General features: G+C 64.7%; 89 protein-coding genes, 2 CRISPR repeat arrays and 2 riboswitches (1 of these 93 only partly in view). Of the genes, 61 read left to right on the plus strand and 28 right to left on the minus strand.

Features of this window, described 5'->3' with window-relative positions; translation table 11 throughout:
• From iolE to cas2e, 23 genes are all read left to right on the plus strand, one after another.
• Nucleotides 1–223, plus strand: partial view of a myo-inosose-2 dehydratase gene (iolE, locus tag ACS8Y6_RS10090; protein ID WP_440855528.1) — the end only. The gene continues 671 nt to the left of window position 1, outside the view; only the last 223 of its 894 coding nucleotides appear in the window; the start codon falls outside the window, past its left edge; it ends in the stop codon at nt 221–223.
• A 180-nt stretch (nt 224–403) separates the two neighbouring features.
• Entirely contained in the window at nt 404–1567 is a 1164-nt protein-coding gene (locus ACS8Y6_RS10095; protein ID WP_440855497.1) for a Gfo/Idh/MocA family protein, read from the plus strand.
• Between the two features lie 178 nt (nt 1568–1745).
• Nucleotides 1746–2918 carry a Gfo/Idh/MocA family protein gene (locus ACS8Y6_RS10100; RefSeq protein WP_353215866.1) on the plus strand — a complete coding sequence of 391 codons (1173 nt, stop codon included), beginning with the start codon at nt 1746–1748 and terminating at the stop codon, nt 2916–2918.
• A 31-nt stretch (nt 2919–2949) separates the two neighbouring features.
• Entirely contained in the window at nt 2950–4077 is a 1128-nt protein-coding gene (locus ACS8Y6_RS10105; RefSeq protein ID WP_353215867.1) for a Gfo/Idh/MocA family protein, read from the plus strand.
• An 818-nt stretch (nt 4078–4895) separates the two neighbouring features.
• Nucleotides 4896–6311, plus strand: coding sequence for a sugar porter family MFS transporter (locus ACS8Y6_RS10110; protein WP_440855498.1), 1416 nt, complete (start codon nt 4896–4898; stop codon nt 6309–6311).
• An 830-nt stretch (nt 6312–7141) separates the two neighbouring features.
• Nucleotides 7142–8116 carry a sugar ABC transporter substrate-binding protein gene (locus ACS8Y6_RS10115; RefSeq protein ID WP_440848732.1) on the plus strand — a complete coding sequence of 325 codons (975 nt, stop codon included), beginning with the start codon at nt 7142–7144 and terminating at the stop codon, nt 8114–8116.
• A gap of 67 nt (nt 8117–8183) precedes the next feature.
• Nucleotides 8184–9278, plus strand: a complete 1095-nt coding sequence (locus ACS8Y6_RS10120; protein WP_440848733.1) for an ABC transporter permease — start codon at nt 8184–8186, stop codon at nt 9276–9278.
• A 4-nt stretch (nt 9279–9282) separates the two neighbouring features.
• Complete coding sequence (locus ACS8Y6_RS10125; RefSeq protein WP_440848734.1) at nt 9283–10065, plus strand: ATP-binding cassette domain-containing protein; 783 nt, start codon at nt 9283–9285, stop codon at nt 10063–10065.
• A 166-nt stretch (nt 10066–10231) separates the two neighbouring features.
• Nucleotides 10232–11419: a phytanoyl-CoA dioxygenase family protein gene (locus tag ACS8Y6_RS10130; protein WP_440848735.1), complete on the plus strand. Its 1188-nt coding sequence runs from the start codon at nt 10232–10234 to the stop codon at nt 11417–11419.
• Between the two features lie 21 nt (nt 11420–11440).
• Complete coding sequence (locus tag ACS8Y6_RS10135) at nt 11441–12451, plus strand: LacI family DNA-binding transcriptional regulator (protein WP_440855499.1); 1011 nt, start codon at nt 11441–11443, stop codon at nt 12449–12451.
• Between the two features lie 248 nt (nt 12452–12699).
• Nucleotides 12700–13554, plus strand: a complete 855-nt coding sequence (locus ACS8Y6_RS10140) for a MurR/RpiR family transcriptional regulator (protein ID WP_440848737.1) — start codon at nt 12700–12702, stop codon at nt 13552–13554.
• Between the two features lie 713 nt (nt 13555–14267).
• Nucleotides 14268–14657 carry a helix-turn-helix domain-containing protein gene (locus ACS8Y6_RS10145; protein ID WP_440848738.1) on the plus strand — a complete coding sequence of 130 codons (390 nt, stop codon included), beginning with the start codon at nt 14268–14270 and terminating at the stop codon, nt 14655–14657.
• Between the two features lie 1246 nt (nt 14658–15903).
• On the plus strand, nt 15904–16740 hold the full coding sequence (locus ACS8Y6_RS10150; protein ID WP_440848739.1) for an EamA family transporter: 837 nt from the start codon (nt 15904–15906) through the stop codon (nt 16738–16740).
• Between the two features lie 182 nt (nt 16741–16922).
• A CRISPR array of direct repeats spans nt 16923–18112; the repeat unit is 29 nt; unit sequence GCGTTCCCCGCAGGCGCGGGGATGAACCG.
• 224 nt (nt 18113–18336) lie between these two features.
• Complete coding sequence (gene relB / locus ACS8Y6_RS10155) at nt 18337–18570, plus strand: type II toxin-antitoxin system RelB family antitoxin (protein WP_440848740.1); 234 nt, start codon at nt 18337–18339, stop codon at nt 18568–18570.
• Nucleotides 18554–18826, plus strand: coding sequence for a type II toxin-antitoxin system RelE family toxin (locus tag ACS8Y6_RS10160; RefSeq protein ID WP_440848741.1), 273 nt, complete (start codon nt 18554–18556; stop codon nt 18824–18826). The genes relB and ACS8Y6_RS10160 overlap by 17 nt, the downstream gene beginning before the upstream one ends.
• A 354-nt stretch (nt 18827–19180) precedes the next feature.
• Entirely contained in the window at nt 19181–21877 is a 2697-nt protein-coding gene (gene cas3 / locus ACS8Y6_RS10165; protein WP_440855500.1) for a CRISPR-associated helicase Cas3', read from the plus strand.
• Nucleotides 21878–22281: 404 nt separating this feature from the next.
• Entirely contained in the window at nt 22282–23847 is a 1566-nt protein-coding gene (gene casA / locus ACS8Y6_RS10170; RefSeq protein ID WP_440855501.1) for a type I-E CRISPR-associated protein Cse1/CasA, read from the plus strand.
• Nucleotides 23844–24917, plus strand: coding sequence for a type I-E CRISPR-associated protein Cse2/CasB (gene casB, locus ACS8Y6_RS10175; RefSeq protein ID WP_440855502.1), 1074 nt, complete (start codon nt 23844–23846; stop codon nt 24915–24917). Before casA ends, casB begins: the two co-directional genes overlap by 4 nt.
• Before the next feature lie 2 nt (nt 24918–24919).
• The gene (gene cas7e / locus ACS8Y6_RS10180) at nt 24920–26065 is read left to right on the plus strand and encodes a type I-E CRISPR-associated protein Cas7/Cse4/CasC (RefSeq protein ID WP_440848745.1); all 1146 of its coding nucleotides are present in this window, start codon (nt 24920–24922) and stop codon (nt 26063–26065) included.
• 2 nt (nt 26066–26067) lie between these two features.
• Nucleotides 26068–26742, plus strand: a complete 675-nt coding sequence (gene cas5e, locus ACS8Y6_RS10185; protein ID WP_440848746.1) for a type I-E CRISPR-associated protein Cas5/CasD — start codon at nt 26068–26070, stop codon at nt 26740–26742.
• Nucleotides 26717–27319 carry a type I-E CRISPR-associated protein Cas6/Cse3/CasE gene (gene cas6e, locus ACS8Y6_RS10190; RefSeq protein ID WP_440855503.1) on the plus strand — a complete coding sequence of 201 codons (603 nt, stop codon included), beginning with the start codon at nt 26717–26719 and terminating at the stop codon, nt 27317–27319. Before cas5e ends, cas6e begins: the two co-directional genes overlap by 26 nt.
• 18 nt (nt 27320–27337) lie before the next feature.
• A complete protein-coding gene (gene cas1e, locus ACS8Y6_RS10195) occupies nt 27338–28258 on the plus strand; it encodes a type I-E CRISPR-associated endonuclease Cas1e (RefSeq protein ID WP_440855504.1) in 921 nt (306 codons plus the stop codon).
• A 1-nt stretch (nt 28259) separates the two neighbouring features.
• Nucleotides 28260–28556, plus strand: coding sequence for a type I-E CRISPR-associated endoribonuclease Cas2e (cas2e, locus tag ACS8Y6_RS10200; RefSeq protein ID WP_440848749.1), 297 nt, complete (start codon nt 28260–28262; stop codon nt 28554–28556).
• A 106-nt stretch (nt 28557–28662) separates the two neighbouring features.
• Nucleotides 28663–32292: direct repeats of the CRISPR family, unit length 29 nt; unit sequence CCGTTCCCCGCAGGCGCGGGGATGAACCG.
• Between the two features lie 50 nt (nt 32293–32342).
• Here the strand turns inward: cas2e and ACS8Y6_RS10205 are convergent.
• The 4 genes from ACS8Y6_RS10205 to ACS8Y6_RS10220 all read right to left on the minus strand — a co-directional run bounded on the left by ACS8Y6_RS10205 (nt 32343) and on the right by ACS8Y6_RS10220 (nt 36764).
• Nucleotides 32343–34202 (minus strand): ABC transporter ATP-binding protein, encoded by a 1860-nt coding sequence (locus ACS8Y6_RS10205; RefSeq protein WP_440855505.1) that lies wholly within the window; start codon nt 34200–34202, stop codon nt 32343–32345.
• Nucleotides 34203–34524: 322 nt separating this feature from the next.
• Entirely contained in the window at nt 34525–35313 is a 789-nt protein-coding gene (locus tag ACS8Y6_RS10210) for a molybdopterin-dependent oxidoreductase (RefSeq protein WP_440848751.1), read from the minus strand.
• A complete protein-coding gene (locus tag ACS8Y6_RS10215) occupies nt 35303–36169 on the minus strand; it encodes a cytochrome b/b6 domain-containing protein (protein WP_440848752.1) in 867 nt (288 codons plus the stop codon). Before ACS8Y6_RS10215 ends, ACS8Y6_RS10210 begins: the two co-directional genes overlap by 11 nt.
• 82 nt (nt 36170–36251) lie before the next feature.
• Complete coding sequence (locus ACS8Y6_RS10220; RefSeq protein ID WP_440855506.1) at nt 36252–36764, minus strand: hypothetical protein; 513 nt, start codon at nt 36762–36764, stop codon at nt 36252–36254.
• 199 nt (nt 36765–36963) lie between these two features.
• Between ACS8Y6_RS10220 and modA the strand changes: the two genes are divergently transcribed.
• The 3 genes from modA to modC are packed head-to-tail and all read left to right on the plus strand — an operon-like array spanning nt 36964 to nt 39635.
• Complete coding sequence (gene modA, locus ACS8Y6_RS10225) at nt 36964–37785, plus strand: molybdate ABC transporter substrate-binding protein (protein ID WP_440855507.1); 822 nt, start codon at nt 36964–36966, stop codon at nt 37783–37785.
• Nucleotides 37786–37839: 54 nt separating this feature from the next.
• The gene (gene modB / locus ACS8Y6_RS10230; protein WP_440848825.1) at nt 37840–38529 is read left to right on the plus strand and encodes a molybdate ABC transporter permease subunit; all 690 of its coding nucleotides are present in this window, start codon (nt 37840–37842) and stop codon (nt 38527–38529) included.
• Nucleotides 38526–39635, plus strand: coding sequence for a molybdenum ABC transporter ATP-binding protein (gene modC / locus ACS8Y6_RS10235; RefSeq protein WP_440848755.1), 1110 nt, complete (start codon nt 38526–38528; stop codon nt 39633–39635). The genes modB and modC overlap by 4 nt, the downstream gene beginning before the upstream one ends.
• A gap of 170 nt (nt 39636–39805) precedes the next feature.
• On the opposite strand, the gene moaCB is transcribed toward modC, so the two are convergent.
• The 5 genes from moaCB to ACS8Y6_RS10260 form a co-directional block, all read right to left on the minus strand.
• Entirely contained in the window at nt 39806–40723 is a 918-nt protein-coding gene (moaCB, locus tag ACS8Y6_RS10240; protein ID WP_440848756.1) for a bifunctional molybdenum cofactor biosynthesis protein MoaC/MoaB, read from the minus strand.
• A 54-nt stretch (nt 40724–40777) separates the two neighbouring features.
• Nucleotides 40778–41488 (minus strand): molybdenum cofactor biosynthesis protein, encoded by a 711-nt coding sequence (locus ACS8Y6_RS10245; RefSeq protein WP_440855508.1) that lies wholly within the window; start codon nt 41486–41488, stop codon nt 40778–40780.
• Between the two features lie 97 nt (nt 41489–41585).
• Nucleotides 41586–42767 (minus strand): MFS transporter, encoded by a 1182-nt coding sequence (locus tag ACS8Y6_RS10250; protein ID WP_440848758.1) that lies wholly within the window; start codon nt 42765–42767, stop codon nt 41586–41588.
• A 70-nt stretch (nt 42768–42837) separates the two neighbouring features.
• Entirely contained in the window at nt 42838–43500 is a 663-nt protein-coding gene (rpiA, locus tag ACS8Y6_RS10255) for a ribose-5-phosphate isomerase RpiA (RefSeq protein WP_440848759.1), read from the minus strand.
• Between the two features lie 78 nt (nt 43501–43578).
• Complete coding sequence (locus tag ACS8Y6_RS10260) at nt 43579–44298, minus strand: YggS family pyridoxal phosphate-dependent enzyme (RefSeq protein WP_440848760.1); 720 nt, start codon at nt 44296–44298, stop codon at nt 43579–43581.
• Between the two features lie 103 nt (nt 44299–44401).
• Here ACS8Y6_RS10260 and ACS8Y6_RS10265 point away from each other — a divergent pair, with 103 nt between their 5' ends.
• From ACS8Y6_RS10265 to ACS8Y6_RS10290, 6 genes are all read left to right on the plus strand, one after another.
• Nucleotides 44402–45436, plus strand: a complete 1035-nt coding sequence (locus ACS8Y6_RS10265; RefSeq protein ID WP_440848761.1) for a type IV pilus twitching motility protein PilT — start codon at nt 44402–44404, stop codon at nt 45434–45436.
• 34 nt (nt 45437–45470) lie between these two features.
• Nucleotides 45471–46655: a PilT/PilU family type 4a pilus ATPase gene (locus ACS8Y6_RS10270; RefSeq protein WP_440848762.1), complete on the plus strand. Its 1185-nt coding sequence runs from the start codon at nt 45471–45473 to the stop codon at nt 46653–46655.
• Nucleotides 46645–47727 carry a PilT/PilU family type 4a pilus ATPase gene (locus ACS8Y6_RS10275; RefSeq protein ID WP_440848763.1) on the plus strand — a complete coding sequence of 361 codons (1083 nt, stop codon included), beginning with the start codon at nt 46645–46647 and terminating at the stop codon, nt 47725–47727. Before ACS8Y6_RS10270 ends, ACS8Y6_RS10275 begins: the two co-directional genes overlap by 11 nt.
• A 37-nt stretch (nt 47728–47764) precedes the next feature.
• Complete coding sequence (locus ACS8Y6_RS10280; RefSeq protein ID WP_440848764.1) at nt 47765–48223, plus strand: ATP-dependent zinc protease family protein; 459 nt, start codon at nt 47765–47767, stop codon at nt 48221–48223.
• A gap of 106 nt (nt 48224–48329) precedes the next feature.
• The gene (gene rimK, locus ACS8Y6_RS10285) at nt 48330–49235 is read left to right on the plus strand and encodes a 30S ribosomal protein S6--L-glutamate ligase (RefSeq protein WP_440848765.1); all 906 of its coding nucleotides are present in this window, start codon (nt 48330–48332) and stop codon (nt 49233–49235) included.
• A gap of 113 nt (nt 49236–49348) precedes the next feature.
• Entirely contained in the window at nt 49349–50428 is a 1080-nt protein-coding gene (locus ACS8Y6_RS10290; RefSeq protein ID WP_440855509.1) for a succinylglutamate desuccinylase/aspartoacylase family protein, read from the plus strand.
• Here ACS8Y6_RS10290 and ACS8Y6_RS10295 read toward each other — a convergent pair.
• The 5 genes from ACS8Y6_RS10295 to gshB form a co-directional block, all read right to left on the minus strand.
• Nucleotides 50395–51372 carry an aspartate carbamoyltransferase catalytic subunit gene (locus ACS8Y6_RS10295; RefSeq protein ID WP_440855510.1) on the minus strand — a complete coding sequence of 326 codons (978 nt, stop codon included), beginning with the start codon at nt 51370–51372 and terminating at the stop codon, nt 50395–50397. The genes ACS8Y6_RS10290 and ACS8Y6_RS10295 overlap by 34 nt on opposite strands.
• A gap of 132 nt (nt 51373–51504) precedes the next feature.
• Nucleotides 51505–52005, minus strand: coding sequence for a bifunctional pyr operon transcriptional regulator/uracil phosphoribosyltransferase PyrR (gene pyrR / locus ACS8Y6_RS10300; protein WP_440848768.1), 501 nt, complete (start codon nt 52003–52005; stop codon nt 51505–51507).
• Between the two features lie 86 nt (nt 52006–52091).
• Nucleotides 52092–52535: a Holliday junction resolvase RuvX gene (gene ruvX, locus ACS8Y6_RS10305; protein WP_440848769.1), complete on the minus strand. Its 444-nt coding sequence runs from the start codon at nt 52533–52535 to the stop codon at nt 52092–52094.
• Nucleotides 52528–53082 (minus strand): YqgE/AlgH family protein, encoded by a 555-nt coding sequence (locus ACS8Y6_RS10310; protein ID WP_440848770.1) that lies wholly within the window; start codon nt 53080–53082, stop codon nt 52528–52530. Before ACS8Y6_RS10310 ends, ruvX begins: the two co-directional genes overlap by 8 nt.
• A gap of 107 nt (nt 53083–53189) precedes the next feature.
• Nucleotides 53190–54152 carry a glutathione synthase gene (gshB, locus tag ACS8Y6_RS10315; protein ID WP_440848771.1) on the minus strand — a complete coding sequence of 321 codons (963 nt, stop codon included), beginning with the start codon at nt 54150–54152 and terminating at the stop codon, nt 53190–53192.
• Between the two features lie 643 nt (nt 54153–54795).
• Between gshB and ACS8Y6_RS10320 the strand changes: the two genes are divergently transcribed.
• Complete coding sequence (locus ACS8Y6_RS10320; RefSeq protein ID WP_440848772.1) at nt 54796–55047, plus strand: type II toxin-antitoxin system Phd/YefM family antitoxin; 252 nt, start codon at nt 54796–54798, stop codon at nt 55045–55047.
• Entirely contained in the window at nt 55044–55298 is a 255-nt protein-coding gene (locus tag ACS8Y6_RS10325; RefSeq protein ID WP_440848773.1) for a Txe/YoeB family addiction module toxin, read from the plus strand. The genes ACS8Y6_RS10320 and ACS8Y6_RS10325 overlap by 4 nt, the downstream gene beginning before the upstream one ends.
• A 666-nt stretch (nt 55299–55964) precedes the next feature.
• Here ACS8Y6_RS10325 and ACS8Y6_RS10330 read toward each other — a convergent pair.
• From ACS8Y6_RS10330 to ACS8Y6_RS10365, 8 genes are all read right to left on the minus strand, one after another.
• Nucleotides 55965–56711, minus strand: coding sequence for a 16S rRNA (uracil(1498)-N(3))-methyltransferase (locus tag ACS8Y6_RS10330; RefSeq protein WP_440848774.1), 747 nt, complete (start codon nt 56709–56711; stop codon nt 55965–55967).
• A gap of 10 nt (nt 56712–56721) precedes the next feature.
• A complete protein-coding gene (gene argA, locus ACS8Y6_RS10335) occupies nt 56722–58077 on the minus strand; it encodes an amino-acid N-acetyltransferase (protein WP_440848775.1) in 1356 nt (451 codons plus the stop codon).
• Between the two features lie 46 nt (nt 58078–58123).
• Nucleotides 58124–59287 (minus strand): acetylornithine deacetylase, encoded by a 1164-nt coding sequence (argE, locus tag ACS8Y6_RS10340; protein WP_440855511.1) that lies wholly within the window; start codon nt 59285–59287, stop codon nt 58124–58126.
• Nucleotides 59288–59458: 171 nt separating this feature from the next.
• Complete coding sequence (locus ACS8Y6_RS10345; protein ID WP_440855512.1) at nt 59459–62254, minus strand: glycoside hydrolase family 2 protein; 2796 nt, start codon at nt 62252–62254, stop codon at nt 59459–59461.
• A gap of 22 nt (nt 62255–62276) precedes the next feature.
• Complete coding sequence (locus ACS8Y6_RS10350; protein ID WP_440855513.1) at nt 62277–63599, minus strand: ABC transporter substrate-binding protein; 1323 nt, start codon at nt 63597–63599, stop codon at nt 62277–62279.
• Between the two features lie 65 nt (nt 63600–63664).
• Nucleotides 63665–64507: a carbohydrate ABC transporter permease gene (locus ACS8Y6_RS10355; RefSeq protein WP_440855514.1), complete on the minus strand. Its 843-nt coding sequence runs from the start codon at nt 64505–64507 to the stop codon at nt 63665–63667.
• 4 nt (nt 64508–64511) lie between these two features.
• On the minus strand, nt 64512–65444 hold the full coding sequence (locus tag ACS8Y6_RS10360; protein ID WP_440848780.1) for a carbohydrate ABC transporter permease: 933 nt from the start codon (nt 65442–65444) through the stop codon (nt 64512–64514).
• Nucleotides 65445–65460: 16 nt separating this feature from the next.
• The gene (locus tag ACS8Y6_RS10365) at nt 65461–66564 is read right to left on the minus strand and encodes an ABC transporter ATP-binding protein (RefSeq protein WP_440855515.1); all 1104 of its coding nucleotides are present in this window, start codon (nt 66562–66564) and stop codon (nt 65461–65463) included.
• Nucleotides 66565–66737: 173 nt separating this feature from the next.
• On the opposite strand from ACS8Y6_RS10365, the gene ACS8Y6_RS10370 reads away from it, so the two are divergent.
• The 22 genes from ACS8Y6_RS10370 to ACS8Y6_RS10475 all read left to right on the plus strand — a co-directional run bounded on the left by ACS8Y6_RS10370 (nt 66738) and on the right by ACS8Y6_RS10475 (nt 89572).
• The gene (locus ACS8Y6_RS10370; protein ID WP_440855516.1) at nt 66738–67766 is read left to right on the plus strand and encodes a LacI family DNA-binding transcriptional regulator; all 1029 of its coding nucleotides are present in this window, start codon (nt 66738–66740) and stop codon (nt 67764–67766) included.
• 402 nt (nt 67767–68168) lie between these two features.
• A complete protein-coding gene (locus tag ACS8Y6_RS10375) occupies nt 68169–68576 on the plus strand; it encodes a hypothetical protein (protein ID WP_440848783.1) in 408 nt (135 codons plus the stop codon).
• Between the two features lie 84 nt (nt 68577–68660).
• A complete protein-coding gene (locus ACS8Y6_RS10380) occupies nt 68661–69206 on the plus strand; it encodes a UPF0149 family protein (protein WP_440848784.1) in 546 nt (181 codons plus the stop codon).
• Nucleotides 69203–70543, plus strand: a complete 1341-nt coding sequence (locus ACS8Y6_RS10385; RefSeq protein ID WP_440855517.1) for an aminopeptidase P N-terminal domain-containing protein — start codon at nt 69203–69205, stop codon at nt 70541–70543. The genes ACS8Y6_RS10380 and ACS8Y6_RS10385 overlap by 4 nt, the downstream gene beginning before the upstream one ends.
• Nucleotides 70540–71784, plus strand: a complete 1245-nt coding sequence (locus ACS8Y6_RS10390) for an FAD-dependent monooxygenase (RefSeq protein ID WP_440855518.1) — start codon at nt 70540–70542, stop codon at nt 71782–71784. Before ACS8Y6_RS10385 ends, ACS8Y6_RS10390 begins: the two co-directional genes overlap by 4 nt.
• Nucleotides 71781–72983 (plus strand): UbiH/UbiF/VisC/COQ6 family ubiquinone biosynthesis hydroxylase, encoded by a 1203-nt coding sequence (locus ACS8Y6_RS10395; RefSeq protein ID WP_440848787.1) that lies wholly within the window; start codon nt 71781–71783, stop codon nt 72981–72983. The genes ACS8Y6_RS10390 and ACS8Y6_RS10395 overlap by 4 nt, the downstream gene beginning before the upstream one ends.
• An 87-nt stretch (nt 72984–73070) precedes the next feature.
• Nucleotides 73071–73159: riboswitch (glycine riboswitch) on the plus strand.
• A 12-nt stretch (nt 73160–73171) separates the two neighbouring features.
• A riboswitch (glycine riboswitch) is annotated at nt 73172–73251 on the plus strand.
• Nucleotides 73252–73306: 55 nt separating this feature from the next.
• Complete coding sequence (gene gcvT / locus ACS8Y6_RS10400; RefSeq protein WP_440855519.1) at nt 73307–74419, plus strand: glycine cleavage system aminomethyltransferase GcvT; 1113 nt, start codon at nt 73307–73309, stop codon at nt 74417–74419.
• A gap of 95 nt (nt 74420–74514) precedes the next feature.
• Nucleotides 74515–74910 carry a glycine cleavage system protein GcvH gene (gcvH, locus tag ACS8Y6_RS10405; RefSeq protein ID WP_109995066.1) on the plus strand — a complete coding sequence of 132 codons (396 nt, stop codon included), beginning with the start codon at nt 74515–74517 and terminating at the stop codon, nt 74908–74910.
• A 77-nt stretch (nt 74911–74987) separates the two neighbouring features.
• Complete coding sequence (gcvPA, locus tag ACS8Y6_RS10410) at nt 74988–76364, plus strand: aminomethyl-transferring glycine dehydrogenase subunit GcvPA (protein WP_440848789.1); 1377 nt, start codon at nt 74988–74990, stop codon at nt 76362–76364.
• 1 nt (nt 76365) lies between these two features.
• A complete protein-coding gene (tpx, locus tag ACS8Y6_RS10415) occupies nt 76366–76875 on the plus strand; it encodes a thiol peroxidase (protein WP_440848790.1) in 510 nt (169 codons plus the stop codon).
• Between the two features lie 8 nt (nt 76876–76883).
• The gene (gene gcvPB, locus ACS8Y6_RS10420) at nt 76884–78383 is read left to right on the plus strand and encodes an aminomethyl-transferring glycine dehydrogenase subunit GcvPB (protein ID WP_440848826.1); all 1500 of its coding nucleotides are present in this window, start codon (nt 76884–76886) and stop codon (nt 78381–78383) included.
• Between the two features lie 96 nt (nt 78384–78479).
• Nucleotides 78480–79415 (plus strand): carbohydrate kinase family protein, encoded by a 936-nt coding sequence (locus ACS8Y6_RS10425; RefSeq protein WP_440848791.1) that lies wholly within the window; start codon nt 78480–78482, stop codon nt 79413–79415.
• 48 nt (nt 79416–79463) lie between these two features.
• The gene (locus tag ACS8Y6_RS10430) at nt 79464–79994 is read left to right on the plus strand and encodes a GNAT family N-acetyltransferase (protein WP_440855520.1); all 531 of its coding nucleotides are present in this window, start codon (nt 79464–79466) and stop codon (nt 79992–79994) included.
• 115 nt (nt 79995–80109) lie between these two features.
• Nucleotides 80110–80913: a prolipoprotein diacylglyceryl transferase gene (gene lgt / locus ACS8Y6_RS10435; protein ID WP_440848793.1), complete on the plus strand. Its 804-nt coding sequence runs from the start codon at nt 80110–80112 to the stop codon at nt 80911–80913.
• A complete protein-coding gene (locus ACS8Y6_RS10440) occupies nt 80910–81719 on the plus strand; it encodes a thymidylate synthase (RefSeq protein ID WP_440848794.1) in 810 nt (269 codons plus the stop codon). The genes lgt and ACS8Y6_RS10440 overlap by 4 nt, the downstream gene beginning before the upstream one ends.
• Nucleotides 81720–81816: 97 nt before the next feature.
• Nucleotides 81817–83532, plus strand: a complete 1716-nt coding sequence (locus tag ACS8Y6_RS10445) for a putative bifunctional diguanylate cyclase/phosphodiesterase (RefSeq protein WP_440855521.1) — start codon at nt 81817–81819, stop codon at nt 83530–83532.
• A gap of 44 nt (nt 83533–83576) precedes the next feature.
• Complete coding sequence (locus tag ACS8Y6_RS10450) at nt 83577–85115, plus strand: sensor histidine kinase (RefSeq protein ID WP_440848796.1); 1539 nt, start codon at nt 83577–83579, stop codon at nt 85113–85115.
• On the plus strand, nt 85112–85609 hold the full coding sequence (locus ACS8Y6_RS10455) for a dihydrofolate reductase (protein WP_440848797.1): 498 nt from the start codon (nt 85112–85114) through the stop codon (nt 85607–85609). The genes ACS8Y6_RS10450 and ACS8Y6_RS10455 overlap by 4 nt, the downstream gene beginning before the upstream one ends.
• Before the next feature lie 317 nt (nt 85610–85926).
• Nucleotides 85927–86196 carry an acyl-CoA-binding protein gene (locus ACS8Y6_RS10460; protein ID WP_440855522.1) on the plus strand — a complete coding sequence of 90 codons (270 nt, stop codon included), beginning with the start codon at nt 85927–85929 and terminating at the stop codon, nt 86194–86196.
• 103 nt (nt 86197–86299) lie between these two features.
• On the plus strand, nt 86300–87157 hold the full coding sequence (locus tag ACS8Y6_RS10465; RefSeq protein WP_440848799.1) for an NAD-dependent protein deacetylase: 858 nt from the start codon (nt 86300–86302) through the stop codon (nt 87155–87157).
• 189 nt (nt 87158–87346) lie between these two features.
• On the plus strand, nt 87347–88273 hold the full coding sequence (locus ACS8Y6_RS10470) for an ROK family protein (RefSeq protein WP_440855523.1): 927 nt from the start codon (nt 87347–87349) through the stop codon (nt 88271–88273).
• A gap of 72 nt (nt 88274–88345) precedes the next feature.
• Nucleotides 88346–89572, plus strand: coding sequence for an ATP-grasp domain-containing protein (locus ACS8Y6_RS10475; protein WP_440848801.1), 1227 nt, complete (start codon nt 88346–88348; stop codon nt 89570–89572).
• Nucleotides 89573–89641: 69 nt separating this feature from the next.
• Here ACS8Y6_RS10475 and ACS8Y6_RS10480 read toward each other — a convergent pair whose 3' ends face one another.
• The 5 genes from ACS8Y6_RS10480 to ACS8Y6_RS10500 all read right to left on the minus strand — a co-directional run bounded on the left by ACS8Y6_RS10480 (nt 89642) and on the right by ACS8Y6_RS10500 (nt 96292).
• Nucleotides 89642–91618, minus strand: a complete 1977-nt coding sequence (locus ACS8Y6_RS10480) for a hypothetical protein (RefSeq protein WP_440848802.1) — start codon at nt 91616–91618, stop codon at nt 89642–89644.
• 261 nt (nt 91619–91879) lie between these two features.
• Nucleotides 91880–92923 carry an aliphatic amidase gene (locus tag ACS8Y6_RS10485; RefSeq protein ID WP_440848803.1) on the minus strand — a complete coding sequence of 348 codons (1044 nt, stop codon included), beginning with the start codon at nt 92921–92923 and terminating at the stop codon, nt 91880–91882.
• Nucleotides 92924–92982: 59 nt separating this feature from the next.
• Nucleotides 92983–93315: an FmdB family zinc ribbon protein gene (locus ACS8Y6_RS10490; RefSeq protein WP_440855524.1), complete on the minus strand. Its 333-nt coding sequence runs from the start codon at nt 93313–93315 to the stop codon at nt 92983–92985.
• Nucleotides 93316–93322: 7 nt separating this feature from the next.
• On the minus strand, nt 93323–94555 hold the full coding sequence (fmdA, locus tag ACS8Y6_RS10495) for a formamidase (protein WP_440848805.1): 1233 nt from the start codon (nt 94553–94555) through the stop codon (nt 93323–93325).
• A gap of 75 nt (nt 94556–94630) precedes the next feature.
• A complete protein-coding gene (locus ACS8Y6_RS10500) occupies nt 94631–96292 on the minus strand; it encodes a purine-cytosine permease family protein (RefSeq protein WP_440848806.1) in 1662 nt (553 codons plus the stop codon).
• 330 nt (nt 96293–96622) lie between these two features.
• Between ACS8Y6_RS10500 and ACS8Y6_RS10505 the strand changes: the two genes are divergently transcribed.
• Complete coding sequence (locus ACS8Y6_RS10505) at nt 96623–100048, plus strand: response regulator (protein WP_440848807.1); 3426 nt, start codon at nt 96623–96625, stop codon at nt 100046–100048.
• A 16-nt stretch (nt 100049–100064) separates the two neighbouring features.
• On the plus strand, nt 100065–101012 hold the full coding sequence (locus tag ACS8Y6_RS10510; protein WP_440848808.1) for a response regulator: 948 nt from the start codon (nt 100065–100067) through the stop codon (nt 101010–101012).
• 44 nt (nt 101013–101056) lie between these two features.
• Here the strand turns inward: ACS8Y6_RS10510 and ACS8Y6_RS10515 are convergent, their stop codons facing one another.
• Entirely contained in the window at nt 101057–101416 is a 360-nt protein-coding gene (locus ACS8Y6_RS10515) for a DUF4870 family protein (protein ID WP_440848809.1), read from the minus strand.
• Nucleotides 101417–101459: 43 nt separating this feature from the next.
• Between ACS8Y6_RS10515 and maiA the strand changes: the two genes are divergently transcribed.
• From maiA to ACS8Y6_RS10530, 3 genes are all read left to right on the plus strand, one after another.
• A complete protein-coding gene (maiA, locus tag ACS8Y6_RS10520; RefSeq protein ID WP_440848810.1) occupies nt 101460–102134 on the plus strand; it encodes a maleylacetoacetate isomerase in 675 nt (224 codons plus the stop codon).
• 159 nt (nt 102135–102293) lie between these two features.
• Nucleotides 102294–107087 (plus strand): NAD-glutamate dehydrogenase, encoded by a 4794-nt coding sequence (locus ACS8Y6_RS10525; RefSeq protein ID WP_440855525.1) that lies wholly within the window; start codon nt 102294–102296, stop codon nt 107085–107087.
• Nucleotides 107088–107945: 858 nt separating this feature from the next.
• Nucleotides 107946–108170: a hypothetical protein gene (locus ACS8Y6_RS10530; RefSeq protein WP_440855526.1), complete on the plus strand. Its 225-nt coding sequence runs from the start codon at nt 107946–107948 to the stop codon at nt 108168–108170.
• Nucleotides 108171–108875: the final 705 nt, after the last annotated feature.

The following is a 108875-nucleotide window of genomic DNA, read 5'->3' on the forward strand; positions in this document are numbered from 1 at the left end:
CATTCGCGAGCGCGACGACTCATTCAATACCGGCGTACGCGCCGGCATGTTCACGGTACCGGGCGACGGCTGTATCGACTTCACACCCGTCATAGATTTCGCCAAAAGCGATGCCTACAACGGGTGGCTGGTGGTCGAAGCCGAGCAAGACCCGACCCAGGCGCCGTCGGCCGAATATGCCGACAAAGCGATGCGTACCGTGCAGTCCTTCTTTGGCGGCTAGTTCATCAAGAGGTTGTCCGCAAATCGACGCAGATTGACGCAGATGAAAGAAAGACAGCGGCAGGTGGTACCAAGCATAGAAATGCGTATGCGAGCCCTGATGTACTGAAGGTCATCTGTCTTCCGATCTGTGTGCATCTGCGTCGATCTGCGGATAAAAGTTTTCGAGGAGACCAAGGACATGGCAGAACAACTCAACATCGGCATCATCGGAACCGGCTTCATGGGCCGTGCTCACGCTGAAGCCTTCTGGCGCTGTGCCACGCTGTATACCGACCTGACGTTGCGCCCACATTTGTATGCGGTAGCCGATGTCAGCCGCGAGCTGGCCGAAGCAGCGAAGACACGCTTCAACTTCGATAAGGCTTACGACGACTGGCGGGCGATGATCGCGGATCCGGACGTGCATGTCGTCGATATCACCTCGCCGAACCAGTTCCATCACGAAATGGCACTGGCAGCGATCGCCGCCGGCAAGCATGTCTACTGCGAAAAGCCGATGGCGATGTCGACGGCCGAGGCCAACGAGATGCGCGATGCGGCCGAAAAAGCCGGCGTGAAAACCATGATCTCGTTCAACAACATCAAGACGCCGGCGGCGATGCTCGCCAAGCAGATCATCGACCGCGGCGAAATCGGCAGGCTGACGCGTTTTCGCGGCACCTTCGATCAGGGCTTCTTCAACGACCCGGAATTGCCGTGGTCCTGGCGCTGTTCGCGCGCGGCGGCGGGCACGGGTTCGCTCGGCGATCTCGGGGCCCACGTGATTGGCGTGGCCCAGTATCTGATGGGCGATTTCGACCGGGTCTGCGGCCAGTCGCAGATCGTGTTCGACAAGCGCCCCGTGGCGGCCCCGGGGGCCGGCTATTCGTCCAAGGCCAGCGCCGACGCCGAGTGGCGGGATGTGGAAAACGACGACCAGACCCAGTGCCTAGTTAAGTTCACCTCCGGCGCCGCCGGGGTGGTCGAATCCTCGCGCATCGCCGCCGGCAAGATCATGGGCGTCGAGTGGCAGATCTCGGGCACCGAGGGCACGATCATCATGGACGGCGAGCGCTTCAACGAGCTGCAGGTCTTCCGCATGCGCGACGACAAGCGCGACCGCGGCTTCAAGACCCTGCTCGCCGGCTCCCAGGTGCCCCAGTACGCCGGCTTCTTCCCCTTCGACTTCGGCGGCGGCTCGCTCGGTTTCTACGACGCCAAGGTCATCGACGTCTGCGATCTGGTCACCGGCATCGCCGGCCCCGACGACTGTTACCCGAACTTCAACTTTGGAGCCCGCAACCAGCGGATTCTCGAAGCCATCGACGAATCCTGCCGGTCGGAGTCCTGGGTCGACGTTTGAAAGGCATTGATCCGCAGATTACGCAGAGTGCACAGATGAAGAAGAGAACGCGGATAGCTAGTCGCTGTACGGCACCCTGGAACGGTTTAAAACCAACGATCATTTGTCTTTGAAATCTGCGTCATCTGCGCAATCCGCGGATAAATAAAAGAACGAAGCCGCGTGAGGAGAAATAACCATGAAAGCATTCGAACGGCCGATTCGCATCGGCATGGTTGGCGGCGGGCCCGGGGCGAATATCGCCGAGGCGCATCGTATCGGGCTGCGCATGGACGGGCGCTATGAACTCGTCGCGGGTGCGTTCTCGCGCGACCCCGACAAATCCGCGATCACGGGGCGCGAACTGAGCATCGCCCGCGATCGGGTCTATGCGGACTTCGAGACCATGGCCCGAGCCGAGGCCGCCCGCGAGGATGGCATCGAGGCCGTGGCCATCGTGACCCCGAACGCCAACCATTACCCGGCGGCCAAGGTTTTCCTGGAGCACGGCATTCATGTCATCTGCGATAAGCCGCTGACCGACGATTTCGATACCGGGCTGGCACTGCACCGGCTCGCGAAGTCCCAAGGGCTGGTTTTCGCGCTGACCCACAACTACGCCAGTCACAGCATGATCCGGCATGCTGCGCGGATGGTCGCGGACGGCGATCTCGGCACCATCCGCAGCATCCAGGGCGAGTTTGCCGCGAACTGGGGCGCTGGCGACGCCGAGCACGATGCCCAGAACAAACAGGTGGCCTGGCGGACCGATCCCGACCAGGTCGGACGAGCTAGCGTGCTATCGGATCTGGGCACGCATATTCATCACCTCGCCCGATTCGTTTCCGGGCTCGAAATCGAGGCCCTGGCGGCGGATCTGTCGACCGTCGTACCCGGCCGGCGGGTCTACGATCACGCCCAGGTCATGTTGCGTTTCACCGGCGGGGCGCGCGGCAGCTTCTGGGTGACGATGGTTGCGACCGGCGCCGAACATGGATTGCGTATCCGGGTGATCGGCTCCAAAGCGTCGCTCGAGTGGTGTCACGAAGACCCGCATCATCTGCGCGTCTCTTACCCGGGCGGGCGGCACGAAATACTGGCCCAGGGCGGCTCGGTGTTATCGGACGACGCCGAGCGGTTCACCCGTATCGGCCTCGGCCACCCGGAGGCGTTCCTCGCCTCCTTCGCCAATTTGTATTCGGCGGCAGCGGAGGCGATTGCGGCCGCGCGAGACGGCCAGCCGATGGCGGATCGACCGGCGGATTTTCCCGGCACCGCCGACGGTGTGCTCGGCCTGCAATTCATCGATCTGGCCTGCCGATCCTCCGACGAGGGCGGACGCTGGATCGACGTCGCGCCCCTCGAGCTTTGAGGCCAGCCCGACCGACGCGGGGACACTGCATATGACGAATTCACTACGTTTCGGCGTCATCGGCGCCGGTTTCATGGGCAAGGCACACGCGTTGGCCATCCATTCCGTCGGCGCCGTATTCGGGCTCGATACACACCCGGTGGCCGACATGATCGCGACCCGCTCGGATGCCTCGGCCGAGCGGGCCGCGACGCGCCTCGGCTTTGCTCGCCATACCGGCGATTGGCGCCAGCTCGTGCGTGATCCGGACATCGACGTGGTCACCGTCTGCGCGCCGTTGCCGCATCGGGAAATGGTTCTGGAAGCGATCGCCCACGGCAAGCATGTGCTCTGCGAAAAACCGCTGGGCGCGACTACCGATGAAGCCGTGGAAATGCAGGCCGCGGCCGAGCGGGCCGGGGTGGTGTGCATGGTCGGGCTCAATTACCCCAAGACGCCGGCCTCGCAGTTTGCCCGCCAGCTCATTGCCGAAGGCGCGCTCGGCGAGATCGTGTCGTTTCGCTGTGTGCACGTCGAGGATTTTCTGGCCGATCCGGATCTGCCGATCGATTGGCGCATGCGGCGAGCCGAAGCCGGCGCGGCCGGGGCACTGGGCGATCTCGGCTCGCATTGCATCGGGATGGCGCATTGGCTGCTCGGGCCGATCCGCGAGGTCATGGCCGAGACGCGTATCGTGCACACCCATCGCCCAGACCCGGACTCCGGCGCGCGCGTCGCGGTGGAGAACGACGATCAGGCCGAGCTGCTGGTGCGGTTCGAGAATGGCGTCTCGGGCTCGCTTCATGTCTCCCGCGTCGGTACGGGCCACAAGATGGGGCTGTCCTACGAGGTGACCGGCACCGACGGCACGATCATGTTCGATCAGGAGCGCCTGAGCGAGATCCAGTTCTACTCGCGGCGCGACGACGCACGAACTCAGGGCTTTCGCCGTGTCCCAATGGGCCCGGCCCATCCGGATTACGGCGATTTCTGCCCGGCACCGGGCCACGGCACGGGCTACAACGACACGGTGACCGTGGAAGTACGCGATTTGATCGCGGCCATCAGCGGCGAGCGCGCGGCGCTCTGGCCGTGTTTTGCCGATGCGGTGCAGGTGCATCGCGTGATCGATGCGGCGCTGGCGTCCGTCGAGTCGGGACGCTGGGCCGCGGTGGATTGAATCCTTTGGACGCGGGTTAGCGCGGCTGGTCGCTCGTCGCTTTCGGAGCGGGTCACGCGCGCTGCTGCTATAAATCCATCGATTTTTGTCCGGTTTCGGCACGGTTTCGAATATCGGGACGCCTATATTCCATCGCCTCAGACCGGTCGGATGTCGCTTGGCTTGGCAACATCACGGAACGGGCAGGGCCTGGTTGTCGGCTTACGGCCTTCGGCCTAACCCGACCTACGGGTTGGTTCGATCACCGTGCCGTCGACGGTTGGCGTAGGTCGGATTAGCGAAGCGTAATCCGACGGATCGCAGCCCCGTTGAATCAACGAGTCGCACGGGCTCGCCCCGTGCTGGGGCTGGCCTGTTAGCGAAGAGTTGTCGGCTTACGGCCTTCGGCCTAAGCCGACCTATGCGGTCGTTCGATCACCGTGCCGTTGACAGTCCGCGTAGGTCGGATTAGCCGGCGGCGTAATCCGACGGATCGAAGCCCAGCCAAATCCTGCGCCTACGTTCCTCGGACATGGTCTGGGTCTAGCGGTCATGCATGGCGATGCTTCTGAACCGGTAAAGCAGCGATGCGCAATCCAAACAGATTTAGAAAATAAATTCCATTATAAAAAATGTCGAAATAAATAATTTGACCTGGGTTGCGCCCGGCACGTAGGTTCCCGTTGGGTAAAACGGCGTGCGAGCCATGGTCGGCTACTCGTGTAACCCGGCTCGACACGGGCGCTATCTCGGATCTCGCGGCGGACGCAGAAACACCCTTTTTCGAACCGCACGCCGACCCGGGATCAGACGGAATCATCGTCCAGGAGGAGTTTGACGTGAGTAATGGAGTGTCCTCAGCCTACGCGACCGTAGCCGCGAGCCAGGTCGGCTCGCATACCCGCAGGCTAGGCATGATTGCCTTCATCGCGACCTTCGGCGGCCTGCTGTTCGGCTACGACACCGGCGTCATCAACGGCGCCGTGAACCCCATGAAACTGGACTTGGGCCTCACGCCTATGAGTCAGGGATTCGTCGTGAGTATTCTGATTTTCGGGGCGGCGCTCGGTGCGGCGGTCTGTGGCCGGATTTCCGATGTCTCCGGTCGTCGATACACGATTCTCATGCTCTCCGGGATTTTCATCGTCGGCACGCTCGGCGAGGCGGTTTCGCCCAACTGGCAGGTGCTTTCGGCGTTTCGCTTCATCCTCGGGCTGGCGGTGGGCGGGGCGTCTACGACGGTGCCGGTCTATCTGGCCGAAGTGGCCCCGACCGAGAACCGCGGCAGTCTGGTTACGCGCAACGAAATCATGATCGTCTCGGGGCAGTTCGCCGCGTTCATCATCAACGCCGTGATCATGAATATCTGGGGCGACTATCCCGGCATCTGGCGTTACATGCTGGTGATCGGCGTGCTGCCGGCGTTTGCGCTGCTTATCGGCATGCTGCGCGTGCCGGAAAGCCCGCGCTGGCTGACCGAGCAAAACCGACGGGATGACGCGCTGGATGTGCTCAAGCAGATTCGCTCGCCCGAGCGGGCTCGCGCCGAGATCGCCGACGTCGATGCCCTCGTCGAAGAGAAGCAGGAAAGCCGCTGCGGCCAGTGGTCGGATCTGACCGTCCCGTGGGTGCGGCGGCTGATCGTCATCGGTGCGGTGCTGGGCATCTTCCAGCAGTTCACCGGCATCAACGCGATCATGTATTACGGCACCCAGCTGCTGGAAAACTCCGGGTTTTCGAACAACGGCGCGGTGATCGCGAACACGCTCAACGGGCTATTCAGTGTCTTGGGCATCACGGTCGGCATTCTGCTGATCAACAAGATCGACCGGCGCAAGATGCTGATGGGCGGTTTCTTTCTGATCGCCGTGTTCCATATCCTGGTTGGTCTGTCGGCCATGTTCATGCCCGATATCGCGATCAAACCGTATCTGGTGCTGATCTTTGTGGTGGCCTTCGTGTTCTCGATGCAGGGCACGCTTGGGCCGCTGGTCTGGCTGATGCTCTCGGAGATATTTCCGCTCAAGATCCGCAGTTTCGCCATGGGCATCTGTGTGTTCGTACTCTGGGTGGCCAATGCGATCGTGGCGTTCGGTTTCCCGCCGGTCGTGGCGGCATTCGGGGTCGGGCCGACCTTCTTCATGTTCGCCGCGATTTCGGTATTGGGCTTGATCTTCACGCTCGCCGTGGTGCCGGAAACCCGCGGCAAATCGCTCGAGGCGTTTGAAAGCCAGATCCGCGAGCGCTTCGCCTGATCAGCTGGCAATGAAACAACGGCAACGAGCCGGCCCGGGTGTGGAATACGAGCGGCGCCCTAGGGTCTGTTGAGGTTTCGTGCGAGCGCCGCGTTGGCGTCCGCAAATCGTGTCCGGCAAGGCGCGAGTCGCCGCGTCGTGGCGCGCCACGACCCAGACTCGCAACGCCGCCGGGCGGGATTTGCGGCCCAACCCGAAGGGACAAGCGCTGTTTTGCGGCAATCCAGCGTTATAGCTCTCTCGCGTAGGTCCACTACGCCACGTTCGCTACGCCTCGTCTTGCCGCAAAACAGCGCTTGGCGCGGACCCGCACGAAACCTCAACAGACCCTGGCCATCGAAACCCAGCGTGCGTTGTGTTGCCGGCCGCAATGTACTGGGCCCGCCGGACCATGCCGAATGCGCGTTTTCCGCCCGGCGCCGATACCGATCGAAGCCGGTCGCTCTGGTGGCGATATCGCACTCGCCATCATCGGCGCCAACCGCTGCGCTCACGGCCCCGAATCCAGTGGCCTCGCTCATGTGCGGCCCGGCCGTATCGATCGGCGTGCCCGGTCGCCGGCCGGCGCCAAGACGGCGGCGGTGCGGTTATCTATTTGATCCGTTTTACTTTGCAGCCATGGCACGGGAGCGATGAGGCGCCGACGGGGTGCCATTCGACCAATGGATTAGCGCAAAAATTTCAAAAATGCTTGCGGCGATATAAGCATTCCATCATTGTCATAACCACGGTCGCGGAGGGCCTCACGCTCGCGCCCGTTATCGATCAAAAAACCGGCCCGGTATCAAGTCGGGCTCGCCGAAGTAAAAAGCACGAAGGAGGAGAGCGATATGCGACTGTTCACCACAAGGCGTCGGCATGTACGTCTGGCCGCAGCGGCACTGGCCGTGGGCGTGGCTGCCGTATGCACGGCCGGCATCGCGTCGGCCGCCGACCAGAATTCCAGGCAACTGAAGATCGCGCTGATCACGCATGCGCAGGCGGGCGATACGTTCTGGGACCTCGTGCGCAAGGGCGCGAACGCCGCTGCCAAGAAAGACAACGTCGATCTCATCTATCTGCACGGCGACTCGCCCGACAAACAGGCCGCCAAGCTCGAGAACGTGATTACCCAGCATGTGGACGGCATCGCACTGACGCTCGCGTTTCCGGATGCCATGAAGCCGCTGGTCAAGAAAGCGCTGGATGACGGCATTCCGGTGGTCGGCGTGAACTCGGGCTTTTCTACCTGGAAGTCGATGGGCATTCCGATGTACGTCGGCCAGGACGAAACGCTCGCCGGCCAGGCCATCGGTAAACGCCTGAATAAAGAGGGCGCCAAGAAAGAGTTGTGTGTGAACCAGCAGCAGGGCGCGGTCCAGCTGGCCGCTCGCTGTGCCGGCGTGGCCGATACCTTCAAGGGCAAGTCGGAAACGCTCTATCTCGAGGGCTACGACATGTCGAAGGCCCGTTCGCGCATCATGGCCAAGCTGATGCAGGACCCGCAGATCGACACCATCGTCACCCTCGGGGCGCCATTCGCGCCGGTGGCCGTGGATGCGGCCAAGATGGCGCACAGCAAGGCCAAGGTCGTGACTTTCGACCTCAATCCGCGGACCGCCAAGCTCGTCAAGGAAGGCAAGGTCGCCTGGGCGGTGGACCAGCAGCCATGGCTGCAGGGCTACGAAGCCGTCGACTTGCTGTATCTGAACCTGACCAACGGCGACACCCTGGGCGGCGGCAATGCCGTGTTGACCGGGCCGGCCTTCGTAACGCCGCAGAATATCGACAAGGTCATCAAGTACGTCGAACGCGGTACGCGCTAAGCCACCGATTCGACCGCTCGTGACGCCCCGGCGGCTTGTGCCGCCGGGGCACCCCGGAGGAAAACCAATGGCAGCCACCATGGACGACGACGCACTGCGCGGCGCGCCGACGCTCGACAACAAAGCGACCGGCGCGGCTCAGAAGCAACCCAAGCAACGTATTTCCCGCGATCCGCTGTGGAAGAAAATCCTCAAGCGGCCGGAAGCGGGCGCGCTCGGCGGGGCGATTCTCGTATTCGTTCTGTTCTGTATCGTCGCACCGCCGTTCCGCACCATGCCGGCGTTCTCGACCGTGCTCTACCAGGCCGCGATTCTCGGCATTCCCGCGGTGGGCGTATCGCTGCTGATGATCGGCGGCGAGTTCGACCTGACCGCCGGCGTGGCGGTCATCAGTTCCTCGCTGGCGGCCTCGATGTTCGCCACCCAGATCGGCGGCAACATCTGGCTGGGCGTGGCGTTCGCTCTCGCGTTCTCGCTGGCACTCGGCGCGCTCAACGGCTGGCTGCTGATCAAGACCAAGCTCCACAGTTTTCTGGTCACGCTATCGACGTTTCTGATGCTACAGGGCCTGAATATCGCCCTGACCAAGCTCATTACCGGCGGCGTGGCCACCGGCGACATCAGCTCGATGCCGGGCTTTGCCTCGGCCCATGCAGTGTTTGCCTCGGATATCGTCATCGGCGATTTCGACATCAGCGTGGCGATCATCTACTGGATCGTGCTGGTGCTGATCGCCACCTGGCTGTTGCTGCGCACCCGCGTGGGTAACTGGATCTTTGCCGTCGGCGGCGATCCCGACGCCGCGCGCGCGGTTGGTGTGCCGGTTCGCGGCATGAAGATCGCCCTGTTCATGGGCGTGGGGTTCTGCGTGTGGTTCCTGGCGATGCACATGCTGTTCGCCTACAACACCGTCCAGTCCGGTGCCGGTGTCGGCAACGAGCTGCTCTATATCGCGGCCTCGGTGGTCGGCGGCTGTCTGCTGACCGGCGGCTACGGCTCGGCGGTGGGTTCCGCGCTCGGTGCCTTCATCTTCGGCATGACCACGGAAGGTGTGATCTATGCCGGCTGGGATTCCGACTGGTTCATGTTTTTCGTGGGCGCGATGCTGTTGATGGCCACCGTGGTCAATACGTGGATCCGCGTTCGCGCCTCGCAGGGGTAATGCAATGACTGACGAAACTGCCATCATCGAACTCGACGGCGTCGGCAAGAACTACGGCAACGTGCATGCGCTGTCCAACGTCAGCCTCAAGGTGAAGCAGGGCGAAGTGACCTGCATCCTCGGCGACAACGGGGCCGGCAAATCCACCCTGATCAGCGTGATTGCCGGGCTCACCCATCATTCGACGGGCGAGTACCGGGTCGATGGCAAGCCGGTGAAATTCGGCTCGCCGCGTGAGGCACTCGATCTCGGCATTGCCGCGGTGTATCAGAACCTGGCGCTGGTGCCGCTGATGCCGGTCTGGCGTAATTTCTTCCTCGGCTCGGAAATGACCCGTGGCGCCTGGCCGTTCAAGCGCCTCGACCGCGACAATATGTGGCGCGAGACCGACGACGCCCTGCGCAAGATGGGCATCGAGCTGGAGGATCTGGAACAGCACGTCGGGACGCTGTCCGGCGGCCAGAAACAGGTGGTCGCGATCGCCCGGGCCATTCACTTCGGCGCCCGCGTGCTCATTCTCGACGAACCGACGGCCGCGCTCGGCGTGCATCAGTCCGGGCTTGTGCTCAAGTACATCGCCTCGGCGGCGCGCGAGCACGGGGTGGGCGTGATCTTCATCACCCATAACCCGCACCATGCGTATCTGGTGGGCGACCACTTCACCGTACTCAGCCGCGGCGAGATGGATCTGGACGCGCCGCGCGAGGATCTATCGTTGGAAGATCTGATTTTCCAGATGGCCGGCGGCGCCGGACTCGATGCCCTTGAGCATGAGATGAAGCGCTGAAGCCGCTTACGAGGGCGCCAATTCGGCGCCCTTTTTCGTGGTGGGAAGCGCCTATTCGTCGGGGCCGCTTCTTGAGGTGTTTTTGAGGTGATTTCGCGTTGTGGGCGGGCCGGGTCGGTTCAAATAATGGAACCGCAATAACCCCACGCGAAACCGGAGGAGAGCCATGCTGGCCCACGACAAGACACAACACACGACGCCCGCCGACCGGGTCTGGCTGCATGCCGATGATTGCCGGCTCGACGATTTCGTCGCCAGCCTCGACCGGACGACCCGCGCCGAGGATTATCCGCTCGCCGCGCGCATCGAACGCAACGTACCCATCTACGACGGTCGCCACGTGGCGGAGCTGTCGGCGGCGGCCCGCGCCGACCTTCAGGCCGAACTGGCCGAAGCCATGCTCGAGGGCCCGGGCATCGTCGTATTCAGCGGCGCGTTCGGCCGGGCTACGCTCGACCGTGCGACTGCGCGCTTTCAGGAGATGATCGATGCGCAACACGCCGCGGGCACGGCCGCCGGCGATCATTTCGCCACGCCCGGCGCCAACGACCGCGTCTGGCGCGTCCAGCAGAAGCTGGCCGAACGCGATCCGGGGGCTTACATCGATTACTACGCCAACCCGGTGATCGAGCTGGTCAGCGAAGCCTGGCTGGGCCCGATGTATCAGGTCACCTCCGACCTGAACGTGGTGAATCCGGGCGGCGCTGCCCAGAGCGCGCACCGCGATTATCATCTTGGCTTCATGTCGACCGAACAGGCCGAGCGTTTTCCGGCGCATGTCCATCGCTTTGCCTCGCAGCTGACGCTGCAGGGCGCGGTCGCGCATTGCGACATGCCCGTGGAGAGCGGGCCGACGCTGTATCTTCCGTATTCCCAGCGCTATGAGTTGGGTTTTCTTGCCACCGCCAGGCCCGAATTCCAGCGCTACTTCACCGAGCGTCACGTACAGTTGCCGCTGGTGGCGGGCGATGCGGTTTTCTTCAACCCCGCGTTGTTTCATGCCGCCGGCAGCAATCGCTCGGCCGATATCCGCCGCATGGCGAACCTGCTCCAGATTTCCTCGGCCTTCGGGCGGGCGATGGGCCGCCTGGACCGGGCGCGGATGTGCCGGGCGATCTATGCCGAGCTGTGCCGGCGCGCACGCCAGGGCGAGCGCGATACGGTCGTGCGCACGGCCAAGGCTACGGCCGAGGGCTATGGTTTCCCCACCAATCTGGACCGCGACCAGCCGACGGCCGGCATGGCGCCGGAGACGCAATGCGAACTATTGATCCGCGCGGTCGGCGAACAGCTCGATGCGGATACGTTCGAGTCGCAACTCGACGCGCAGCTCGACCGTCGCCGGGTCGACTGACGGGCCGCCGGGCGAGAACGCGTGACGCACCGGTTCACCGTCAAGCAGATTGCAGCCCAGGCCGGGGTGAGCGCGGCCACGGTGGATCGGGTGCGCCATGGCCGCGCGCACGTCCACGAGCAGACCCGGCGCCGAGTGGACGCGGCGATCCGGGAACTCGAAGAGCAGGTCGAAGCCGGCATTCCCGCCGGCCACGGGCTGACATTCGATGTGTTGCTCAACAGCCCGGAACGCTTCAGCCAGGCGGTGCGCCGCGCATTCGTGGCGGCCGCTGCCGCGATGGCACCGCTGCGTATCGCGCCGCGTTTCCATGCCGACGAACGCATGAGCCCGGAGCGCATTGCGGCAGATCTGGGCGTATTCGAACCCAAGGCCACGCATGGCGTGATACTCAAGGCCCCCGAGCACCCGGCGGTCATCGCGGCGGTCGAGTCGCTGGTGGCACGCGGCGTTCCGGTCGTCACCTTTGCCACCGATATCGGCGCCAACGGCCGTCTTGCGTATGTCGGAATCGACAACGCCGCGGCCGGGCGAACTGCGGCTTTCCTGTTATCGCGTGTTCTTGGCCAACGCGGCGGCGTGGTGCTGGCCAACCTCGGCAGCCGCGGTTTTCACGGCGAGCACGATCGCTGGCGCGGCTTCGCCGATTTCATGGCCGCGCGCTGCCCGTGCGCCGACGTGGTTGCCATCGACGGCGGCCATGGCCTCGATCAGGCAACCTACGAACTCGCCCGCGCCACGCGTTCGGCGCGTGGGCCCATCGCCGGCATCTATAGCATGGGCGGTGGCAACCGCGGGTTGCTGCGCGCGTTGGATGAAGCGGGCGATCGCGATGTGGTCTTCGTGGGTCATGATCTCGACGACGAAAACCGCGGCCTGCTGCGCGCCGGGCGCATCGACGCCGTGGTTGATCACGACCTGCGGGCCGATGCCGCGCGGGCGATCCGACACTTGCTGTGTTTCCGTCGGCATGGCCGGGCTGCCGAAAGCGAGGCCAGCCGCGCGGTCATCGTCACGCCGTGGAACATGTGATGCCACCTTGGTGCGAAATCCAGGATACGCGGCTATCGGTATTGATATAAAAATGCCAGAAGCGCAACAGATTATCGGCGCGAAAAATGTTTGAGAAATTGCGGATATGGCACCTCCGCCGGACATCAAGTGTGTTTCGGCTGAACCGATCATTTGATTTGTGATGCATTTATTCCAGAAAATGCGTATATGCAGCGGGCACGCGCCGAGCGCGCGTCGATACACAATCCGAGGATCCCGACCCAGTCATGACCGAACAGGCACCGGAAACGCCGTCCGAGCTACAGCGCCGGATATTGGCCGAATACAAGAACCTGAGTAAGCGACTGCAGCAGATCGCTCAGTTCGCTGTCGACCATCCCAACGACATGGCGCTGGAAACCACGGCGGTCATCGCCGACCGGGCCGGTGTGCAGCCCTCGGCGATCATCCGTTTCGCCAAGGCGTTCGGCTATTCCGGGTTCTCCGAGCTGCAACGGGTGTACCAGACCCGGTTGGCCGAAACCGCCTCCAGCTATAGCGAGCGTCTGCGCCGGCTGCGCCGGGAAGAGGAAAACGATACCCAGGCGCTCACGCCCCACGGCGTGTTGCGTCAGTTCTGCCAGGCCAATCGCATGGCACTCGATCATCTCGCCGACGAGATCGATGCCGAGGGCCTGGCGACGGCGGCGCGGATTATGGCCCGCGCCGAGTGCATCCACCTCTGCGGGCAGCGCCGGTCGTTCCCGGTGGTGACCTACATGGCCTATGCGCTAAGCCGGATTCAGGCCAATGCCTGCCTGCTGGACGGGCTCGGCGGCATGCTCGCGCAGCAGACCGCGCGCGTACGGCCCGGTGATGTATTGTTCGCCGTCTCGTTTCATCCTTATGCCGAGGAAACCGCCGAAACCATTCGGCACGCCACCGAGCAGGGCACGCCGGTCGTCGTGCTCACCGACAGCCCGCTCAGTCCGGTGGCCGCACACGCCACGGTCTGCCTCGAAGTCCACGATGCGGAGATGCACAACTTCCGCTCGCTCACGGCATCCATGTGCCTGGCTCAGGCGTTGACCGTCGCGGTGGGGCTCGCTCTGGATGGGCAGCCGGACGAGCGCCGGTCGTGACACGGTGTTGCCAGGGCCTGTTGCCGTTTCGTACACGTGCCGCGTTGGAGACCGCAAATCCGTCGAGACAAGGCGCGCGTCGCCGGTCGTGGCGAGCCACGATCAAGACGCGCAACGCCGTATCGGCGGATTTGCCGCCCAACCCGAAGGGACAAGCGCCCAAAGATTAACGACACGACGGCAATCCAGCGTTGGTGCTCTCTCGCGTAGAACGACTACGCGACCTTCGCTACGCCTCGTCTTGCCGCAAAACAGCGTTTGGCGCGGACGCGCGCGAAACGGCAACAGACCCTAGTCTGAGCAGGCACTCTGACCATCCTGTCGTTGCAAGCCGTTGCGGGTTGGCCGCCGCAGACGCGGTCCATTGCGCACACCACGCGATGCCGTATGAAGCGGCTGAAGGGCCCGATAGTCGTTGGGCTATCGGGGCACTCGGGCGCTTCGATGCGTCGACCAATAGCAAAGCCGCGACAATCGTGTTGTCCGTGTGGGGCGTGGCTGCGCGTCATGCATCGTCATGGGCCGCGCCATGGCGTCAGCCACGGCTTATAACGCTTGGGCCACGAGAGCAATGCTGGGGTAAAGCAGCAGCGCGCGAGGAATGTTTCAATGATCGGCGAGTACATTAATACTGAAACGGGCGACACCCTAGTACTGGGCCGGGGGCATAGCATGAACGGCGGGGTAAGTGATCGACAACCAAGGTGCTCTGCATGGGTGACGCCCGTCCCGACCCGCGGGGGGTTCTTGCGCGTAATCTGCGACATTTGATGGGCCTCAAGGGCTGGTCGCAGGGGCGCTTGTCGCAAAAAAGCGGTGTCAGCCAGAAAAGCATCAGCAATATCCTGAATCAGGAAAAACAGCCCACTCTGGCAACCGTGGACAAGCTGGCCGCCGCCTTCGACCTGAATATTTGGCATCTGATGCTGCCGCGCCTGCCCGAGCAGCTGGTCGATTTGCCGTCAGTCGAGCACCTGCTCCTGTGTTACACCAAGGCCTCCGACCAGGGACGGCATTACATCGACCGTGTCGCTGAGCGCGAAGCCTATTATGGCCGGCATGCCGGGCCCGATGGCGAGCAGGGCGGGTCGGGGGCAACCTAGGCCACTTGCATCGCAATCCATGGTGCCCTTGGCGTAGGTCAAAATTCGCGCCAAAAAGTCTCGTTAGTACGGATGGTTGCGATGCAGTCCGTATCAGGGGCTGTGCCCGTGTTACACAACACGAAGGACTGGTGACCGCCCGGGGCGGGTAAGTGCTCGGCGTGTTTGCCTTTCGTGCCTTGCCTCGTGCGCGCGCCAGCGGTTTCGAACGGCCCTGACGATGTCGGCGCTCTTTGCCTTCGCAATGTGCTGTGGCGATGGCTGAGGTGTGGCGGCTGATTGCGCGCCTCGTTCCGTGAGAAATGGCTTTGCATAGCCGCTCATGGGAAAGCCTGGCGGCTTTTTGCTTTCTTGTCTCGGGCGCAACCGGGCGGGCAGGCCCGGGCCTGATAGCGTCTAAAGTCCGGGTTCGTCTCGGCTATTGCATGGTCGAGCTCAAGATGAGTAACATAAAACTTGAATATAAAATTTAATAAGTAATAAAATGCTTAAACTGCTGGCGTGGCGATCGTCGCTTGGCTGCGTAGCAGGCGGTGAGCGTCGCTCGGCGCGCTAACAAACAACGCGACAACCTGGCTGGCCGTGATATGCAAGGACCCCGAAAAAACGAGCCGGAGAAGCCCTTACGTGCAGCCGTTCGAAACCGGTCGCACGCCTGCGGTGGACAGCATAGCGCTATCTCGGAGCTGGAGCGGCAGGTCGACGCGGCGGAGTGTGCCCCGCACGTGATACATAACCTGTACTGCGCGCTGGAGCACATGCTGGCCCTGCATTCGCAGGGTGCGGCCCCCGACCGCCAAGACCTCGTTTGTTGCTACGGACGAATGCAGCTGATGCTGGCCAGTCGTATGTTTCCTGCCTTGAAGGCCGTCGGGGAGGAAATCCCGCGCGCTAGCCGGCGCCAGGACGCGGCAGCCGGATCGAGAGCTGCCCTGTGTGGTCGGTTCGGTTGAATCGGGCGCTGATTTATGTACTGCGGCCAAGATGTGGTTATTTTGCGATCACAGCCGCATCTGCGGGAGATAGGCTGAGCGCCAAGTTGGTCCCGTCGCTGCATGCCGGGCAACTCGGGGCCGGACGATAAGCCGCTCCCGCCTTATCGCCGGGCCCATCCGGCCTGGATCAGCTGGGAGCTCGGGGTCGGAGCGAGGGAGGGACGTTTCATCCATGGCGTTGAGCATGGCCGGCTATGGCCACGCCCTTTCTGATACTGTCTTCGCCCCTGGTTTTCAGTCCATTCGTCAACATGACCGTTATTCTGGGATTGCTGGCGGCAGTGGCCTACGGCGCAAGCGATTTCGCCGCCGGTGTGGGCGGGCGGCGGCTGGGCGCGGGCGTCGTCGCGTTGTTCGTCCAGATCGTGGCCTTTCTGATGGCGGTGGTCGCCGTGACGATGGAAACGCATCACGGTTTCACGGCATCGGCGTTAGGGTGGGGGCTGGTTGCCGGCATCGGCTGTGCCGCGGGCACGATGGCGCTGTATCGCGGATTCGTCGTCGGGCGCATCAGCGTCGTGGCGCCGTTGTCGGCGGTGGTGGCCGCCGTGGTGCCCGCGCTCACGGGTATTGCCCTGGGCGAGCATCTCACATCGCTGGCCGGCCTGGGCCTCGTGTTCGCGTTGCCCGCCATCGGGCTCGTATCCTGGCATCGCGATACAACGGTGAAAACCAAGGCGCGCCCGGGCGTGCTCGAGGGGTTGATCAGCGGCGCCGGGTTCGCCGTTTTGTTCATCGCCCTGGATCAGGCCGGCGCGGCTGCTGGATTCTGGCCGCTCGTGCCGGGTCTTGCCCTGGCCGGCGTGTTGATTCTGCCGTTCGCCCTGAAAGAGCCGCGCCCCATCCCTGTCGACACCGCCGCTCTCGCACTCCTGCTGACGGCCGGCGTGTTCGGCGGCGCGGCCGATCTATTGCTTTTGACTGCCACCGGGCGCGGCCCATTGTCGATCGTCGCCGTGCTGACAGCGCTCTATCCGGCCGTGACCATCCTGCTCGCCCGTGTTTTCCTCGGCGAGCGATGGAACGCGGCGCAGACCTGCGGGCTCGTAGCCGCCGTCGTCGCGATTACCCTGATTACGCTGGGTTGATTACTGCCAGGGCGGACGTTTTACCAGCCAGGTTTGGCCGTAGAGGCTATGCTCGGGGAGGTCGTCGAACGACAAATACGACTACATATGACGCTCTTTAACAGCACTGAAATACCGGCGTTCAGGTTGGTGCTTTTTCCCTGTCTTTAAAATCCCTGTTAAAACAGCGATGTATTTTTAGAGCGTTCCCCGCAGGCGCGGGGATGAACCGAAAACCCCCGGCACCGGAACGTTCGGCAACACGCGTTCCCCGCAGGCGCGGGGATGAACCGGTCACGGTTTCGCCGGGTGTCACCGCCAAGGGGCGTTCCCCGCAGGCGCGGGGATGAACCGCCTGAACAAGTCGCAGGCGAGCGCACTGGAAGCGCGTTCCCCGCAGGCGCGGGGATGAACCGGTCTCGCAAGCTCAAGCCGCCGACCGCCTTGGGCGTTCCCCGCAGGCGCGGGGATGAACCTATGGCGCCCGGTTACACCGCGTTAGCGGTGATGCGTTCCCCGCAGGCGCGGGGATGAACCGCTATTGCTATAGCGGCGGATCTGGGGGCGCCGGCGTTCCCCGCAGGCGCGGGGATGAACCGCAAACGGCGCGAACACGGGCGGATTCAGACCCGCGTTCCCCGCAGGCGCGGGGATGAACCGGGAGCCCGCGCCGCTCATCCACGAAGGAACAGGCGTTCCCCGCAGGCGCGGGGATGAACCGCCAATCATTTCTACCAGCAGAATGTTGTGCCGGCGTTCCCCGCAGGCGCGGGGATGAACCGCCAAGGCCGGCGCCCGGCTCGGCGTCTCCGGAGCGTTCCCCGCAGGCGCGGGGATGAACCGTCGATGTCCTGCTTGACGCTGATTTCCAGCGTGCGTTCCCCGCAGGCGCGGGGATGAGCCGGGATTGGCCCAAGCAGACCGGGGAAGCGAAATGCGTTCCCCGCAGGCGCGGGGATGAACCGCCGGATCGGCCGCTGTCGGATGACGATCGGCGGCGTTCCCCGCAGGCGCGGGGATGAACCGGCCGACGCGGCTTCGTTCGCCGAGCGCGAAGCGCGTTCCCCGCAGGCGCGGGGATGAACCGTCCGCGTTCGTGCGCTCGACGACGCCGCGGCCGCGTTCCCCGCAGGCGCGGGGATGAACCGTGCGACCAATGCAGTTGGTAGGCCAATGCGTTGGCGTTCCCCGCAGGCGCGGGGATGAACCGGATCTGATCCGGCGTCGCGGAAGCCCAGCTTCGCGTTCCCCGCAGGCGCGGGGATGAACCGATGAAATCACCTGCTCAGGTCGAAAAGGTCGTGCGTTCCCCGCAGGCGCGGGGATGAACCGCATGCGGGCCAAGATGCCGGCGCCATCGACGTCTGTTCCCCGCACGCGCGGAGATGAACCTCTATCGTCTATCGACGGGCGCTCAGAGACAGCGTGTTACCCGTGGGCGCACGCATAGCCGGGGCATTGACTTACTGTATGCGCTCACCCGTCTATGTCTGATGTAGCGACGAGCGGACAAAACCTGTCTGTGCATCGCCTATCGCCTTAATGTCGTTGTCAAACGAGTTGCAACTTTCTCCGCAGCCCTTATGATTTACACGTACATCGTAAGGGGGCGAGGCAATGAGCCGAATGATCAATTTTCGTGCCGACGACGAACTGGATGCCCGGCTCACGCGGCTCGCGCGGCTCACCGGGCGAACGAAGACGTTTTACGTTCGCCAGGCCGTAGAAAGTCAGATCGAGGATCTGGAAGATATCTACCTGGCTGACCAAGTTATGTCTCGTGTCGATGAGGGCAGCGAGGCCACTTACGATCTTGATGAGATAGAGCGCGGTCTTGGCCTGGCGGATTGAGCTCACCGACACGGCGCGCAAGGCTCTGGAAAAGCTCGACCCGCAAACCGCGCGGCGTATTTCCGCTTATCTGCGCGAGCGTGTTGCTGCCGCGGACGAGCCGCGCCAATTAGCAAAAAGCCTGCAGGGCGAGTTGCGGGAATATTGGCGTTTTCGAGTCGGCGACTATCGCATCGTCTGTGATATTCAGGATGACGTCCTTCGCGTTCTGGTTGTCCGTATCGCGCATCGAAAGCGTGTTTACCGGCGGCGTTAACTCGCAGTCGCTGTATGCGCGGAGATGAACCGACGGCGCCGGGATATCACGGCGACGGCTGCCTGTATTCCCCGTATGCGCGGGTAGAAACTGGCTCTTGAACCTTGCGGCTATTCTGCCATTGACCGTTCCCTGCGCCTGCCGGAACGGGCGGATCACGATCTGCACGGCTGGGTCAGCCGTCTTGTGGTGTTTCGACTGCCGATCGTTTGTTGTCGCCGAGTCTGAAGTATCGACCCCGTCCTCCGTGTTCGGCGTCCGCTGTTTTTTCTCTGAGTTGTTCTCGCAGGGTCACGAATTGACCCACTGCGTATCTCACACTAACGCTGTCGGTTTGGGGAAAAGAGAAAACGCATGCTAGAACGAGAAAGCCGAAAAGGTCCGATCCAATCCATAGCCAAGTTTTCTGCGCTAAGCCCGCAGGCGCGTTCGATCTGGTCCAAAAGCGCGGTAGATGAAGGGGAGGGTCACAACCTGCTGGCCCACATGCTGGACGTGGCTGCGGTGGTTGAAGCACTGCTCGAACGGGAGCCAGAGACAAGCCTGGATTGGGCGAGCCACGCGTTTGGCTTGCCGAGGGAAGGTTGTATTCGCTGGATTGCCGCCACTGCCGGGTTGCACGATTTTGGTAAAGCCATCCCAGGGTTCGTAATCAAGTGGCCAATGGGGCATGCGCGTGCCGAGGTGGCTGGTCTTATTTTTCCGGACCAGGCTGAGGAACGTGGAAACCACTCGCTAGCTACCGCGGCGCTTCTAGCAAAACCGCTCTGCGAGCTGACCCAGGCGCCGTGGGGATGGGTACTGGCGGTCGTGCAGGCGATCGCCGCGCATCACGGCCGTCATTTCCGTGCGGACGAGACAGCTCATGGTCGGCCTATCAACGAGCCTGCCGAGTGGGCGCGAGCGCGTCGCGAAATACTCGACGTGTATTGGCAGACGCTTAATCCTCTAGGCTGCCCGAGCCACGACGATCTGGATCTGGTCGCGGTGAATTGGCTGGCCGGTCTGACCAGCACCGCGGATTGGATCGCGTCCAACGTGGAATGGTTCGCGCTCGGCGAGCGGCACGATAATTTGCACGATTATTACGCGCAGGCGCGTTTGCTCGCGACCGATGCATTGGTGGATGCCGGTTGGCCACGCTTTCAGAGCCTTCTGTCCGAACCCCTGGCAACCGAGACATTGCTCGGCCGTATCCGCGGCAAACCGACGACACCACGCCCGTTGCAGCAGGCCGGCGAGGCGCTGCTGCAAGACGCAAAAGGGCCCACGTTGCTGCTGGTCGAAGCGCCTATGGGCGAAGGCAAGACCGAGTTGGCATATCTGGCCTATCTTCGCTTGCAGGCCGCGAATGCACATCGCGGACTATACGTCGCCTTGCCGACACAGGCGACCGGCAATGCGCTTTTCGACCGCACCAAGCAGTTTCTGCGAGCCTTCGACGAAACCACGGCTGTAAAAATCGTTCATGGCGGCGCCGCGATGAACGCGCAGCTACGCCATCTCCGCGGTATCGCGGACGACGAACAGGAAAGCGTGTCGGCCTCGGTCTGGTTTTCCCAACGGCGTCGGCCATTGTTGGCGCCGTACGGTGTGGGCACGGTCGATCAGGCCTTGCTCGGCGTGCTCAATGCCAAACACCATTTTGTACGGTTGTGGGGCTTGGCGAATCGGGTGGTGGTGCTGGATGAGGTGCACGCCTACGACACTTACACCAGCGTATTGATCGAGGCACTCGTGCGTTGGCTCAAGGCCATGGGCAGCTCGGTTGTACTCATGAGCGCGACCCTGCCGCAGAGCAAACGGGATCGACTGGTTCGGGCCTGGGGTGCCGATCCGCAGGAGCTGCCCCAAAGCGACTACCCGCGGTTGACACAAATCGATGCGCGCTCGGTCCGCGGCATAACGGTTGGCTACCGGCCGCAGGCGCCGATTACGGTGCATGGGGTCGACGAGTCGTTGGAGGCGATCAAGGAGCAGGCGATCGCCTTGCTTGAGGAGGGTGGTTGCGGGGCCGTGATCGTCAATACGGTCGATCGCGCGCAACAACTATTTCGTTTGCTGGAGTCGCACGCTAAAGAAAACGGCATCGAAACGGTGCTGTTTCATGCGCGGTTTCCGGCAGATCAGCGCGCCGACATCGAGAAGCGCGTCCTCGCACTCTTCGGCGAATCGAGCGATGCCAAGGCCGGGCGTCGCCCGGCCAGGGGCTTGCTAATCGCGACCCAGGTGGCCGAGCAATCGCTCGATTTGGACTTCGATTTCATGCTGAGCGATCTCGCGCCTATCGATCTGCTTCTGCAGCGAGCGGGGCGCATGCACCGCCACGACCGACAGCGCCCGGCCTCGCATGAGCAAGCGCGCCTGTGGGTCGCGGGGTTGCATCACGATCGCCTGCCGTCGCTCAAGGAAACCGCCTGGGAGTATGTCTACGACCCATGCGTGCTCGGCCATACCTGGGCCTGTCTACGCGAGCGCGACACGCTAAGCCTGCCGGGCGATATCGATGCGCTGGTGCAGCATGTCTATAGCTTTCCCGAGTTGCCGGCCTCGATCGACGAAAAAATTAATGACTTTATACAGATCGAATCCTACGGCGCGCATTTGGGCACTGAGAAAGGCAAGCATCAGCAGGCGGTCGATATCTCGTTGGACCCGGACGACCCCTTAAGTGTGTACCAAGACCATTGGTTCGGTGGCGACGACGAAGAAGGGCAACGTAATAAGACCCGGCTCGGTCCGGACTCGGTGAATCTCGTGCCGATCGATGTAATCGACGGCGCCTGGATGGTCGACGGGGTCTCCATCGATCCGGCGCAGGTGCCGTCCGACGATATCGCAGGCCAACTCTACGCGCGCCAGTTGCGCGTGTCGCGCAAGGCGGTCGTGCTCCATTGCCAACAAGCGGAGCGGCCACTGGCATTCGATGAGCATCCGCTTCTGCGCCATCTCTATCCAATGCCGCTGGTCGCCGGGCGTTGTGAGCTGGGCGGCCAGTCGCTCTATCTGGACCCGGCGCTGGGGCTTGTTTACGAAGCAGGTGAGAGGTGAGGGGAAGAAGCTCTTCCCCTCGTCGTCCCCGTGGGCACGGGGAAATGTTGAACGGCGGCGTTTACGCCAGTAACCGTCACGGTTCATCCCTACCAGTAGGGATCTTCGAGATTATAAATCATGAGAGCGGAAAAAATTGCGCTAGTAATCGTCACTTGATTATGAGATTGTGCCACAGTAATCTACAGGCTCTGATATCTCTGCGTCCAACCCGCCATGCTTATTTTCCGCTATCTCTTGATCGATTGGCTTCATCGACTGAGCGGTCTATCTCTGGCTCAAACAGCCTTGCTTGTTTGCATTGTTTTCGTTCTTGCTGCAGGCGTCGCATTTTGGCGCGCGAAGCGATTTCGCATCGTTGTCGAGTACGACTCGCGTGAATAAAACCAAAAAGGGGGATCGGTATGGACGTCTCGTATGACTTGCTGCGAGAACCTTGGCTTTCGGCCTGTCTAACAGACGGCACGGTCACCTCGATGGGATTGATGGAGGTGTTTGAACGCAGCCGGGATATCGTCGCGCTGGCCGACACCGCGCCGCCGACGCTCGTTGCGCAATACCGGTTGCTGCTGGCCATCACCCATCGCGCGATCACGATGGCGCAGGGGCGGTGGCGCGAATCCGAGCGAGCCGGCTGGTATCGCAATGGCCTGCCCATCGAGGCGATACGCACGTATCTTGAGCACTGGCAGGACCGTTTCTGGCTGTTTCATGACACGCATCCGTTCATGCAGGCGGCGGTTCTGGACACGGCCAAGCCGACCCGCGATAAACGCAAGAGCGTGGCCCAGATCTCGCTGGCGAGCGCGACTGGGAACACGCCGGTGGTGTTCGATCACGCTTACGACAGCGAGCCGACGGAACTCACTCCGGCACAGGCGCTGAATACGCTACTCGGATTTCTGCAATTCACTCCGGGTGGTCTGGTCAAGGTATTTCGCAGCTCGGACAAGGCCGGTGCGCTGGCCAATACCGCCGCGGTCATCCCGTTGGGTCAGAATCTCGCGGAGACGATCGCCCTGGGTCTGCATCCCGATCAAAGGCGATCCGATGCGGAACCCGATAGACCGAGCTGGGAACGCGAGCCGCTAACCGAAAGTCAGCTTGGTGATGCGCCAGTTTTGGCCACCGGACCCAACGACCGCTACACACGGCAGAGCCGTGCCGTGCTGTTTCAGCGCGAAGATAACGGCAATATCCGTTGGCTGCGCTTCGGTGCCGGATTGGCACTGGGCGATAGCGATACCCAGCCCGATCCGATGGCGAGCTTTCGTGCCGGGCAGAACGGCCCGGTCCGCATCAGCTTCACCGAGGGCCGTGCGACTTGGCGCGATCTGCCCGCGCTCGTGCCCGGGCCTGCGACAGAAAATGAAAATCGACGCCCGGCGGCGGTCATGGCCTACGCGGCCAGTCTGCACCGAGCACTCGGGCCCGGCGCGCATCGTCACCAGCCATTGATGGTGGCCGGCTTGGCGAGCGATCAAGCCAAGTTGCTGCGCTGGCGCATGGAACAGATCGTGCTGCCTGCGAACCTTCTGATTGATCCGGATCGCTCCGAAACACTCCAGAAGAAAGTGGCGGATGCCGAAGCGCTGTACTACGCGTTGCGAGCACTCGCCCGCGCAATGCTCGTGCACAGCATGCCCGATCCGGATAACAAGGAAACCAAGGCACGGGCCCAGAACCTGCTAGCGGCCGGGCCGCTCACGGCGACCTATTTTTCTGCGGCCGAACGCGCTTTGCCCGAGCTTATGCGGCAACTCGGGGCCGGCGATTTCACGGCGGCGACGCGACACTGGAACGAGGCGCTGGATCGAGCGGCGCGGCGCGCCTGGAACGATGTCGTCGTTGGACTGGGGAGTACGCCCCGCGGCTTGCGTTCAGAGGCCCGCCATTATCCGCGTTTGGTCGGGCTGCTCGGCAAACATGCGCCCACCAATAAACGCGCAGCGCCCGGAGACAAGTCATGACATCGCATGCGCAGACATTCGTCGACTATCTCGAAACGCTCCATCAGAACGATCGCGGCGCAATCGCCCATCTGCGCCACAGCCTGACGCGGGAACTTGGTGAAGATCCAAAAGCAATAACGCTCGTGGAGCGTTTTGTGGGTGGCGATCGACAAGCCGACGATCCGCATCGGCGCGCGCTGTATCTCGTGGCTGGCCTGTTCGCCAGCCATCCGGAACGCGCCCGTGCCTCTTTCGCCGAAGCGTTCGGCGCGCTTTGGCGTACACGAGACAATCCAAGCGTCGAACAGCGTTTCATCGCATTGCTTGAAGCCGATGAACAGCAGGTGGTTGCGCGTCTGCGCCAGGCCACGACGCTGCTCGCAGCAGACGGCTACGGATTCGACTACGCCCAGTTGATATCCGATATCGCGCTGTGGCTCGACCTGCGCAAGGACGAGCATCGGTGGCGTGCGATACGACAACGCTGGGGGCGCGATTTCTATCGGGCGGCGTTCGCGGATCGGGTGGTAAACAGCGATCCGGAGGTCTTCACGAAACACCTCGTAACCCTTACGAAAGACAAATCCAGTGGGCTGGCGCGTCTGCGTCGAAGCCTGACGTTGCCGCCCGGCGAGGATCCTGCGGTATTCCCGTGGATAGAGCCCTTCGTGGACCCGGCCTGGAAAAGCAGCGATCCGAGACGACGCGCACGTTATCTCGTGGCCGGTCTGTTCGCGATCCATCCGGTGTATGAGCCGAACCGAAGCCTGGCCACAGCGCTCAACCGGCTGGCCGCTCATCAGAAAGACGACGGCGAAAGCATCGAACGTCGCTTTATTGCAGTGCTCGGCGCCTCGGCCGACACCGTGGCCGACCATCTACGCCAGGCGGTGGCTTTGCTTCGCGATACCGCGATCGGTTACGACCCGACACTACTTATCGAAGACCTGTCGATCTGGTTGGCGCGGTCAACGAATATCGCGCGTCTGGATCGGCGGCGCCAACAATGGGCGCGGGATTTCTACTGGATACCGCGTAGCAACGAACCCGATACCCAAACCGAAACATCACAAGAGCAGGGGGCCTGAACATGCGTGCATTCCTCGAATTCCACATCATCCAGAACTTCGCGCCGTCGAATCTCAATCGCGACGATACGGGCGCGCCCAAGGATGCCATCTTCGGTGGGCATCGCCGAGCACGGGTGAGCAGCCAGTGTTTCAAGCGGGCGACGCGATTGGCGGCGGCCGAATACAACCTCATCGACGAGTCACACCGCGGCATTCGCACCAAACGCCTCAAGCGGTTGCTGATCGAGCGATTGAATGATCGCGATCCGGAAGAAGCCGCGGGCAAGATCGAGAGCGCGCTGGCGGCGGCGGGGCTCAGCCTGTCCAAGAAAGACAGCGAAAAGACCGAATATCTGCTCTTTCTTGGCGAGAAGGAAATTGCAGGCTTTGCCGAATTGGTCGACGAGCACTGGGATGAACTGGCGGATGTCGATTCGACCGCCAACAAGAAACAGCGCAAGGCGGCCGCGCCGCCGGAAGTCACTAAGAAAGCCAAGGCGCTTCTCGATGGCGGCAAGGCCGTGGACATTGCGCTGTTCGGACGCATGCTCGCCGATCTGCCGGCAGTGAACCAGGATGCCGCGTGTCAGGTTGCCCATGCGATCAGTACGCATCGCGTGGAACGCGAATTCGATTACTACACGGCGGTCGACGACGACCTGGGGCCCGAGGATGAGCCGGGCGCGGACATGATCGGCCAGATCGAATTCAACTCGGCCACCTTCTATCGCTACGCGGTGCTCGACATCAACAAGCTGCTCGACAACCTGCAGGGGGATCGTGAGCTTGCCTTATCGGCTATCGAGGCATTCGCCACGGCGTTCGTGCGTGCCGTGCCCACCGGCAAACAGAACACCTTCGCGGCTCACAACGCGCCGGATTTCATCGGCGTGAGCCTGCGTCATGTCTCGCCGATGAGTCTCGCGAACGCGTTCGAAAAGCCGGTAACGGCGGATCTGCGCGAATCGCTCACGGAACAATCGGTTCAGCGCTTGCAAAAGACCGACCAGAAGCTATCCGCCGTCTACAGCGACGGTCACGACCAGTGGCTGTATCTGGATCTGACCGGTCAGTGGCAAGACAACGATCAAAGTGAAGCGTTGCCGAACCTCGTTCAGCTTGCCCAGCGCGTACGCGAAATCACAGATACGGCGCTGGAGGCGTAGTCGTGGCCACACTGCTGATGTGCCTGGCCGGGCCCATGCAATCCTGGGGCACGACCAGCCGATTCGACGAGCGCGACACGCAGCTCGAGCCCTCGAAGTCGGGTGTGCTCGGGCTTGTCTGCGCCGCACTCGGGCGCGACCGGACGCGGCCGATCGCCGATCTCGCGGCATTGCGGATGGCCGTGCGCGTTGATCGCGAAGGTATCCCGATGCGCGACTATCACACCGCCACCGGCGTGGTCGCGTCATCGGGCAAGGTGGATTCAAATCGGACGGTCGTCAGCCAGCGTTATTACTTATCGGACGCGGTTTTTCTGGTGGCGCTGGAAGGTGAACGCGAGCTACTTGCTCGAATCCACGATGCCCTTCGCGCGCCCCACTGGTCGTTGTGTCTCGGGCGTAAAAGCTTCGTTCCGTCGCGCCCGGTATTCATGCCGGACGGTTTGCGCGACGGTGGTCTGTTGGATGCGCTGGAATCGACGGCGCTGCTCACCGAGCGAGACACCCGTGAGAAAACGCAGCAGCGACGCGTCGTGATCGAAGATCCCGACGAAGGCACCGTTCGGGTCGACCAGCCTATCGCGCCATTCTCCGAGCGTCGGTTTGGTCCGCGTTTCGTCAAGACATTCGATCTGGAACTGGAGGTCGACGATGTTTCTGACACGACTGACGCTTGACCTGCGCCATAGCGCGGTTCGCCGCGACCTCGCCGATGCCTACGATATGCACCGCTCTCTGGTCCGTGCCTTTGTAACCGAAGACGACGAAGTGCCGCCGCGTTTTCTCTGGCGTGTCGAGCCCGAATCGGTATGGCGGGCCCCCGTGCTGATGGTTCAATCGACCGTCGAACCGGACTGGCGTGTTTTCGAGGGAAGCGGCTACCTCAAAAGAGCGCCAGAGACCAAAGAGGTCGATCCAGCCGCGCTCATTCAGGTCGAGCGTTATTATCGGTTTCGGCTGTTCGCGAACCCGACGATTACGCAACAGGGCAAGCGCTACGGTTTGCAAGCCGAGACGGAGCAACAAGCCTGGCTCGAACGGAAAGGCGCCAAATGTGGTTTCGAGATACAGAACGTTCTAGTCACGGCAAGCGACGTAGTGCATATGAAAAACGACGCGATCTGCTTGCAACAAGCCTGTTTCGAGGGTGTTTTGAAGGTCACGAATGCGACGATCTTACAGGCCGCGGTCGAGCAGGGCATCGGCCCCGGTAAAGCATTCGGTTTCGGATTGCTGAGCCTCGCGCCACGCTGATCGTAAGTCCGATATTCGATGGCCTTTTTGCCCCTAAAACCCATCCCGATCAAAGAGCGCCGCTCCATGATCTTCGTCGGCCGCGGTCAGATCGACGTGCGTGACGGGGCGTTTGTCGTTATCGACGAGGTCAACGGCGAGCGCATGCATATCCCGGTTGGCACGACCACTTGTCTGCTGCTCGAGCCGGGTACGCGGGTGTCGCATGCCGCGGTCAAGCTTGCCTCGACGGTCGGCACGTTGTTGATATGGGTCGGCGAGGCCGGCGTACGGCTGTACAGCGCCGGCCAGCCGGGCGGGGCGCGCTCCGACAAGCTCCTATATCAGGCCCGGCTCGCGCTGGAAGACGATCTGCGTTTAAAGGTCGTTCGCAAGATGTTTGAACTGCGGTTCGGCGAGGCGCCGCCGTCGCGGCGCAGCGTTGACCAACTCCGCGGCATCGAGGGTGCTCGCGTACGCAAGCTCTATCAGCAATTGGCCAAGCAGCACGGGCTGAAGTGGCACGGCCGGCGCTACGATCCGAACAATTGGGATGCGTCTGATCCGATCAATAAAGCTTTGTCGGCTGCGACGGCCTGCCTGTACGGCATTACTGAGGCCGCGATTCTTGCCGCCGGTTACGCGCCGGCCATAGGTTTTCTGCATACTGGTAAACCGCAGAGCTTCGTCTACGACATCGCCGATATCGTCAAATTCGATACCGTGGTGCCGGCGGCGTTCAAGGTGGCCGCCCGCGGTGTCGCCAAGCCTGATCGCGAGGTGCGAATCGCCTGTCGGGATGCGTTCACGAAAACGAGATTGCTCAATCGCATCATTCCAATGATTGAGGACATTCTCGCCGCCGGCGAGATCGAGCCGCCGCAGGCAGCGCCCGAGCAGGTGCCACCCGCCATTCCCACGCCGGACTCGCTCGGCGACGCGGGCCACCGGAGCGGTTGATATGACGATGCTGACGGTCGTGACCGAAGCGGTGCCGCCGCGATTACGTGGCCGGCTAGCGGTGTGGCTGCTCGAAGTGCGAGCCGGCGTCTATGTCGGAGATGTCAGCAAACGCGTACGCGAGATGATCTGGGAACAAGTCAACGGTTTGGCCGAAGATGGCAACGTGGTGATGGCATGGGCCAGCCGCCACGAATCCGGTTTCGAGTTCCAGACCTACGGCGAGAATCGCCGGATGCCGGCCGACCATGATGGGCTGCGTCTGGTGCGTTTCGTGCCTGATTCTCCAAGCAATTGATTTACAAAGATCTTTAACAAAACGAACTGAGGAAAAAGTAACCAATATCGCTGGTGGATTTTCTGCCGGTGGTTTTGTCTTTTGAAAACAAACGTCTATGATTAGACCGTTCCCCGCAGGCGCGGGGATGAACCGGTCTATGGGCGGCTCATCATCTGGCCTCCAATCCGTTCCCCGCAGGCGCGGGGATGAACCGGTCGAAAGCATCATGCGGACGGCCTTGTCTGCCCCGTTCCCCGCAGGCGCGGGGATGAACCGATGGACAAGTCCGGCACGATCACCATTCGATTCCGTTCCCCGCAGGCGCGGGGATGAACCGACGGCTCGCTGAATCTGGCGGACGTGGCCCTCCCGTTCCCCGCAGGCGCGGGGATGAACCGCTGAGTGATGACGTTTATCGTCGGCTAATCCGCCCGTTCCCCGCAGGCGCGGGGATGAACCGACGAATGCCCGGCCGAGGATTACTGGCAAGTCCCGTTCCCCGCAGGCGCGGGGATGAACCGCATTTAATCAACAGATTCCGACATATCGGCGCCCGTTCCCCGCAGGCGCGGGGATGAACCGAAAACGACCACGCCGAAGCTGAGTTATCCCGACCGTTCCCCGCAGGCGCGGGGATGAACCGAAATGATCAAGCAAGCGATCGTGCACGCCCTGCCGTTCCCCGCAGGCGCGGGGATGAACCGGCCTTGGTCGTATGCACGTATAACAACTGCATCCGTTCCCCGCAGGCGCGGGGATGAACCGCGTTGGCGTGCCGACATGGCCAGGTACACGCCCCGTTCCCCGCAGGCGCGGGGATGAACCGTAATCCCGCCAGTCGGACCCTCGGTTGTCGTTCCGTTCCCCGCAGGCGCGGGGATGAACCGCTGGCCAGTAATCGACAACCTGCCGCCCGTGGCCGTTCCCCGCAGGCGCGGGGATGAACCGTTCAGATGGACATGGGCGGGGCCGGCGCTGGCCCGTTCCCCGCAGGCGCGGGGATGAACCGGGTAGACCTCCCGGCTCTCGGCCGGATAATCGCCGTTCCCCGCAGGCGCGGGGATGAACCGGCCATCTGGGAAGCGATCAACCCGCATACCGGCCGTTCCCCGCAGGCGCGGGGATGAACCGCTGCCATGTTGACCCGCACTTGAGACGAATCACCGTTCCCCGCAGGCGCGGGGATGAACCGATCCGAAGCACGCGGCATTTGTGCTGGGTGTACCGTTCCCCGCAGGCGCGGGGATGAACCGCGGCGGCACTTCAGCTAGCGGTGTTATGCCGCCCGTTCCCCGCAGGCGCGGGGATGAACCGCCAATCATGCGATGTGCCGGGGCTATGCCGAGCCGTTCCCCGCAGGCGCGGGGATGAACCGTTGGCAAAGTGCTGGGTCCGGTTCGAGCAGTCCCGTTCCCCGCAGGCGCGGGGATGAACCGAATCCGTGGAGCCCGGAGCATTCGAACATGACCCGTTCCCCGCAGGCGCGGGGATGAACCGGGCTCGATGTAAGGAGCGTATGCCATGAGCTACCGTTCCCCGCAGGCGCGGGGATGAACCGTTGCCCGTGGCCGCGTTGAGCACCATCGTGCCCCGTTCCCCGCAGGCGCGGGGATGAACCGCTCAAGCTGACGTTCGACCCCAAGAAGGTCGACCGTTCCCCGCAGGCGCGGGGATGAACCGGGCTAGCTATGCATTGGATCGCGATACTGGCCCCGTTCCCCGCAGGCGCGGGGATGAACCGAGTATCGAGGGTGCAGATTTGACAAGCCCGGGCCGTTCCCCGCAGGCGCGGGGATGAACCGTTCGCTGAATCGAAACCCAATAGCGGCCGGTTCCGTTCCCCGCAGGCGCGGGGATGAACCGGCCGGCAACATGCAGTTCCGCGTCAAGGCGCTCCGTTCCCCGCAGGCGCGGGGATGAACCGGGACGAACGAAAACCGGACGACTCAAGAAAGGCCGTTCCCCGCAGGCGCGGGGATGAACCGACGAGTCCATGGGTCTTGGCGTTCAGCGGTATCCGTTCCCCGCAGGCGCGGGGATGAACCGTGCTGCAGGCCGCTGCAGGAGCCGTCCAGAGCCCGTTCCCCGCAGGCGCGGGGATGAACCGCAGATCAAGAACTTCGGCAACGACGACTAACCCCGTTCCCCGCAGGCGCGGGGATGAACCGAACTCCTCCAGAACGGGTCGTATCTCGGCCCACCGTTCCCCGCAGGCGCGGGGATGAACCGAACGCGGGCAAGACGAACGCGCCCGCGGCGCACCGTTCCCCGCAGGCGCGGGGATGAACCGATAAACTCGTTCGCTCGATGCAAGGCAAGTACCCGTTCCCCGCAGGCGCGGGGATGAACCGCCGTCATGGCAGGGCGTCGCCGCCGGCCAGACCCGTTCCCCGCAGGCGCGGGGATGAACCGGTGGCGGCATGATCGTCAATAGCCAGGAATCACCGTTCCCCGCAGGCGCGGGGATGAACCGAAATTCGCACTCATCGCCGCCGTCGCTCTCGGCCGTTCCCCGCAGGCGCGGGGATGAACCGTGCGTGGTGGAGTACATCGGCCCGTTCGGCAGCCGTTCCCCGCAGGCGCGGGGATGAACCGATCCGAAGCACGCGGCATTTGTGCTGGGTGTACCGTTCCCCGCAGGCGCGGGGATGAACCGCGGCGGCACTTCAGCTAGCGGTGTTATGCCGCCCGTTCCCCGCAGGCGCGGGGATGAACCGCCAATCATGCGATGTGCCGGGGCTATGCCGAGCCGTTCCCCGCAGGCGCGGGGATGAACCGTTGGCAAAGTGCTGGGTCCGGTTCGAGCAGTCCCGTTCCCCGCAGGCGCGGGGATGAACCGGACGAGGCGACGACCGTAAGGCCATCGTGTTCCCGTTCCCCGCAGGCGCGGGGATGAACCGCATGTCTCGCTCCTTGTTGTGGTTGGCGCTACCCGTTCCCCGCAGGCGCGGGGATGAACCGGGCTTTGGCCCAATCGCCTGCGCGCAATGCGTCCGTTCCCCGCAGGCGCGGGGATGAACCGAGCCCGAACCGGCCGCGAATGACGCGCCGGCCCCGTTCCCCGCAGGCGCGGGGATGAACCGCTTCTAGCTCATCGGACACTTACTCCGGCGCTCCGTTCCCCGCAGGCGCGGGGATGAACCGTTGAGGTTTTCCAGCGGCGGCACCGGGGTGTACCGTTCCCCGCAGGCGCGGGGATGAACCGGCGAATACGGCGATGAAGACGACGTAATTGAGCCGTTCCCCGCAGGCGCGGGGATGAACCGATTCCACCCCGGCCGCGCGACACCGCGGCTCACCGTTCCCCGCAGGCGCGGGGATGAACCGGCGTCTGTTTGGTGTTGTCGATGGTGGGTGGTCCGTTCCCCGCAGGCGCGGGGATGAACCGATAAACTCGTTCGCTCGATGCAAGGCAAGTACCCGTTCCCCGCAGGCGCGGGGATGAACCGCCGTCATGGCAGGGCGTCGCCGCCGGCCAGACCCGTTCCCCGCAGGCGCGGGGATGAACCGGTGGCGGCATGATCGTCAATAGCCAGGAATCACCGTTCCCCGCAGGCGCGGGGATGAACCGAAATTCGCACTCATCGCCGCCGTCGCTCTCGGCCGTTCCCCGCAGGCGCGGGGATGAACCGTGCGTGGTGGAGTACATCGGCCCGTTCGGCAGCCGTTCCCCGCAGGCGCGGGGATGAACCGACCGAGAACACCGATGTCTTCCGGCTATCGCTCCGTTCCCCGCAGGCGCGGGGATGAACCAACCGTGCGCACGGCGGCGCGCGTGCTGAAAGATAGTTTGGAACTCGTGGATTAGTGCGCTGCGTTCTTTGCGCTTACGCCGGATGCTGCCCCCAGAAACCCGCCCGACTGCATGGCCCACAGGCGCGCGTACAGGCCGTTGCGCGCGATCAGTTCGTCATGGGTGCCGGTTTCGACGATGGCGCCGCGGTCGATCACTACCAGACGGTCGAGTTCGGCGATGGTGGATAGTCGATGGGCGACGGCGATCACGGTCTTGCCCTGCATGATGGTGTGCAGGTTTTCGGTGATGGCGGCTTCGATTTCGGAATCCAGTGCGGCGGTGGCTTCGTCGAGCAGCAGGATGGGGGCGTTCTTGAGCATGACGCGGGCGAGTGCGACGCGCTGGCGCTGGCCGCCGGAGAGTTTCACGCCGCGTTCGCCAACGTGGGCGTCGAGTCCGCGGCGGCCCTTGTTGTCGGTCAGGTCGTGGACGAACCCGGCATGGGCCGCGTCGATCGCGGCCCGGAGTTCGGCGTCGGTGGCGTCGGGCCGGCCGTAGCGGATGTTGTCGGCGATCGAGCGGTGCAGCAGGGCGGTGTCCTGGGTGACCATGCCGATCGCTTCGCGCAGCGAGGCCTGGGTGACGCCGGTGATGTCCTGGCCGTCGATGGTGATACGGCCGTTCTCGGGTTCGTGGAAGCGCAGCAGCAGTGCGAGCAGGGTGGACTTGCCGGCACCGGAGCGCCCCACGAGCCCGATTTTTTCGCCCGGCGCGATCGACAGCGAGAAGTTGGAGATGATACCGGCGTCGTCGCGGCCGTAATGGAAGGAGACATCCTCGAAGGCAATCGCGCCGTGGGCGACCTGTAGCGGGCGCGCGTCCGGGGCGTCGACGATCGCCCGGTTGCGGGTGAAGCTGCCCATGCCGTCGCGGATGGTGCCGATGTGCTCGAACAGGTTGGACACTTCCCACATGATCCACTGGCTCATGCCGTTGATCTGCAAAACCAGCCCGACAGCGGTGGCGACCGCGCCGGCGGTGATCGCGCGCTCGCTCCAGAACACAATGCCCAGCCCGGTGACGGCGAACAGCAGCAGGGCGTTCAATAGATACAGGCTGGCGTAGAAGCCGTTGATGCGCCGCATCTGGGTGTACACGGTCGACAGGAACGACGACATGCTGGCCCGTGCGTAGTCGGATTCGCGCTCGGTATGGGCGAACAGTTTCACCGTGCCGATGTTGGTATAGGCATCGACCACGCGCCCGGTCATCTCGGCGCGGGCGTTGGCCTGGGCTTCGGCGATCGCCTGCAGGCGCGGCAGGAAATACTTGAGTAGTGCGATATAGCCGATCAGCCAGCCGCCGAACGGCAGCACGAGCCGCCAGTCCGCGCCGGCCACCATGATGACGACGCCGCCGAAATAGACCGCCACGTAGAGCAAGACGTCCACGAACTTCATCATCACTTCGCGGATGGCCAGGGCGGTTTGCATCATCTTGGAGGCGATGCGGCCGGCGAAATCGTCCTGGAAATATGTCAGCGATTGGTCCAGCAGCCAGCGGTGGACCTGCCAGCGAAAGCGCATGGGCACATTCGGTGCCATCGCCTGGAAGGTGGTCAGCCCCTGGCCGAAGACCAGCGCGGGCAGCAGTACCAGCACAACGATTGCCATGCCGACGAGCGGCCAGGCGTTATCGGCGATGAAATGCGCGCGGTCGCTGGTCGAGAACCAATCGACGATATGGCCGAGAAAACCGTACAGCGATACCTCGATGATCGAGGACGCCGCGGTAAGCACGGCGGTTGCGATCAGCAGCTTCCACACCGGCCGCGCGTAGAAGGCGATGAAACGCGGGATGCTGGTCTCGGGCGGCGTACGGTCGTCGTCGGGAAACGGATCGACGAGCCGTTCGAAGAACTGGAACATGGGCGGGTCGGTCGCGAGGGCGGCGGCGTCGGCAGGCAAGGCGACGTAGTCTAACCGCGTTGCGCATCGGCTTCGATAGCGGCGAGGCCAGGCACGGCGGGGCGTGCGATCCGGTGCCGACCTGCGGCTTGGGGCGGCGTATGGTGGCGACTGGTGACGCACGGGGCGCGGCTGTCGGATTACGCCGTTGGCTAATCCGACCGACAAAAGCAAGGTGCTTGCCGTGATCTGTAGGTCGGCCTGGGCCGAAGGGCGTAGGCTGACAGCGGGCGCTTTATCGAAGCCGCCATCGGCTACGGTTTCGCTTGGGCCGGCGCCTGTTTCAGACGCCGGCCCACCAGTCGTAGCCGCGATCTTCCCAATAACCGCCGTGGCCGCCCTGGATATGGGCGAAGCTGTCGACCAGTTCGATGTGCATCACGTACTTGGCCATTTTATAGCCGAGTTGGCGTTCGGCGCGCAGGCGGATGGGGGCGCCGTTGGCCACCGGCAGGTCGGCGCCGTTCAGGCCGTAGGCCAGAATCGTCTGCGGGTGCCGGGCTTCGATCATGTCGAGGCTTTCGTAGTAGGGCTGCGGCGAGCCGTAAAGGTGGTCGGCGCAGTGGAAGACCACGAAGCGGGCGTTGTCCGTCGGCCGCACGCGCTCCAGCAGGTGGCCGAGCACCACGCCGGTCCATTGGCCGATGCACGACCAGCCCTCGACGCAGTCGTGACGGGTGATCTGGGTGCGCGAGGGCATGGCCTTGAGCTCGGCGAGCGAGAAGGACGCCGGCTGCGCCACCAGGCCGTGAATGTCGAGCCGGTAGTTGGCGAAGTGGGTGGCGACGAGTTGCCGGTAGGCCGCGCTTTGCGGATTGATCGTGCCGTTGGATTTGAACGTCGGCGCAATGTCGCTCGGACTGTATTCCCGTGCCAGCGATGCGCGCGAGGCGACCAGACGCTGGGCGGCCTGGGTGAGTTTCTCGGTGCGGCCGAGGAAATTGCGCACTGACTGGCTGTGGGTCCAGTCGCAGCCGGAGAGCATGCCGGCGGCGCCAAGCGCGCTCAGCCCGGTCAGGATACGGCGGCGGGCCTGGCTCGGTCGCCCTGTGTGGCGGTCGTCATGCGACATGATCAGTATCCTCGCGGCCGGGCGCGGCTTCGGTTGCAGGCGGCTCGTCTAGCTTGTAGCCGCCGGTGATCATCGCGCGCATGTTGTTTACCACGCCGGAGACGAGCACGAGCGCCAGGTGGACGATGAAAAAGCCCACCAGCGCGAAAGCGCACAGGAAGTGGAGGGTGCGGGCGCTCTGGTGGCCGCCGAACACATACGTCAACCACGGCCAGGCCGCGTCCATGGTCGGCGACATCGTCAGCCCTGTGAGCACCATCAGCGGCAACAGCCCGAACAAAACGAGCAGATAGGTCAGCTTCTGGATGATGTTGTAATCGCGGACCCGCGGAAAACGGAATTTCGCGTGTTCGGCCACTTCATGCCCGAACCGGCTCATCTCGCCGCGGTGGATGCCGATCAACCGTCGCCGGCGGCGGCTGAAGATGGAATAGATCAGATACAGCACGAGCATTACGCCAAATACCCAGGCGGCGGTGAAATGCCATTGCCGGCCGAGCGACAGCCATTGCTGACCGGGCAGCGTGGCCCAGGCGGGAAAGGCGCGGGCCTGCATCTGGCCGTCGACACGCGACCAGCCGAGCACGCCGGTGGTGGGGATCTGCAGCCCCTCGATATTCACGTAACCCATCGGGTCGCCGCTGGCGTCGCGCTGTGCGCCGATCGACAGGAAGGGGTGGCCGAAGTCTGACCCGTGGCCCCAGTAAAGCGCCGGGTGCGCATTGAATATCTGTAGCCCGCTCATGAGCAGCACAAGCAGGCACACCGCGTTCATCCAGTGCCAGAGCCGGGTGGCCCAGCCGTGGCGGCGGATCACGCCGGAGGCACGGGCCGTCGATTCAAAGCCCTTCGCCATGACGAAGCCGGTTGCGGAGTACTTGGGGATCAGTATACGGCGTCGCGCGCGGCGGGGATGCAATTGTTTCAGGCAGTCGACCTCAGTTCATATTGTTGGCGTTTGGGGTCGAGCCGGTCGCGGTGGCCGGCATGCCGTTGTGGCCGTTCGCTGCAGCGGTCGCGCCCATGGTCTGCGTGGTTGTGTCGCTGTTCGATGCGGCGGTGCCGTTGCCGTCGTTGTCGGCATTGCTGGAATTGTCGGACGGCGGCTGATGGGTGGCGATGAACTGAGCCAGCTGCACATCGCTCGGGGCGTTGAAGTTGGCGGCGCCGTAGTCGCCGGGTTTGGGCTCGGGCAATGACTGCGAGGGCGCAGCGGCGTTGCCGTTGGCGTTCGACGCCGACGGCTCGGTGCTGCCCGCGGTGCCCTGGTCGCCCGTATTCAATAGGCTGCTCTGGATGGGTTGCGGCGACTGGGCGCTACCGTCCGGCGACGCCTGGCTACCGGGGCTGTTGGTCTGGGCGAACGCCGGGGCGGCCACGGCGAGCGCGGCCAGCGCCGCGACGATGGGCAGCCGCGCTGGCGGGTGGGCACGTGTCGGGCGAATCGGCATGACGGGCTCCTGGGTCGAACGGGTGGGGCGCGCGGGCAACTCGGGCCCGGGCTGGCCATGACTGTTCAGACCGGTTTGGCGCGCTGAAGTTTCAATGGTCTTTGCGATGCCATCGCTATGTAGTAGCGTATATATCGTTCATGGCCTGTCGTGCGCGCGTTCGCACCGGGTTCGGCTCTACCCAATCGGAAAACGATCGATGCATATTCATGAAGGGATAGTGCGGCGGGGGCTTTTGGCCCTGGCCGTCGTGGCGCTGGCGGCCGCGGGTCTCGCCCAGTCTGCCTGGGCCGAGGGCGCGAAAACACAGGATAAGCCGCTGATCGTGTTCGCGGCGGCCAGCCTGAAGAACGCGATGGACGGCGTGGCCCAGGCCTATGACAAGAGCCACGACGGCGCCGATGTGAAGGTGAGCTACGCGGGCAGTTCCACGCTGGCCCGTCAGATCGAGGCCGGGGCGCCGGCCGACGTGTATGTTTCGGCCAACCAGCAGTGGATGAACAAGCTGGCCGCCGACGGGCTGATCGACAAATCCAGCCGCTACAATCTGCTGGGCAACTCGCTGGTGCTGGTGGCGCCGAAGAGCAGCGATGTACAGGTCACGCTGAAAAAACACGTCGATCTGTTGGCCAAGCTCGGCAAGAGCAATTATCTGGCGATGGCCAATACCGACGCCGTGCCGGCCGGCATCTATGGCAAGCATGCGCTGCAATGGCTGGGTGTGTGGTCGCGGATGCAGGGCCATATCGCCCAGGGCGACGACGTGCGTGCCGCGCTGGCGCTGGTGTCGCGCGGGGAGTCGCCGCTGGGTGTGGTGTATGCGTCCGACGCGGTCGCCGACAAGGGCGTGCGTGTGGTGGATACCTTTCCGCCGGCGAGCCACAAGCCGATCATCTATCCGGCCGCCGCCACCGCCGACAGCCACAATTCGCAGGATGCCGATTTCCTGGCCTTTCTGAAATCGGATACGGCGGCGACGATATTCAAGCGCTGGGGTTTCAAGGTGGTTGCCGGCCAGTAAGCGGTGGTTACGACGCCGGGTTTGGCGGGCCAGCCGGTATGACCCGATCCGAGGATATGCGTGCTCGACGCCAATCAACTCCAGGTTCTTGAACTCAGCCTGAGGGTGGCCGGCACGGCGGTCGCCTTCAGCTTGCCGCTGGCGCTGGTCGTGGCCTGGTTTCTGGCACGCTCGCGTTCGCGGTTGAAGATGGCGGTGGACGCCCTGGTGCATCTGCCGCTGGTGCTGCCGCCGGTGGTGACCGGTTATCTGTTGCTGATCGTGCTGGGGCGGCGTGGCCTGATCGGCGGCTGGTTGGCCGAGCATCTGGGGCTGGTTTTTGCCTTCCACTGGACGGGTGCGGCGCTGGCCGGCGGTATTATGGGCTTTCCCTTGATGGTGCGCCCGATCCGGCTGTCGCTGGAGGCGATCGACCCGCGCGTGGAGGCCGCCGCGGCCACGCTCGGCGCCCGGCCGATTCTGGTCTGGCTGACCGTGACCGTGCCGCTGGCCCTGCCGGGCGTGATTGCCGGTCTGGTGCTGGCGTTCGCGCGTGCGCTTGGCGAGTTCGGCGCCACCATTACTTTTGCCTCGAATATTCCGGGCGAGACGCGCACGCTACCGCTGGCCATCTATACCTTCATCCAGGTGCCGGGCGGCGAAGGGCAGGCCGCACAGCTGATCGTGATTTCGGTGGTGGTGTCGCTCGGTGCGCTGGTGGCCTCCGAGCTGATCGCGCGGCGTGTTAAACGGTTGCAGGCATGACGTTGTCGCTCGACGTGCGCCTGCGCCAGGGCGATTTCGAGCTGGCGTGCGAACTGGAATCCAACGCGCGGGTAGTGGGGTTGTTCGGCCCATCGGGCGCGGGCAAGAGCTCGTTGCTGCGGGTGATCTCGGGGCTGGCCCGGCCCGACGCCGGGCGCATCGAGATCGCCGGGCGCTGTGTGTTCGACAGTGCCCGCGGTCTGCACGTGCCGGCGCATCGGCGGCGCATCGGCGTGGTTTTCCAGCAGTCGCGGCTGTTCCCGCATTTCAACGTGCGGCACAACCTGGATTATGGCGGCTGGTTCAGCCGGCAGCGGCCGAGCCGGGCCCGCTTCGATCAGGTGGTGGGCATGCTCGACATCGGCCATCTGCTGGCCCGGCGCACGCGCGATCTGTCCGGCGGCGAGAGCCAGCGTGTGGCGATCGGCCGGGCGCTGTTGTCCGATCCCGATCTGTTGCTGCTGGATGAGCCGCTGGCCTCGCTGGACGCGCCGCGCAAACGCGAAGTGCTGCCTTATATCGAACGGCTCAGCGCCGAAAGTGCCCTGCCGATCGTGTTCGTCAGCCACCAGCTCGACGAGCTGCTGCGCCTGGCCAATCGGCATGTCGCCGCGATCCGCGATGGTCGGATCGTGTTTTCCGGCGCCACCGCGGAGTTCCTGGCAAGGCCGGACCTGCTCGGCGAAGACGCCGGCCCCGCGGCGGGTGTTTTGCTCAACGCGCGGCTTGTTTCGCACGAAACCGAATATGGGTTGAGTGTGCTGGCCTGCCCGCACCAGAAACTGTATGTGCCACAGTTGACCGAGCATCGCGTGGGCGAATCGGTGACCGTGCACGTGCGCGCGCGCGACGTAATCCTGGCCTGCAAGCCGCCCGAGCAGACCAGCGCGCTCAACCAGCTGGCCGGTGTGGTCATCGGCGTGCATCCGGACGACAACGATTACGCCGTGGACGTGGTGCTCGATATCGATGGCCAGCGTCTCGACGCGCGCATCACGCGCCGCTCGGCGGCCGTGCTCGACCCGCAGCCGGGCCAGACGCTGCACGCCGTGATCAAGTCGCTGGCGCTGGCCGAACAAGCCTGGCAACGGCTGGGTGGGCTGTAGCGGTTCGCGCGCCTGTCCGTGGCGGCGACGCCATTTTGCCGGCCAAACCCAATAATTGACCGGCGTGCGGCGAGGGTCGGGTTGAGTGTTGTCGGATTAGCGCAACCCGCGTCATCCGACACGGGCTCATCGGGGCGGCCGAAGTCGATCGTGGCGGCGGACCATGCGACTCAGCTCTTGCCCGCGAACCGCCGATGAATTTCCACGATATGGATCAGGCTGGGCAGTACGGCGGCCAGCGTTTCCTCGGCGCCGGCGCGGCTGCCGGGGAATGTGAGGGTCAGGCTCGATCCGATGAAGCCGGCAACCCCGCGTGAGAGCGCGGCGTAGGGCGTGCGCTTCAGGCCGAAGGCGCGAGCGGCTTCCATCAGGCCCGGCATGGGCGTGGTCAGTTTCGGCTCGACCGTTTCGACGACCTTGTCCTTCGGCCCGATGCCGGTACCGCCCACGGTCACGATCAGCGGGGTCTCCCAGGAGACGGCTTCGTTGATCGTGGCATCCACGGCGCCGGGGTCGTCGCGCAGCACGCGATAGTCGATCGGGTCGAAACCGGCCTGGGTGAGGCCGTCGGCCACGCTGCGCCCGGCCGCATCGCTCTTGTGGCCATCGGCGACCGGGGTGGAGACCATGAGTACGGTGGCGGGCAGGGCGGTCTTGAGCCGGCGCGAATAATGGCTCTTGCCACCCTGTTTTTCCAGGAGATGGGTATCACCGATGCGCAGCTGCGCCGGTTCGGCATAGGGCTTGAGCATGTCGTAGAGCGTCAGCGCGGCCATGCTCGCCGCGGTCAGCGCTTCCATTTCGACACCGGTGGGGCCGATGGTATGCACTTCGGCCTCGATCGCCACGTGATCGGCCTCGATGGCGAAATGCACCTCGGCGGCATGAATCGGCAGGGGATGGCACAGCGGCAGCAGTTCGTCGGTGCGCTTGGCCGCGAGAATGCCGGCGATGCGGGCCGAGGCCTGGGGGTCGCCTTTTTCGGTGTCGCGCGAGGCGATGCGCTGCAGGCAATGCTGGGGCGCATAAAAGCGCGCTGCGGCCACGGCCGAGCGCAGGGTGTCGGGTTTCATGCCTACGTTTTTCACAGGCTGCGATCCTCGGGGTCGATAACGAGCCAGGGCTGGGGCCGGCGGGCCGGCTCAGCGCGGCCGCTCGGGGTGGGGCACTTCGGTGCCTTCCAGATAGGCATGCGTGCCGTCGCTATAGTATTCGTTCTTCCATACGGCGACGCGGGCCTTGAGCTGTTCCAGGGCAAATCGCGCGGCATCGAAGGCCGGCGCGCGATGCACCGCGCGCACTACGACGTAGACGCTCATCTCGCCGAGGCCGAGACGGCCGGTGCGATGCTGCAGCCGGCAGGCATGAATATCGAAGGCGTCCATGGTTTCGCGTTCGATGTCGGCCATGGTGCGCGCGGCGAGCGGCCCGTAGGCGGAGTAGTCCATCGATTCGACCGTGCGGCCCGCGTTGGTCAGCCGCACGGTACCGCCGAACACCACCAGCGCGCCGCAGCGTGCGTCTTCGGTTTCGGCCATGAGTGCGTCGAGATCGAGCGGGGCCGCGGTCAGATGCGATGATGGCTCGCTGGCGGGCGCGCCGCCGGAGACCGGCGGAATCAACGCGATGCGGTCGCCCGCCCCGACTTCCGTCTCGGGCGGCAGCAGCGCATCGTCGCGCGCACAGGCCGTGCGCGACAGCAGTCCGGCCGCTTCCGGCCACCGGGTCCGGGCACAGGCCAGGAGATGATCGATGGTATGCGGCGCGTCCAGCGCGAGCTCGACCATGTCGCCGCCCATGTGCTCGCTCAGCGCGCCGTGGCATTCCAGAAAAACGTCGATGGTTTCGGCCATAGCGGTCTGTCCTTATCCTTGCCGGTGTGCGGGCCGACCGTCACATCGGCCAAAATGAGGGTCTGCGACGCGGGGCGCAACCGGTGGTGCGATGCTTTCAAGGCGCACGTTCGGTCATCCAGAACACGAGCGCGGTGGTTTCCAGCAACCCGGCGACCGCCATGGTGCCCGGCCAGCCGCCGAACTGGTAACTCACGCCCGCCAGCGCGGAGCCGACGGCACCCGCGACGAAGAAGCAGCTCATGTAGGCGGTGGTGATGCGGCTTCGGGCCTCCGGCCGCAGCGCGTAGATCGTGCTCTGGTTGAGAATCTGCACGCCCTGCACGCCCAGGTCCATGAAGAACAGCCCGAGCATGATCGCGACGAGGTGGGTGCTGAACAGCCCCATGCCCGCGAACGACACGATGGCCGCCAGCATGAAACCGGCGACGGCGCGCTGGCCGAGCCCGCTGTCGTGCAGCCGGCCGGCGGCATTGGCGCCCAGCGCGCCCGCGGCCCCGAGCAGGCTGAACAGCCCGATCAGGGTTTCGCTGTAGTGATAGGGCGCGTTGGCGAGCAGGAAGGGCAGCGCGGTCCAGACGATGGTGAAACCGGCGAAGCCGCAGCCGCCATAGACGATACGCCGGCGCAGGACCGGTTCCTCGGCCAGAAGCCGGGCCACCGACAGCAGGGTGGCGCCATAGGACGGACGCGATGCCGGGGCCGCCTCGGCCGGCAGCGCGCGATAGAGCACCCCGGCCAGCCCGAACATGAGCACGGCCGCGATCCCGAACACGGCGCGCCAGCCCGCGGCGTCGGCCACGATGCCGGAGAACGCCCGCGCCAGCAGAATGCCGATCAACAAACCGCTCATCACGCGGCCGACCACGGCGCCGCGCTTGGCCTCGGCCGCCAGATGCGCGGCCATCGGCACCATGATCTGGGCGCAGGTCGCGGTCAGCCCGATGAAAAAGCTCGACGCCACGAACCAGCCTATACCGGGGCTGATCATGGCCGCGACGGACGCGGCACCGGTGCCGGCGGCGACCCAGGCGATCAATCGGCGCCGGTCGAGCTGGTCGCCCAGCGGCACGATGAAAACCAGGCCCGCGGCGTAGCCGATCTGGGTGACCGTGACGATTAGCGACGCGGTGCTGCTGGTGATGCCGAAACTGCGAGTGAGCAGGGCCAGCAATGGTTGGGCGTAATAGATGTTGGCGACGGCCAGCCCGCAGGCCACGGCCATGAGTTGCACGAGCGGCGCCGACGGCGTCAGCGCGATTTGCCGGGAGTGGGTCACGAATAGCGTTACGGTTGTGGACGCGGGCCGTGCCGGGCGCGATCGGGCCGGCCGGCGCGTCGGAGTGAAATCAGCGCGTCAGCGTTTCCACGCCGTGCTTGCCGGCGACGATCAGCACGTCGGCCGGGCGGCGCGCGAACAGGCCGACCGTGACCACGCCGGGGATGGCGTTGATCTTGTCTTCCATCGCGATGGCGTTGGACAGGTCCAGGTTATAGACATCCAGGATCGGGTTGCCGTTGTCGCTGCGCACGTTCGGGCGCAGTTCCGGCGAGCCACCGAGCTTGACGAGCTGGCGTGCCACCGCGCTGCGGCCCATTTCGATCACCTCGACCGGGAGCGGGAAGTTGCCGAGCGGATCGACCCGCTTGGATTCGTCGACCATGCACACAAAGCGCCGCGATACGCTGGCGATGATCTTCTCGCGGGTGAGCGCACCGCCGCCGCCCTTGATCATCTCGAAATGCTTGTTGATTTCGTCCGCGCCGTCGAAATAGACCGGCAGATTACCGGTGTCGTTGAGCTCCTCGATCTCGAAACCCGCCTTCTTGAGTTTCGCGCTGGTGGCCTCGGAGCTCGATACACAGGCCCGGATCGAGGGTTTGCGCTCGGCCATCACGTCGATGAAGTGATTGACCGTGGTGCCGGTGCCGATGCCGATGTAATCGTCCTCGACGAGAAACTCATAGGCCGCTTCGGCCGCGGCGCGCTTGGCTTGGTCGCTGGAATTCATATCGATGGCCGGGTTCGGTAACGAGGTGCAGTGTAGCCCGCAACGGCGTCGGTATAAATCGTTCGAACGGCTCGGCGTTCAGCGGTCGCGCGGGCCGAAGATGGCGGTGCCGATGCGTACATGCGTCGCGCCTTCGGCGATGGCGGCCTCCATGTCGGCGCTCATGCCCATCGACAGCACATCCAGCGTATGGCCGCGCGTGTTCAGATCGTCGTGTAATGCACGCAGCGCGGCGAACGGTCGGCGCTGGGCCGCGAAATCGTCGGTGGCCGCCGGCAACGCCATCAACCCGCGCAGCCGAATGCCGGGCAGCTCGGCCATCCGGTCCGCCAGCTCGGCAACCGCATCGGGCGCGAGGCCGGACTTGCTGGCTTCGGCGTCGATATTCACCTGAATGCAGACGTTGAGCGGCGCGGCGCCCTGGGGGCGCTGTTCGGACAGGCGGCGTGCGATCTTGAAGCGATCCACCGCGTGCGCCCAGGCGAAGTGGGCGGCGATGTCGCGGGTCTTGTTGGATTGGATGTCGCCGACAAAATGCCAGGCGATGTCACGGTCGGCCAGGGTTTCGATCTTGGGCAGCGCATCCTGAAGGTAATTCTCGCCGAAGTCGCGTTGCCCGGCCTCGACGGCGGCTGCGACCATCGCCGCCGGCTTGGTCTTGCTGATCGCCACCAGATGAATGGTGGCGGGGTCGCGATCGAAGCGTGCCGCGGCCTGGTCGATGCGATGCCGGACATCGGCCAGTCGGGCGGCAACGTCGACGCCCGCCGCGGGGCTCGAATCAGCGGTTCGGGACATTCGATTCTCCAGTGCAGCAGGGGCCGGCCGATATGGGTAGGATAACGTGTTCGTATCGTGCGGGCGGGGGAAAGAACGTACGCGCGTTTCGGGGAGACATTGCATGGATATTTCGCAGCTGCTGGCGTTCTCGGTCAAACAGGGCGCCTCCGATCTGCACCTGTCGGCGGGGCTGCCGCCGATGATTCGCGTGGATGGCGATATCCGCCGCATCAACCTGCCGTCGATGGAAGACAAGGAAGTCTTCGATCTCATCTACGACATCATGACCGATCGCCAGCGGCGCGATTTCGACGAACATCTGGAAACGGACTTCTCGTTCGAGATCAGCGGCCTGGCGCGCTTTCGCGTTAACGCCTACAACCAGAATCGCGGCGCGGCCGCGGTGTTTCGCACCATTCCCGCGGACGTGCTGTCGCTGGAGGACCTGGAAGCGCCGCCGATCTTTCGCGAGATCGCGTCGTTGCCGCGCGGGCTGGTGCTGGTGACCGGGCCGACCGGCTCCGGCAAGTCGACCACGCTGGCGGCGATGGTCAATCACAAGAACGAAACCGAGCTCGGGCATATCCTCACCATCGAGGATCCGATCGAATTCGTGCACAGCTCGCGCAAGTGCCTGGTCAATCAGCGCGAAATCTCGCGCGATACGCACTCGTTCAGCGCGGCGCTGAGATCCGCGCTGCGCGAGGATCCGGATACCATCCTGGTCGGCGAGCTGCGCGATCTGGAAACCATCCGGCTGGCCTTGACCGCGGCCGAAACCGGGCATCTGGTGCTGGGTACGCTGCATACTTCGTCCGCGGCCAAGACCATCGATCGCATCATCGATGTGTTCCCCGGCGAGGAGAAGGAAATGGTGCGCGCGATGCTGTCGGAGTCGTTGCGCGCGGTGATTTCGCAGACCCTGCTCAAGAAAAAGCCGCGCGGACGGCTGGCCGCGCACGAGATCATGATGGGCACGCCGGCGATCCGTAACCTGATCCGCGAGGGCAAGACCGCACAGATGTATTCGGCGATCCAGACCGGCCAGCAGGCCGGCATGCAGACACTCGATCAATGCCTGCAGCGACTGGTTCAGCGCGGTATGGTCGATCGCGAGGAGGCCGCCCGCAAGGCGGCCAACAAGGATTCGATCTGACGCCCGTGTTGTCTTGATTTCGCAGTAACCGCTTATGGATCGCGCCCAGGCCACCAAACTCGTGACCGTACTGCTGGAACGGCTGATTGCCGATGGCGGCTCGGATCTGTTCATCACCGCCGGCTTCGCGCCCGCAATCAAGAAGGACGGCCAGCTCACGCCGCTCATGGAGCGCCCGCTCACCGAGGAACAATCGGCGCTGATGGTGCGATCGCTCATGAACGATCGGCAGGCGCGCGAGTTCGATGAGTTCAAGGAGGCGCAGTTCGCGATCTCGCCGTCGTCGGGGCGTTTTCGTGTTTCGGCGTTCGTGCAGCAGGGCCGGGTGGGTGCGGTGCTCCGCGTGATCAATACCGAAATCCCCGAGTTCGACGATCTGGGTCTGCCGCCGATCCTCAAGGATGTGGTCATGGCCGAGCGCGGCCTGGTGATCTTCGTCGGCGCGACCGGCTCGGGCAAATCGACCTCGCTCGCGGCCATGCTTGGCCATCGCAACGCCAACCAGGCCGGCCACATCATCACTATCGAGGACCCGATCGAGTTCGTGCATCGGCATCGCAAGTCGATCGTGACCCAGCGCGAGGTCGGCGTGGACACCCAGTCCTGGGAGAACGCGCTCAAGAACACGCTGCGCCAGGCGCCGAACGTGATCCTGGTGGGCGAGGTGCGCACGCGCGAGACCATGGAATACGCGCTCAACTTCGCCGAGACCGGGCATCTGGTGCTGTGCACGCTGCATGCGAACAACGCCAACCAGGCGCTCGACCGGGTGATCAATTTCTTCGATGAGGGCAAGCGCGAACAGGTGCTCATGGATCTGTCGCTCAACATGCGCGCAATCATTTCGCAGCGTCTGGTGCGCAAGGTCGGCGGCGGTCGTGCCGCGGCGGTCGAGGTGTTGCTCAACACGCCGCTGGTGACTGACCTGGTGTTCAAGGGCAAGGTCGCCGAACTGCGCGATGTCATGGCGCGCGGCACGGAGCTGGGTATGCAGACCTTCGATCAGGACTTGTTCCAGCTGTTCGAAGAGGGGTTGATCGACTTCGCCGAGGCGCTGCGCAATGCCGATTCGCAGAACGAACTGCGCCTGAACATCAAGCTCAACAGCACCCGGGCGCGCCAGAACCTGTCGATGGACCCGGAGGTGCGCTCGCTGACCATGGCCGATCACGAAGACGACGCACGGCGCGGCGACGAGGGCGATCCGCGTGGACGATAACCCCCGTATCGAGGCGTTCCTGCAGCTCGCGATGGACAAGCAGGCGTCGGATATCTATTTCACCACGCATGCCCCGGTCACCCTCCGCATCGACGGCCAGATCTACCCGATCCGGGCAGCGGCCGAACACACGCTCACGCCGGCCTATATCGAGAAACTCGCGTATTCGCTCATGAGCGAGGCGCAGCAGGCCGAGTTCGAAACCGAACGCGAGCTGGATTTCGCGTTTCGCTTCGGCACCACGGGCCGCTTTCGCGTCAACGTGTTCCGTCAGCGCGGCTCGGTGGCGATGGTGTTGCGCAACATCGGTAACGTGCCGACGATGGCCGATTTCGACATGCCGGACGTGCTCAAGCGGCTGGCGCTGTTGAAGCGCGGGCTGGTGCTGGTGGTCGGCGCGACCGGATCGGGCAAGTCGACCACACTCGGGGCGATGGTCAATCATCGCAACGAGAATGCGGCCGGGCATATCCTCACGATCGAGGACCCGGTCGAGTTCATGCACCGCCACAAGCGCTCGATCGTGAACCAGCGCGAACTCGGCACGGATACCCGCAGTTTCGCCCGCGCCCTGCGCTCGGCCATGCGCGAGGCGCCCGATGTGGTCCAGGTCGGCGAGATCCGCGACATGGCGACCGCCGACGCCTGTGTCCAGCTGGCCGGCACCGGGCACTTGGCGATGGCCACCATGCACGCCGCCAACGCCTATCAATGCCTGCAGCGTCTGGTATCGCTGTTTCCCGAATCCCAGCGCGAGTCGCTGTACATGGACTTGTCGATGAACCTGCGGGCGATCGTTTCCCAGCGGCTGGTCGCGGGCAAGGACGGCGGGCGTGTGGCCGTCTACGAAATTCTGCTGAACACGGCCTACATCGCCGACCTGATTCTCAAGGGGCGGCTGGAAAAAGTCGCCGAGGCGCTGGCCGACGCCGACCCGGCAAGCGGCGCAGTGACCTTCGACGACTCGTTGCTGGCTCGGGTCAAGGCGGGACATATCGCGGTGGACGAGGCCCTCGACCAGGCCGACTCGCGCGATAATCTTCAGAGCCGGTTGGCTTTCGCAAGCCACTGATTTGCCAGCCCGGCCCGATATCTGCGAGCGATGCGACATGCATGAGACCAACAATCCGATGCCCGCCCGGACCCATGTGGGCTGGCGCGAGTGGGTGAGCCTGCCCGATCTGGGCATTGACTGGATCAAGGCCAAGATCGACACTGGCGCGAGAACGTCGGCGTTGCACACGTTCTCGCTCGAAACCGGGCAGGAACACGGCCAGCGCGTCGCGCGATTCGGCGTTCATCCATATCAGGGCAATACCGAACACGTCGTCTGGTGCCAGGCGCCGATCGTCGATGAGCGCAATGTGCGCGATTCCGGCGGTCATCGCGAATGGCGGCATGTCATCGCCACCGATCTGATGATGTCGGGCCGGCGCTGGCCGGTCGAGATCACGCTGACCGCACGCGATACGATGTTGTTCCGGATGCTGGTCGGGCGCACCGCGATGTCGGCGCTGTGCGTCGATCCGACCGTTTCGTTTCTGACCGGCCGACCGCCCTGGGCGTAGCGTCGGGCCTTGCCGGCGGTGGTTGCGTCGCGCGGGGTTGTTCGCCCAATGCAGCCCCGGGTGTACCGGGGCCGCGCACGAGTCTTTGAGGCCGAGAGGTTGAGCCATGCAGATCGCCATCATGTCCCGCAACAGGAACCTGTATTCCACCTCCCGGCTCAGCGAGGCGGCCAAGGGGCGTGGCCACGACGTGATGGTGGTCGATCCCCTGCGTTGCTACATGAACATCGTGCCGCACGCACCGGAGATCCATTACAAGGGCAAGAAGCTCGAAGGCATCGACGCGATCATTCCGCGTATCGGGGCCTCGATCACCTTTTATGCCACGGCGGTGCTGCGCCAGTTCGAGATGATCGGCGTCTATCCGCTCAACGAGTCGGTGGCGATCTCGCGCTCCCGCGACAAGCTGCGCTCGATGCAACTGCTCTCGCGCAAGGGCATCGGCCTACCGGTGACCGGTTTTGCGCATTCGCCGGACGATACCGACGACCTGCTCGACCTGGTCGGCGGCAATTCCTACGTGATCAAGCTCACCGAGGGCACCCAGGGCAAGGGGGTGGTGCTGACCGAGACGCGCGGCGCGGCGGAATCGGTGATCGATGCCTTTCGCGGGCTGGACGCCCACTTCCTGGTGCAGGAATACGTCAAGGAAGCCCGGGGCGCGGATATCCGCTGCTTTGTGATCGGCGAGAAAGTCGTGGCCTCCATGAAACGCCAGGGCAAGGACGGCGATTTCCGCTCCAACCTGCATCGCGGCGGCTCGGCCAGCGTGGTCAAGATCACGCCGGAGGAACGCTCGACCGCGGTCAGAGCCGCCAAGATCATGGGCCTGAACGTGGCCGGTGTGGATCTGTTGCGCTCGAACCACGGTCCGGTCGTGATGGAGGTCAACTCTTCGCCGGGCCTGGAAGGTATCGAGGGCGCCACCGGCAAGGACATCGCCGGCCAGATCATCGCTTTCATCGAAAATCACTCCAAGCGTGGCAAGACCCGCACCCGCGGCGTGGGCTAGCCAACCCCGCGCAGCGGGCCGGCGGCGGGGCGCCCTGCGACACAGGGCCGGCCCGTGTGCTGGGCAGCGTCGCCCGCACGCCGTGAGTGGAGCAAGCCGGATACCGGGGCCCCATGACTGACAACCACAAGAGAAAATCCCGCGCCGCGCCGCTGGAGATCGCCGGCCGGACGGTGCCACCGGGCGAGAACGTGACCATCGATATCCCGGTCGCCGATCTGTACACCCACGCCAAGCTGACCATGCCGGTCAACGTGATTCGCAGCCGCAAGCCCGGGCCGACATTGTTCATTTCGGCCGCAGTGCACGGCGATGAACTCAACGGCGTCGAGATCATCCGGCGGGTTCTGCGCCTGCGCGAACTCAAGCAACTGCGCGGCACGCTGATTGTCGTGCCCATCGTCAACGTCCACGGCTTCCTGCGCAACTCGCGCTATCTGCCGGACCGGCGCGATCTCAATCGTTCGTTTCCCGGCAGCGAACACGGCTCGGTGGCGGGGCGGCTGGCGAAGGTCTTCATCGAGGAGATCGTCTTGCACTCCGATTACGGCATCGACCTGCATACCGGCGCCATCCACCGCGCCAACCTGCCACAGATCCGGGCCGACCTGTCCCAGCCGACCGTCCGCGCCATGGCCGATGCCTTCGGCTGCCCGTTGCTCATCGACGCTTCCCTGCGCGAGGGATCGCTGCGCGAATACGCCGACCGCAAGGGCGTGCCGCTGTTGCTCTACGAGGCCGGCGAGGCGCTCCGCTTCGACGAATTCTCGATCCGGGCCGGCGTACGCGGCATCCGCGGCGTCATGCGCCATCTCGGCATGCTGCCGCGCCGCAAGATATCCAGGCGCCCGCCCAAGCCGGTGGTCGCCGAAGACTCATCGTGGCAGCGGGCCCCCGAGTCCGGCATTCTGCGCTCCCTGGTCGAACTGGGCGAGTACGTCGAGACCGAGCAGGTGCTGGCCTATGTCGCCGATCCCTTCGGCGCCGACGAAGTGGCGGTGACCGCCGAGCATGCGGGGATCGTCATCGGCCGTTCCTATCTACCGCTGGCGCACGCCGGCGACGCGATCTACCACGTGGCCCGGGTCAAGCGTGCGCAGGAAGTGGCCAATCGGGTCGAGGCCTACCAGGAAGCGCACGAGCCTGACGACCACGAGGATTATGGGTCTTCGGGTGAGCCGCCCCTGGTCTGATCCGCGATCATCGCCATCACCGCCATGCGTATGCCGATGCCGTTTCGCACCTGTTCGAGGATGAGCGACTGGTCCGAGTAGGCGATATCGGCCGTGATCTCGACGCCGCGATTGATTGGGCCGGGGTGCATGATCAGGGCGTTTTCCGCCGCGTGTGCCAGGTTGGCCGGAGTCAGGCCGAAGTCGTGGTGATAGTCGGCCACGCCGGCCAGGGCGTCGCCTTCGATGCGTTCGCGCTGGATGCGCAGGCCCATGACGATATCCGCACCGGCCAGGCCGGTGCGGATATCGGTGGTCGCGGTCACGCCCAGCGCGGCCGGGTCCGGCGGCAGGAAGCGGTCGGGCCCGATGACGCGGATATCGGTGGTGCCGAGCGTGCGCAGGGCGTGGATGGTGGAGTGCGCGACCCGCGAGTGCGCGATATCGCCGACGATGGCGATTCCGAGATTTTCGAAGTCCGGCCGATGACGGCGAATGGTGAACACATCCAGCAGGCCCTGCGTCGGATGGGCGTGGCTGCCATCGCCGGCGTTGATGATGGCCACGTTCGGCGCGGCGTTTGCGGCGAAACGCGCGGCGGCGCCGTTGTCGGGGTGGCGGATCACGAAGATGTCCGCCCCCATGGCCTGGAGCGTGAACAGGGTGTCGAGATCGTCCTCGCCCTTGGTGCGCGAGGAGGTGGCGACATCCATGTTGATGACGTCGGCGGACAGACGCTTGGCGGCCAGTTCGAATGTGGTGCGGGTTCGGGTCGAGTTTTCGAAGAACAGGTTGAACACGGTCTTGCCGCGCAGCAGTGGCACTTTCTTCGGCGGCGCGCCGATTTCGGGTACCAGCGATTCCGCCGTATCCAGTATCCGCTCGAGCAGGAGCTTCGGCAGCCCTTCGGTGGTCAGCAGATGGCGAAGGCCGCCCTGGCTATCGAGCTGGATATCCGTGTTCATGCGCTTTTCTGGCAGTCGTGACAATCGGCAGGCAGGTCGGGTGCAGCGCGTCCGGGTGTCCGGTGAAGCCCGTGCATCGCCGGGCCCGGCCGGGCACGAAGAATCGCTGGCAATCCATGGTGTGAAATCACGCTAGCGCATGGTCAGGCGCAGCGGTTCCGGACCGGTCAGTTTGATCCGGCGACTCTTGTCGAGGTCGAGCTTGAGGCCGGCGGCATCGGGCGCGAATGGCAGCTCGCGCGCGCCGCGATCGACCAGCACGGCCAGTTTCACCGCGGCCGGGCGGCCGTAATCGAACAGTTCGTTGAGCGCCGCGCGCACGGTCCGCCCGGTGTAGAGCACATCGTCAACGAGGATGACGGTCCTGCCGTCGATATCGGCCGGGATATTCGAGGGGCCGACGCTGGGATGCAGCCCGACCATCGAGAAATCGTCGCGATAGAAACTGATGTTGAGGGTGCACATCGGGGTGGCCAGCTCGAAATGCGCGTGCAGGCGTTCGCCGATCCAGGCGCCGCCGGTTTCGACGCCGACGATCACTGCCTGCGGATGCTCGGCGATCAGTGGTTCGACCTGCGCAGTCAGCGCCGCGAGCGCGGCATCGACGTCGAAGCTTTCGGACGGATCGGTCATCGGCTGTTCCCTGGCTTTGTGCGTTGAATTATGCGCGCGATGCGGCTGCGCTGAGAAGGCCGGCCGGTGCCCCGCACGCTTCGGGATCAGGTCGCCCCGATTTGGCCGGTCAACCAGCTTTCCAGAATCGTCTGCGCGGCCATGGCGTCGACATCGCCCTTGGCCAGGCGTTTGCCGCGACTGCCCGACGCACGGGCGGCGCGCAGTCGCTCACCCGCTTCGATGCTGGTATAGCGCTCGTCCACGGTGTGCACGGTCAGCCGGTAGCGGCCCCAGATCTCCTCGGCGAAATTACGCGCACGATGCGTCATCTTCTGGGTTTTTCCGTCCGCGTTCAATGGCAGACCGACAACGAGCGCGCTCGGGCGCCATTCCTCGATGAGGGCATCGAGCGCGGTCCAGTCCGGCATGCCGTCGTGGTGGGTCAGCGTCGTGAGCGGCTGCGCGCTGGCGGTGACCGTGCTGCCGACGGCGATGCCGACTCGTCGTTTGCCGTAATCGAAGCCGAGCGCGACCTCGGCGTCAGGCATGGCCGGCGATACCGGACAGCTGGTGCGCGGATACGCCCAGCAGCCCGGCAGCGTCCGACCAGCGTCGCTCGATCGGCGAATCGAACATGATGTGGGGGTCGGCCGGTGTGGTGAGCCAGCTATTCGCGAGCACCTCCTGTTCGAGTTGGCCTTCGCCCCAGCCGGCGTAGCCGAGCGTGATCAGGAACGCGCTCGGGCCGAACCCGTTGCCGATTGCCTCGAGAATGTCGCGCGAGGTGGTGATCGCCAGGCCGCCGTCGATATGCAGGCTCGACTCCCAGTCGCCTTCATCACGATGCAGGACAAAACCGCGCTCGGTCTGTACCGGGCCGCCCCAGTAGACCGGCATGCCGCGCGCAACATGCGCCTCGATGTCGAGCTGCGACAGCATGTCCGCCACCGCGAGATCGCTGGGTTTGTTGATCACGAGCCCCATCGCGCCGTCGTCATTATGCTCGGCAAGAAAGGTCACGCTGTCGGCGAATTCGCCTTCGACACGGCCCGGCATGGCCAGCAGGAACTGGTTCTTGAATTGAATTGCTTCCATGTCCTGATTATCGGCCGACGCCGGGGGCGACGGCAAATGCGCTGGTGGTGTTCCCGAGCGTTCGGCCGGGCCGCGTCGGGAGCCAGCGCGGCCCCGACCGGCGCCGGCTATGCCGATCGGACATCGAGCCGTTTCTCGATGGCGTCGAACAGCCTGGCGCAGATATTGATGCCGAATTGCGCCTCGAGCTCACGTACGCAGGTGGGGCTGGTGACGTTGATTTCGGTGAGTTTGTCGCCGATCACGTCGAGGCCCACGAATAGCAGTCCCTTATCCCGGACGTACGGGCCGACTTCGCGTGCGATCTTCAGATCGGCCTCAGTCAGCTCGCGGCCGACGCCCCGGCCGCCGGCCGCGAGATTACCGCGCAGTTCGCCTTCGGCCGGAACACGGGCCAGGGCATAACCGACCGGTTCGCCGTCGACCAGCAGCACGCGCTTGTCGCCATCGACGATCTCGGGCAGATAGGCCTGGGCCATGGCATAGCGCGTGCCGTGCTCGGTCAGCACTTCGAGAATCACGCTGGTGTTGTCGTTGCCCTGGGTGACGCGGAAGATGCGCGAGCCGCCCATACCGTCCAGCGGCTTGAGCACAACATCGCGGTGCTGCTTGATGAAACGCCGAAACGCGTCCGCGCGCCGGGCGACCAGCGTCGGCCCACACAGATGGGCGAAGCGATTGATCGCCATTTTCTCGTTCACGTCGCGCAGCGCGTCGCAACGATTGACCACCAGCGTGCCTTCGTTCTCGGCCAGCTCCAGAATATAGGTGGCGTAGATGTATTCGGTGTCGAAGGGCGGGTCCTTGCGCATCAGGATCACGTCGAGGTCCGCCAGTGGCAGGGTGTTGGATTCGCCGGCGAAGGCGAACCAGTCGTCGTTGTCGTCCGCAACCCGGATGGCACGGCCCGTGCCGTAGCCCACGCCGTCGGCCACGAACAGGTCGCTCATGGTGAAGTAGTGGATCGTGTAGCCGCGGCGCTGGGCTTCGAGCAGCAGGGCCAGCGTTGTGTCCTTGTAGGGCGTGATGTCCTCGATCGGATCCATCACCACGCCGAGCGAATACGCCATTGCAGATTCCTTGGGCGGATCGGGCCGCCGGACAGTGTGCTATGCCGCGCATGGTAGCGCAGCCGGAGCTTTTTTCATCCGCCGATCGGCGAGACCGTGTCCGGCTGGCTTCGCTTGGCCGATCGGTTTGTTTGTCCGCAGCTCGACGCCGATCTACACAGATGAAAAACGATCAGTCTTAGCAGAACGGCTCGTCGCGTTACTTGAGGGCTCACGATGCCGGTAAAGCGAAACGCGCCGGATCGATCTGCGCGAATCTGCGTCGACCTGCGGATAGATTCAAGCAACGAAGCTCCGGGCTGCGAAAAGTGCTCCAGCTGGGTGGCATGGCGGCTCTTGCCGGATGTATTCGTCCGCCGATTGACGACGGGTGATCGGCTCGCTTCGCTTTGCCGATCTGTTTTTATCCGCAGATGTACGCAGATTCACACAGATTTGAAATGAGGGGAATTCAAGCACCGAGCTCGGCGCAGACATCAAGGACTTTTCAATTTCGGCGAAGCGAAAGCGAGCCGCGTCCATCCGCGTGAATCTGCGGACAGATTGCCTCAAGGACTGAAAACCGGCCGGCTGCTATCGCTTGCTGAAGCCAGGATGCGTACGATATATTGCACATGTTCTAAATTATGTACAGGTCATTGTTATGGACGCCATCAGCTACACGGCCGCCAGAACCCACCTGGCAAAAACAATGGAACAGGTCTGTGACGACCACGCGCCCGTCATCATCACCAGAAGCAAGGCCGCTTCGGTGGTGATGATGTCTCTGGAAGACTATGAAGCCCTCCAGGAGACTGCATACCTTTTGCGTGCGCCCAAAAACGCGCGCCGTCTGCTCGAATCGGTTGCCGAGCTTGAACAAGGGGGCGGCGAGGAGAGGGAGCTTCTTGAATGAAACTCACCTTTTCCGAGCATGCCTGGGAAGACTACCTCTACTGGCAGAAAACGGAAAAAAAGACCGTACGTCGCATCCATCAGCTCATCAAGGAGATTCAGCGAACGCCGTTCGAGGGGATCGGCAAACCCGAGCCGCTCAAGCATGGCCTGTCCGGATACTGGTCCCGACGCATCAATGGCGAATATCGAATCGTATACAAGGTAACCGAGGATGCACCGCTTATTGCGCAATTGCGATATCACTACTGATGCCGTGCCTCGGCGGGCTGGGTGTTTAGCGGAGGAGCGAAAGCTCGATCTTTTCGAGCCGCAGGGCAAGACAGCCGTGCGCCGCTTCACGACCCTCGAGAGCATACAGTGATCGCCCTTGGGCACGCTGAATAATGATACGCGGCCCGGCTCGTTTCGCCGATCGGCTTGTTTGTCCACCGATGTAGACCGAGTCACACAGATTGGAACTTGACAGGTGGGTTTTGTCCGCAGATCGACGCCGATCTACACAGATGAACGGCAATCTGTGTCAGCAGAACAGCTCGTCGCGTTACTTGAGGGTACGATCCCGGTAAAGCGAAACGCGCCGGATCGATCTGCGCGAATCGGCGTCGATCTGCGGATAGATTTAAGGAATAAATCCGTGGACCGCGAAACGTGCTTCAGCTGCGTATCGTCGTCTGGTCTGGCTGCATGTACTCGTCCGCCGAATGACGATGGACGATCGGCTCGCTCCGCTTTGCCGATCTGTTTTTATCCGCAGATGTACGCAGATGTACGCAGATTTGGAATGAGGCGAATTGAAGCGCTGAGCCCGGCACCGAGATCAACGACTTTCAATTTCGGCGAAGCGCAAGCGAGCCGAGTCCATCTGCGTGAGTCGGCGTCGATCTGCGGACAGATTGCTTCAAGGAACGAGGCCACTCAGCCCGCCAGATCGCCCCAAGCCGTCTGCAGCGCGGCCAGTGCGGCCATGCCGGCGGTTTCGGTGCGCAGTACGCGGGGCCCGAGCGCCAGCGGCTGCCAACCGGCGGCGGCGGCGCGGGCGATTTCGTCGTTCGACAGGCCGGATTCGGGGCCGATCAACAGCGCAATGCGGGTCGCCGGCGTCTGCGCGGCCAGGCCGACGTTCGCTTCCGGCGCCAGCATCAGGTAACGATCGGCGGCGGGCGGGTTGTCGATCTGTCCGGCCAGATCGGTGGCGTCGCGTAATTCCGGACAGAGCAGCCGCCCGCTCTGTTCGGCCGCCGATTCGACGATGCGCTGCCAATGGCCCTGTTTCTTGGCCAGACGGGCGCCGTCGAGCTTGACCTGGCCGCGCGCGGTGAACACGGGCTGGATGGCGGTGACGCCCAGCTCCACGGCCTTGGCCAGCGCGAAATCCATGCGATCGCCCCGGGCCACGGCTTGCAGCAGCGTGATCTCGAGCGGGGATTCGCGCCGGGGTGTGGTGCGTTGGTCGATACGGGCTTCGGCACGCTTGCGGTCGGCCGTGATCAAGCTGGCGGCGTATTCGGCGCCGTCGCCGTTGAACAGCACCAGCGCATCGCCGGCCGACAGGCGCAGCACGGTCGCCAGATGATGACGTTTGGCGTCCGGCAGCTCGATGGTCGCGCCTTCGGCCAGCGCCTGGGCAACGAAAACCCGCGGAATATGCTTCGCGCGTGCCATGGCGGCGTGATCAGGCGGTGATCAACGGTTTGATCAATACCGCCGAATTACGCTGATAGTTGTACATCGCCCGCTTGGCCAGCGGCAGGGCGTCGATGCTCGACGGGGCGAACCCGTGTTCGACGAACCAGTGCGGCGCGCGCGTAGTGAGCACGAACAGCTGCGTGAGCCCGGCCGCGCGGGCGCGTTTTTCGACCTCGGCCAGCAGGATGGCGGCCCGGTTGCCGCCGCGATAGGCGGGATGAACCGCCACGCAGGCCAGTTCGCCCACGGCTTCCTCGCTGTAGGGCATGAGCGCACAGCAGGCGGTGATCAAGCCGTCGCGGGCCATCACCACATAGCGTTCGATATCGAGCTCGATCGCCTCGCGCGAGCGCGGCACCAGCAGCCCGGCCGCGGCCAACGGCTCGATCAGCGCGAGCACGCCACCCAGATCCTCGGGCGTGGCGGTACGCACGGCGTCGTAAGTGTCGGCGGCGACCATGGTGCCGAGCCCGTCGCGCGAATACAGCTCGCGCAACAACGCGCCGTCGGTTTCGAAACTCACGAGATGGCTGCGTTCGACCCCGGAATTGCAGGCGCGGATCGCCGCCTCCAGCCGCGCCCGGTCCGCGGCGGCGAGATCGCTGTTCCCGGTGTCCAGCATGGCCTGCGCGGCGTCCACCGTGAGCCCGGGCGAGGATTCCGCGAAGCGTGCATGCATCGCTTCGCCCGGATGCATGAGCACGAATTTGTCGGCCGCCAAAGCGGCCGCGGTGGCGCCGGCCACGTCTTCGGTGACCAGGTTGAAGATCTCGCCCGAGGGCGAGTAGCCGATGCACGACAGCAGCACGATATGCCCGCGCGCCAGATGCGCATTGATGCTGGCCGCGTCGATACGCCGGACTTCGCCGGTATGGCCGTGATCCACGCCGTTGACCACACCCATGGGCCGGGCCGTGACCAGGTTGCCGCTGGCGGTCGAGATGCGTGCGCCGCCCATCGGCGTGCTCGCGAGGCTGGTCGACAGGTGCGCCTCGTAGGCCATCTGCAGGCTGCCGACGGCCTGGCGCACGCAGGCCAGTGCGGCGGCATCGGTGATGCGGACGCCGTTCGCGAAACGGGGCATGAGGCCGGCGGCCGACAGGGCGCCGTCGATCTGCGGGCGCGCCCCGAACACGATCACCAGTCGCACGCCGAGGCTGGCGAGCAGCGCGATGTCGTAGATCAGGTCGACGAAACGCGGCGATGCCGCAGCCTCGCCCGGCAGGTGGAGGACGAACGTACGCCCGCGATGCGCGTGCACATAGGGCGCGGACGCGCGCAACGCGGCGACCATGGCGTTCTGGTCGACGGCTAACGGATTGTGATCGCGGCTGGCGTGCATCGCGGCATTAGACCAAAAAAAGCGGGTTTTCGGCGACTGAAGGGGCTTAGCCGGGCCGGCAGAAACGCTGCACCAGCGAACGAAGAATCGATTGCATCGGCGCCACGCGCGACAAGGCCAGATATTCGTTGGGCTGGTGGGCCAGCGCGATGTCGCCTGGGCCGAGAATCACGGTTTCCATGCCGATGGCGTTGTAGAACGCGCCTTCGGTGCCGAAATCCACGGCGGCCGCTTCATGCCCGGTCAATTCCTCGCAGGCGGTAACGATCGGCGAGTCGGGTGGCGTTTCCAGCGCTGGCGTGCCCGCGAACAGCGCTGAGAAGCGGACCTCGCAGTCGCTTTGGGCCAGCGCGGCGCGGACCCGATTGCGCAGCGACTCGCGCAGGTCATCGATCGAATCGCCCGGCAGGAAGCGCAGGTCGATGTCGAGTCGGCAGCGCGCGGGAATCCGGTTGGCGGCATCGCCGCCGCGTACGGTGCCGAGGTTGAGCGTGGCGTGCGGCACGGGAAAGCCGTCGGCCGGGTCGCGTCCGGCGAGTTCGTCGCGCAGCGCGCGGATGGCGCTGATCGCCAGATGCATGGCCTCGATAGCGTTGGCGCCGTGCGCCGGATTGCTGGAATGGCCGGAGGCGCCGATGGTCTCGATCGTCTCCATGAAAATACCCTTGTGCTGGCGGATCGGTACCAGCGAGGTCGGCTCGCCGATCACGCAGTAGCGCCCGGCGGCGATGCCGTTATCGGCCAGCGCGCGAGCGCCGTCCATGCCGCATTCTTCGTCGGCGGTGACCACAAGCGACAACGGTGCCTCGAGCGGCTGGTCGGCGTATTCCGTCGCCACGCCGGCGGCCAATGCCACGAAGCCTTTCATGTCGGTCGTGCCGAGGCCGTAGAGGCGATTATCGCGTTCGGTGAGCGCGAACGGGTCCGAATCCCACCCGGTATCGTCGTAGGGCACGGTATCGAGATGTCCGGCAAACACCAGGCCCGATTCCGAGCGTCGTTCGGTCGGGCCGAGCCGCGCGATCAGGTTGACCTTGTCCTCGCGCTCGCCGATCGGGTGGATATCACAGTCGAAGCCGAAGTCGTCGAGCCGAGCGGCAAGCCTCTCGGCCGCGCGGCGATTGCCACGATCCAGCGTCGGGTCGTCGCTGCTGATGGTCGGTTCGGCGACGAGCTCGGCGAGCACGTCGCGCCAGTTCAATGCGGGCATGAACAAAAATCCCGGGCGGAATCTGAAGCGCGATCATACCGCGTCGAAACCGTGCGATGCCCGATCCCCGAATCGGGACATGCCCCGCGGCGGACGATGCGGGCATTGAGGGGCGTGGCATTGCAGACCGCGCGGCAGGGACGTCCGGGGCGCGGTTGCGCGGACATGATTTCAATCGAGTGGGCGACCGACCGTTTCGTTTGTGTCGCGCACCAGGGCCTGGCTCAGTTGCCGTGCCATTGGATCGCCGCGTGCTTCAGCGCGATGAACGGGCAACGTGCACAACACGGCCGCGCCTTCGCCCAGCGCTCGCCGTGCGATGAGCGCAGCCCCGCGATGAATCCAGCCCATCACCATGCCGGCGCGCACGTCGTCGGCGAAATCGTCGGTGCGGAAGCCCAAAAGCACATGGCCGGGTGTGATCGCGGCGAAGGCCTGGCCGAGCATCGGCGGCCCGGGAATGTCGGCATAGGCACCGGTCCGGCGCAGCCAGGAAAATCCGGACGCCCAGTCCCCGCGCCAGACCGAGCTTTCCCGCGAGACGACGGCAGCGCGCGGGAATTCCGGGTAGACCGGTACCACGCCGGGGGGCGAGGGGATGGCATCGGTATCATCCACGAGCAGCAGCAGCTTGGCACCGCGCCGCACGCGCTCGACGAGTTCGTCGTCGAGACGGGTCGCCACCAGGACCCGCGCCTGATCGCGGCTCTGGGCCATCGGTATACCCGCGTCCTCCAGCCACGGTGACAGCTCCGGTCTGGCCGGCCAGACCACGGGAGTCGGGGCGCCGGCGCCGGTCTCGGGCATCACCGTCAGGGAGGTCTCGCCCAGCGCGCTCGGATGCCCGGCGCGATCGACCAGCGCGAGGTGTAATCGTGCTTCGCCCGGGGCGCGATCCGCTGGAATGTCGAGCGGCAGCCCCGGCAGCGGCTGAACGCCTCTATCCAGGCGTGGTATCAGCTGTTCGCCGTATTCGGTGTGACCGTCCCAGCGCCATTGCAGGCGCATGCCATCGAGCGGCGCCGGATCATCGTGCGCGATGCCAAGGGCCAGGCTGACCCGCTCGCCCGGCTTCACGGCATGGCGGGGCAGTCGTGGCAGCAGCGCGGTCGGGGCATTGACCGCCGCGAAACGCTCGGCGAAGTCGCGCGGATTGCGCGCCATATCCATCAGGCCATTGGCTTCCCAGTGGACGTCGGTCAGCTCGGTTACCACGTAACCGGCGATCGTCGGCTGGGCGCGCATGGATTCGATTTCGTATTTCAGCGACTGGAACTGCTGTTCCTGGGTGGCGGCGATGAAGCCATCCAGCGACCCGAAGACACGATCCAGATGATATTGGCCGAAACGCATCTCGATGCCGCGGGGCAGCATCACGCCGTCGCCCCAGTCGCTGCCGGTATCGAACCACCAGGGCTCGCGCCCTGCAGCGTCGCGCAGGGCATCGACTCGAGGCAGCCCCCAGTTGCCGAATTCCGACAGGATCAAGGGCTCGTCGCCGGCCGTCTCGGCGTCGCCGTGTGGGCTGAACAGGGGATAACGGCGTTCGGCGAAGGCCGCGATGAATGCATCCCATTGATCGCGCCGGTCCGGAATGCCGCGATAGAAATGATAGTCGGCAATATCGGTGCGCAAGTGAAAATTGGGTTCGCAGGGCGAGTTGTCGACCACCAGCCGGGAGGGGTCGAGGGTCTTGATCCGGCGGAATGCCCGTTTGAGCCAGGCGCGCTGGTCGCCCGCCAGGGTCAGGTCGGTACCCCAGTCTTCGTTGACAAGGGTCCAGGCGATGATCGAGGGGTGATGATCGTCCCGGGCGATCATGCCTTCGAGCGTGGCCAGGCCACGTTCCGCGGCGGCCGTCGACCATTGACCCCAGTTCGGCATTTCACACCAGAGCAGCATGCCCAGGCGGTCCGCGACGTCGAGATAACGGGGGTCGGGAACCTTGATATGACAGCGCAGACAGTTGAAGCCCATCGCTTTCGCCTGGCGCAACTGATTCTCCAGAAAGGCTTCCGACGGCGGCGTGCAGAGTGTATCCAGGTAATAATCCTGGTCGAGGGCGCCGCGCAGGATGAACGCCTCGCCGTTCAGCAGCAGCTCCCCGCCCTCGGCCACGATGCTGCGAAAACCGGTCTGGCGGTGAAGCGCATCGACCACCGCGCCATCGCGCACCAGTTCGACGCCGATGTCGTAGCGTAACGGGTCGTCCGGCGACCAGAGCATGGGCAAGGCGACTTTCGTCTGCAGGTCGTATTCGTCTGCGACGCCGGCATGCGTGCACTCGGCGACCGTCGTGCCATCCGGGGCCCGGACGGTGAGGCGAAGCCGTTCGTCCGCCGCGGGCCGGCCATCGCCGTGCAGTCTGCCCCGGGCCCGGCACACGCCGGCGCCATCGGAGCCGAGTTGGGAGCCGAGTCGCAGGTCTGCGATGTGCCGGACAGAACGGGCCTCGATCCAGAGCGACTGCCAGATGCCGCCGAGCGGGCCATACCAGCTCTGCTTGCCGTGGGGAATATCGGCGAAACCGGGCTTGCCGTCGGCTTGCGGGCGTGGCGAGGGCAGCGTGACCCGAATTTCCAGCAGGACCGCTTCGCCCGGCGTGACGTGAGCGGTGAGATCGCAGGCAAAGGGCAGATAGCCGCCCTCGTGGCAGGCGACCGGGGTTCCGTCAACGTACACCGCCGTGCGGTAATTCGAGGCGCCGATGCACAGGTGTATCGACGCGCCGGCCCAGTCGGCCGGCACCGTGACGCGCCGCCGATATACGCCGGTCCCGAAGGCCATTCTGAGGGCAGCATGCTGCGCCTGCCAGACGCCGGGAATCTCGATGTCCGGCATCGGCTGGCGCGTGTCGTCTTCGGGCTGGAATTCGAACCCCCAGATGCCGTCGAGGCTGATCCGAGGGCGGTGGGGGAACCTCCGGGAGGCGACATCGCCGCCCCCGTTCTGGGTGGCAAAAAACACGGGTCAGGTCTCCTCGACAGGCTCAGTGACGGCCGGACAGGATGGCGTCGACACGTTTCTGAGCCGCCTTCAGCGCCGCGTCCTGGCTCTTGCCGGTGAGATAGGTCGCCTGCAACTGCTGGTTGAGGGCGTCCTGGATGCCGGCCTGGGAGCGGGTGGCACCGGGTATGCCGCGGGCTTCGTGGGTCGTGCTCAGGATCGCTTTGCGATGGGGCAGATCGCGGAAGGCGTCACTCTTGAGTACCGACTCGCGCACCGGCAGATGGCCCGTGTGGGACCAGGCCAGGTCGTGGTCGTAGAAATACTTCAACAGCTTCGCCGCGGCATCGCGCTGATCGCCGGTGGCACCGCCCCGCGGCATCACCCAGCAGTGGCCGTCTGCCCATACGGCGGGCTGGGAGTACAGCGTCGGGAAGGTCGCGACGGCATAGCTGTGCAGTGCACTGCTCTTGTTGGAAGCCTGCTGGTCGTAGGCGTTGATCACCCAGGTGCCGTTGATGATCACGCCGCCCTTGCCATCGAGAAACGCCTGTTGGGCGTCGGTGTAGTTGTACTGAGCCGCCATGTAGCCCTTGTCGATGAGCGTGTTGATCAGGGCGAGCGCCTTGTGCGCGTCGGGGGAATCAATATCGGCGTGCTTCAGATCGGAATCGACCAGATGGCCGCCCTGCTGCCAGACCAGCGTTTCGAACAGCCGCGTCACCATTGGATCGACCGAGCCGGCAAGCAGTATGTAGGGCTTGCCCGTGGCTTTTTTGAATTGCTTCGCCTGTGCCATGAGTTGATCGACGCTGTTCGGGATCCGGGGTTGGCCGTCCGCGCCGACGAGGCCCGCCTTCTTGAGCAGGCCGGTATTCATGTGCCACAGGATGGCGTGCAGATCGAAGGGCAGGGCGTAGATCTTGCCGTTGAAGGTCACGCTCTTGAGCGCTGCGGGCACGAAGTCTTTGGTATTGATCCCGACTTTTTTGAACAGGCCGTTCAAGGGCGTGAGCAGGTGGCGTGCCACGTAGTCGGCCAGGTGGCTGCGGTGCATCACCGCGACCGCCGGCGGGTTGCGGTTCATGAACGTGGCGTTCAGCCGGTTGTAGTAAGTGCCCCAGTCGACCGCCTGTGTCTTGACCGCGATATTGCCCTTGTGCTCGGCGTTGAACTTGTTGGTCAGGACTTGAATGATCCCGCATTCGCCCACCGCCTTGTCGAGATGGGTGACGTTGGCGTACTGGTCGTTACAGCTGCCGAAAAAACGGAACAGCGTGATGTCGGTGGCCGCGACGGCCGGTGCCGCCGCAGCCACGCCCAGGCTGGCCGTGAGGGCCACGGCCAGCAGTTTCTTCATCTTCATGGGTCTCTCTCCTCGGGTGCGCAGGGGCGGGGCGGCCCGTCCCTCGGGTTTTTTCTGTGAACGCATCATTTGCCCGAGGACATGGCGATGCCCCGGACGATATAGCGCTGGAAAATCAGGTAGACGATGAGCACGGGGGCGCTGGCGAACACGGCCGTGGCCATGAGAAAGCCCAGACCCTCGGACTGCGCGAAATTGCCCTGCAGGCTCGCCAGCCCCGTGGTGATGGTGTAGTGGTTCTCCTGCGTGGCCGATACCAGTGGCCAGAGGTAGTCGTTCCAGGAGTAGAGGAAGGTGAAGATGCCGAGCGTGGTCAGCGCCGGCCGGGCCAGCGGCAGCATCACCCTGAAGAAGATCTTCAACCGGCTCGCGTTGTCCAGGATCGCCGCTTCCTCGAGTTCCTTCGGCACCGCCTTGAAGAACTGCATCATCAGGAACACGCCGAAGGGCACCGCCAGGCGCGGCGTGACCAGGGCGATGATGGTGTTGTTCATGTGCCAGTTCGCGAACATCGTATCCAGCGGAATGAATACGGCCTGTTCCGGCACCGTCAGCCCCGCGATGATGAAGATCAGCATGAAGCGCGCGCCGCGGAAGGGGATGCGGGCCAGGGCATAACCCCCCAGCGACGACAGCACCAGCGTGATGCTGGTCATGAGCACGGCGACGCCGACGCTGTTGAGAAACCAGCGCGTGACCTTGGCCGTGTCGAATATCTGGATGAAGTTGTCCAGCGTGAACGGCACCGGCAACAGGCCGGCCGTGGAGCGCATCAGCACTGCGTTGGGCTTGAGCGACATGGCCAGCACCCAAAGCATCGGAACGAGCCAGAGGAACGCGGCGACGGTGAGGATGACGAGGATCACGATCCGCCCGGTGTCAGGGCGGTGGGTGGGTTCGTTGCGCATCGGGTCAGTCCTCCTTCCGCGAGAAGTACAGCTGGGCCAGCGACGCCACGAGCATCACCACGAACAGCACCATGGCGCCGGTCGAGGCATAGCCGAGATGCCAGTCGCGGAAGCCGCTTTCGTAGATGTACTGCACCAGCGACCGGGTGGCGCCGGCCGGGCCGCCCTTGGTCATCAGGAAAGGTTGGCCGAACACCTGGAAGTGCAGAATGATCTCGATGAGGACGACCAGCACCGTGGTCCGATGGAGCGCGGGCCAGGTGATGTAGCGGAATGTCTTCCAGCGGCTGGCGTTGTCGAGTTTCGCCGCTTCGTAGATGTCGCCCGGGATCTGCTGGATCCCGGCCGTGAAGAGCATGAGCGGCAGCCCCAGGCTCCACCACACCGTGGCGATGACGAGCGCGAACATCGCGAGATGCTGGTCGTTCAGCCAGTCCAGCGGCGGGATGCCGATGGTGCCCAGCGCCTGCGCGAGGATGCCCTGGCTCGGGCTGAGCACCATCTGCCAGATCAGGGTGACGACCGTGACCGAGACGATGCTGGAGGAGAAGAAGATGGCTCGGAACACCGCGTTGGTCCGCGTCGGCCGGCTCAGCGCCAGGGCAAGCGCGAGGGCCAGCGCCGTCGTGATCGGGACGGTGAGCACGACGAAGTAGAACGTATTGGTCAGGGCGTTCCAGAACGCCGGGTCGGACAGCATGTCGCTGTAGTTCTGCAGCCCCGTCCAGCCGAGCGGGCCGGCCAGCAGATCCCATTGATGCAGGCTCAGGAAGAATCCGCGCCACAGCGGGTAGATCAGAAAGACCGCATACACGATCAGAAACGGGGCCAGAAAGGCATAGCCGGACACCGTGTCCGCCGAAATACGCGGCCGACGAGGCGTCGGCTTGGTGGGGGCTCGGGCCGACGCCGCGGATGCTGTGTCGTCGATTGCCATGATGACCTCCTCGCCCTCAGGCGATCGCGGCGGCGTGCGCCAGGGCGGGGCAGGCAATCCCCTGCCCGTCGAACAGATGACAGGCCGACTCGTTGAAGGCGAGCTGGAGATTCTCCCCGGCAGCGTGCGTGGAACGCCCTTCATCCCGGGCGATGACCACCGAGTCTTCAGCGAGGCGAACATGCAGCAGCGTCTGATCGCCCAGATGCTCGACCACTTCCAGCGTGCCGGCGAGCGTGCCGTCACCCGCTGGGCGCACGTGTTCGGGGCGCAGGCCCACGGTGACGGTATCGCCCGGGGAAACCGCCGAGCCGTCCCGCGCGATGTGCAGGCGCCCGCCGGCCGCCAGCTCGACCCCGACCCCGTCGGCGTCGCGATCGGTGACCGTGGCGGCCAGGAAATTCATGCTCGGTGAGCCGAGAAAACCCGCCACGAACAGATTGCAGGGTGCCTCGTAAAGGTCCGCCGGCGCGCCGGCCTGCTCGATGCGTCCGTCGCGCAGTACCACCATCCGGTCGGCCAGGGTCATCGCTTCGACCTGATCGTGGGTGACGTAGATCATCGTCGCCTTGAGCTGTCGATGCAGCCGGGCCAGCTCGATACGCATCTGGACCCGGAGCTTGGCGTCGAGGTTCGACAGCGGCTCGTCGAACAGAAAGACCTTGGGTTTGCGCACGATCGCGCGTCCGATGGCGACGCGCTGTCTCTGGCCGCCGGACATGTCTTTCGGACGGCGTTCCAGCAGCGGCTCGATACGCAGTATCGCGGCGGCATCGTCGACCCGCTGGCGGATCTCCGATTTCGGCGTGTTCACGTTGCGCAGGCCGAACGACATGTTCTCGCGCACTGTCATATGCGGGTACAGCGCGTAGTTCTGGAACACCATGGCGACGCCGCGCTGGCCCGCCGGCACGTCGTTCACGCGCGTGTCGCCGATATGGATGTCACCACCGCTGATCGGCTCAAGGCCGGCGATCATCCGCAGCAGGGTGGACTTGCCGCAGCCCGACGGACCGACGAACACCACGAATTCCCGTTCGCGGATATCCAGGTCGACGCCGTGCATGACCTGTTCCTCGCCGTAGCGCTTGATCACGCTGCGCAATGTGAGGTCCGTCATGATTTTCTCTCCTCCTCGGCCCCTGTTTTCGGCCGCCGGCCGTTTGGTAATAAATATTGGCTAATTTTTATTAGCAAGCTAGCATCGCCTTGAAAGAGTGGCAACAGCCGGCCATGGCATATGCGGCTAAAGGTGGAGATCGGGCGATGGCGAGGTCGAGAAGCAAAGTCACGATGATGGATGTCGCGCGCGAGGCCGGCGTCTCCCAGTCGACGGTGTCGTTTGTCGTGAACGGCTCGACCAGCGTGCGTATTTCGGATGCGACCCGGCAGCGGGTACTCGAAGTGGCCGAGGCGCTGGGTTATCGCCGGTTCAGCCATTCGGCGCTGGACCACAAGGGGTCCCGGGTGATCGGATTCCTGGTGGACGAGATTTCGACGAGTCCGTTCGCCGTGGCCTCGATGGACGGTGCCCGGGAAGTGGCGTGGGAGAACGACCGCGTGCTGCTGGTCAGCAGTAGCGGCAGCGATCCAGAACTCGAGCGTAGCGCCATCGAAACGTTGCTTTCCTGTCGCCCCGAGGGCATGGTCATCGCCTCGATTCTGACCCGCCAAATCGAGCTGCCGGCCGCGCTGCGGGGCGTGCCTACCGTGCTGCTGAACTGCTACGAGTCCGGCAACGGTTTTCCCAGTGTCGTCCCCGGCGAGGTTGCCGGCGGTCACACGGCGACTCGACGGCTGATCGATGCCGGCCATCGCCGGATCGCCATCATTGGTGGGGAACCCTGGATGGAGGCGGCGCGCGACCGGCTGAAGGGCTACCGCCAGGCGCTGACCACCGCCGATATCGCTGCGGCGCCTGAACTGATCCGTGAGGGGAACTGGCTTCCGAGTAGCGGTTACGAGCAGACGCGGGCGCTGATGGCGTTGGACGCGCCGCCCACCGGCATCTTCTGTTGCAACGATTCCATGGCGATCGGCTGTTATGAGGCCTTGAAGGAGCAGGGGCTGCGCGTCCCCGAAGATGTCTCCGTGGTCGGATATGATGATCAGGAGGTGGCGCGGCACATGTATCCGCCGCTGACCACCGTGGTACTGCCCCATGACGAAATGGGCCGATGGGCTGTGGAGACACTCATCACGGCGGTGGCGAGCGGTCAGAAGCCATCCCTACGCCGGGTGAAAATGGAATGCCCGCTGGTTGAGAGGTGCTCGGTCGCGGCGCCCCGTGTCATCCCGGATCGGCGAGCGGCGATGCCCTGAGTTCAGGCGAGGCTCAGAGCTCATTGCCGTTTCACTCGAACGGCCGGTAGAACTGTTAATCCGGCATCAAAACAGCTGACTTCATCAGCTGTTTTAAACGCCTTGAAAATAAAAGACGGCGCCTGTCATTCTTGTATTTTCAAAAGCCTAGCGGCCAATAGCTGCGGCGAACATGCGCTCGCATACTCGCGCTGTTAACCCGAAGAATCATCTATTTTTGTGCCGGACGTTCGCTACGCATGGCTTGCCGCAAAACAGCGCTTGCCGCGGACTCGCACGAAACCGCAGCAGGCCCTAGTCAGAGTCCGAGCCAGCGCCATGGCCCGGTGAAACGGGCGGCGTGTTATAACGACGTCCGCGCGGCAGTGCGCGGGGCTTTTCATTCGCGATGTGAGATCCTTCATGTCGATCAAGCAGTTGTGTATTTCCGGCTCAATCGTTGCGGCTCTGGCGATGGCCAGTGGCGTGGCGACCGCCGCCGATTCCGGTCAGACGATTTATCTCGATCCGCAGACCGGCAAGGTGATTCCACACCCCGCGCCCGGGTCGCCCGGGTCGCCCGGTACGCCGCCGGGCGCGCAGGCAACGAGCGGCGACGCCGGGCCGAAACAGGGCGGCGGTCGGCAACGCCGGCAGGCCCGCGCGGCCCGGGGGCAGTCGGCCGATCCGGTCTCAGCCTCTAACCGGGCGAGCCACAAGGCGCGGATTGTGCACTGCGCCGACGGCAGTCTTCGCATGGGTTCGGTCGGGCGCGATGACGCGCAGGACAAGCATGATCCGGAGGCACTCTGCGGCCGGCCGGTTGACTGACGCGCGCGCCGGCGCGGGCGGTGCCCGGCGCAACCGGCGCCCGGGCTTTGCTACCATGAGGTCGCTTTAACGCAAAGGTCCGACATGAGTCAGTCCGATATCTTCATGGCCCTCGATCACGGGCTCAAGCAAGCCGGGTCGGTGCAAACACCCGGCGAGACCCACGGCACGCTGACCGGCATGTTGTGCATCGATAACGAGCAGCCGCCGGCGGCGGCCGTGGACGATGTCGAGGCCGAGAACCTGACCGCCGCGCTCGAGGCCCTGCGCGAGATGACGCTCGAAGGGCTGTTCGATCCCGACCTGAGCTTCACGCCGTTACTGCCTGACGACGACGAGCACTCGCTGGATCGTCGCGTCAACGCGCTCGCGCGCTGGTGTTCGGGCTTTCTTTTCGGCCTGAGCTATCGCGGTCGCTTCGATCCGGATCAGTTGTCGGATGAAGTTCGCGAGATCGTGACCGATCTCACCGAACTGTCCAAGGCCGAGCTCACCGCCGAAGAGGATGCCGACAGCGCCGAAGCCGACTACGCCGAGCTGGTGGAGTACGTGCGCGTCGGCGTGCAGATGATCTTTCTCGAACTCCAGCCGCGACGGGAAGGCCCCGAAAGCCGGGAGACGCTGCATTGATTGCCGACCCGTCCCATCTGAATCACGCCGACGACCCGTCCGATCACGCCGAGCGCCGCGCTGCGCTGGCGCGCGAGATCGGCGCCTCCGCCATCGCGGTCATTGCCGCCACGCCGGAACGCAATCGCAACAACGACGTCGATTATCCGTATCGGCCGAACAGCGATTTTCGCTATCTGACCGGCTTCGGCGAGCCTTGTGCGATCGCGGTGATTGCGCCCGGACGCGAAGACGGCGCGTACGTGCTGTTCTGTCGCGAGCGTGATCCGGCGGCCGAGACCTGGATCGGCCATCGCGCCGGCACCGAGGGGGCGATGGCGCGGTTCGGCGCCGATCAGGCCTTTCCGATCGAGGAATTCGACGCGCGCATCGGTGACATGCTCTCGACTCGTAAGTACCTGTACATGACCCAGGGCATTCATCCGGAATTCGAACAGCGCCTGCTCGCGCGGTTGAACGACGTGCGTTCGCGCGGCCGGCATGCGGCGCCGCCCGAGCACATCATCACGCTCAACAGCGTGGTGCATGAAATGCGGTTGCGTAAGTCCCCGGCCGAACTGGCCCTGATGCGCCAGGCCGCCGCGACGTCGGCGGCGGGGCATTGCGCGGCCATGCGCGCGGCCCGACCGGGTGTGTACGAATATCAGCTCGAGGCCACGCTGCATTACATTTACGGCCTCGACGGCATGCACTGGGCGTATCCGACCATCGTCGGCGCGGGGGCCAACGCCTGTGTGCTGCATTATGTGGAAAATGCATCGGCGCTCGCCGACGGCGATCTGGTGCTGATCGACTCCGGCGCCGAGTATCGCGGCTATGCCGGCGATATCACGCGTACGTTCCCGGCCAACGGCCGTTTCACCGACACCCAGCGCGAGGTCTACGACATCGTGCTGGCCGCCAACGAAGCCGCGATCGCGGCCTGCCGTGCCGGGGCGAAGGCCAACGCACCGCACCAGGCCGCGCTCGAGACCCTGGTCGACGGTCTGCTCGAACTGGGCTTCGTCACCGGCGATCGCGAATCGGTGATGGCCGACGAGCGCTACAAGACGTTCTTCATGCACGGCACGAGCCATTGGCTCGGCATGGATGTGCACGACGTGGGCGCGTACAAGCAGGACGGCGAGTGGCGCGCGCTCGAACCCGGCATGGTGCTCACGATCGAGCCCGGCTTGTATATCCCGCCGGGCACCGAGGGCGCGGACCCGCGCTATTGGGGCATTGGCATCCGGGTAGAGGACGATGTCGTGATCACCGGTGGCGATCCGGAGGTCATGACCTCGGCCGTGCCCAAGGCGCCGGCGGCCATCGAGGCGCTCATGAGCGAGCACGCGTGAACACCGATTACGATATTGCCGTCGTCGGCGGCGGCCTGGCCGGTGCCAGCCTGGCGTGCGCACTGTCCGGCAGCGGGCTGCGCATCGCGCTGATCGAAGCGGTGGCCTTCGATGCGCCGGTTGACGAGAACATGAAGGCACGCACCACGGCACTCGCCTGGGGCACGCGCGCCATGTTCGACCAGCTCGGGCTGTGGTCGGCGATGGCCGAGGACGCGGCCGCGATCGAGCGCCTGCATGTCTCGCAGGCCGGGTATTTCGGCCGCGTCACCGTCGACGCGGCGGAGTACGATCTGCCCGCGCTCGGCTATGTCGTGCCCAATCTCACCATGATCGCTGTCCTGCGCGAGCGGCTGGCCGGCATGGATCATGTGGATACGATCGCGCCCGCGGCCTTCGAGTCGCTGGCTTATCGGGGCGACGCGGCGGTTGAACTCACACTGGCCGAAGGTGAGGGCAAGCGCCGGCTGACCACGCGGCTGGTGATCGGGGCCGACGGCACCCACTCGAAAGTGCGCTCGGCGCTGGGCATCGGGGCGACGGTCGACGACTATGGTCAGTCGGCGATCATCACCAAGGCCCACACCGAACGCCCGCTGGCCGGTTGTGCCTACGAACGTTTCACCCCGGACGGGCCGGTGGCGCTGTTGCCGTTCGTACATGACACGGCGGCCGTGGTCTGGACCGTGCCGACCGACGAGGCGCGGCGCTTGCTGGACTCGAGCGACGACGATTTCACCGCCGAGTTGCAGGCGCGTTTCGGTGATCGCCTGGGCCGGTTGACGCTGGCCGGGCCGCGTGGCGCCTATCCGCTGGCGCGCGTGCTCTGCGACCGGGCCTGGTCGCATCGTGCCGCATTGATCGGCAATGCCGGCCACGCGCTGCACCCGGCCGCGGCCCAGGGCTTCAATCTGGCGATCCGGGATGCGCTGGGCGTGGCGGCCGCCCTGCGCGAGCACCAGCAGCTCGACGGTGCCGCGTTCGATCCGGGCGACGCCGATCATCTGGCGGCCTGGGCCGAGAGCCGGCGACCGGATCAACACCGCGTGGCCAATTTCACCGACCGCATCGTGCGCCTGTTTTCCAACCGCGTGCCGGGCCTTGGTCATGTGCGCGGCGCCGGTCTGTTCGGTTTGTCGCTGGCGCCGGGCGTGCGCGGCGGCATGGCGCGGCGCAGCATGGGGCTGGCGCTGCTCGATGACACCGCAATGCGCCGCTCCGACCGCAGGATGAACTCATGACCACAGGTCCTCGTTACGATGTCGCCATTGTCGGCGGCGGCATGGTGGGCGCGGTGCTCGCCGTCGCACTGTCCGACGCCGATTTCCACGTCGCGCTGATCGAGGCCAGGCAGCCGAAGCCGCTCGACCCGGACGCCGACTACGATCTGCGGCAATCGGCGATCGCGCCGGGCCCGCGGCGGGTGCTGGACAATCTAGGTCTCTGGGAGCGCGTGCCGGCGCAGCGAATCTGTGCCTTCACCGGCATGAAGGTCTGGCAGGCCGGCGGCGATGACGAGCTGTTTCTCGAGAATACCGCGGTCGGCCTGCCCGAGCTCGGGCATATCGTGGAGAATGCGCTGGTGGTCGATGCCGCGTGGCAGGCGCTCGAGCATGTCGATGTCTATTGCCCGGCCCGCCTCGCGTCGCTGGCAGTCGACGACAACGCCGCACGGCTGACGCTCGATGATGAACAGGAGATCACCGCGGCCCTGGTGGTCGGGGCCGAAGGGGCGAATTCGCCGGTGCGCGAAGCCGCCGGCATCGCCACCACGGGATGGGCGTATGGCCAGCGTTGCACGGTCGGCACGGTCACGACCGCGCACCACCACCGACATATCGCCTGGCAGCGCTTCACCGAAACCGGCCCGGTGGCGTTTCTGCCGTTGTCGGATGGCCGGTGCTCGCTGGCCTGGCACGCCGACGAAGCGCTGGCGGATGAATTGGCCGCACTCGATCATGACGAATTCTGTCGCCGGCTAACCGAGGCCAGCGGCGGCGCGCTCGGGCGCATCGAGCACATGGGCCCGCGTGCGGCGTTCCCGCTCAAGCTCATGCATGCGCGCGAATACGTACAACCGCGCGTGGCGATCGCCGGCGATGCCGCACACGTCGTCCATCCCATGGCCGGGCAGGGGGTGAACCTGGGGCTGCTGGATGTCGCCGAGCTGGTGGCCGCACTCGAGGCGGGCCGCGCGGCGGGGGCGGATGCCGGCGAATTGCGCTACCTCAAGCGTTATCAGCGCGCGCGCATGGCCGACAACATGATGATGCTGGCCGCCACCGATGGCCTGAAGCGGCTCTACGGCAGCCGCAACCCGCTGCTGCGCGCGTTGCGCGGACTGGCGATCGGCGGTGCGTCGCGGCTGGCGCCGATGCGCCGGGTCATGATCAGCCAGGCCGCGGGGCTTTCCCCCGACGGCGCGCGACTGTTGCGCTAGCGCGGGCCGCGCGCGCTAAACGGCGACAGGCCCGGGGCGCGCCATTTGGCATGGTCCGGCGCGCCCGGTATAGTTCGTCCCACGATCGCAAAACGCGTGGGAGAGAGCGGGCACGCCCGCCGCCGAAGGCGCAATTCCGCCCGGAAACGCTCAGGCCACAGGACCACGCGCGGGCCGGCTCGCCGGCCACGATCGACTCTGGAGAGCAACCGCCAAGGCGGTTCACCGACGGGGCGAATCTCTCAGGTGCCAGGACAGAGGGGCGGCGGAACGAGACCGACGGTCTTTGAACTGCTGCAATTTGCCCAAACAGAGTCGATCGCATGGCCAATCAGACCCCGTTGTACGACGAGCACGTTGCCCTGGGCGCCAAGCTGGTGACTTTCGCCGGCTGGGAGATGCCGATCGACTACGGCTCCCAGATCGCCGAACACAAGGCCGTGCGTGAATCGGCCGGCATGTTCGACGTCTCGCACATGCGCCCGGTCGACATCGAGGGGCCGCAGGCGCGCGACCTGCTGCGGCGGACTCTGGCCAACGATGTGGCCAAGATCGACCAAGTGGGCCGTGCCTTCTATACCTGCATGCTCAATACCCGCGGCGGCGTGGTCGACGACCTGATCGTCTATCACCTGGGCGAGCACTGGTATCGCATCGTGGTCAATGCGGCCACCACGACCAAGGACATGGCGTGGATCACCAGCCAGGCCCGCGACTTCGACGCCACGGTCACGGCGCGCGACGAGCTGGCAATCATCGCCGTACAGGGACCGCAGGCACGCAAGCTTTGCCAGCGCATTCTCGACGACGAGCTCGCGGCCGCGGCGATGGAACTCAATCCGTTTCGCGTCACGGTCGCCGGTGAATGGGCGATCGGTCGCACCGGTTATACCGGCGAGGACGGGTTCGAGATCATGCTGCCGGCCGACGCGGCGGTCGAGACCTGGCGGGCGCTGCATGAGGCCGGCGTGTCGCCGATCGGCCTCGGTGCGCGGGACACGCTGCGGCTCGAGGCCGGGCTGAATCTCTACGGCCAGGACATGGACGAAGACACCACGCCGCTGGAGTCCGGCCTGGCCTGGACCGTGGCCTTCGAGCCGGCGGAGCGCGAATTCATCGGCCGGGATGCGCTGGCACATATCCGCGAGCATGACGAGACCAGGAAAATGGTCGGCCTGCTGCTGGAAGGGCGCGGCGTCATGCGCCACGGCGCGGCCGTGCGCGCGGCCGGCGACGAGGCCAGCGATGCCGGGGACGCGCCCGGCCAAGTCACCAGCGGCAGCTTCGCGCCGACCCTGTCGCGCTCGATCGCGCTGGCGCGCGTGCCCGCCGACTGGACGGATCCGGTCGAGGTCGAGCTGCGCGGCAAGTGGGTGCCGGCGCGCATCGTCTCCTATCCCTTCGTGCGTCACGGCGAGATCTGCATCGATCTCTAGCGGCCGGACCGACGCTTTTCCCCGCGAGCGGCTGGAATACGGGGCCGCCTCGCTTATCATTTCGACTCGTCAAGGGGCCAATCCAGGATAAGACAATGAGCGATATCCCGAACGAACTTTCGTATACCAAGAGCCACGAATGGGTGGCCAACGACGGCGACGGCACCGTGACCGTCGGCATCACCGAATACGCCCAGGGCTCGCTGGGCGACCTGGTGTTCGTCGAACTGCCGGAGACCGGCACCAAGTTCGCCGTGGGCGACCCGGTGGCGGTGGTCGAATCGGTCAAGGCCGCCTCCGATATCTATGCGCCGGTCGACGGCGAGATCGTCGAGGTCAACGAGGAACTGGCCGATTCGCCCGAGCGCGTCAACGAAGATCCGTTCGGCGAGGGCTGGTTGTTCAAGATGACGGTCGATAACACCGCGCATCTCGACGACCTGCTGGACGCCGATGCCTACGGTGAGATCGTCGAAGCCGAAGAAGACTGATCGATCGCCTTACGGTGCCGGCGCGCGTCGTCGGCGCCGCTTCCTGGTTTTCAGCCCGGTTTCAACCTGCAAACGCTATGCCTTTCATTCCCCATACCGACAAGGACATCACGGACATGCTGGCCGCCATCGGCGCGGACAGTGTCGATGCCCTGTTTTCCGAGATCGACCCGAAGCTGCGCAACGTCGATATCTCGGCGATTCCGGAACGCGCCAGCGAGCAGGCCGTCACCCGCTTGATGCACCAGCGCGCCGCGCGGGATGCCGGGGGGTTGTGCTTCATCGGCGCGGGTGCCTACGAGCATCATGTGCCGGCCGCGGTATGGGAGATCACCACCCGCGGCGAGTTCTATAGCGCCTATACGCCTTATCAGCCCGAGGCCAGCCAGGGCACGCTGCAGGTCGTGTACGAATACCAGACGATGATGTGCGGTTTGACCGGCATGGACGTCGCCAACGCCTCGCTGTATGACGGCGCCTCCGCGCTGGCCGAGGCCGTGCTGATGGCCGTGCGGGCCAATCGCAAATCCAAGTCCAGGCGGGTGCTGATGCCGGCCGGCGTGCACCCGTACTATCGCGAAGTCGCGCATAACATCTGCGCGAACCAGAACATTATCTTCGAGACCATTCCCTACGGCGCCGACGGCAGGATCGACCGCGCCGCGCTCGACGCCCGGGCCGGCGCTGACATCACCGCGCTCGTCATCCCGCAGCCGAATTTCTTCGGCGTGCTGGAGGATGTGGATGCGCTCACCGACTGGGCGCGCGACAACGGCGCGTTGGCGATCGGTGTGGTCAACCCGGTGTCGCTCGCGCTGCTGACGCCCCCGGGCGAGTGGGGCGACGGCGCCGGTGCCGATATCGTGGTCGGCGAGGGCCAGCCGCTGGGCGCGCCACTGGCCGGCGGCGGGCCGTACTTCGGCATTCTGTGCTGTCGCAAAACCCATGTGCGCCAGATGCCGGGGCGCGTGGTCGGGCGCACCCGCGATATCGACGGCAAGCCGGGCTATGTGCTCACGCTGCAGCCGCGCGAGCAGCACATTCGTCGATCGAAGGCGACGTCGAATATCTGTACCAATCAGGGTCTGCTGGTCACCGCCGCGACCATTCACATGAGCCTGCTGGGCTCGCATGGTCTGGAAACCGTGGCCGCGACCTGTGCCGCGACCACGCGCGATCTGGTCGCCCGCCTGACCGCACTCGACGGTGTGGGGCGCGTATTCAATACACCGTTCTTCCACGAAGCCGCGCTGCGCCTGCCGGTGCCGGCCCAGCCGGTGCTCGACGCGCTGGCCGAGCGCGGCATTCTCGGCGGTCTGGCGCTGGGCGCATTCTTCGACGACATGGACGACGTAGTGCTCGTCTGTGCCACCGAAACCAAGACCGACGACGATCTGGCGGCCTACGCCAACGCGCTGTCGGATGTGCTGGCAGAAATGACAGAGGTGGCCTGATATGAGCCGAACCATCACGCGCCGCGGCGCCGAAATGCACGTCGCCGGCGAACTGCCGCAGCCGGGCGATCGATTGCCGCCGCTGCGGCTCACCGGCAGCGATCTGGTCGATGTCGGGCTCGACGCGTTCGCCGGCCGCGCCAGGATCTTCAATATCTTCCCGAGCCTGGACACGCCCACCTGTGCGCTGTCGGTCAAGCGGTTCAATGCCCGCGTCGAGGCCATGACCGGTGTGGTGCTGTTGCAGGTCTCGGCCGATCTGCCGTTCGCGCACAAGCGCTTCTGTGCCGCCGAAGGGTTGGAAAACGGCGTCACGCTGTCGATGATGCGCGACAAGACCTTCGCCGCCGACTACGGCGTGCTGATCGAGGACGGCGGCATGGCCGGGCTGTGCGCCCGCGCCGTGATCGTGGCCGATGCCGACGATCGCGTCGTCTACAGCGAACTCGTGCCCGAGATTTCCCAGGAACCGGACTACGACGCGGCCATCGCCGCGCTCGAATCGGCCTAACGTTATCGATTGCCATGACTGAACGACTGATCTTCGAACACAGCCGGCCCGGCCGCCGGGCCACCGCCCAGGCGCCGGCAAGCGCGCCCGCGGTGGACGATCTGCCGGCGAACCTCCGGCGCCGCAGCGCGCTTGGCCTGCCGGAAGTCTCCGAACTGGACGTGGTGCGGCACTACACCCGTCTGTCGCAGCTCAACTTCTCCATCGATACGCACTTCTACCCGCTGGGTTCGTGCACGATGAAGTACAACCCACGCGCCTGTAACACGCTGGCCTCGCTGCCCGGTTTTCTCAACCGGCATCCGCTGGCGCCGGCCAGCCACAGCCAGGGCATGATGGCCTGCTTTTTCGACCTGCAGGAAATGCTCAAGACGGTCACGGGCATGGCCGCGGTCTCGCTCACGCCGATGGCTGGCGCGCAGGGCGAATTCACCGGCGTGGCGATGATCAAGGCCTACCATGAGGCCCGCGGCGATACCGAGCGCGACGAAATCATCGTGCCGAGCGCCGCCCACGGCACCAATCCGGCCACGGCCGTGATGTGCGGCTGCACCGTGGTCGAGATTCCGACCGACGCCGATGGTGACGTCGATCTGGAGGCGCTGCGCTCGAAAGTGGGCCCGAAGACCGCCGGCATCATGCTGACCAACCCGTCCACACTGGGCGTGTTCGAACAGGACATCCTCGAGATCTCGAAGATGATCCACGAGGCCGGGGGCCTGCTGTATTACGACGGCGCCAACCTCAATGCCATTCTCGGCAAGGTGCGCCCGGGCGACATGGGCTTCGATGTCATCCACATGAACCTGCACAAGACCTTCTCCACGCCGCACGGCGGCGGCGGGCCGGGCTCCGGCGCGGTCGGTGTGTCGAAACGTCTGCGCGATTTCATGCCGATCCCCGCGGTCGGCCGCGAAGGCGAGGGCACAAACGTCAGCTATCGCTGGCTGACCGAAAAGGATGTGCCGCACACGATCGGCCGCCTTTCGACCTTCATGGGCAACGCCGGCGTGCTGCTGCGGGCCTATGTCTATGCGCGCCTGCTGGGGCGCGAAGGCATGACACGGGTCTCCGAATTCGCGACGCTCAACTCGAACTACCTGATGACGCGGCTCAAGCAGGCCGGCTTCGAGGTGGCGTTCCCGGACCGACGCGCCAGCCACGAGTTCATCGTCACGCTCAAGCGCCAGAAGCAGCAGTTGGACGTCACCGCGACCGACTTCGCCAAGCGGCTGCTCGACTACGGCTATCATGCGCCGACCATCTATTTCCCGCTGCTCGTGCCGGAGTGCTTTCTGATCGAGCCCACCGAGACCGAATCGCGCGAAACGCTCGACGGCTTCGTCGACGCCATGGTCGCGATCTGGAACGAAGCCAGAAACGATGCAACCACTTTAAAAAACGCCCCGGTGAGCCTGCCGGTGCGCCGGCTGGACGAAGTCGCGGCGGCCAAGTCGCTCGATTTGAAATACGAGCCCGAAACCGGCGGCGAGCGTTCGGCGGCCTGATGCAATGCTTACAGAGTGCGCCGGCGGATTGATACCGGCGGCGCCTCGGCGGGCGATGAAAGTGCGCCACCCGTTCACTTGACGAAAGGACAATCTATGTCTGCGCTGATCTGCGGTTCCTTTGCTTTCGATACCATCATGGTCTACTCCGGGCAGTTCAAGAACGAGATTCTGCCCGACCAGGTGCACATGCTGAACGTCTCCTTTCTGGTGCCGGAAATGCGTCGGGAGTTCGGTGGCTGTGCCGGTAACATTGCCTATTCGCTGGCGCTGCTGGGCGGCGAGGGCAAGGCCATGGGGACGGTCGGCAAGGATTTCGACGACTATGCCGACTGGATGGATCAGCACGGCATCAGCCGTGATCACATCTTGCGTATCGATGATGCCTACACCGCGCAGGCGTACATCACCACCGACATGGACGACAACCAGATCACGGCCTTCCATCCGGGCGCGATGAACCATGCCCACGAGCAGGCGGTGCCGGATAATGCCGGTATCACGCTGGGCATGGTGTCGCCGGATGGCAAGGACGGCATGGTTGCCCATGCGCAGCAGTTTGCCGATGCCGGGATCGATTTCATCTTCGATCCGGGGCAGGGCCTGCCGATGTTCAACGGCGCGGAGCTGAACACGATCATCGACCAGGCGGCGTATCTCGCGGTCAACGACTACGAGTCCAAGCTGGTGCGCGATCGTACGGGCATGAGCGAGGCCGAGATTGCATCCCGGCTCAAGGCGCTGATCGTGACCAAGGGCGCCAAGGGGTCGGTGATCTATGCCGACGGCAAGACCTACGAGATACCCACCGGCAGCCCCTCGGCATTGAGCGACCCGACAGGTTGCGGCGACGCGTTCCGGGCCGGGCTGATCTACGGCCTGCAGCAGGGTTACGACTGGGCCACCACAGGTCGCATCGCCTCGCTGATGGGCACGATCAAGATCGAGCGGCCCGGCACCCAGAACCACGCCTTCACGATGGACGAGTTCAAGGCGCGCTACGCCAAGGAATTCGGCCACGCGCTGGGCTGAAAATAGCCTGCGCGGCCTGAGGGGAGATCGCGTTCGATGATGACCGTCATGCCGCGCAGCGTCGATACCCGGCGGTTGCATCTGCGGCCGCCGGAGCCTACCGATGCCGGGGCCATCTTCGCCTACGCCAGCGATCCGGTGGCCACGCGTTACATGATCTGGCCGACCGCGGCGGACATCGATGACACCCACGACTTTCTCGACGATGTCGCGGCCGGCTGGGCTGCGGGCGACGATTTCTGCTACGCCGTGACCGACCGCGCCACCGGCGTGCTGCACGGGGCGGCCTCGTGCCAGTTCGATCAGCACGGCGCGGAGATCGGTTATATCCTCGCGCCCTCGGTCTGGGGGCGGGGGCTGGCCACGGAGGCGGCCGCGGCCATTGTCGAGGCCGCCTGGGGCAACGACGATCTGTATCGTGTCTGGGCGACCTGTGATGTCGAGAACACCGCCTCCGCGCGCGTGCTGGAAAAACTCGGCATGCGATACGAAGGGCGGCTCGCGCGCTGGGCGCCGTGCCCTAATCTCGGCCATGCGGCGGCGCCGCGCGATGCGCTGTGCTATGCGCTGACGCGCTGACCCCGCGGGCCAGGCGACACGCGCGATGTGTCCACCGACGGCCGGATGCGGTTTCAAGAATTCGTCATTGGTTTGATCGCCACGACAGGGCGGCGTGCTGCTAAACTCCGCGCCCATGTTCGTACGTCCCGATTTCGACCCGATCGCGTTTTCGATCGGCCCGTTGGCCGTGCACTGGTACGGCCTGATGTATTTGTTGTCCTTCCTCATCGGCTGGGGCATGGGCATTGTGCGCACGCGCCAGCCGCATGTGCACTGGCACAAGGAGGAAGTCGGCGACTTCCTGTTCTATGTCGTGCTCGGCGTGGTGTTCGGCGGACGGCTGGGCTATGTGCTGCTGTACCAGCCCGATCTGTTCTATCACCATCCGTTGCAGATCTTCGCGGTCTGGGACGGCGGCATGTCGTTCCACGGCGGTCTGATCGGTGTGTTGATCGCATCGATGTGGTTCGCGCGCAAGACACACCGCACCTTCTTCCAGATTACCGACTTCGTGGCGCCGATCGTGCCGATCGGGCTGTTCTTCGGGCGTATCGGGAATTTCATCAACGGCGAACTGGTGGGCCGGGTCACGGATGTGCCCTGGGCCATGATCTATCCGCATGTCGGCCCGCAGCCGCGGCATCCCTCGGAACTGTACGAGGCCTCGCTGGAAGGACTCGCCCTGTTCGCGATTCTCTGGATCTATGCGGCCAAGCCGCGCCCGCGCGCGGCGGTATCCGGTGTATTCCTGGTCGGCTATGGCTGCTTTCGTTTTTTCTGCGAGTTCTTCCGCCAGCCGGATCCGTTCGCCGGCTTCGTCGCCTTCGGCTGGATGACGCTGGGCCAGATCTATTCGGCGCCCATGATCGTCGGCGGCATCGCGCTTTTGATCTGGGCATATACCCGACGCGATCCGAATGAGGGCGGCGCCAGGTGAGTGCGGCGATCGAGCAACCCTATCTCGACCTGATGCGCGAGGTGCGCGATCACGGCGTGACCAAGGCCGATCGTACCGGCGTGGGCACGAAGTCGGTGTTCGGCCGCCAGATGCGGTTCGATCTGGCCCGCGGTTTCCCAGCCCTGACCACCAAGAAACTGCACCTGCGCTCGATCATCCACGAGCTGCTGTGGTTCATCGCCGGCGATACCAATATCGCCTACCTGCGCGAGCACAAAGTCCGGATCTGGGACGATTGGGCCGACGAGAACGGCGATCTCGGTCCGGTCTACGGCTACCAGTGGCGCAGCTGGCCGGCGCCGAACGGCGAGTCGATCGATCAGCTGGCACGCGTGATCGAGGGTATCCGGCGTAATCCCGATTCACGCCGGCATATCGTGACCGCGTGGAATCCGGCCCAGGTCGACGATATGGCGTTGCCGCCGTGTCATGCGATGTTTCAGTTTTATGTCGCCGGCGGGCGTTTGTCCTGCCAGCTCTATCAGCGCAGTGCCGATATTTTTCTGGGCGTGCCGTTCAATATTGCCTCTTATGCGATATTAACGCACATGATTGCCCAGGTATGCGATCTGGCCGTGGGCGACTTTGTGCATACGCTCGGCGACGCGCATATTTACTTGAATCACCTCGACCAAGTGGCCGCCCAGCTTGCGCGCGAGCCGCTCGCGCCACCGCGCCTGCATCTGAATCCGGCCATCGACGATATCTTCGATTTTCGTTTCGATGACATTGAATTGCTTGATTATAAAAGCCATCCGACCATCAAGGCCCCGATCGCGGTCTGAATGTCCGAGGCGGCTCGCGCCCGGCCAGTATTTTCAGCGCGCGGTCGGTGAGTTGAAGTAGAATGTCGATCATGACATTTGAATAAGAAAACTCACATTGGATCAGGGAACGGGCCCGATTCGGGTTCTCGTCGTTGAGGATAGCGAAGAGGATCGCGAACATCTGGCCAGTCTGTTGTCGGCGGCGCACGGCATGGGGTATGCCCTGACGTTCGCATCGGACCACGTCGAAGCCGAACGTGAGCTGGCGCGTGCTGCGCACGATATTTGCCTGCTCGATTATCAGCTGGGCGCGCGCACCGGCCTGGAAGTGCTGCGCAGCGCGGCGGCCCGACGCTTCGCGGGGCCGATCGTCGTGCTGACCGGTAACGACAATTATGAAATCGATCTGGCGGTCATGAAGGCCGGCGCGGTCGATTTTCTGTCCAAGGATTCCCTGACGGCGGTACTGATCGAACGGGTCATTCGCTACGCGATCCAGCAGTACGCCAACCAGGCGCAGTTCACTTATCTGGCCGAGCACGATCAGATTACCGGTCTGTTCAATCGCCGGGTGGTGCAGGAACGCATCGCCCGGAAGCTGGCCGAGCCGCCGGAGCGGCGCGCCCCCTTCGTGGTGATCTATTTCGATCTCGACGGCTTCAAGAGTATCAACGATTCGCTGGGCCATAACGTGGGCGACCGCGCCCTGGCCGTGGCCGCGGAGCGCCTCCAGGCCTGCTGTAGCGCGCAGGTGCTGTTGGGGCGCGTGGGTGGCGACGAATTCGTGGCGGTGGTCGACACGGACGACACCACCGAGGTCGATGCGATGCTGCGCGCGGTGCTGGATCGGTTCCGCCAGCCGGTGGTGGTGCGCGAGCACCGGCTCCGCGTGACCATATCGATCGGCGCGGCGCGCTATCCCGAGGACGGCGCCGATGGCATGACCCTGCTCACCCACGCCGATGCTGCGATGTACGCCGCCAAGCGGGCCGGACGCGATCGATTCTGCTGGTTTGCCGACGTCGATCAGGCGACCGAGGCCGAGCCGGCGGAGCTGGGCAACGAGCTGCGCCTGGCCCTGGAGCGCGACGAGTTGTATCTGGTGTACCAGCCCCAGTTCGAGCTCGAGACCGGCCGTATCGTCGCACTGGAAGCGTTGTCGCGCTGGCATCACAGCCGCCTCGGGCCGATCTCGCCGACGCGTTTCGTCGCGCTCGCGGAGACGAGTGGTTTTATCAACCGTCTCAGTGACTGGGTGCTGTCGTCGGCCTGTCGTCAGTATCTGGCCTGGCGCGACTACGGCCTGATTGATGCCGACGTGGTGCTTGCGGTCAATGTCTCGGCCGAACTGGTCAGTAACGCCGGCCTGCTGGCCAGCGTACGACGGCTGATCGACGAGCGCGGCATGCCGCCCGGCTGTCTCGAGCTGGAATTCAGCGAAAGCGCACTCATTCTGGACAACCGGATTTTCGATGATCTGCTCGTCGCCCTCAAGAATATGGGGGTACGGGTCGTTATAGATGATGTCGGGCGCGGTCGCTCGACGCTCCAGTCTCTAACGCGGCGGCCGGTGGACGTGCTCAAGATCGATCTCAACTGTCTGCGCGGTGTCGTGGACAATCCCAGCGACCAGGCCATGGCCCGGGCGATCATCGCCCTGGGGGCCAGCCTGGGCATGCGTGTAGTGGCCGAAGGGGTCGAGAACGATGGACAGCGGCGCTTTCTGGCCGACAACCACTGCGGCTTCGCGCAGGGTTTCTATTATGCGCCCGGCCTGACGACGCCGGACGTGACCGAACTCCTGGCCGGTTTGACCGCCCCGATTCACTGATCGGGTTGCGCGGCGACGTTTTCACGAACGAGCATGGAACGGTCATGATCGATTCCACGGCCCATGTTTCACGCCGGCTCGTCGATGACGACAACGGCGGCTTTGCCGAGCGCGCGCTCGAGTTGCTGCTCGCGCGGGATTCATCGCTCGCCGTGTGCGGGTTGACGCTCGATGGTCGTGTCCGCATCTGGCACGACAGCGCCGAGCGTTTGCTCGGGCATTTTGCGGTCGACGTCATGGGGCGCCGGCTCGATCATCTCGCGCCGGCGGAGAATCGTCATCAGGGATTGGTCACCCGAACGCTGTTCGGCGCCTCTGCAGCGGGGCAAGCGCAGCTCGATCTACCGCTACTGACGCGGGCCGGCGAGCGCAAGAATTGTCGACTGGAGATCCGGCCGCAGCTCGAAGCCGAGCCGGGTTTTGCGGTGCTCATCCAGGAGACCGGGCCGGCATACGATCTGCCGAGCCGGCGCCGGTCGCGGGGCGACTCGCGCGCCGCCCACCGCGCCAATCTCGCGCTGATCGCGGGCGAGCCCGGCTGGATCGGGCTGGGGCTCGAGGCCGAGATCAAATACGTCAGTCCGCAGGCCGCAGAGTGTCTGGAGGTTGTCGATCACACGTGGGTCGGGCGTCCGGTGATCGATGTGTTCCGGCCGGCGGACGAACAGGACTGGTACGTGCTGTTGCATCGCACGGTGGAGACCGGACGGCCGCAGCAGGCCGTGGTGGTCGGCACGGACGACGGGCCCGACGATGTCTGCTGGCCGGTCACGGTGGTCGCGCTGCACGACGAGGCCGACAATACCCTGCTGGGCTTCACCCTGGCACTCGGGGCGCCGGAGAAATCCAGTGATCGCCGGACCGCGCCAGCGGCCGGCGGCGATCAATCGGCTGAGCGTGCCTGGTTCAATGCGGTCGTGCACGACCTGCGCGAGCCGCTGCGGCGCGTGCGCGAGTATGTCCACGCAGCACGTGACGACGACGCGGTGGCCCCCGGCGCGGGTGCTGCGGACTATCTCGCCCGCATCGATGCGGCGGTCGCGCGGCTGCAGGACAATGTGGCGGGGATTCTTCGGCTGGCACGCATCGACAACGCGCCATTCGTGCCCCAGCGGATTGATCTCCGGGCGTTGATCGCGACGGTCGTCGATGATCTGGGCACGCTCAGGCGCGAGCACGACGCCGTCGTCGACGTGGGCAGTCTCGGGGTTGTGTCCGGCGACCCGGTACAGTTGCGGTTGCTGTTCCAGAATCTGATCGACAACAGCATTCGCTATCGTCGCCCCGAGGCGCCGCCGCGCATCGCGATCGCAGCCTTGGCGACGGCGCCGGACGAGGGCACGCTGCGGCTGCGCTACAGCGACAACGCGCGTGGCTTCGACAACCCGGAGGCCATGCTGGCCGGACAAGACCGCGAGGCCGTGGCCGGAACCGGTATCGGCCTCGATCTGTGCCGGCGCATTGCCCGGCGCCATCGGGGGGATCTCGAGATTGCCGAAACCCACAGTCAGGGAACGACCTTCATCATCACGCTGACCCGGCAGTTCGAGGCCAGGGCAGACGCAAGCCAGGAGACACGATGACGCAACCGCGTATCAGCCTGATCGCGGCCATGGATGTGAACGGCCTGATCGGCGCCCGGGGCGGTATGCCATGGCACCTGCCGGAGGATCTGCGCTGGTTCAAGCACAACACGCGCGGCAAGCCCATCGTGATGGGCCGGCGCACATTTGAATCGATTGGTCGGGCGTTGCCGCACCGGCGCAATCTGGTGTTGACGCGCCAGCCCGGCTTTCGGGCCGCGGGCGTGGTCGTGGTCGATCGTCTGGATGCCGCCTTGGCGCAGGCGGCCGATGCGACGGAACTCATGGTCATCGGCGGGGCGCAGATCTATGCGCTCGCATTGCCGCAGGCCGACCGTCTGCTGATCACGCGTATCGAGGCCGAATATACCGGCGATACCTGGTTTCCGGCGGTGGACTGGGCCCGCTGGCGACTCGTGGCCGAGGAGCCCCGCGCGGCCACCGGCGATACGCCGGCGTATCGATTCATGACGTATGTGCGTATTGCTGGCTAGGGCCTGTTGCCGTTTCGTGCGAGCGCCGCGTTGGAGACCGCAAATCGTGTCCGGCAAGGCGCGAGTCGCCGCGTCGTGGCGTGCCACGATCAAGACTTGCAACGCCGCCGGGCGCGATTTGCGGCCCAACCCGAAGGGACAAGCGCTGTTTTGCGGCAATCCAGCGTTGTAGCCCGCTTGTGCAGAGTGACTGCACGGCGCGCACTACGCCTCGTCTTGCCGCAAAACAGCGCTTGGCGCGGACTCGCACGAAACGGCAACAGGCCCTAGACTCGGCAGACCGACGCGACGAAGGCCCATCGGGCCGAGGAGAATCCATGGCGGATCCGCAAGCTGAATTCGAACAGGCGCAGAAGGATGTCGAGACGCTGTCCACGCGTCCGAGCAACGCCGATCTGCTGGCGCTGTATGCCCACTACAAACAGGCCACCGTGGGCGATGTTTCCGGCAAGCGGCCGGGCATCACCGATTTCAAGGGCCGGGCCAAGTACGACGCGTGGGCCAAACTCAAGGGGATGGCGGCCGACAAGGCGAAGCATGGTTACGTGACCAAAGTGGGGGCGCTGCTGGACGCCGAGCGCGACTGATTGGCGCCGGGCTTGTATCTTGGGCCGGCGGCGCGGTCATTGCGCGCGAGGCCGTGGTATTCGAACATGACGGGGCCTGTCCTTGCCGCTACCCGGAGGCGTCGTGACTGAAATCGATGTGTTGACGGATCCGGCGGAGACCGCCCGGACGGCGCATGTCGAGCGATTGCGCGACTTCGTGTCGTGCCATCGCCGGCTGTTCGTCCTGACCGGCGCCGGCATGAGCACCGATTCGGGCATTCCGGACTATCGCGACCGCGACGGCGGCTGGAAGGGGGCACGCCCGATTCAGCATCAGGCGTTCATCGCTCAGCTTTCGAAGCGCCGTCGCTACTGGGCACGCAGCATGGCCGGCTGGCCGCCCGTGGCGCGGGCCCGGCCCAATCCCGGCCACCGCGCCCTGGCACGGCTGGGGGCGGCCGGGCGGCTGTCGCTGCTGGTGACGCAGAATGTCGATGGCCTGCATCAGGCCGCGGGCAGCCGTAGCGTGGTCGATCTGCACGGCCGGCTCGATCGTGTGGTGTGCCTGGATTGCGGGACCCGCCTGTCGCGCCACCGGGTGCAGGATATGCTGGTCGAGGCCAACCGCGGTTGGCTGCACGATGCCGACGCCATGCGCCCCGATGGCGACATCGAGCTTGGCGACATCGACTACCAGCGCTTCAATGTGCCGGATTGCCCCCTGTGCGGCGGGATACTCAAGCCGGACGTGGTGTTTTTCGGCGGCGCCGTACCCGGGCCGCGCGTCGAGCGGGCCTGGGCCGGGCTGGCCGGGGCCGAGGCCGTGCTGGTATCCGGCTCTTCGCTGATGGTGTGGTCCGGCTTTCGCTTCGTCCGCGAAGCCGCGGTGCGCGGGCTGCCGATCATGGCGATCAATCGGGGGCGTACCCGGGCCGACGATCTGATCACGCACAAGATCGACGACGACTGCGGCGCGCTGCTGGATGCAGCGATCGACTAGAACCGGGCGCGCCGATGGTGTCTGTATCCGCGCGGCCCCGGCTCCGGTCGGCGCCCCGGCCAGACCGCTGTATGGCGCATCGCAAGTCCTGCGGCGAGCGCCTACACTGACTGGGTAATGTCGACAACTCAAGCCGATGTGTCGTGATCAACTCCTGTGTGCTCGCCGTGGCGTGTTGGGGGCCCGCCCGTGAGCCCCAGTGACCTGCGCCTGGGGATCGATCTCGGTTGCTCGCACCTCACCGGGGCGATCGTCGACGCCGATCATCGCGTGCATGCCGAACGGCGTCTGGCGGTGCCGGTCGGGGATTATTCGGCCACGGTCGCCGCGATTGTCGAGATGGTCGGCATGCTGGAAACGGATGTCGGTATCGAGGGTCTGCCGGTCGGTGTGGCGACGCCGGGGCGCCTGAACGCGAGCCGACATCTGATATGTGGCTCGCATGCGGGCTGGTTGAACAACCGCCCGCTGCCGCGGGATCTTGCCGCGACCCTCGGGCGCAATGTGCGTACCGCGCACAAGGCCGGTTGCCTGGCCGGGGCCGAACAGAGCAGCGGGGCGACCGCGGGCGCGCGCCGGGTGTTCGCCGCCGTACTCGGCAGCGGCGTATCCGGCGCGCTGATGATTGACGGCCGGCTTGTCGGTGGCGCGAACGGGTTCGCCGGTGCCTGGGGGCACAATAGCCTGCCCTGGCCGAGTGCCGCCGAGATGCGGGGCGCCCCGACTTGTGGCTGCGGGCTGAGCGGCTGTATCGAAACGTGGTTGTCCGGACCCGGGATGAGTCGCGATCATGAGCGCCGGGGCGGCCATGCGCTCGCCGTGCCCGATATCGTGGCACGGGCCGAGGCCGGGGAGCGCCTGGCCGGGATAACCCTGCGTGATTGGCTGGCGCGCAGTGCACGGGCATTCGCGGCGGTCATCAATCTCATCGAGCCGGAAATTATCGTGGTTGGCGGCGGGCTGTCGCGTATTCGCTGGCTGTATAGCGAAGTCCCCAAGGTGTGGGCGCGCCACTGCGCCACCGACGATCTCCGAACCACCCTCGTGCCGGCTGCGCACGGCGAGGTCTCGATCGCTTGCGGGGCGGCTTTGCTGTGGCCGGTGCCCGGCGCATGAACACGGTCGCGGCCGAGGGGGATTCGCGGCCCTGTGCTATGGTCGGGTAACGATTCGTTCCACGGAGCCGTCATGGCGGAGAAGAATCCTGATAAAGGTTATATAGCCCTTCTGGGCTGGGCGATGGGGGCCATCGAGGCCGCCGAGAAATTCGATCGGCGCTATGTGGTCGTTGCACCCGAGTGGGCGGAGGATTACTGCCAGCAGCACGATATTCCCTATGTGCCCTGGAACTTCGAGCGCCTGAACGATCGCTCGATGGAGATCGCCGAACGGCTCAAGGAAATGGGTGTCGACGCGGCGGTGCCGCTGTTCGAGGAAGTGGTCGAGTGGGCCGGGGCGATCAACGCGGTGTTGATGGACAACCCGCGCCTGCACGGTCAGGCCGTGCTGTTCCGCGACAAGGCATTGATGAAGCGTCGGGCCCAGTTGGGCGGCATCCGGGTCGGTATTTTCGAGGAAGCGCACGAAAAGGACGACGTCTATCGCTTTTTCAAGCGCGTCAACCAGACCCTGCTCAAGCTCGACGGCGACATCGACGATCCGATTCATCTCAAGGCCTTCGACAAGGCCGGTTGTCTCGGCCATCGCATGATCCGGACTGCCGAGGAGATCGAGCAGATTCCCGAGGCCGAATACCCGCTGCTGATGGAAAGCCATCTGGATGGCTGGGAATTCGCGGTCGAGGCCTGGGTCTGGAACGGCAAGATCCAGTTCCTGAACATCTCGGAATACGTCACGCTCGGCTACTCCGTGTTCGTGCCCGCCACGCCCGAGCTGGAATCCTGGCGCCACCTGATCACACAGCAGATCGAACTGTTGATCAAGACCTTCGACATCCAGTTTGGTCAGATTCATCCGGAATACTTCGTGACCTCCGACGGCACCATGTACTTCGGCGAGGTGGCCTATCGCCCGCCGGGCTTCAAGGCGTTCGAACTGATCGAGCGGGCTTATGACTTCAATGCGTATCAGGCGTCCATGCTGGTGTTCGATCCGAAGACCACGGCGCAAGAGGTCGAGGATTTCTTCCCCGAGCCGGTGACCGACGCCAAGGGCTATGCCGGCTGTTTCGGCGTGTATCCGCGCAAGCGCGTGGTCTCCAAGCTGGAGATCCCCGACGAAGTATCCGAACACGAATATTTCGATTACCACGAGCTGACCGCGCCGATGCAGGAAACCGTGACCAAGCGCAACGCCTTCGGCACGCACTGGGGCCTGATCTTCTATTTCGGTGACGATCCGCATCGCATGCGGGACTGGCTGAAACACAACGAAGAGCTGGATTTCTACGTCTAGCAGGGGGCACGCCGGCTCGGGCCGGCCTTGACGACGCCGCGGATCGATTACATCGGCCCGCGGCGTTTTTCATTCGAGCCAGGTGAAGCGCGCGCCCCAGCCGGCGGCGACGCGCGCCCGGATGGCGGCCACCTCGGTTTCGGGTACCGCCGCCGGATCGCCGATGGCATGCCCACGGTAATGAAAGACATACAGGCGCGACGCGAACTGCCCGAACGGCAGTGAAGACTCTCCAGCGAGTTCGCCGGTACCGGCCGTCGAGGTCTCGATCCCTTGCCCCCAGTTCTGCCCCTTGTCGCGATTCGGATTGAAGAAATAGACCCGCCAGGTACCGTCCGGATCGCGCGCCACGCGCTGGATCGATATGGCATGCCAGCCGATGTAGGTGCCGGCGGCGTCGGTGGCCGCAATGCCGCAGGGTTGGGCATATTCCACCTCGCGCTCGCCGTTGAACGCGGGGTGATAACTGGCGTGGAACAGGCGAACGAAGGCGTCGAAATCGGCGATGCCGCCAGCGGCCAGATCGATCAGTTCGGCGAAATCCGGCGCGACCCAGGCGCCGTGCATCTCGCGGTTGACCCAGCGATGACCGTCGCCGCAGCGATGCGCGGTGCGTCGGCCCATCTCCACATAGATGCGATCCAGATGCGGCGTGAGCACGAGCGAGACGGGATCGAGCTCGGTATGTAACGTCCTGGCCATACCGAGCCCGGTTTCGCTGGCCCGGATCGGGTGGTTCTCGAAGTCCAGCACCAGGTCGTTCGTTTCGCTGGCCTCGATCAGCAGAGCCAGCAAATGGGCCGGATCGTTGCAGCTCCACAGGCAGATCGCGCGGGCCGCCTGGCAGGTGGGGTTGAACCCCTGATCGATACCGCGGGGCTGGCCGAGTACCGCGATGGCGCCGGCGACCAGGCGTGGCATCGCCGGGACGTCCGGGGCGGTTTCGGTCAGGACTTGCGCGACGCGCGGATGAAGCGCGAGCCGGGTCAGGCGGTCCAGCCCCGGCAGCACGGTATCCAGCCGCGCCATGCCGTCGTTCAACAGCCGCGCCAGCCCGTAAATCGCCGGCGCGGTGGCGCGTATCACGCTGGCCTGAATCAGCGTTTCGATTGCGTCGGAATGCCGGGCCCAGGCGGCCTGCCCGGTGGCGTCGAGATCCAGTGCGATCGGCAGCAGCGCCGGTGCGGCCCGGCACAGATGCCGTACCAGATCGGCGTGCGCCGGGCAGACCAGACCGTGGCGCGTCATTGAGTGCCCGAAAGCGGCGGCTTCGGCCGCCAGCGCGCGGTCGTCGAGTTCGGCCAGCGCTGCTGGACAGTCGTCGCGGCGCATGCGGGTGGCGAGTTCGGTCGGTGCACGCAACGCCCGGAGCCACGGCGTGGCACGGGCGGCGGCGGCGTCATCGACATCACCCGTGGCAAGCGCCCGCTCGGCAGCGCCGAGCAGCGATTCCACCCGCCCCAGGGCAATCGGGCGCTGCGCCATGACGCGTTCGACCTCGGCTACGAGGGCGTCGAGGATCGCGCCGGCGCCAACGCGGGCGAACAAAAAGCCGAACAGCGTTTGCGCGCGGTCGAGCGTTGCGTTGTGGGCGTCGCGCGTAGCTTCGGTGGCCACGGGGAACAGCAAATCGAGATTCGCGGCGAGGATCTCGCACAGAAGCGCTCGGGCAGCGTCGGCGGTGAGCCGGTCGGTGGGCGCGATCTGTTCGGCGACCGCGAGCAATCGCAGCTCGCTCAGGCTCTCCAGGGTGGCATCGGCGCCGCCGGCGCGTAGCGTCGGCCCGGCCAGGGCCGGCTCGAGTTGCCCCGGCTCCAGCCAGTCGCCGCCCAGAAAAACCCCGGCCGCGTCGAACCGCGGGGCGAACGAGTACAGGGCTTCGACCCCCTCGGGGTCGCGCAGCAACTTCTGAGCGCGGCCCAGCAACCGGATTTGATGCGTGAATTTGGAAAACGAAGGCGCCGTAGACAGCCGCTCAAGCGTCTGCTCGAAATCATCGACGTAGCGGGCCTGAAGATGTCGTGGACTGGCCGTCGATTGCGACAAGCAAAACCTCCCGGCGTAAGACGACCGGGCATCGCCGAAACCTATCGGCCGGCCCGGGATCGGCTGCTTCGAGTGTTATCACGACGGTACCATAGCCGTCGCCCGGTGCTCGGGCTGGCTGCAGTCGCGGTCAAAAGGCCACTGTGGCCGATGCCTCGGGCGGGTGCTTGCACGCCCGCCCGGTTGGTCTGCCGATCCAGTCGTTGGGTGCGGCTCAGGGGCAGCGGCCCGGCCGGGATGCCGCCCGAGCGGACGGCCGGTTCAGCCATCGGTGCCGGTGCGCCCGGTGGTGGGCAGATCCTTGACCGGGCACTGATCGGTGCCGACCGCCGGGCGCGTCAGCGCTTCGACGCGCTGTTGCGTGGCGTTCGGATCGTTGATCCAGTCGCGATAGAAGGTGAAGGGGCATTCCGCCACGCCGTGGTCGCCGTCGCCGGAATCATGAATACCGGTATAGCCGCGGTGCAGCAGTTTGAATAAATGGTTCTGGGACTGGTCGTTCGCGCGGGCGTCGCGAATCGCCGACACCGACAGCTGGGCATACTGAATGCCGTTTTCCTCGGTACCGCATTCGCCGAGGGTGCGGCCGTCGAAGCCGATGATCGCGGAATGGCCGAAGTAGGAGTACACGCCGTCGAAGCCGGCGGCATTGGCCACGGCCACATAGGAATTGTTGGCCCACGCCATGCACTTGGACATCATGATCTGCTGTTCCTTGGCCGGGTACATATAGCCCTGGCAACGAATGATCAGCTCCGCGCCCTTCATGGCACAGTCGCGCCAGATTTCCGGGTAGTTGCCGTCATCGCAGATGATCAGGCTGATCCTGAGGCCCTTCGGCCCCTCGCAGACATAGGTGTCGTCGCCCGGATACCAACCCTCGATCGGACACCAGGGAATGCATTTCCGATACTTCTGGACGATCGCGCCTTTGTTGTCGATCAGAATCAGCGTGTTGTAGGGCGATTTGTCGGGATGGGCCTCGTGGCGTTCGCCGGTGATCGAGAACACGCCCCAGGTGTCGGCCGCGCGGCAGGCCGCGGCGAAGATCTCGGTTTCGTCGCCCGGAATCGGCGCGGCGGTGGCCATCATTTCGTCGCGGTCGTACATGATCCCCTGGGTCGAGTATTCGGGGAAGATGACCAGATCCATGCCCGGCAGGCCGGTTTTCATGCCCTGAATCATTTCGGCGATGTGGCGCGCGTTGGCCGCGACCTGGTCGCGGGTATGCAAGCGCGGCATTTTGTAGTTGACCACTGCGACGCCGACGGTGTCGGCGCTGCTGGAAATATCTCCGTGTCTCATGTTTATTCTCCGTCAGAGCGCGTAGCGAGTCGCGCATGGCTGGGGTGTTGATGGCCCGATCAGTGGCTGATCATCCACGGGCGATGACCGGTTCGGGTCCGGGTGGGCGGCGTCGACCCGGCCGGCCGGGGGGCTGGCGAGCAGCAGCCGCAGCCGGCCGGATGGCCACCGCCGTAGGTGGCTGATGTATGCGGTGAATGCGCACTGCGCGCGTTGGTTTCGTGCGCCACGCGGGTGGCCTTGGATACGCGTGAGACGGCTGGCGCTGAGAGAATCACCCGGCGCGACGCGCTGCCGCAGTGCGGGCAGTCGCCGGGTGCCTGCGACTCGGCCATGGGCCGCATCGCCGAAAAACCGCCGCAGTCGGGACAGTCGAATTCGTAGATCGGCATGGCCGGCCTATTCGTCGTATGCGATCGGCATGTCCACCGATCCGTCCAGGTGTCTTGTCGGTCCATCGGCGCCGGGGCTGATATCGAACTCGAAGATCTCCTGCGGCAGCCAGAGCGTGGCGCAGGCATTGGGAATATCGACCACGCCGCTGATATGGCCCTGAACGGGGGCGACGCCCAGAATCGAATGCGCCTGGGCGCGCGAATAGCCGAACCGGGTCATATACTCGATCGCGTTCAGACAGGCCTGGCGGTAGGCGACGTTGACGTCCAGATAGTGCTGCTGCCCGGTTTCGTCGACCGAGATGCCCTCGAAGATCAGGTAGTCCTGGTAGTTCGGGGTGATCGGGCTGGGCTTGAAGATCGGCGACTTGATGCCGTATTTGGCCATGCCGTTCTTGATCAGCTCGACCTTCATGTGCACCCAGCCGCCGGCCATTTCGATCGCGCCGCAGAAGGTGATTTCGCCGTCGCCCTGGCTGAAGTGCAGATCGCCCACCGACAGGCCGCCGCCGTCGACATAGACCGGGAAATAGATCTTCGAGCCGCGCGACAGATCCTTGATGTCGACGTTGCCGCCGTGTTCGCGGGGCGGTACCGTGCGTGCGCCCTCGGCGGCGGCCTTCGCGCGTGCGTCACCGGTCAGGGCGCCCATATGGGCGGTGGCCGGCGCCGGCGGATTGGCCAGCGGCGGGACGCGGTCCGGATCCGTCGCGATCAGGTCGGCTTCGCGTTTGTTCCAGGTGTCGAGCAATTCCTGGCTGGGCAGGCAGCCGATCAGCCCCGGGTGGACGAGGCCGGCGAAGCGCACTCCCGGCACGTGGCGCGAGGTGGTGTACAGGCCGTGAAAATCCCAGATCGACTTCTGGGCGTAGGGGAAGTGATCGGTCAGGAATCCGCCGCCGTTCTGTTTCGAGAAAAAGCCGTTGAAGCCCCATTCGGCGCCCTTGAGCGCGCCGATGTCGAGCAGATCGACCACCAGCAGGTCGCCGGCTTCGGCGCCTTTCACACCGACCGGGCCGGACAAGTAATGCACCGTGGACAGATCGACGTCGCGCACGTCAGACGCGTCGTCGTTGTTGGCGATCGCGCCCGAGGTCCAGTCGTAGGTCTCCAGAATGAAATCGTCGCCCGGGCTCACCCAGCAGGCCATCGGGATGTCGGGATGCCAGCGGTTGTGGGTCTGCGGGTTGTGGGTGGCGTGGGTATCGAGATCGACCTTGATCAGGGTATCGGTCATGGGTCAGTTTCCTGCGATGAGAAGAATAGGGGGAGGGTCGGGCCGCCGGCGCATGCGGCCGGCGGCCCGGCCAACCTAGGCAGCCTGCGCGCGGGCGGTGGCCGCGGCCGGCTCTTCCTTGCACACGTCGTGGCAGGCGCCTTCCAGCGAGCAGCACAGCGAGCAGATCGGGCCGGTGTGGAACGGGCAATACACCATGTCCTTCTTCTCGTATTCGTACTCGCAGGAGATGCAGGCGATCATCGAGGCATGCTCATGCTCGCGCAGCTCTTTTTCGGAGGTGCGCGCCAGGTAGTACTTGCCCTGGGTGATCAGGCACACGATCGGCGAGGCGATGAACGCCAGGCCCAGCGCGATGAAGCAGGAGTAGGACTGGGCATAGGCGCCGAAGTAGCCGAAGAAGGCAATCACCGAGATCACCGAGGCGAACATCATCGAGCCGAAGCCCACCGGGTTGAAGTTGTACAGATGCGCGCGCTTGAACTCGATATAGGACGGGCTGAGCTTCAGGATCGGCTTGTTGATGACCAGATCCGCGGTCACCGCCCCGATCCAGGCCACCGCCACGTTGGAATAAAAGCCGAGGATATGGCCCAGCACGGCGAACATGTTGGCTTCCATCAGCGCCAGCGCGATGCCGACGTTGAAGAACACATAGACCACACGGCCCGGATGGCTGTGCAGAATGCGCGAGAAGAAGTTCGACCAGGACAGTGAGCCCGAGTAGGCGTTGGTGACATTGATCTTGACCTGCGACAGCAGCACGAAGAAGGTCGCGATCGACAGGGCCACGAACGGGCTCGAGAACATATAGCTGAAGCCCGACACATACATATGGATCGGCTGGTCGGCCTGGGCCAGCGACGTACCGTTGGCCACCGACACCGAAGCGAAGAACGAGCCCATCCACTGCTTGAGCGCGCCCAGAATCACCCAGCCCGGGCCGGCGGCCAGCACCGCGAACCACCACTTGCCGCGGTTGGCGCGGGTCTTGTCCGGCATGAAGCGCAGATAATCCGCCTGCTCGCCGATCTGGGCGATCAGCGACAGCGCGATGCCGGCCGCGGTACCGAACAGCAACGGATCGAAGCCGGCGTGGCTCGGCGAGTTGCCGCCGAAGTGCACCCAGTCGGCGATCGCATGCGGCTTGCCGAACAGCACCGCGATCGGCGGGGTGAACAGCAGGATCAGCCAGATCGGCTGGGTCCACATCTGCAGCTTCGACAACAGACTCATGCCGAACACCACCAGCGGGATGATCACGATCGCCCCCAGCAGATAGCCGATCGCCAGCGGGATGCCGAAATACAGATTCAGCGCCTGGCCCATGATCGAGCCTTCGAGGGCGAAGAATATGAAGGTGAAGCTGGCGTAAATGACCGAGGTGATGGTCGAGCCGAGATAGCCGAAGCCGGCGCCGCGGGTGAGCAGGTCGACGTCGACGTTATAGCGCGCCGAGTAATAGGCGATCGGAATGCCGGTCAGAAAGATGATGATAGCGGCCGCGAAAATGCCCCAGAATGCGTTCATGAAGCCGAACTGCACCGCCAGCGAACCGCCGATGGCTTGATCGGCCATATAGGCGATGCCGCCGAGGGCTGCGGTCGCCACCGCGTATTCCGACCAGGTACGGAAGGATTTCGGCGCATAACGCAGCGAATAGTCTTCCAGCACCGGGTTGCTCACCCATTTGTTGAAGGTGCGATTGCGCCCGCCTTCGTTTACCACGCTACTCATTATCGTCTCCGTTGATGTCGACCCGAGTTGCCGGCGGCGTCGTGCCGAGCCCGCCGGTGTTGTGACGCGACCGCGGCCGGCCCGGTGCGGCTGGGCGTTGCCGGTCGCTCGCTCCGGTGTCGGCGGTTTGCGTCGTTTGTTCCGTGAACGCCGGGCGCGCTGATCGAGCACCCGGCTCGGTATCGAGACTGGCGCAAGCGACGGGGCCGGCATATACGCCGATCAACGCAGTGGCCTACGTCATTCGACGTAGTGGTTGGCGCGTTTCCTGCAGGATCGGGACGGTACGATCGAAACTCGTTCGATCGGCCGCAGCCGGGGTGGCACAACATGTCCAGGGGGCCCCAACGCGTCGTCAAGATCCGCCGGGCCTACAATCGTTGGGTGGGCGATGAGACGCTCGAGGACTACGCGCTGCGCTTCACGGCGCGCTCGTTTCGCAAATGGTCGGAATTGCGCATCGCCAATACGGCCCTGGGCGGCATCTCGTTTCTGGTGCTGGAGGCGATCGGGGCCGTGCTCATGCTGCGCTACGGGTTCGTCAACACGGCCTGGGCGATCGTCGTGGTCTGTATCGCGATTTTCGTCGTCGGCCTGCCCATCAGCTATACGGCGGCGCGCTACGGCGTGGACATCGACCTGCTGACCCGCGGCGCCGGCTTCGGCTATCTCGGCTCCACGCTCACTTCGTTGATCTACGCCAGCTTCACCTTTCTGTTCTTCGCGCTCGAAGCGACGATCATGGGTCAGGCGCTATCGCTGTATTTCGATATCACGCTGCCGCTGGCCTATCTGATCAGCGCGCTGGCGATCATTCCGCTGGTGACCTTCGGCATCACCGCGATCAACCGTTTGCAGTGGTTCACCCAGCCGCTGTGGCTGACCCTGCTGGTGCTGCCCTATGTGTTCATCGCCGTGCGTCAGCCGTCGGCCTTCTCGGCGTTTCAACGCTATATCGGGCAGCAGGCCTCGGGCTCGTTCGACTGGATCGCCTTCGGTTCGGCCTGCGGGATCGCGCTGGCGCTGATCGGGCAGATCGGCGAGCAGGTCGACTATCTGCGCTTTCTGCCCGAACGCGGCCCGGGCAACCGGATTCGCTGGTGGGCGGCGGTGATCGGTGCGGGGCCGGGTTGGGTGGTGCTCGGTGGCCTGAAGATGTTCGGCGGGGCGCTGTTGGCGTTTCTCGCCCTGCAGCAGCAGTTGCCGTATGTGCGCGCGACCGAACCGACTCATATGTACGACGTGGCTTACGGTTATGTGTTCTCGTCGCCGGGCCTCGCGATGGCGGCGACGGTGCTGTTCGTGATCGTCTCGCAGGTCAAGATCAACGTGACCAATGCCTATGCCGGTTCGCTGGCGTGGTCCAATTTCTTCGCCCGGGTGACCCGCAGCCATCCCGGACGCGTGGTGTGGCTGGTCTTCAACGTGCTCATCGCCCTTATTCTTCTGGAAATGGGCGTATTCCACGCGATCGAGCGTGTGCTCGGGCTGTATGCCAACGTGGCGGCGGCCTGGTTCGGCGCCCTGGCGGCGGACCTGATGATCAACAAGCCGCTCGGTCTGTCGCCACCGGGCATCGAGTTCAAGCGCGCCCATCTGTACGACGTGAACCCGGTCGGGATCGGGGCGTTTCTTCTGGCGAGCGCGGTCTCGCTGGCTGCCTACGGTGGTGTTTTCGGCGTGGCCGGCCGTGCCGCGGCGCCGGCGATCGCGCTTGTCGGCGCTTTCCTCACGGCACCCGTGATCGCCTGGCTCACCGGCGGCCGGTTCTATCTCGCGCGCTCGCCCGCCGCCGCGGCACAACTCGCGGATGATGGCACCCGGCATGCGCGCTGCGTGCTATGCAACAACCGCTTCGAGACCGACGATATGGCCGCTTGCCCGGCCTATGCCGGGCCCATCTGCTCGCTGTGCTGCAGTCTCGACATGCGCTGCGGCGACCGCTGCCGGCCGCGTGCGCATGCCGCTGCCCAGCTCGACGGGCTGTTGCAACGCGTGCTGCCGAGCGCCTTGATGCCGCATCTGTATACGCGGCTGGCGCGCTACGGCGTGGTGCTGGTGGCGTTGTCGGTCGTGCTCGTGGGCGCACTGGTCGCGGTCTATAGCCAGATCACACCGCTGGTGGACAGCGCCGAGCGCCATCACTTGTGGGCGATCTTCCTGCGCACTTTTTTCCTGATGCTGGTGCCGGTCGGCATCCTGGCCTGGTGGCTGGTCCTGGCGCGCGAGGCGCGCAACGTGGCGCAGCACGAGTCCTCGCGCCAGACTCGGTTACTGATGCGCGAGGTCGCGGCACACAAACGGACGGATGCCAAGCTGGCGCGGGCCAAAGCCGAGGCCGAGTCGGCCAACCGCGCCAAGAGCCGTTACGTATCCGGATTGAGCCACGAACTGCGCACCCCGCTGAACAACGTGCTGGGCTATACCCAGCTGTTGATGCGCGAGCCCGACATGGCGCCCGCGCATGCCGACAAGCTCGCCACCATCCAGCGGAGCGGCGAGCATCTGCTTGCCCTGGTGGATGGCCTGCTGGACATTGCCCGTATCGAAGCCGGACGTATATCGCTGCATGTCGGCGAGATCGATATGCCCGCATTGCTCGATCAGCTGGATGCCATGTTCGCGCCGCAGGCGCTCGCCAAGGGCCTGGATTTTTCCATCGAAACCTCGCAGCGGGTGCCGGACACGGTGCGCGGAGACCTGCAACGGCTGCGTCAGATCCTGATCAATCTGATCGGCAACGCGATTCGTTTCACGCGCACCGGGGACGTGTGTGTGCGCGTGAACTACGCCTCGGAAGTGGCGGCATTCGAGATTATCGACACGGGGCCGGGCATTGCGTCCGACAAACGCGAGCAGATATTCCTGCCGTTCGAGCGCGTGGCCCAGGGCGGCGACGGCGGCGTGGGTGCGGGGCTCGGCCTGACCATTTGCCGCTTGCTGACCCAGTTGATGGGCGGCGATCTGACGGTAAGCGCGAACGCGCCCAACGGTTCGCGCTTCGCGCTGCGTGTGTTTTTGCCCAATTGCGCGCGCCCGGCCGGCGAGCGCGCGCCCGCGCAGCCGATCGTCGGCTACGCGGGCGCGCGGCGGCACCTGCTGGTGGTCGATGACCGAGCGGATCAGCGCGGCATTTTGCGTGCCGCGCTCGAGCCGCTGGGTTTTGCACTGAATGAGTGCGCGGATGGTGCCGATGCGCTCCATTGGTTGGCCACCAAGCGCACCGATTTGATCCTCATGGACGTCGCCATGCCGGGCATGGACGGTTTCGAGACGGCCCGCATGATTCGCGAGCGGCACCTGAGCGCCGCGCCCGTGCTGGTGGTTTCGGCCAATGCCTATGCCGATAACATCGCGCGCAGTCGTATGGCCGGCTGTGACGCGTTTCTGGCCAAACCGATCAATCTCGCCGAGCTTTTCGATCGGCTGGCAGAGTTATTGCATCTGCAATGGCAGCGACGCGAGGCCGGTGCGACGCCCGATGTGCCGACACGCACGACCACTCGAACCGGCGCGATCGACGGGCTGTCGTCGAACCAGGCCCATCCGTTGCCGGCCCAACTGGCCCGGCGGCTGACGAGCGCTATCGATATCGGGCACATGGCGGGCGTCCTCGCCGAAATTACCGCGATCGAGACCGCGCACCCGCAATATGCGCCGCAGCTGGCCGATCTGCGTGACGCCGCGCGCCGGCACGAATTGATACGCCTGCGCCGCCTGGCCGACGCAAGCCGGGCGCGCGCGGCGCAGGACTGAAAGGGATGAGTACGCCATGGTCGTAGCCAATGACGTCATGTCGCACCATGAGCCGGATCCGGCGTCCGATGCCCCTCGGATACGGGGTGTGGTGCTGGTGGTCGACGATCATCCGGATACGCTGGCGCTCGTATCCGAAGTGCTCGGGCGCGACGGCTATACCGTGATCGCCGCGATCGATGGCCATTCGGCGCTGGAACGGGCCCGCCTGATCACGCCCGATATCGTGCTGCTGGACGCGCGCATGCCGGGAATGGATGGCTTCGAGGTCTGCCGGCGTATCACGAGCGATACCGCGCTGGCCGGAATGGCCGTGATCTTCATGACCGGGCTGACCGACAGCGACAGCATCGTGCGCGGTTTTCGCGCCGGCGGCATCGATTACGTCACCAAGCCGCTCAAACCCGATGAAATACGCGTTCGCATCGAGGCGCATCTCAAGCGCATCCGCTTACAACGCCAGGCCGACATGGTGGTCAACGCGGGGGGCCGCGCGGCGTTGATCACCGCCGCCGACGGCGGTATCCGCTGGCACAGTTCGCGCGCCGTGCAACTCCTGCGGCGCTATTTCGATGTCGACATCGACGGTCGACTGCCGTTCGGTCTGCTGCGCTGGCTGGAACAGGCGGAATCCGTGTCCAGGCCGTACGAGGTCACGCGCGAACTGGGTCGGCTATCGATTCGTTACGCCGGTCCGGCCGAGCAGGGCGGGGCGATTCTCACGCTGGTCGAGTTCGACGACCAGGCCGCGATCGACGATTTCGTCGCCCGTTTCGGCCTGACACGACGCCAGGCCGAGGTACTGCTCTGGATCTCGCGCGGCAAGACCAACCGCGACATCGCCGAGATCCTCGACATGAAACCGCGAACGGTAAACAAGCATCTCGAGCACATTTTTCCGAAGCTCGGGGTGGAGACGCGCGCCGCGGCGGCCGCGATCGCGCTGCAGACGATCGGCCCGTAGCTCGCCGGGTTGGGCGGCGGCGCGCCTCGGGGCGGGGGGCCAGCTCAGAACGGCATGGCGCGGCGGTCGGCGAAGGTGACCACACCGCGGATGAACCGATAGAAACACCACAGCCAGAGTACGCCGTAGCCGATGAACCCCACCACGAACGGCGCGAGCGCCAGGCAGATCAGGCTCCACAGGATCGTGAACCAGAACGTGCGCATCAGCCAGCGATGATGCGTCCAGGCCATGCCACCGCGGGCCAGCTCGCCCATCTTGATGTGATTGACGATCACGCCGGCGACGGCGGTCACGAAGAAAAAGCAGCCGAGCCCGTACAGCACGTAGGTGATCAGCAGCACGTTGCGTTCGCTGTGTTCCACCGCGTTTGATTCGGGATCGGCGATCATGTGTCGTTCCATTTCAAATCTCCGGCATGGACCGTAGACTTGCAAGGCAAATCACGTGCCCGGTCAGTTCATGCTCAAGTTGTTCACGCACCACCGCAGTGTTTCGGCTCATCGCGTGCGTATCGCGCTCAATTATAAAGGTGTGGCCTTCCAGTCCATTTTCACGGGTCTGGACGGCAGCAGCGATGAACGCCGACCGTATCTGGAAATCAACCCGCAGGGCCTGATCCCGGCGCTGTGGGTCGAGGACGATCTGATCATCTCGCAGTCGTCGGCGATTCTGGAGTATCTGGAGGAACGCTATCCGGAGCGGCCGTTGCTGCACGGCGATATCGCCCTGCGCGCGCGTATCCGGTCGTTCGCCCAGATCGCGATCGCCGATACGCATCCGCTGAATAACCTGCGCGTGCTGCGCTATCTGCGCGACGAAATGGATGTGCCCTACGATCGGCGCCGGGCCTGGTTCGAACACTGGATTCATGCCGCGTTCGGGCCGATGGAATCGTTGCTCGCCGAGCAACCGGCCGGTAATCACAGTTTTTGCTTCACCGCGCGGCCGAGTCTGGCGGATGTCTGCCTGGTACCGCAGGTGTCGATGGCCGAGCGCTATGACGTGAACCTCGGCGCCTATCCGATCATCCGTCGCATCTACCGCGCCTGCATGGCGCTCGGCGCCTTCCAGGCGGCGGCGCCCGACACCCAGGGCGACAGCACCGCCCCGGCGCGCTGACCGGCGCGCCACCGGGGTCGGCCCGGGATCGTCGGGCCCGGAAAATCGCATGCCGGCGCGGTCCCGGTGTCAGGTAGTCGACGCCCGCATGCGCAAGGCTTGTCGAGCCGGGTGTGGCGGGCGTAACGTCCTCCTCACGATCCGTGATGCCGACCCTCAATGAATAGCCAGACCGCCGCTGTGATCGCCGAAGTTCGTGCCTGTGTGGGCGAGGACTCGACGCTCGAGCGCCCCGAACTGATGATCGCCTTCGTCGAGACCTGTCTGGCGGGGGTGCCGGCGGATGCGCTGCGGGTGCGCTCGGTCGCGCATCTCTACGATGCGTTGCGGCATCACTTCGCGCTGCTGTGCCAGCCGCGCAAGCGTGGCGAGTATCGCGTGGCGCTCGAGACCATCGACGATGCCCGCAGCGACTGTGATCTGGCGCTGCTCACCGTGGTCGACGACATGGCCTTTCTGGTCGACACGGTCAGCCTGGCCGTCCGTGGTACGGGCGCCGAGATCGACTGGATGATGCATCCGGTGGTGCGTGTCGAGCGCGATGGCGACGGTGAGCTCATCGAGGTCGGCGCCGCCGGTACGGATCTCCCCGCGGGGCCGGAGGAATCGCTGATCCGCATCGAGTTCGCGGCACCCGCCGGCCTCGACGGCGATGCGCTGATCGAACAGGTGAAGTCCAGTCTCGCCGATCTGGCCTGTGTGGTGGCGGACTGGCAGCCCATGCGGCGTCGCCTGCAGGCGGTGGTCAGCGAGCTCGACCGCGCCGCCGGCGGGGTTGACCGCGACGAACGTACCGAAACCCAGGCGTTCGTATCGTGGCTGGCGGATGATCATTTCACGCTGCTGGGTTATCGCTGCCGGGTGATCGAGACGGACGAGAACGGGGCCGACGTCATGGCCGACGTGCCCGACACCGGGCTCGGCCTGCTGCGCGAGGACCGGCCCGGTATCGACCCCGAGGGCTATGTCGCGCCGGCCGACGTGCTCGACGAATACACCCAGTCGTCGCGGCTGCTGGTGATCACCAAGGCCAACCAGCATTCCTGGATTCATCATGCCGATACGATGGACGTGGTGGCCATCAAGCGGCTGGATGCCACCGGCAACGTGATCGGCGCGCATCGGTTTCTGGGCATGTTCTCAGGCGATGCCTATCGCGCCAGCCCGCGCGACATCCCGGTGCTGCGGCACAAGATCTCGCACGTCATGGCACGCGCGGCGCTGCGCCCGCGCTCGCATGCCGCCAAGAATCTGCGCTACATCCTGGAAACCTTCCCGCGGGACGAGCTGTTCCAGACCGGCGAGAACGAGCTGTATGACACCGTCATCGGCGTGCTCAACATGCGCGAGACCGAACCGCTGCGCCTGTTCCTGCGCCGCGATCGCTACCGGCGTTTCTTTGCCGCGATCGTGTATGTCCCGCGGGAACGCTACACCGTGGCGCTGCGCAGTCAGATCCGGTCCGAGCTGGAGCGTCATCTCAACGGTGAATGCCAGGATGTCGATGCCGAGTTCCTGCGCGGGGCCGTAGTGCGCCTGCATTACCAGATTGCCACCGGGCAGGCGACCGAGCCGGTCGATGTGCGCGCGCTGGAACAGGCGTTGATCGCCGTCACGCGTGGCTGGCCCGATCGGGTCGCCGCGGCCGCGCGCGAGGCCGGGGTGTCGTTGCCGGCCTATGCGCATGCCTTCGACGCGGCTTATCGCGAGCGCTTCGATGCCGCCACGGCGGTGGCGGATGCCCAGGTGCTGGCGGCGATGGACGACAACAGCCAGCCGGTGCTGCGCGCCATGGCGCCCGAGGGCGACGTGCTCACGGTCAAACTTTACGGCCATGGCGACGACCTGCCGTTGTCACGCGTGCTGCCGGTATTCGAGCACTTCGGTCTGTCGGTGCTCACCCAGCACCCGTATCGCGTGGCGCGCATCGGCCAGAGTGTGCAATGGATCCACGAGTTCGAGGCCCGGCATGGCCACGGCGAGGCACTGTCCGATCCCACCTGCCGCGACAATCTGGCCGAAGCGTTTCACCAGATCATGGCCGGCACCGCCGAGGACGACGGGCTCAACGGCCTGATCATCGATGCCGGGTTCACCCCGCGTCAGGTGGTGCTGGTCCGCGCCATCACACGCTATCTGCTGCAGACCGAACTGCCGTTCTCGCCGGTCTATATCGGCGACCGGCTGGCCGAGCATGCGGCCCTGGTCCGCGCCTTGATCGATCTTTTCGAAGCCCGCTTCGATCCGGATCGAAGCCGTGTGATCAGCGGCGAGGACGAGGCCCGGGCCACTATCGAGGCCGAACTGGATGAAATCGCCAGCCTCGACGCCGACCGCGTGCTGCGGGCCTTCTACGGCGTGGTTATCGCCACGCTGCGCACGAATTATTTCCAGCGCGATGCGGCCGGTGCGCCCAAGGCGCATGTCTCGATCAAGCTCGATCCCAGCGAACTGGTGGAGTTGCCGCAGCCGCGGCCCTGGGTGGAGACGTTCGTCTATGCCCCGAGCGTCGAGGGCGTCCATTTGCGTGGCGGCCCGGTGGCGCGCGGCGGACTGCGCTGGTCGGACCGGCGCGAGGACTTCCGCACCGAAGTGCTCGGGCTGATGAAGGCACAGATGGTCAAGAACGCGGTGATCGTACCGGTCGGGGCCAAGGGCGGGTTCGTGGCCAAGTACGGGGTCGCGGACGAATCGCGCGAGGCGCGCCAGGCGCGCGGCATCTCCGCCTACAAGATATTCATCCGCGGTCTGCTCGACATCACCGACAATCGCGTCGGCGACGGCGTGGTGAAGCCGGAACGCGTGATCGCGCGCGACGGCGACGATCCGTATCTGGTGGTGGCGGCCGACAAGGGCACGGCCACGTTCTCCGACATCGCGAATTCGCTGTCGGCGGAGTACGGTTTCTGGCTCGACGACGCCTTCGCCTCCGGCGGCTCCGCCGGCTACGACCACAAGGTGATGGGAATTACCGCTCGTGGCGCCTGGGAAGGCGTCAAGCGCCATTTCCGCGAAATGGGACGCGATATCCAGAGCGAGCCGTTTTCGGTGGTGGCGATCGGCGACATGGGCGGCGATGTATTCGGCAACGGCATGCTGGCCTCCGAACAGACCCGCCTGATCGCTGCGTTCAACCATCTGCATATCTTCATCGACCCGGACCCGGACATCGCGGCGGCCTATGCGGAGCGCAAGCGCCTGTTCGCCGGTCCGGCGTCGGGCTGGCGCGATTACGATGAACGCCTGATCTCGCGCGGCGGCGGCGTTTTCGACCGTTCGGCGAAGACGATCGATCTGTCGGACGAAGCCCGGGTCGCACTCGCCATCGAATCGCGGCGAATGGCGCCGGACGATCTGATCAACGCCATCCTCAAGGCGCCGGTCGACCTCCTGTGGAATGGCGGTATCGGTACCTACGTCAAGGCCAGTACCCAGTCGCATACCGAGGTCGGCGATCGCGCCAACGACACGCTGCGCGTCGATGGCCGCGAACTGCGGGCGCGTGTGGTCGGCGAGGGCGGCAACCTGGGGCTGACCCAGGCAGGGCGTATCGAATACGCGCTGAACGGCGGCAAGCTCAACACCGATGCCATCGACAATTCCGGCGGCGTGGACTCCTCCGATATGGAGGTCAACATCAAGATCGCGCTGGGCACGGTGGAAGCGGCCGGCCGCATCGACCGCGAGGCGCGCAACGCGCTGCTGGCGGAAATGACGCCTTCGGTGATCGCTCTCGTGCTACGCACCAATTATCTGCAGACCCAGCAGATCAGTCTGATGGAAACCCAGAGCGTGGCGCGTTTCGACGAGCAGATCAGCTTCATGCGTGCACTGGAGCGCGATGGCCGGCTGGATCGACGCCTGGAAGGCCTGCCCGACGACGAGACCATCGAGGCCCGGCGGCGCGAACGCGCCGGCCTGACCCGTCCCGAGCTGTCGGTGCTTATTTCCTACAACAAGCTCACGCTGTCGGCGGCCGCCATCGAGGGCGGGCTTGCCGATGACCCCTGGATGGAGAGTTGGCTGACCGACGGCTTCCCGCCGCGGCTGGTCGAGCGCTTTCCGGAAGCGGTCACCGAGCATCGCCTCAAGCGCGAGTTGATTGCCACCCTGGTCACGAACCAGATGGTCGACCGGCTCGGTATCGCCACCGCGCAACGCCTGCCGGCGGGCTTTGGTGCACGCATGGAAGCCGCGGTCCGCGGTTACGTGCTGGCCGAAGGCTGGCTCGAGGGGGAAACGCTGTTCAACGCCATCGAGGCGCTGGACAACGTCATTCCGGCGGCCGAGCAGTACCGGGCGCACCGTATCGTCATCGGCCTGCTCAAGCATGCGATGAACTGGTGGCTCACGAGTACCGACACCGGCTACAACATCTCCGATCTGATCACCCGTTATCAATCCGGCGCCCGGCATTTGCTGGCCGGGCTCGCGGACCGGCTCGTCGGCAGCTACGCCCAGCGTTGGGAAAGCACCCTGGCGGACTGGCAGGCGATCGGCGTGGACGAGGAACTGGCGCGCCGCATCGCGTCGGCCGATGTCGGCGGCGGCATCATGGATATCGTCTCGCTGGCCGAGCGCCGCGCGCGGGCCGTGGCCGAAGTCGCGGATATCTACTATCGCCTGGGCGACGCCCTCGGCGTGCCGTGGCTGCAGGAAGCGATCCACCAGTTGCCTGCCAACGGCCGCTGGCAGGATCTGGCCCGGACCAGCCTGCGCAGCGACAGCTATCTGATCCACCAGCGCCTGGTCGACCAGGTGCTGGCGACGGAGGGCGACGATCCGCTGGCCGAGTGGTGTGCGGCGCGCGAACACACCATGGCTTTCGTCAGCGCACGCCTGGCCGAACTGCAGGCGATCGAACAGCCGGCGCAGGAGCATCTCACCGTCGCCGTGCGCGATCTCGCGCGGCTAGGCCAGCCGGGGCCCTCGAGTCTCGGCGGAGCGGGATAGCAGCGTCCGCCCGGCAAATCAAACATAGTCCCGGGGCGGCGCGCCTGAGCTGATCCGGAAGATAAGTCTGTCCGCAGATCGACGCAGACCATTTGAAATGGTGGATTTATTCACTTTCCGGTCTTTATGTATCCGGCGGTCGGGAAGGCAGGTCTATCCACAGATGACGCCGATTGCGCCGATTGAAAGAGGTTCTCCGGTCGAGCGCCCAGAGTCCGTCTGGCTCGGCACTCGGTCACTTGCAAGCCGGTCTTACGATCAGCATGGATCAGCGCATGAGGCGGACATGGCGCCTGGCGCCTGAAAATATTTATCCGCAGATCGACGCAGATCAGCGCAGATCTTTTAAATAGTGGATATATTTGCTTTTCGGGTTTGCGTATTCGATTGTATCTCCGGAGGAAAGGTTCAGCCACGAGGTGCAGCCCGGAAGACGGGTTTATCCACAGATGACGCCGATTGCACAGAGTGAAAGAGGTGGCCCGGTGAGCGCCCAGTGTGCGGTTGGCTTTCCGCCATGTCACATACAAGCCGGTCTTATGATCTGCGTGAATCTGCGTCGATCTGCGTCGATCTGCGGAAAAACGCCCCGGCGGCGGCGCGGAAACCGCTATTGCCACCGAAAACCCCCGTACTGATGTCCGTTTTCAAAAATCTGCGTAATCTGTGCAATCTGTGGATAAAAAGTTCAGTTCCCGGGGGTCGGTCCGGAAGACAGGTCTATCCACAGATTACGCCGATTGCGCAGATTAAAAGACACGGCTCGGTGAGCTGTGAGTGCCCGTTTAGCTCGGCACTCGATCACTGACAGATCGGTGTTCTGATCTGCGCGGATCTGTGTCGATCTGCGGAAAAAATATGCCCAGCGGCACGGAAACGGCTATTGCCGCCGGCGCCCGGGTGCATGGCGTGCTGGCGGGTGACACGGGGGCGGTTTCTGAAAACATTTATCCGCAGATCGACGCCGATCGACGCAGATATTTGAAACGGCGGATGTATTTGCTTTCCGGGTTGTTTGTATTCTGCGGTCCGGAAGACAGGTCTACCCACAGAGTACGCAGATTGAAAGAGGTCGTACGGTGAGCGCCGAGTGTGCGGTTGGCTTCCCGACCTGTCGCATGCAAGCGCGTCTTCTGATCTGTGTCGATCCGGGTCGATCTGCGGAAAAAAAATATGCCCAGATAGCGGCATGGAAACGACTATTTCCACTGAAAACAACAGTCCTGGCGTCTGCTTTAAAAAATCTGCGTACTCTGCGTAATCTGCGGATAGAAGTTCAGGTTTCAGGGGCTGTCCGGCAGACAGGTCTATCCACAGATTACGCCGATTGCACAGATTGAAAGACAGGGCTCGGTGAGCTGTGAGTGCCCGTTTAGCTCGGTACTCGATCACTGACAGGTCGGTCTTCTGATCTGCGTGGATCTGTGTCGATCTGCGGAAAACATGCCCCGGCACCGGCACGGAACGCAGCTATCGCTACCGATAAAAAGCCGACCGCGAGTCCACTTTAAAAAATCTGCGTAATCTGCGTAATCTGCGGATAGAAGTTCAGGTTTCAGGGGCTGTCCGGAAGACAGGCCTATCCACAGATTACGCCGATTGAAACAGGTCGTCCGGTGAGCGCCGCATGTGACGTTGGCTTCGCACCCGATCACTGACGGATCTGTCTTCTGATCTGCGTCGATCCGCGTTGATCTGCGGAAAAAAAAACGTGCCCCGGCAGGGGCACGGAACGTAAGCGATCCACAAACCCCATCATTCACAGGCCGCGAGGTTCATGGCTAAATC

Origin of the sequence: Salinisphaera sp. RV14 (assembly GCF_052044135.1) — a bacterium.
In the GTDB taxonomy this organism is placed as follows: Bacteria; Pseudomonadota; Gammaproteobacteria; order Nevskiales; family Salinisphaeraceae; genus Salinisphaera.

Bases quoted from the DNA above. Each gene is read 5' to 3' on its own strand.
- cas2e (WP_440848749.1), top strand. From the start codon at position 28,260: ATGACGATGCTGACGGTCGTGACCGAAGCGGTGCCGCCGCGATTACGT.
- ACS8Y6_RS10245 (WP_440855508.1), bottom strand. From the start codon at position 41,488: ATGGCCGAAACCATCGACGTTTTTCTGGAATGCCACGGCGCGCTGAGC.
- ACS8Y6_RS10530 (WP_440855526.1), top strand. From the start codon at position 107,946: ATGCCCAGCGGCACGGAAACGGCTATTGCCGCCGGCGCCCGGGTGCAT.
- argE (WP_440855511.1), bottom strand. From the start codon at position 59,287: ATGCCCGCATTGAACTGGCGCGACGTGCTCGCCGAGCTCGTCGCCGAA.
- ACS8Y6_RS10525 (WP_440855525.1), top strand. From the start codon at position 102,294: ATGAATAGCCAGACCGCCGCTGTGATCGCCGAAGTTCGTGCCTGTGTG.
- ACS8Y6_RS10260 (WP_440848760.1), bottom strand. From the start codon at position 44,298: ATGTCCCGAACCGCTGATTCGAGCCCCGCGGCGGGCGTCGACGTTGCC.
- ACS8Y6_RS10105 (WP_353215867.1), top strand. From the start codon at position 2,950: ATGACGAATTCACTACGTTTCGGCGTCATCGGCGCCGGTTTCATGGGC.
- ruvX (WP_440848769.1), bottom strand. From the start codon at position 52,535: ATGCCTGACGCCGAGGTCGCGCTCGGCTTCGATTACGGCAAACGACGA.
- ACS8Y6_RS10145 (WP_440848738.1), top strand. From the start codon at position 14,268: ATGGGTGACGCCCGTCCCGACCCGCGGGGGGTTCTTGCGCGTAATCTG.
- rpiA (WP_440848759.1), bottom strand. From the start codon at position 43,500: ATGAATTCCAGCGACCAAGCCAAGCGCGCCGCGGCCGAAGCGGCCTAT.
- gcvH (WP_109995066.1), top strand. From the start codon at position 74,515: ATGAGCGATATCCCGAACGAACTTTCGTATACCAAGAGCCACGAATGG.
- ACS8Y6_RS10450 (WP_440848796.1), top strand. From the start codon at position 83,577: ATGATCGATTCCACGGCCCATGTTTCACGCCGGCTCGTCGATGACGAC.
- argA (WP_440848775.1), bottom strand. From the start codon at position 58,077: ATGCACGCCAGCCGCGATCACAATCCGTTAGCCGTCGACCAGAACGCC.
- gcvT (WP_440855519.1), top strand. From the start codon at position 73,307: ATGGCCAATCAGACCCCGTTGTACGACGAGCACGTTGCCCTGGGCGCC.
- ACS8Y6_RS10430 (WP_440855520.1), top strand. From the start codon at position 79,464: ATGCCGCGCAGCGTCGATACCCGGCGGTTGCATCTGCGGCCGCCGGAG.
- ACS8Y6_RS10325 (WP_440848773.1), top strand. From the start codon at position 55,044: ATGAAACTCACCTTTTCCGAGCATGCCTGGGAAGACTACCTCTACTGG.
- ACS8Y6_RS10310 (WP_440848770.1), bottom strand. From the start codon at position 53,082: ATGGAAGCAATTCAATTCAAGAACCAGTTCCTGCTGGCCATGCCGGGC.
- ACS8Y6_RS10370 (WP_440855516.1), top strand. From the start codon at position 66,738: ATGATGGATGTCGCGCGCGAGGCCGGCGTCTCCCAGTCGACGGTGTCG.
- ACS8Y6_RS10220 (WP_440855506.1), bottom strand. From the start codon at position 36,764: ATGCCGATTCGCCCGACACGTGCCCACCCGCCAGCGCGGCTGCCCATC.
- ACS8Y6_RS10460 (WP_440855522.1), top strand. From the start codon at position 85,927: ATGGCGGATCCGCAAGCTGAATTCGAACAGGCGCAGAAGGATGTCGAG.
- ACS8Y6_RS10490 (WP_440855524.1), bottom strand. From the start codon at position 93,315: ATGCCGATCTACGAATTCGACTGTCCCGACTGCGGCGGTTTTTCGGCG.
- cas6e (WP_440855503.1), top strand. From the start codon at position 26,717: ATGTTTCTGACACGACTGACGCTTGACCTGCGCCATAGCGCGGTTCGC.
- casA (WP_440855501.1), top strand. From the start codon at position 22,282: ATGGACGTCTCGTATGACTTGCTGCGAGAACCTTGGCTTTCGGCCTGT.
- pyrR (WP_440848768.1), bottom strand. From the start codon at position 52,005: ATGACCGATCCGTCCGAAAGCTTCGACGTCGATGCCGCGCTCGCGGCG.
- ACS8Y6_RS10485 (WP_440848803.1), bottom strand. From the start codon at position 92,923: ATGAGACACGGAGATATTTCCAGCAGCGCCGACACCGTCGGCGTCGCA.
- ACS8Y6_RS10320 (WP_440848772.1), top strand. From the start codon at position 54,796: ATGGACGCCATCAGCTACACGGCCGCCAGAACCCACCTGGCAAAAACA.
- ACS8Y6_RS10270 (WP_440848762.1), top strand. From the start codon at position 45,471: ATGGATCGCGCCCAGGCCACCAAACTCGTGACCGTACTGCTGGAACGG.
- ACS8Y6_RS10395 (WP_440848787.1), top strand. From the start codon at position 71,781: ATGACCACAGGTCCTCGTTACGATGTCGCCATTGTCGGCGGCGGCATG.
- ACS8Y6_RS10120 (WP_440848733.1), top strand. From the start codon at position 8,184: ATGGCAGCCACCATGGACGACGACGCACTGCGCGGCGCGCCGACGCTC.
- cas7e (WP_440848745.1), top strand. From the start codon at position 24,920: ATGCGTGCATTCCTCGAATTCCACATCATCCAGAACTTCGCGCCGTCG.
- ACS8Y6_RS10265 (WP_440848761.1), top strand. From the start codon at position 44,402: ATGGATATTTCGCAGCTGCTGGCGTTCTCGGTCAAACAGGGCGCCTCC.
- gshB (WP_440848771.1), bottom strand. From the start codon at position 54,152: ATGGCGTATTCGCTCGGCGTGGTGATGGATCCGATCGAGGACATCACG.
- lgt (WP_440848793.1), top strand. From the start codon at position 80,110: ATGTTCGTACGTCCCGATTTCGACCCGATCGCGTTTTCGATCGGCCCG.
- cas1e (WP_440855504.1), top strand. From the start codon at position 27,338: ATGGCCTTTTTGCCCCTAAAACCCATCCCGATCAAAGAGCGCCGCTCC.
- ACS8Y6_RS10130 (WP_440848735.1), top strand. From the start codon at position 10,232: ATGCTGGCCCACGACAAGACACAACACACGACGCCCGCCGACCGGGTC.
- ACS8Y6_RS10330 (WP_440848774.1), bottom strand. From the start codon at position 56,711: ATGGCACGCGCGAAGCATATTCCGCGGGTTTTCGTTGCCCAGGCGCTG.
- tpx (WP_440848790.1), top strand. From the start codon at position 76,366: ATGAGCCGAACCATCACGCGCCGCGGCGCCGAAATGCACGTCGCCGGC.
- ACS8Y6_RS10290 (WP_440855509.1), top strand. From the start codon at position 49,349: ATGACTGACAACCACAAGAGAAAATCCCGCGCCGCGCCGCTGGAGATC.
- ACS8Y6_RS10140 (WP_440848737.1), top strand. From the start codon at position 12,700: ATGACCGAACAGGCACCGGAAACGCCGTCCGAGCTACAGCGCCGGATA.
- ACS8Y6_RS10475 (WP_440848801.1), top strand. From the start codon at position 88,346: ATGGCGGAGAAGAATCCTGATAAAGGTTATATAGCCCTTCTGGGCTGG.
- ACS8Y6_RS10380 (WP_440848784.1), top strand. From the start codon at position 68,661: ATGAGTCAGTCCGATATCTTCATGGCCCTCGATCACGGGCTCAAGCAA.
- ACS8Y6_RS10210 (WP_440848751.1), bottom strand. From the start codon at position 35,313: ATGTCGCATGACGACCGCCACACAGGGCGACCGAGCCAGGCCCGCCGC.
- fmdA (WP_440848805.1), bottom strand. From the start codon at position 94,555: ATGACCGATACCCTGATCAAGGTCGATCTCGATACCCACGCCACCCAC.
- ACS8Y6_RS10355 (WP_440855514.1), bottom strand. From the start codon at position 64,507: ATGCGCAACGAACCCACCCACCGCCCTGACACCGGGCGGATCGTGATC.
- ACS8Y6_RS10350 (WP_440855513.1), bottom strand. From the start codon at position 63,599: ATGAAGATGAAGAAACTGCTGGCCGTGGCCCTCACGGCCAGCCTGGGC.
- rimK (WP_440848765.1), top strand. From the start codon at position 48,330: ATGCAGATCGCCATCATGTCCCGCAACAGGAACCTGTATTCCACCTCC.
- ACS8Y6_RS10125 (WP_440848734.1), top strand. From the start codon at position 9,283: ATGACTGACGAAACTGCCATCATCGAACTCGACGGCGTCGGCAAGAAC.
- ACS8Y6_RS10115 (WP_440848732.1), top strand. From the start codon at position 7,142: ATGCGACTGTTCACCACAAGGCGTCGGCATGTACGTCTGGCCGCAGCG.
- ACS8Y6_RS10505 (WP_440848807.1), top strand. From the start codon at position 96,623: ATGTCCAGGGGGCCCCAACGCGTCGTCAAGATCCGCCGGGCCTACAAT.
- ACS8Y6_RS10425 (WP_440848791.1), top strand. From the start codon at position 78,480: ATGTCTGCGCTGATCTGCGGTTCCTTTGCTTTCGATACCATCATGGTC.
- ACS8Y6_RS10360 (WP_440848780.1), bottom strand. From the start codon at position 65,444: ATGGCAATCGACGACACAGCATCCGCGGCGTCGGCCCGAGCCCCCACC.
- ACS8Y6_RS10150 (WP_440848739.1), top strand. From the start codon at position 15,904: ATGACCGTTATTCTGGGATTGCTGGCGGCAGTGGCCTACGGCGCAAGC.
- ACS8Y6_RS10100 (WP_353215866.1), top strand. From the start codon at position 1,746: ATGAAAGCATTCGAACGGCCGATTCGCATCGGCATGGTTGGCGGCGGG.
- ACS8Y6_RS10500 (WP_440848806.1), bottom strand. From the start codon at position 96,292: ATGAGTAGCGTGGTAAACGAAGGCGGGCGCAATCGCACCTTCAACAAA.
- ACS8Y6_RS10295 (WP_440855510.1), bottom strand. From the start codon at position 51,372: ATGAACACGGATATCCAGCTCGATAGCCAGGGCGGCCTTCGCCATCTG.
- gcvPA (WP_440848789.1), top strand. From the start codon at position 74,988: ATGCCTTTCATTCCCCATACCGACAAGGACATCACGGACATGCTGGCC.
- ACS8Y6_RS10280 (WP_440848764.1), top strand. From the start codon at position 47,765: ATGCATGAGACCAACAATCCGATGCCCGCCCGGACCCATGTGGGCTGG.
- ACS8Y6_RS10375 (WP_440848783.1), top strand. From the start codon at position 68,169: ATGTCGATCAAGCAGTTGTGTATTTCCGGCTCAATCGTTGCGGCTCTG.
- modC (WP_440848755.1), top strand. From the start codon at position 38,526: ATGACGTTGTCGCTCGACGTGCGCCTGCGCCAGGGCGATTTCGAGCTG.
- ACS8Y6_RS10455 (WP_440848797.1), top strand. From the start codon at position 85,112: ATGACGCAACCGCGTATCAGCCTGATCGCGGCCATGGATGTGAACGGC.
- ACS8Y6_RS10365 (WP_440855515.1), bottom strand. From the start codon at position 66,564: ATGACGGACCTCACATTGCGCAGCGTGATCAAGCGCTACGGCGAGGAA.
- ACS8Y6_RS10205 (WP_440855505.1), bottom strand. From the start codon at position 34,202: ATGTTCCAGTTCTTCGAACGGCTCGTCGATCCGTTTCCCGACGACGAC.
- ACS8Y6_RS10510 (WP_440848808.1), top strand. From the start codon at position 100,065: ATGGTCGTAGCCAATGACGTCATGTCGCACCATGAGCCGGATCCGGCG.
- modA (WP_440855507.1), top strand. From the start codon at position 36,964: ATGCATATTCATGAAGGGATAGTGCGGCGGGGGCTTTTGGCCCTGGCC.
- relB (WP_440848740.1), top strand. From the start codon at position 18,337: ATGAGCCGAATGATCAATTTTCGTGCCGACGACGAACTGGATGCCCGG.
- ACS8Y6_RS10215 (WP_440848752.1), bottom strand. From the start codon at position 36,169: ATGGCGAAGGGCTTTGAATCGACGGCCCGTGCCTCCGGCGTGATCCGC.
- casB (WP_440855502.1), top strand. From the start codon at position 23,844: ATGACATCGCATGCGCAGACATTCGTCGACTATCTCGAAACGCTCCAT.
- ACS8Y6_RS10095 (WP_440855497.1), top strand. From the start codon at position 404: ATGGCAGAACAACTCAACATCGGCATCATCGGAACCGGCTTCATGGGC.
- ACS8Y6_RS10515 (WP_440848809.1), bottom strand. From the start codon at position 101,416: ATGGAACGACACATGATCGCCGATCCCGAATCAAACGCGGTGGAACAC.
- cas3 (WP_440855500.1), top strand. From the start codon at position 19,181: ATGCTAGAACGAGAAAGCCGAAAAGGTCCGATCCAATCCATAGCCAAG.